Genomic DNA, 115,343 nt, shown 5'->3' with positions numbered 1-115,343 from the left:
AGAAAAAGCTAGAGATAAAGAAACTTGGAAAATAGATTGGACTCCAGACTTCATTTATCCAGGTATGAAAAAAGATTATAAAGTACGTATACAGACAGAGCAAGGAAAACGCGGTGAAATCTATGATAGAAATGGAAAAGAACTTGCAACGAATGGCAATGCAATGGAAGTTGGAATTATTCCAGAAAAATTAGGTGAGGCTGCAATGCAAAAGAAACAAACAGTAGCGCAATTACTGAATATGTCTGTAGACGAAGTTGAACAGAAGCTTGCAGCAAAATGGGTGAAACCAGATTCATTGGTGCCAATTGGTATTTTACCAGAAGGGACACTGCAAAATGATTATATTTCGTTGGAAGGTGTTTCGTCACGTCCGGTAAAAGTTCGTACGTATCCATTAGGAGAAGCGGCGGCACATTTAATAGGATATATAGGAAAAGTAAATGCTGAGGAATTAAAAACACTTAAGAAAAAAGGATATCAAGCAGATGATTTAGTAGGTAAGACAGGCTTAGAGAAAGTATTAGAAGATAAATTGCGTGGTGAAAAGGGTGTTCGCATATTTATGGAAGATGCGAACGGAAAAGTGATTGAATACTTAGCAAAAAAAGAACCGAAAAGTGGAGAAAATGTTACGTTAACAATTGATGCTTCAATTCAAGAAAAAATCTTTAATGAAATGAAAAATGAAGCTGGTGCTAGTGCGGCGGTTAATCCAAAAACGGGTGAAGCAATGGCGCTTGTCAGTAGTCCTGCTTATAATCCGAATATAGTAGTTAGAGGGGCATCAAAAGCCCAACGTGAAGCATGGAATAATGATTTGAAAAAGCCAATGATAAATCGTTTCACACAGGTATTTGTACCCGGTTCTGTATTTAAAACAATTACAGGTGCAATTGGTCTGGAAACGAAAGTTATAAATCCGAAGGAAGAATTTAAAATTGAAGGATTAAGGTGGACAAAAGATTCATCGTGGGGAAATTATTATGTAACACGAGTGAAAGATACTAGTCCAATTGATTTCGACAAGGCTATGAAGTACTCTGATAATATTTATTTTGCACAACAAGCTTTGAAAATTGGTAAAGATCAGTATTTAAATGAACTTAAGAAGTTCGGATTTCATGAAAAGTTACCAATCGAATACGAATTTCCTACTTCAATAATTGCAAAAGATGGAATAAAAAATGATATTCAATTGGCAGACACAGGATACGGACAAGGACAAGTATTAATGACGCCTCTTCATTTAGCACTGACTTATGCACCAATTGTCAATGAAGGTGCTATCCCATCACCTTACCTTATAAAAGAAAAGAAAGAAAAGAAAAATTGGAAAGAAAATGTGATTTCTAAAGAAAATCAAGAAATATTAAAAAATGCATTAATAAAGGTCATTAATGATTCTGATGGTGCGGGGAGAATTGCTAAAGTTGATGGTATGACCCTTGCTGGTAAAACGGGAACAGCAGAACTGAAAGAATCAAAAGATGCGGAAGGAAAAGAACTTGGGTGGTTTGCTGCATTCGATGCAAACTCACCGGATATGATTGTTGCAATGATGATTGAAGATGTAAAAGGAAGAGGAGGAAGCAACGTCCCAGGTGAAAAAATAAAACATGTTTTTCAAAAATAATACTTAGAGGAGCATCGCTATACTGCTATCGACTTAAGCATTTAGGTTCTATTTTTAAAGATAAAAGCACGTTACTATTCTCTTATACGAATGAGAATAGTAACGTGCTTTTTATGAATGGGCTACCGTCAGCAAATCGGTCCCCACGCTAAGAGCATGTCGAATCAAAAATACCTAGAATGGAAAGGAGCACTAAAATCCTCCATCTTTTTGCATGCTTATCATTTCCATTATATATGTCTGATTAGTATTTATATAGATAAGTTCATCCATATCTTTTATGTTCCATCTCTAAATTTTATTATACCTGTAGTAATCATGATACAACACTCCAATTCACTATGACCCGAAGTAACACGTATCTTTCCTGAATCCCGATACATGTTTACTCTTGACCTGAAATGCGTTTCATACATTATAACTAAGATGTTGCAGGTGAGAACGATATCATTTATCGCATATATAGAAACGAAAGTAGGAGACAGTAATGAAACTTATCGCAATTGATTTAGATGGAACGCTTCTTACATCAAAGAAAGTAATTAGTGAAGAAAATGTAGCAGTTATTAAGGAGTGTCAAGAAAAAGGACATGTTGTAGCTATTTGTACAGGGCGCTCTATGACAGATGTTCAAAAGCTTTTGCAAGAAACAAATTTACAATGTCCAATCATTGCAGAAAATGGTGCGATTTTGTATTTGGATAATGAAATGTTACAACGATATCCAATTGCAAATGGACATGCAGAAGAAATCGTTGATTATTTAGAAGAGAAAAGTATATTTTATCAATTGTATACAGATCAAGGTGTATATATACCAGAATACGGAGAAAAAAGCATTCAACTTGAGATGGATTTTATCATTAACTCCGATATGCATGCTGATGAAGAAGAACTGAAACAAATCGCAGCATTATATTTACAGCATACTGAAACGAAAACAATCGAAAGTTGCAAACAGCTATTTTCAGAGCCAATTCATATTCATAAAATTCTCCCATTCTCGTATCAAAGGGAAAAATTAAAGCTATTAAAGAAGCAATTCATAGATAACGAGCAGCTATCGATTACGGCATCATACTGGCACAATCTCGAAATAAATCATATTCATGCTCAAAAAGGGAACGGCTTATATACACTAGCAAATCATTTAGGGATATTAAAAGAACATACCGTTGCAATCGGTGATGGTTTAAATGATATGTCTATGATGGAAAAGGCAAATATATCAATTGCAATGGGGAATGCAGTGGAAGAAATTCAAGCACTTTGTCGTTACAAAACACTTTCAAATGATGATCACGGTGTTGCGCATGCACTTCGCCATTATGTTATTGGATAAACTTATTTTGCTATTTAGACCACGGCTGAAAAAGCAAAGAAGGTATGAGAAAAAATTATTTTTATAAGTTTAATTACTTTAAATATGCAAAAAAGAACAAATTATGTCGAAATTTGTTCTTTTTTGTGTATTTTTATCCACTTTTCTTCTCTATCGTATTGAAAAATAAAAAAATTCCTAGATAACACTATTTTTCTATGTACCTTGATGAATTTAATTCGTATAATGGAAAAGTTGAGTAAATTTACAAATTAAACACAATTGAAAAATCAATATATACATGTGAATTACAGATATAGGAGTTGGCGGATATGTATCGGCTTACAGAACTTATTGATATACAAGAAATACAAACAATGGCAGAACAATTTTATTTTTTAACACATATTTCACATCAGCTTCTTGATTGCGATCAAGAGATAATATTTCATTACGGCACACAATCCAATGATACACATTTACATACAAAAATTCATATCCCGATTATAATCAATGAATACGCGATTGGTGACTTTATCATTTTTTCTCCACAAGATCATATTGATTCTTGTACAATATATTTCAAATCTCTTGTAGCACTTATGACCAATATAGGAATGAATAAATTGCAACAACTTCAGGAGAAGCGATCAATACCTACCGAAAATTTATATACGATTTTACAAAACATGCCCGTGATGGTTGATGCATTTACTGAAGAAGGTACGTTTTCGATATGGAATCGGGAATGTGAACTCGTAACCGGGTATAGTGCAACTGAAATTATTAACAATCCTCACGCATTAGAACTGCTTTATCCTGATGAAGAATATCGAAATCAAGCACTAAATGAATTTTCCGTTCGTGGTAAAAACTTTCGTGATTGGGAAATGACGCTTACTTGTAAAAATGGTGATAAGAAAACGATTATGTGGTCAAACCTATCAGAAGAATTTCCTGTCCCTGGATATAGCCACTGGGCAATTGGCGTCGATATTACACATCGAAAAAAGATTGAAGAAGAGCTCATCCAAAAATCCTCAGAGTTAGAATTACTCTTTAAAGCACTTCCAGATTTATGCTTTTTAATAAATCTTGATGGAACGATTTTTGATTATAAGGCTGGGTGTTCAGAGAAATTTTATATGCCTGTTGAACAATTTATGGGCAAAAGGTTTCAAGATATCTTACCTTCCGATGTTGCCGAGCAGCTACATGAAGCAATTATAAAAGTACAAGAAAATAATTCTATAGAAATTGTAGACTACTCCTTACCGATGCATGATAGTATATATTATTTTGAAGCGCGATGTTTACCGCTTTTAACAGATAAAATTATGGTTATTGTTCGTGATATTACGGAACGAAAAAAGACAGCTGAACTATTGAATAAATCAGATACATTAGCCGCAGTTAGTCAACTTGCTGCAGGAGTTGCGCATGAAGTAAGAAATCCTTTAACTGTTATTAAAGGATTTATACAATTATTACAAATTCAAATGAATAATGATACAGAATATTTTCAGCTGATGCTTTCTGAAATTGAGCGTATTGAATCTATTATTCATGAGTTTTTATCGATTGCTAAACCTGAAATTATTTCTTTTGAAAACAAGAATCTTTGTTTTATATTAGAAAATGTTGTGTCATTAATTAACACAAAAGCAATTATGACAAATATTCATATCACATTCCAAACAGATCCTGATGTCTTGCATATTGATTGTTGTGAAAAACAGTTAAAGCAAGTATTTATTAACATTTTACAAAACTCTATTGAAGCCATGCCAAATGGAGGGGAAATCATAATTACCGCTAAGAAAGTAAACGACACTGAAGTGATGATTTGTATTTCAGATGAGGGGATAGGTATTCCGGAAGAAAGGATTATAAAACTCGGAGAACCTTTTTATAGCACGAAAGAAAAAGGAACAGGTATTGGTTTAATGATTAGCTATAAAATTATTGAACGTCATCAAGGAAGAATTCATATAACGAGTAAAATTGGAGTAGGGACTTCGGTGAAAATTTACTTACCAATTTCACAAATTTCTTAATTGAAAAACGAATAGAACCCTTTTTAGGTGAGAGAGAGGGTCTGGCCATGTATAGAAGCGGCCAGGCCCTTTTCCTGTTTTCATAAGTAATTCTGTATTTTCTCATCTAATTTTAATCTTTCTTTCATTGTCTTTTCCATTTTAATGGTTAGAATATAAACGAACAATTACTTTACATAATTACAGATAGAGGGAGAGGGATCAAAATGTCAAGAAGCCTATTAAATCAAATTTTTCATGTGTCTATAAAAATGATAGGAGCTTGTATTATTGCATTTAGTGTTACGATGTTAGTATTAGATTTTATGGTAGGAAATCAAATGACATTAAAAGGTCTGAATAAAAATCTTGGATCCCTTGCAGAATACGGGGCAATTGCGGCCGCTTCCTTATGGTTATTTCATAATATTTGGTTGTATTTGCATAAGAAGAAAGTAACGGTTGCCAAGTACACAAAAGAACTTTATATACCATTAAAGCAGTATCATACGTTTATCGGGTATGCAGTTTTTGCAGTCGCTATTAGTCATGGGATATATTTTTTAATAGTAGGTAGCCGTCATATGATTCGAATTTATAGTGGAATTTTCACTTTAATAGGATTAGTTCTTGTTGCTATAGCTGGTATACTATTACACAAACTAAATGATAAGAAAAAATATGTAACCTATCGTAAAGCTCATCAAATTGTGACTATTATATTTGGAATTGGATTACTCGTTCACCTTGTTGTATAGGAGTGATAATATTGCAACGTATTTTAATTATTGAAGATGAAGAAAGTTTAGCGGAATTTTTAGAGTTAGAACTAAAATATGAAGGATATGTAGTAGATGTTGTGTATGATGGGAGAAAAGGATTAGAAACAGCACTTGAGCATAATTATGACATCATTCTTCTTGATTTAATGCTTCCCGGTCTTAACGGAATTGAAGTATGTCGCCGATTACGTGTAACAAAAGAAACACCTATTATTATGTTAACAGCTCGTGATAGTATTATGGATCGTGTAACCGGATTAGATAGCGGTGCGGATGATTATTTACCAAAGCCTTTTGCCATTGAAGAACTATTAGCAAGAATGCGTGTGATTTTGAGACGAAATCAAAAAGAAGAGCATAAAAATAAACTTCTTTTAAGATTTAAAGATTTAGAACTTGATGTAGAGTCTCGAACTTTGCAAAAAACAGAAGAGATAATTGAATTAACAAATAAAGAATTCGAGTTGCTTATGATGTTTATGAAAAATATTAATCGTGTATTGACAAGAGACATGCTTTTAGAGCAAGTTTGGGGCTACAATGTAGTGGTAGAGACGAATATAGTAGACGTATATGTTCGTTATTTACGTAATAAATTGAATAGCCAAGACAAAGAAAATTATATACAAACTGTTAGAGGCGTAGGGTATGTGATGCGATGATGAAGCAAATAAAAAATCACATCCGTAACTTACCTATAAAGTGGAAATTAACACTATGGTCCAGCGCATTATTATTTGTCTTGTTTTTTTTATATAATATTTTACAATATATTATTATTGACCAATGGACACTTGATTATGAGAAAAAACAAATTAGCAGACAAGTAACGGAAATAGAAGCTTATTTTAATAATGAGAATACAAATTTTTCGGCAGATACGATTGAACACAGCAAGGATTTTCTTGCAACTATAAATGATAAACATCAAATGATTCGAATTTTGGATACAAAAGGAAAAGCGCTTGTTACGGTTTCACGTGACTTTAATTCAAACTTGGTTATGCCAAAGCATGTCAATCAATCTGAAACTTCTATGACAAGGCATTATGAAGATAGAATATTTGTGCAGCGCATGCCGATTACAACACGGACTTTTACTGGCACAATTGAAGTTGGGCAAAACTTTGAAGCTTTTGATCATTTAATGAAGCTTATTTTCCTCGTTATGATAGCTGCTGGTATCGGCGGATTACTACTTAGCTTTTTAGGCGGTACCATCCTTGCAAAGCAACTTCTATTAAGTGTGCAAGCTATTACAGATACGATGAACAAAATTAAGACAAATGGATTAAAAGAAAGAGTGCCAATTCACGAAAACAATGATGAATTTGCCAAACTCGGATTGCTTTTTAATGAGCTAATGGACAATTTAGAAACATCTTTTGTGCAACAAAAGCAATTCGTTGAAGATGCATCTCATGAATTACGCACACCACTTGCGATTATACAAGGACATCTTTCTATGTTAAATCGTTGGGGAAAAGATAACCCTGCTATCTTACAAAAGTCGCTAGATTCTAGCTTAAAAGAAGTAGGTCGCCTTAATAAACTTGTATCAGAGTTATTAGAATTATCCCGAGCAGAATCAGAACAAATGTATCCTATTGCAGCCGAGCCTGTATATGTAAATTTAGTAATAGAACAAGTTACACAAAACTTCGAATTGCTACATGCGGACTTTTACTTTGATAGACAGTTACATGCACATCACGCATGTATTTCTATTCCCGCTTCTTACCTTGAACAAATTTTAGTTATTATATTAGATAACGCGATTAAATATACAAAAGAACATGAAAAATACATTTGCTTGCAAAGCGATGTAGAAGAAGAAAAAATTAAGATTACCATTACAGATCACGGAATCGGAATACCAGAGTCTGATTTGCCATATGTACTAAATCGTTTTTACCGAGTCGATAAAGCAAGAAGCCGAAAACAAGGTGGAAACGGATTAGGACTTTCCATTGCAAAGCGCCTTGTAGAAAAATATAATGGACGTATTATGATAGATAGCAAAGAACAAGAGGGAACAACAGTTACCTTATTGTTTTATTGTGTAGAAAGCGAGAGGTAGAGTATATACCTCTCGCTTTTGTTTGTGGACTTAGCATGAAATTTTATCAATGCTAAAGAAAAATGAGAAAAAGATGAGAAAAATTTAAAGAACATTTCATATTGCTAGTGTATATTGATTAAATCAACGAAATACGTAATCACTAATGATTTATAATCGGTGATCACGTACTGAATGTAAACAAGGAGAGACTTATATGAATTACACAATATTCCACTGGATTAATAATTGGGCAGGATCCTCCGCTTTGTTAGATAAGGAGATGATATTTATTACAAACAGTGCCCCCTATGTTGCAATTATCTTGATGTTTTCTTTATGGTTTAGCAACGGTCAAAAAGAAACAGCTATTCGTAAGCAATATACAGTCTTGTACACAGCTCTTTCTGCTTCTGCAGCACTATTTTTAAATGTTTTGATTCATGCACTTTATTATCATCCACGCCCGTTTGTCACATATCATGTACACAAATTAGTACCACATGCTGCTGATTCTTCATTTGTAAGTGATCATGCTGTATTTGTATTTTCTATAGCATTTACAATGATTTTACGAGGAGAATCTTGGAGAAATATCGCGTTGCTTTGGGCTATACTTGTTGGTATTTCACGTATATATGTTGGAGTTCATTACCCAGCAGATATTATAGGCGGAGCTGTTTTATCTTTCGTAACAAGTGCTCTAGTCATCAAATATACAAATAAAATAGAACCTTTAGCACGTCTCATGTTTCAAATTTATGCTAAAATAACAAAACGAATTCCATTGCTGTCTAAGTCCAATCATACAGCTTAAATTGTCCACCGCCTATATCCTACTTTTAGGTTAGTACGTGAATAAATGGTCATAATAATATCATGCACATTAATTTAAAAGGATGATATGATGATTTATATTTATACTGATTATGGCGGGACACATACAACTTCACTAGCAGCAGCGTATCATTTAAAAAAACTACCAACCAATCGGAAACTCACGAAAGATGAGATATTAAATGTTGATTATTTTAATAAACTAAAAACTTCTGATATGGGAAAAATTATTTTTCACGGACGAGATGAAAATGGAGATTCTGTTTATACAGTCGGCCATGGTGCATCTAAAGTTGTAGTTCCAGCTTTAAAAAATTTAAGTGTACTGTTACAAGAGAAATATCAAAACCATGAAAAAATTGTGTTCTCTAATACATCACCAACTGTTCCGTTTGCTATGACAATTGGTGGTTTATTTTCGAGAAGATTAAAAATTGATTTTATTGGTGTACCGTTGTTAGTTTTCGGAGCAAAACAAGCTTGTGATAATATTATCAGGCTCGTAGAATATACAAAACAGGGCGGAAGGTTAACAAATGAAGATGTTGTAGTATTAGAAAATGAAAATTTTAAATAATAGTTATAATAAAAAGGATGGCTAATCATATATTAACCATCCTTTTTGTTATAATATCTCAACTTTTTTTCGAATGACAATCTTATCAATGTCTTCTTCTTCATCACCAATATATAAACCGCGTTCTCTTAAATACATCTCAAAATATAAATCAGCTTCAGCGCGTTCATCGTATGGCTTTACAGATAAAACAAATCCCAATTTATGTTGCGCTTCCAATTCAACAGTAGAAATATAAGCTGGAATTTTATTACGTAAAAATAACTCCTTAACTGGAATAATCATGTCTTTCATTAACTTTGATAAAAGGCTCATTTCAAATTCGAAATTAAAGCGATCAATGCTTGATAAATCTGCAAAAACAACACCAATGAAACCAGTATTAAAAATTTCTTGATAATTTTCTTCTTCTATATTTCCGTTGTAAAAATTCTTTTCAATTAAGTAATTTTTAAAATAAGCAACGCCTTCAGCTTCTTTGAAAGGTTTCGTAGAAAGAACAAAACCAATTTTCTGTTGTTTATGTAAATACGCACATGATAAGTAAGCAGTAACATCATGTTCAGCGAAAAGAGAACTTGTTGCTTGCGCAAGACCATCTAACACATGATGCACAATATGTAGTTGTTTACGAGAGAAGTAATATGATTTTTTTTCAAGTTCCAATGTATCGATAAACACAGAGCCAATAAAGCCTGTATTTGAAATGGTAGGAGTATGCTTTTTTCTTCCTCTGCGTTTATTTTGAGCCAATGAAATCCATCCTTCCTAGTACCTGTCCCATAGGGGAGAATATATAAACGAACGTTTGTTCTTATATTTATATTGTACTATGTATTAGTTGAAAAGTAAATGTTTTATTCGCAAAATAAACAAAAAGATGCCTTAAAAAGGCATCTTAATTAAGAATAGGGAAGAGTACTTACCCCGTAATATTATGTATATTTATATTAAGAAACAGATACAAATTCTTCTGCATCTTCAACATCTAAATGGCAATCCATTGTACGTACATCTTGATCTTCATGGCTTCCAAAATAAATAGTAATTTTCATATGTATCGCTCCTTTATTTTAGGAATACCTAAAATAATCATTTATTGTTTTCTATTATATACCACTTTACACATTCCTACAATCTTATCATTCGTTCAAAAAATGTTTCTTTAATATTAAGAAAATTGCTATAATAGTTTTATCTATATTGAAGGAGGAAATAACATGCAAAAAACATTAAAAATATTTTCAAATATGGGAAGAGGAGTGAATATTAACTAATGTAATATAGCACTCCTGCTTCCTAAAATCATTATGAAAAATGAATAACGGAAAGTAGGAGAATAATTGAAGAAACAAACAATCGCAACGCATAACATTTCGATTTTATTTTGGGTACAGTTTTTTGGAACGATTAGTTTTTTACAGCCGGTAATGACACTTTTTTATATGGAAAGAGGCTTAACAGCAGCAAATATATTTATTGTGATGATGTGTTGGAGCGGTGCAGTACTTGTTGGGGAAATTCCAGCAGGTGTTTTTGCTGATCGCTTCGGTGCAAAATTATCGTTTTTGACAGGATCTATCATAAAAACGTTTAGTATTTCTATCTTGCTATTTGCAGATAACCTATGGTTATTTTGTCTATACAGTTTATTGAACGGTTTGTCGGTTACATTTTTCTCTGGCGCAGACGAAGCGCTAATTTATGAGTCTTTAAAAGAAAACAATGAGCAACATGTAATGGATCAAGCAATGGGGAAAATCCAATCAGCGGGATTTATTTCTATGTTAATCGCCGTAATCTTCGGTTCGTATTTCGCTAAAGATCTACGAGAAGAACAATTTACACTATTAATTGTTCTCGGAATAATATTTCATTTGGTAGAACTTGCTTTACTATTTTTCATTAAAAGTCCAAAGAAACTATCATCTTATCGGGAAGAATCTTTTTCACAAGTAATCGAAGGGATAAAGGTTATTCGTAAAGCGCCACAATTACTCGTTATGTTTTTAAACGTTTCTCTTGTATTCATTCCTGCAAGTGCAGTATATGATACATTTAATCAACCATTATTTACAAGCGCAGGCCTTCCTGTATTTGCAATTGGTATTATGTACGCCTTAGCTGCCATTCTTGGATACTTTTCTTCGATATCAATTGGCTGGCTTACAAGCAGATTTCCACGTGCAATTTTAATGAATGTAACAGGTGGTTTAGCTGTTGGTGGTCTATTGTTATCAACATTTTTCGGAGATACATTGTGGGTTATATTAGGAGCGTTCTTTATGTTACGGTTCGTACGTGCCATTCGATATCCGATATATTCACAGCTTAGTAATGACATAATCCCGTCTCATGTACGTGCAACAACGATTTCGTTATTGTCTGTGCTAGATTCGATATTAGATCTTATTATTTTCGGAACACTATCATTCGTAGCCGTTAAATCATTACCATTTGTATTCGCCGGCTGTGCATGTATTGCATGTATCGGGACGTTTTTACCGATCCAAAAAAATGCTGTGGGCGTTACGGCGCAGCGTAGAATGAGTCGAAATATAAAATAAAATATTCCCCCAAAGTGTGCTATAAACTTTGGGGGACTTTATGTTTACAACATAAAAAATATCAGTAGGTAATTTAATAGTTTGAAATATATGGAGGTCAATCTAATGTTACATATAGAGAAAGCAAAACTTGATGATTTACAATGGATTAATTTTCAATACGAAAAGATTGATTTTATCTCATCTCATTTAGACAATGAAGAGATTGGAATTGCATATTTTAATGGTCAAAAAGCAGGCTTAGGAAGGTTAGTAAAAGTTGATGAAAACACCTTTGAAATGGGTGGGATATATACGTTAGAAGACTATAGAGGAAAGAAAATTGCTGATAGTATCGTTGCATTTCTTATTAAAGAAGCTCGGAAACTTCAAATTCAAAATGTATATTGCATTCCATTTGAACACTTAAAACCTTTTTATAGTAAACATGGATTTCAAGAAGTAGTAGATTTAGCTGCAGTTCCTAAACAGGTTATAGATAAATATAATTGGTGCTTAGAGCAATACGATATAAAAACATTGTTAATGAAATTATAAATTTGAAAACACACATAGCGTGTGTTTTTTCTTTTGTCAAAAAACGTTTAGGGAATAAAAAGCATGAAAATATGCATTGTTTTACAATTATTCACTCCTTCGTAATCTCCGCTAGTACTCCTGATAATTTATACTTCTTTCCCGGTGTTAATATATTTATATTTCTCATTTTATTTTTAGTAGATACTTTTAGGGGTTTTTATGTTTACAAACCTAGAACTATGATTACTTTACACGATCCAAAATTAGGCATTTGAACAAGTTACAATACCTAATTATAGGTCATACTTTGTTGAAGAGTGCATTCGAAAAAATCTATTGTCTTATCTATTGCAGGACGTATTTTCATTATGGCTTGCTAATTATATACATGGAGGTAATGAAATGAATAATTTTCAACAAGAACTTCAAACGTTAAATTTAAATGATTATAATGCTGGAAATGTTGTGTACTGGGATAGTCAAATTCCTTCTCCATACTACATTGATGACGACTATACTCGTCGTTGCGGAGGATTCGGTCGTTGTGGAGGATTTGGTCGTTGCGGAGGATTCCGTTGCTTTGGATGCTTTGGATGCCTTGGATGCGGCGGTTGTGGCGGTTGTGGTGGTTGTGGCGGTTGCGGAGGATTTGGCGGTTGTGCTGGATTCTGCGTGGACGGAGTATGCTTTATTTAACTCTTATTTTTTAATTGAAACTTTACTTAAAGAAAAGCGTTTCTACATGAATTTTATTGTAGAGACACTTTTCTTTAAGTATGATAAACCACTCTTCTTCTTTCCGTTTGACATAAGAAAAAATAGTATACATAAAATTGTTATGACGGAAGTTATCATGCTCATTCAAGAACAATGAACAGAGAAGGAGGAGTACAATGACAAAATTAAACGCTTCGACACGTTTGAAAATGAAAAGAGATACTTTTTTTCTCTCTGATCCAAAAGGGGAAGTGTATTTTAGAAATAATGCCAGTTCATTTCGAATGGAAGGAAAGTCTATCAATCAATGGATCGAAAAATTAATACCAATGTTTAACGGAGAACACACATTAGGAAATTTGACAGCTGGCTTACCTGAGCCATATCGAAAGCGAGTATTTGAAATAGCAGACATACTGTACCAAAATGAATTTGCAACAGACATAAGTCAAGGTTATCCACACCAATTGCCAGAAAATATTCTCAAAAAATACGCATCACAAATTGAATTTTTAGATAACTTTGGCGTGTCTGGGGCATACTGTTTTCAAACGTATCGTCAAATGAAAGTATTAGCTATCGGTTCTGGTTCTTTTTTTGTTTCCCTTATTTCCGCATTACTTGAATCAGGATTACCACAATTCCAGATGCTAATTACTGATTCCGTACAAACCAATAGAAGAAGATTAAAAGAATTAATAGCATATGCACAAAAAACAGATCCTGAAGTGGCGATTGAAGAAATTTTTTTACAAAAAGAAAAAAGAAATGGTTTGAAAGATGCGGTGCAGCCATTTCAGGCGATTTTGTATGTATCACAAGGAGAAGACATAGAGGAATTAAAAATTTTTCATGCTATTTGTAAAGAAGAAAAAAAGATTTTCATCCCTGCCATATTTAAGCAAGGAGTCGGATTAGCCGGGCCACTCGTACATCCGGAAAGTGATGCTTGCTGGGAATCAGCTTGGCGACGTATACACAAGTCTGCATTTTCTAAAACTTCAGGGGAACACGCTTTTTCTTCTACAACGGAAGCAATGTTAGCAAATGTAGTGGTATTTGAACTGTTCAAAAAGGTTACAGATGTAACGAAACCCACGCAAACGAACCAATTTTTTCTGTTAAATTCCGAAACGTTAGAAGGAAACTGGCATTCCTTTTTACCTCATCCTTTAGTAACTGAGAAAATGGAAATCGAATGGGTCCAAGATTTTAATACGAGAATCAAAGAGAGCTCAAATAAAAATGAATTGAATGAATCTACTCTGAACTTGAATTACCTTGTATCAAAAGAAGCAGGGATTTTTCACATTTGGGAAGCAGGTGACTTAAAACAGCTACCAGTGGCTCAATGTCGTATTCAAACAGTTGATCCACTGTCAGAAGGCCCTGCTGAATTATTACCAGATATGATTTGTACAGGTTTGACGCATATGGAAGCAAGGTACGAAGCTGGATTAGCCGGAGTTGAGACATATATATCGCGAATAGCTAGTTCAAAGTTTTCTGAACATGGGCAATTTATAGGAATTGGAGCCGGGGAAACGATTGCAGAATGTGTATCTAGAGGATTACAAAAATGTTTAGATGAAGAATTTCATAAGAGACAGATGAGTCAAAATATTGTTGTTTCTCGAGTAGAATTAGACGCAATAGAAGATGAGCGCTGCCGCTTTTATTTGCAAACACTTACTACTCTGCAAGGAGAACCTACAATTGCTTTTGGTGAAGCCATTTTCGATTTCCCTGTTATATGGATTGGCACGAATAATCGCTGGTACGGAAGTGTAGGGTTAAATAGAACAATCGCGTTACGTAAAGCATTACAACAGGCACTTACAGAAGCGCAAAATTGTGATGATTGCTACGCATCACAAGCGCTAGAGGCTTCATCAGTTTTATTACAAGATACAATGCCATTACACTCCGCTATTTTTCCTTGTGAAAACATGACGCAAGAAGAAATATTACAATCTGCTGAACAGACATTAACACAAAATGGAAAACGGCTCTGCGTATTTGAAATATCACTAGAAGCAATCTGGAAGGAGGAACTAGCAGGACTATTTGGAGTATTATTGGGAGAGGAGGAATCCCATTGAGCGCTTCGATTCTAATTATTGGAGAGGGGCTATTGGCAAATCGTGTATATGAAGAATTATCAGTCCAATATGAAATCACCAGGTACACGGATTTTAATCGAAAAATACCAGCAACAACCGATTTAGTTCTCGTATTACACGATACTTGGAATCCTTCATTTCATAAACAGGCAGAAAGTGTACTTCAATCAACGAATATTCCTTGGCTGCGAGCTTTCGTTTCATTTGGAGAAGGAATAATCGGTCCGCTAGTTCGCCCAGGCACACCAGGATGTTCAGAGTGTGCAGATATACGCCGTACTTTCGCAGGAAATGATTCTAAAGAGATGTGGGGGATAATGCAGATTCTAACAACAAATAAGGAAATACCTCGAGACATATGGGCATCAAGTAATGGATTATTACAGATGACACATCTTCTGCTAGAAGAAGTGCAGTGCATTTTACAAGGTGATCATGCACGATCAGAAGGACACATGTTTTTCGTTAATTTACAAACATTGAAAAGCTCATATCATTTTTTTCTACCTCATCCCTTATGCTCAAATTGTAGTCAATTGCCTAATGACTCATCACATTCAGCTAAGATTTCATTGCAATCAAGCCCGAAGATTAGCATAAATGATTATCGTTGTCGTTCCATCTCTGAACTGAGTAAAGTATTAGCCAAGGATTATCTAGATTATGAGACTGGGTTTTTAAATGATAAAATGTATAACCTTACACCTCCTTTTGCCGAGGTAAGTGTAAATCTTCCGTTGCTCTTTGGAAATGAAGGAACAGCTGGGCGTACCCATTCATATGCAACTAGCGAATTAACTGCTATTTTAGAAGGATTAGAACGATATTGCGGTCTAGAACCTCGGGGGAAACGTACAGTTATTCAGGACACATTCCGCAATTTAGCTCATCAAGCACTTAATCCCCTTGAAGTGGGTGTACATGCAACGGAACAATATATGCAACCTAATTTCCCGTTTAAACCGTTTCATCCAGATCGTCCAATGAACTGGGTATGGGGTTATTCACTTTTGCAAGAACGTCCAATTTTAGTTCCAGAACTACTTGCTTATTATAGTTTAGGCGGTAGAGATGGTTTTGTTTATGAGACTTCCAATGGTTGCGCATTGGGTGGCAGTTTAGAAGAAGCAATTTTTTATGGCATTTTAGAAGTGATTGAGCGCGATTCATTTTTGTTAACTTGGTATGCCGAGCTTCCTCTCCCGCGTCTTGATCTTTCTTCTGTCAATGATCAAGAGTTGCAGTTGATGGTAGAACGCGTGCGTACAGTAGGGGGATATGATATACATTTGTTTAACTCGACAATGGAGCACGGCATTCCAAGCGTCTGGGCACTAGCAAAAAACCGAAAGGAGAAAGGATTAAATATTATCTGTGCAGCTGGAGCTCATTTAGATCCGATACGAGGGGCGAAAAGTGCAATATATGAATTAGCTGGTATGATGTTAACGCTTGATAAGGAATTTGAGATGAATCGCAAGAAATATGTACAGATGTTCCATAATCCTTCCCTCGTGAAGCAAATGCCTGATCATCCTAAGGTATGCGGTTTGCCAGAAGCAGAAGAACGGTTTCAGTTTTTACTAGATAATAATCGCCCGTTACAAACGTTTACTGAGGCATTCAAACAGAAAACAAGACATGAGGATTTGACAGATGATTTAAGAGAAATACTTCAGGTGTTGCACCAGTTGAACCTCGATGTGATTGTGGTAGATCAGACGACACCAGAAATAATGCGAAATGGATTACATTGTGTGAAAGTACTCATTCCAGGAATGTTGCCAATGACATTTGGGCATCATCTTACGCGCTTAACAGGTCTAGAGAGAGTATTACGGGTGCCAATGGAACTTGGATATACGAAGAAACCGCTATCGTTTGAACAACTCAATCCACATCCGCATCCATTTGCGTAAGTGATGATTAGGAGGGGGAAGGATGGGTTTAGAGACATTTTTGAACAATTTACATTTTCATACTAACGAAGCAACCTCTTCGACTTGGGAGGTGGATTGGGAAGATGGACCACTTTCATATAAACTTTATCGGGACTTACCAGGAATTCCGTTATCTTCAGAAGTAACATTAACACTCGAGAACCTCGAAGTATCAACAGAACCTAATCTTCGCGAAATCGGTCATTTTCTCTGGTACGTATTTGGGATTACTCAATTCTGTCAGTCAACCTTACCGACACCAGAAATAAATTTTATGCAGTCGTATCGAAGATTTGTTCCCTCGGGCGGAGGCTTATATCCAAATGAATTGTATATATATTTAAAGATGGAAAATGTGCCTACTGGAATTTACCACTATGATGTAGCGCACCACCGCTTAGTGTTATTAAGGGAAGGGCATTTTGATTCATATGTAGCCCAGACTCTTGGAAATAGCTGTGACACATCGGCTTGTTTTGGTGTTATTTTTGTATCGACAATGTTTTGGAAAAACTTCTTTAAATATCATAACTTTTCTTATCGTCTGCAAGGACTAGATGCAGGCGTATTAATAGGACAATTGCTAGAAGTAGCAAAACGATTCCGCTATACATCAAGTGTGCATTTCCAATTTTTAGACCGTGCCATAAATCATTTACTCGGGTTATCCGAACAAGAGGAGAGTGTATATGCAGTTATCCCTCTATCAGCAAATTCTGTAACCCCGCAGTCTAATAATGAGAATGATGCTACGGATAAAGAAGTCTCTGCAACTCAATTATGCGAAGAATTACCAGTTATTCATCATAATCACTATGTCCGATCACGAAAGATTGCACAGTATCCGATGCTGATTCAAATGAATGAAGCATCTATGCTTGAATCTACACGATCGTTTCACAAAATCAAGAGTGAAACGAATAGAATGCGTGATGGTCAAGCGTTAGTTCTTCCTCGTATAAAGCGAATGTCGTACGACTTAACAGCCGCATGCCAAAATCGATTTTCACCGGAAATGGATTTTACTTTTAGGAAAATAAGTCAAGAACAATTGACTACGTTACTGCATGAGGCAACTGCTTCTTTCGCCTATCAAAACGATTTAGATACAAATCTTGAAGAACCTGCATCCCGCGTTTCCATATACGTATGTTTATTTGGCGTTGAAGGTATCCAAAACGGCGCTTATCATTATGACAATGATGCTCATGCATTACGACAAGTACATCTTGGAGATCATCGATTCTTACTGCAAAGCGGGATGACATTCCACAATGTGAATATCTTCCAAGTACCACTTTGTCTGCATGTAGTAGGGGATAAAAATCATCTTAAAAGAGAACTTGGATATAGGGGATATCGAATTCAACAGATGGAAGCAGGCATACTTGTACAGAAATTATTGTTAGCAGCTTCTGCTCTTGGGCTAGGAGGACACCCGCTTCTTGGGTTCGATGTCAACTTGTGTGATGAGCTTTACAGGTTGGATTCAGAAGAAAAAACGAGTCTTATCCAAATTCCAATTGGTTTCTATCGTCAACGTCCTTGGTTGAAAGGGAGTTTGCATAGTTAACAACCATGTAATTTATATGGAATATGAGGTAGCTTGGATTCAATTGAATTCAAGCTTTTTTAATGTAATCTGATTGAAAATGAGTTGTTGTCAAAAACTAAGACTAATTTCATTTACCGTATTTTTACATTTAATAATATTAATTCATGTCTCATGGTTCCAATAGAGTAAAAAGAACAATATAGGGCATGACTACATTTAAAAAGATGTGAAGGAGATAACCAAAATGAAAAAACAACCTAATGATAATAAAAAACCAAACATTAAAAAATTAAACACAGAAGAAAATGCTATTTATAGCGATCCAAAAGATGCGAGTAATATGCAACCAATACCACAACCAAAAGATTATGATGAAATAGAGTATTAATACAGTAGAAAAAGGAACAGAAACGCTATTATTTCTGTTCCTTTTTAAGTTACTGAGCAGCTAGTGATTATTCACTACATCCACTTTTTCGTGCTATTCCTTATTGGAAGGCGGAAAAGAAAGAAAGATTAATGAATCAATAAGTTCGACAGAAATGTTGAAATCATCATGAATGGTAATTTCTACACATGTAACTAATGGTAACGTAATAATAAGTACGTCACCATCAATGATAACTCCTGATGAACATGTATCGTAGTCACTTATAGACAGCTCTATGTTTATACCTGGAGAAATTAAAATTTCCAAACATATATTTATGCATTGTTCGAATACGTAAGCGATTGTAGACCTCTCCTTTCTACATATCCACAATTTATATGTAGATAGACGTTTAAATTCCATCTCTAAAAGTAGCTCTCATACCATACTATTTAAAAATTTAGCTTCTTGATTGGACAGGTTATCTATTTATAAAAAATAAATTTCTGTAGTAAAGGGTGGATCTGGAGAATTATATAAAAGCATTTTCTAGGGGCAATCGGGGACTACCACAATAATAAAATCGAGATTTCTATCCTTTTGTATCATTACTTTCATGAATATAAAAAGTCCGATATAACTTTAATGAAGTTACAATCGGACTTTTTATGTCAAAATTATCTTAATGTAATTGTTCATTAGCGAACGTTATTTAAAAATTTTCATACCTCATCCATCCACTTTCAGATCGTTCCGCTTTATATTTACCGTAAGACAGAAGCTTCATCGCTGAACGATTGGCCGCGTGAAAAACTAAGCTCAGCTTCCGTTCTTCGTCCATTTCACTCGGATAGGTCGTAGATTCATAAACATAATAAGCTGCCATAATACAGGGGACTACTTGTTCCGGTTCAAATTCATATGCAGTTGCATCATCGACAACGAAATCAATAAGACATCGGTTTTCATCTAACATTTCTTTTTGGAGTAACTTTTTTACCGGTTCCGGTACTAATTCTAATATTTTATTTCTCAGAACAGTCATTTTTTCGTTCTTTCAGCACGAAGAATTGCATCATTTGTTGGTGTGTTAGGTACAAAATTCCCATGACTATCAATGCTATGCGCTTCCTTATCATATTGTCCGTTAGCATTACGTTTCTTTATTGTGAACGGGTTTTGATTGTTTCCCATACTTGTCACCTCCAATAAATAGTATGTGCAAATCAGAAACTATTTTGTCTAAAAGGTGTTTTACAAAAAGTGGAATAGGAATAACGATTTACCCTGTATGAAATAGTTCCTTTCGTAAAAAATAGGTACAAACCTTAACAAAAGGAGGGGAAATTATGACGAACCGAAATGATAATCGAGAACGTAAAAACAAATATCCTAACAATCAAAAAAACGATACTGAATTCTCCAAAGATGTAAATATTAGAAGCGAAGTAACAAAAAAAGATTTAAAAAAATAATGTTTTGAACCATTAAATATTGAAAAAGCTTGGATTCAATCAAATCCAAGCTTTTTCAAATGATAGAAATCCAACCATATTTCTCATAAAAAAGGATGAATTTCACTTACCGTATTTTGGAAATAAAAATTAAAACAAACCATTAAATCATATTTAATGGTTTGTAAGCACTCCTAAGACACATGTATTAAAAAATTGTAGGATGGAACTATATTTCATAAAGAGTTTGTCAATCATTATTGAATATAAAAAAGAGGGGGCATTCACCATGAAACTAACACCAGAGCAGAGAATTCAATTACACGGATTTAATAATCTTACAAAATCATTAAGTTTTAATATGTATGATATTTGCTATACAAAAACAAGAGAAGAACGAGAAGCATACATAGAATACATAGATGAACAATATAATGCAGACAGATTAACAAAGATTTTAAAAAATGTATCTGATATTATAGGTGCACACGTATTAAATGTTGCGAAACAAGACTATGTTCCACAAGGAGCGAGCGTAACAATATTAGTTTCAGAAGGCCCGATTGTAGAAGTTCCAACTGAATCATTTAACGAATCACCCGGTCCTCTTCCTGGATCAGTCGTTATACAATTAGATAAGAGCCATATAACAGTTCATACGTATCCGGAATATCACCCAGATGAAGGAATCAGCACTTTTAGAGCAGACATCGATGTATCTACATGCGGCGAAATCTCGCCTCTTAAAGCACTAAATTATTTAATCCACTCATTTGATACGGATATTATGACCATTGATTACCGAGTTCGTGGCTTTACAAGAGATATAACAGGTAATAAATTATTTATTGACCACGAAATAAACTCCATCCAAAATTACATCCCAAAGAATGTAAAAAAAATGTATGACATGATTGATGTCAATGTATATCAAGAACATATTTTTCATACAAAATGCAAATTAAAAGAGTTTGACTTAAATAATTATTTGTTTGGATATACACAAGAAACATTGTCTGCAGACGAACAAGAAAAAATTACAAAGCAATTAAAATTGGAAATGGACGAAATATTTTATGGAAAGAATATGAATCGTGGTTCTATTGAAGAAGGTTCAAATGAATAATAAATACACAACATCAGTTGGAAATCGCAAGTACTAATGAGAATCTACTACTTACTAAAAACAGGGAGATAATTCCTGTTTTTTTATATGCTACATGTAAAGAAAGGTATTCTTCATTTTTTGTCGAAATTAAAATTTGTCATAGATCTGTTAAAGGAAGGTAAAAAATGAAAAAATACGAACAATTAATTTCATGGGTAGAAAACATAAAAGAACGAAACCACAGCTCTTCTGCTGCACTTTTTATTATGAAAGATAATGAAGTTGTATTGGAGCATTATAGTGGAACCCACTCTAATATAAAAAATAGTTCTCCTATTACTGCAACTTCACAGTTTAACGTTGCTTCTGCAAGAAAAAGTTATTTAGGACTTGCGATTGCCTACGCGCTTTATGAAGGAAAAATTAAGAGTTTAGACGATTATGCTGTGGATTACTTTGAAGAGTGTGACAAAACTTTACTTGGTAAGACAACCTTAAGGCACTTAGTCACTCATTCGCATGGTCTCCATATGAGTGACAGCGGGATTATGTACCGGGAATTTGAACCTGGGGAAGAATGGGCTTATAGAGGTATTAATGTTGAAATGATGACGCAGCTAATTTATAAGTTATATAATAAAAGCTTTCCGGAATTACTGAAAGAACGAGTCTTTATACCTGCAGGTTTTACGGAAACAGCTTGGCAAACAACAGATCATGAAGATTTAGTAAAAGTAGTCATAAATCCAAATGAAGAAGCTGTAAGTAAGATAGGAGTATCAGATGACGGGACAGAATCGAATCTTTTTGTCTCCGCTAAAGAGTTTGCATATTGGGGACACCTTCACTTAAATAAAGGGTATATGAATGGAAAACAAATTGTACCGGAAGAAGTTATTGAGATTGCAACACAAATTCATTCTCCTTATTATAAAAATACAAATTTACCACAAAACGGATTGTTTTGGTTTGTTCAGAATGCACCAGCACTGCAAAGTGAAATAGGAGAAAGAGTTCCAAAAGGATCTTATCAAATATTAGGTATAACAGGACCAACAATTTTAGTTATTCCTGAATATAATGTCGTTGTCGCAAAGATGTATAACAAAAGATATAACTATGGAGGAGACAATTATCTACAATATTTAAGAGAATTTAGCAATTTAGTGGCTGATATGTTTGCTTATTAAATCCTCTATTCATGCAAAGTAAAAGCATCTGAATTAGGGAATAATTACATTTTTAAAAAAGTGCATTCTTATAAATGGCAACAAATACATTGTTTGATATGGTATGTACATAAATCATTAGAAGATACATTATGTTAGCACAGCTTTACTGCAAAAATCGAATATATTTAATTAACAAAAAGACACTTCATTGGTAAGTGTCTTTTTGTTAATTAAAAACGATAAAGTCAAAGGTAGTACACCATATTCATTTTTATCTTCATATCCGTATCTCACGGAGCATTGTGGTTATAATAAACATCGTTAGACGATTATTGAAAAGAATTGCAATAAGAACAGAGAGGGAAGGATGGTATGAAACATTCATCTGTTAATCCATGGCTTGTTGTCCTTGGTACATCTGTCTCTTTATATGGCACGGGCAGTCTAATTATGTAGAACACAACATGTTCTACACTCGCTTGCTCCCTTTGTTTTAAACCTCGCATGTGGCAGAAAAAGTCTCTGACCGCTTCTATGCACGGCCAGATGCTCTCGTCCTCTCCTAAAAAAGGGGTTTTTATGTAATTTTTTAACTTGTACATATATATAGCTAGTGCAATTCTTATATATTTCTATAAAATTTATAAATAGAGGATGGCATATAAAGAGAAATATAAGGTAATATAAAAACTATGGCATAAAAACTTTAAGAGAGGAGAGAAAATATGATGATGGATCAACATGAGTTGAAACAAGAACTGCAACAAATCAAAAATAACAATTATGCCGTCCCAGAAGATGTGGACGCATATCCATATGCACAATGGATGCTGGATTATATCGGGTCACCCGATGCCGAGCTGCGTGATGAATTGATTTACAGTACGCTCGAACGATGGATTACAGGTGAAGTGTTTAGACAAAAAGAGTTACGCGGGCTACTGCTGCAGGCGCTTAGTCCTGATTATTTGTTTTATAAAATCGGCGAGAAGGGAACAGACTCTGTTTTTAAACGTGCTTTCTCAATTCTAATCCCACCGCTTATTTTATCTGTTCATGAAAAAGAACCGTTCTTATCTGAAGAACAGCTCTACAGCGTGGCAGAACAAGTTCTTGAATATGTGTATCTTGAGCAAGATGTAAGGGGCTATGTAGATGGAAAAGGATGGGCTCATTCTACTGCACATGCCGCAGATGCGCTAGATGCTTTAGCACGTACGATACGAAGTCGCGAATTTTCACATGCAATCCTTACTGCTGTTCGTCATAAAGTTCGTCTGCACGATTACCTATACATAAACTTTGAAGATGAGAGATTAGTGACGGCGGTAATCTCTTTATGGAACCAAAATATATTAGCCCAAGAAGAATGGAACAATTGGCTTTATAGCTTTACAATCATTGAAGAAGCTTCAGCTTCTCGAAATGATATTTTAATACAAAACATGAGAACCTTCTTAAGAAGCTTGTATTTCCGAGCTTTAGAACAAGAGGGAAACTCTGCGCTTACAATTGCTGCATTGGAGACTTTAAAAAATTTGCGTTAGTTTTAAAAGTCACTTTATTATTAAATTCATCATGTTATTTTTCACAAAATTAATAAACTCGAGGTAAAAGAAATGAAAAAAATTTCAGCATTCATGTGTGTTTCCCTACTCTTACTAGGAGCATGTGATAAAAAAGAAACTACTGAACCTAAGAAACAAACAGAAAAACAACAAGAATCCCGTACAGCGAAACAAACGGAAAAACAACAAGAGTCTCATGCATTGAAACAAAAAGATGTGTTTACAGCCACTCGAACAGCTTTAACAGCAAAAACAAAAATGAATATATTCTTACCAACAAAAATCCCTCTGTCTACTGAAAAAAAGGTTTTATCTGCATACACAGAGGGACAAGATAAAGGTTACACTGTTACATTTTTTGAAAGTAACAGTCCATTACCTGTTGATTCCTCTGCACTTTCGGATTCTAATCAAGCTAAGCAAATCGCAAAACTATTTGTCAAAAAGTATGAGACAAAAGAAGAAGCCGGTAAAAGTTTATGTTCAACATTTAAATTAAATCCTGATTACGAAAAAGATGTCCCGAGCAAGGATGATCCTAGTGCAATAGATTTAGGGAATGGAATTAAAGGTTTTACTGAGGGAGCAGCAGGAACAATGTATTTGAATTTTGTTAAGGATCATTGGGAAATTTTTGTAAAAAGTCCATCGACAAATAAAGATGACAATATATCTGTAGCAAAATCCATAGTGAACCAATTAGAGAAAGAGCCACTACCAACTCCAAACTCTTACGCAGTTATAGAAGTGGATAACAGACTGAAACAAAATCGTGTATATTGGCAAAATGGAGATACTTTATATGGGATAGAAACAAGTGGCTCTATCCAAGATGCATTAACTATTGCCGCTCACTTTGAGTCTACGTCTAAGTGATTAAAAAGAAATACAAATTGTTTATCAAAAAGAGTCTTAATCATTAAGACTCTTTTTTGAATGTTTAGCATAGCAGTGTAAACAAAATAATCTCCATGTTGGCTCAGTTCCAAATTTGAGTAAAAATGAACGTTTATGTTATATGTAGTATTTAAAAATAATAAATGCGCTAATTGGAAATAACATGCATATTATAACCGAAGATTGCCTAGACCGAACCCTATTTCATGGCTTTTTAAAGAAAAAAGATGTATATCGTATACACTATATGCAAAATCCCCTCTGTTTCAATATGTTTAGTGGTGATATAATGTAACAGGAACATAATGACGTTATATATAGAACTCATCAAAAAATAGAATAGATGACTAAAAAGTAGGGTATTTTAATTTAGGCTATATTTTGAGGAGGATTCTATGCAACAAAAGAAAAGTTTAAATCTTGTTCAAGCCTCTAGGGCCATTGTTCCTTTGCTAGTTTTAATGTTCCATATGAGCTTTGTAGCAGATGAACACTTTAATTATAACTTTTTAAATTTAACAAAATTAGAGCGTGTTGGAGGAGCAGACTATTTCTTTGTATTAACTGGGTTTATGATATTCTATGTATATTTTAAGGATATAGGAAATAAAGAAAAGTTTCGTCCGTTTCTGATTAAAAGATTTATCGGTATATATCCTTTTTATTGGATTGTTACTTTTATAGTTTGTGTTTTCTTCTTCTTTATTCCTATTGGTTACGGTTATTCACAAAGTATTAAAACTATTTTAGGATCGCTGTCTTTAGTTCCGTGGCAAGAAGAGCCCATTATTTATAGCGCTTGGTCTTTAAGATACAATATTTTATTCTATTTGATATTTTCTTGTCTTATTTTAAGTAAAGGAAAAATGTTCAAGTATTTAATTGGTTTATGGATCATGCTCATTTTATTTATTTATTGGAAGGATATAGAGGTAAGTAATTATTTAATAAGTTTTATGTTTGATAAAATAAATCTGAATTTTATTTTAGGTTGTTGCTGTGCATATATTTCTATGAACTTTCCAATTAAGCATGGGAAATTATTTGTTACATTGGGGATTTTAGGTTATATATTTACTTGGATAACTGTTTTATATGATCTAATGAAGTTAGATACAAACATAATGTATGCGATTTCTGCTATGTTTTTAATTTTAGGATTAGTGTCTTTTGATATGAATAAAAAAATTCGTATCCCCAAGATATTTAATTATCTAGGAAATGCTTCATTTTCTATTTACCTTACACATCCTCCATTCCTTGGATTAATAGCAATTATAATAAATAAGTCAGGTATCCATGATTTGATTGGAAATCTATTATCCACATTATTATGTATAGTGATTGCAATGGTAATGGGGTGTTTGGCTCATTCTTTCATCGAAAAACCGTTGTTAGTGAGAATGAAATCTGTTTTCTTGAAACCTATAAGGAAACAAACTAGCTTATCAACTCCAATTTAATATGATTGTTAAAAAATGAGTTATGATACAAATAGTACGTGGACTAGACATAGAAGTATAGATTCCTATCGAAATCCACTGCTATATAGTAAGACCAAAGAGTTACTTGACAGACTTTCTCCTTGTAAAGTCTGTCTTTTATTGTAGAATTCTTTTCTACATGCCATTAAATCATTACTCCGCGTTCCTTATATCAAATATGTAGTAAAAAACTGTAAATGGATAGCTAACATTTTATTAAATACAAACGACACTTCCGATAAATGTAAATTGAGAACTATAACATTACGTGATAACGCCAAACATACTAAACATTATTGGGGAAATCAAGATTTAGTGTTGAGTTTAAAATTATGTAAATAAAAATTTATCTTTTTAAGATTTTACGTGCAAAAAAGCATAAGATTGGAATGAATTTTATCACGTACCTGATGATGGAGGGGCATATGAAATGATAGAATATGTTATAGATACACTGATTTAGATGAGAGAATGGGGAGAGGGTTAGCGTGCAATTACAAGAACAGAATCGAATTAAGCTGAAGCAACAATTGGAGGATAATGGTTTTGAACATGCGATAAACTATTTGATGGAGACATCGCGGCAAGGGGTGCGTTGTGCAAAAGCAGGCGAGACAGATTACACAAAGCTGGGGCGTTCTCGTGTTGGAGGCGATCCAGATCTGCCTCCACAATTTGCATGGCCGCTTACAACAGATGGGACACCAATGACCTTCTTAGTTCAATTGAATATGTGTGATGTAGCGAAGCACGATGATAATGCATTATTACCAAAGACAGGGATGCTGTCTTTTTTCTCGGAATCGATGAGCCAGCTTACAATATTGAACATCGAGTTATATGGTTTGATGAAACAGAGGTACTATCAGCTGTCCGCCGTGAACCGCCAAGTGAGACTGCGTTAGAAGATACTTATGTTGGCTATGACCTGGAAGCGCGCTCATCACTAGAGCCTCCAAGCTACGCTTACATTGATAATGAGCAGATAGAGAGTAATAACGTCACCTTAGACGATTATGATGATTTACTTTATGAGATTCGAGACGTAGAAGATGACGATATTATTCAATTGTTTGGTTATCCGATAGGACAGCATGATGATTCGGAATACGAAGCAGCATTGATGTTGTTGACTGGTGAAGAATATGAATATAATGAGGATAAGGCATTGGAGAAGATCGCGGCACATTTCGGTGGTGATAAGACGAAGACGAAGGCGAAGCAGGAAGTCGCGGATATGCAGATGTTGTTGGAGCTGGAAACAGATGATGACGTTGGCTTCTGTTGGTGGGACGCAGGAGTACTACACTTCTTTATTCGTAAGGAAGATTTGGTTGCTGGACGATTTGACCGTACCTATTGTTCTCTTTATTCCAGTTAAATTAAGTAATAGGAATACTTATAACCTTCCTTTCTGAATATTGTAAGATATAACAAAAAAATAAAACATTAATATATGATATATGATGACATACCCCCGTCCTATTTTGGATGGGGGTAATTTTAAGAATGCCCTAGCAATATAGTCATTTTAATATTTTAATTTTCTTCAATAATCGCGCCCGTTAACGGAATAAAGAAAATGTTGAATATGTAAAATAACTTAATAATCTATCAAAAGAATTGATCTCGGCATATGGTTTTATTTCGGTATCATTCTTGATCATATAAGGATTGAACCATATGCCCTTTATATTTGCATTTTGACAACCACCAATATCCTTTTCTATGTCATCTCCAACGAATAATGCTGCTTCCGGTTGCACATTAAGCTTATTTAATGCTAATTCAAATATACGTTTGTCAGGTTTACTAAATCCCACTTCTTCAGAAATAATTATTATATCAAAACAACTATTTAAATTAGTGTTAATTATTTTAGCCTTTTGTCTCTGAGTTGAGCCATTTGTTATAATTGCAACTTTAACATGCATCTTTATAGTATTTATGATATTTATAGTATTTTGGTTTATAGAAAAACAATGAGGAAAATTATTATTCCAAAAATCTTGAATGTAATTGCGTGGCAATCTATATTTTGGTGGAAATTCATCAAAAAATGATTCCAAAACTTTTACTTTGTCACTGTGGCCATAGCTTCTTTTATCATATTCCTTGAATTTCTGCAACATTTCGTTTTTTACTGAATGTTGTTTAACATCCCCATAACACTTCTCTAAAATAATTGAAAACAATTTATCTACTGCCTTATCCCTATCAAGTAAGGTATCATCTAAATCAAATATCATTGCTTTATAACCCCTCAAACAACTTCACAGCCTTTCTCACATTATATAAATAATCCCTACCAGTTACGGAATGTACGTAAGGTGGTATTAGAAATCAAGCTACAAGGTGTCACACTGCGTCCCCCATGGTTATAAAAAAACCTGATTCTTCTGCTTGGCGTAGAAAAATCAGGGGTTTAACTTCCCAAAAACGTCTTAGTGTATAATCGCGGTTTGTCGGCAGTCTCCCTATATAACTTATCTACTTAATAGTCTAAATTCCCTATGACTACCCAAAACTCCTTCATTGGTGTATTTTTTATCTGGTTTATCCGATGGATGGGTGCAATGTAGTGAAGGCGAAGGGACTTGGGATGTCTCAGAAGTGATTGAGCACCTTATTGAGGGAGAGGAAAATAATTGGATCCCAAGGTTAGAATTTACTCTTCAAGAAGGTGAAAATAAATCTTTTCCTCTTTTTGATCGTTATTCCCACTTACATAATAGGTCTCAAGGATCTATTGAACAAAAATTGTGTCCTTACTCTAAAAAAAGGATGCTTTTTTTACATTTGAACAAAAAATCTTACAGGTGTATAAAAAATCGACACTTCAGATTAGCTTGTAATGAATTTTAACATTAATAATAATGCTGTTGGTATCAGAACATCCAAAACATCTTATAGAGCCTATATAAGCAGTCAAATGAAATCAATGCATTATGACCTAGTTTTACACGTATCAATTATTCTAATTGTTTTATTTTTCCTTATAAGACCCGACCTAAAAAAGAAAATCGTACGTTATTAGATATCTATTAAAATGTATTATTCTTCATTCCTACTTGTTTCATTGCTTCTACTGCTCTTACACTGTTTTTATTCTTGATATACGGATATAAATCTATTATCAATCTCAATTTTCTTTCGATCGAAATTCATCCCCTTAAAAAATTACTATTCTCCCATTTCTTCTAAAACGACGAGAGGATAGTGATTTTGAAACTTCTTCACCTGTTCAATTAAAATTCCCCGTTACTTATTACGGATTCATCGTGATTTCAATTGCTGAAGCTCTATCATTCCAATCCGCAACCATATTAGCAGTTTTACCATACCACTCATAATGTCTAAACATGACTCCTTGGCCATATCCCTGAGATGAGGTATGCTCCCACTTGCAAGAAATAATAATTTAAGACTCTTTTTTGAGCGTTTAGCATAGCAATATAAAATAAATAGTATCCATGGAGAAGATGAAACATTTTGAAATAAATGAGGGTGATGAATATGTTAGAAAATTTAATAACCGAAACACGCAATAAAAAAACAATGAATTTAGACGAAATGTCAACAATTGATCTTTTAACAATCATGAATGAAGAAGATGCAAAAGTCGCAGAAGCAGTGAAACAAGAGCTTCCGCAAATCGCCAAGGCCGTTGAAGCGATTGTTGCAACAAAAAGAAAAGGCGGCCGCTTAATATATATAGGAGCTGGAACTAGTGGACGTATTGGTTTGTTAGATGCGGTTGAATGTCCTCCAACATTTGGAACAGACTCAGAAGAAGTAATCGGGTTAATTGCTGGCGGTGAAAAAGCCTTCATTAAAGCAGTAGAAGGGGCAGAAGACAGTAAAGAATTAGGTATTCAAGACTTAAAAAATATTAATTTAACAAATAAAGATATTGTAGTAGGAATTGCAGCAAGCGGCCGAACTCCATACGTTATCGGAGGATTAGAATATGCAAATTCAATTGGTACACAAACAGTCGCAGTATGCTGTAACAAAGACTCAGCAGTAGGGAAAGTCGCAACCATTGCCATTGAAGTAGTAAACGGACCAGAAGTATTAACTGGTTCAACCCGCTTAAAAGCAGGTACATCACAAAAATTAATTTGCAATATGCTCTCAACAGCCTCTATGGTGGGAATCGGGAAAGTGTATGGGAATTTAATGGTTGATGTTCAACTAACAAATGAAAAGTTAGTAGAGCGTGCAAAGCGTATCGTGATGGAAGCAACATCTTGTGATTATGAAATAGCTGAAACCTACTTAGTAAAAGCAGATAATAAACCTAAAATCGCGATTGTAATGATTTTGACAGGACTTTCAAAAGAAGAAGCAATGAAGAAATTAGCAGAAACGCAAGGGTTTGTTAGACAAGCAGTAAAATAACCGAAAAGAGGGAGACATGATGAACAAATATCATAGCATGGCATCTCAAATTTTAGATGCGATTGGTGGTAGTGACAATGTTTCAGCATATACAAACTGTATGACACGTCTTCGCGTTACACCTGTAGATCGTAATTTAATTAATGAAGAAGTATTGAAAAAGATTGATGGAGTTCTTGGTATTGTTGATGATGAAACATACCAAATCATTCTTGGACCAGGTGTTGTAACGAAAGTAGCAGAACAGTTCGGTACTGCATTAGCAGAGAGAAAAGGTGGTTCTTCAAAAGTTTCTTCTGCAGAAAAACTACAAGCAAAAGGTGCAGAAATCAAGGCAGAATTAAAGAAAAAGAATCATACACCTTTTAAAAATTTTTCAAGAAAAATTGGAAGCGTTTTTATTCCTCTTATACCAGCATTCGTTGGAGCGGGGTTAATTGCAGGTATTGCTTCTATTCTATTAAATAATATTACTGCTGGAAATTTAGATAAAGAAACTTGGGGACAATACCTAACAGTTTTAAATGTGATTAAAAATGCATTATTTAGTTATTTAGTAATTTATGTTGGCATTAATACGGCAAAAGAATTCGATGCAACACCAGCACTTGGTGGGGTAATCGGTGGTATTACCCTTTTAACTGGTATGACGCCAGAAAATCCAATTCTTAATATCTTTACCAGTCAGCCGTTATCACCAGGACAAGGTGGAGTTATTGGTGTATTATTTGCTGTTTGGATCTTAGCATTTGTAGAAAAGAAATTACGTACAGTGATTCCCAATGCAATTGATATTATCGTGACACCTACAATCGCATTATTAATAGTAGGGCTTGTAACAATTTTCTTACTCATGCCATTAGCAGGTTTCGTTTCAGATAACTTAATTGGTGCTATTAATTGGGTATTATTACGCGGTGGTGCATTTGCTGGATTTGTACTTGGCGCAACATTCTTACCACTTGTTATGTTAGGATTACATCAAATATTAATACCAATCCATATTGAAATGATCAATACAACGAGTATGACACAATTACTTCCTATTCTTTCGATGGCAGGAGCTGGGCAAGTTGGAGCATCAATGGCATTATGGATCCGCTGTCGTAAAAATAAATCTTTAACAAATGTAATCAAAGGTGCACTCCCAGTAGGAATTCTTGGCATTGGAGAACCATTAATTTACGGTGTTACATTACCATTAGGTCACCCTTTTATCACCGCATGTATCGGTGGAGGTATTGGAGGAGCAGTCATCGGATTACTTGGTAACGTTGGTGCAATTGCTATCGGACCATCTGGTCTGGCATTAATTCCTTTAATTGCTGGTGGAGTATGGTGGAAATACGTCATTGGATTATTTGCAGGATACATCGGTGGGTTTATCGTAACCTATTTCTTTGGTGTACCAAAGGAAGCGATGATAGAACAAGAATAATACATCTTAAAAGTACGATTAGCTTTTTGGTCAATCATTGGGCTCTACTATCATTCATCTACAGAAAAAAACTGCCACTTATGAAATATACATGACCTAATACGTCCTGATATCTTATAATAATAGGAAGTTAATGTTAAAGGAGGAGAAACATGGGGGAACAAATATTGAAAATAAATAAAGTAGAGATTTGTGCAGAAAGTTTTGGAAATCCTAAGGACCCTGCTGTACTTTTAATCATGGGGGCTATGTCTTCATTAGATTGGTGGGATAAGGAATTCTGTCTCCGCCTTGCTGATCAAGGAAGATTTGTCATTCGATACGATCATCGTGATTTGGGACGATCGACTACTTATGAACCTGGTACTTCCAACTACACAATATTAGACATGGCTGCCGATGCAATTGGAGTCCTGGATGCTTATTCTATAAAGCAGGCTCATATCGTTGGAATGTCCTTAGGTGGCTTGATTGGCCAAATTCTTGCTCTGAGATATCCAAAGCGTATATCTACGCTTACTTTAATTGCATCAAGTGTGTTCGGGACTGAGATGGAAAAACTTCCTCCAATGGATCAGAACATACTAAATTACCATGCAAAGAGTACTTCCATAGACTGGTCAAATCAAGAGGCGGCTATTTCCTATATTGCGGGTTTATGGAAAACTTTAGCCGGTTCCAAACCTTATGAGAGGGAAAGAATATATAAATTGGCGAAAAGGGAGGTAACTCGTGCCAAACAGCTTCCAAGCAGATTTAATCATGCCATGCTGCAAGGCGGAGGTGATTATTATAATAGGATGAGAGAAATCAGCATACCAGCACTCATTATTCATGGAACAGAAGATCCAGCTCTTCCATACGAACATGGACTTGCTCTTGCGAAAGCCATTCCCCATACTGAATTAGTGACTCTTGATGGATCAGGGCATGAGATTCATAGTGAAGACTGGGAACAAATGATAGAATCAATTGTAAAATTTAGTTCCCAATAAAAAGAAGTAGTTGATCATTTTAATAAATATGAAAGGTATTAAAATTATGGAGAAAAACATTCTATCTGAGACAGTAAATGACATGATATTATCTGGTAAGAAAGTTGATACAATTAAAGATAAAGATGAAATAAAAAGAGTATTTGCCAATGAAGGAATACCTTTTTTTGATAAAGTAATTGATTTTCAAGTATCATTTGGTGGTATTTGGTATAAAATTGGTAAAAAATTTTATGAAGTTTTCCAAATGGATATGTTTTACTTCAATACATTTAAAGAAAAATATGAACTTAGATATTTTAGAAAAGAAAACGGAAAATACTTTTTTCAATGTATGGAATATCATTATGCAGGAGATTTTGGACCTTGTATTGATGAGGATGGGAAAATATATCATTTCTGCATGGGGAGTTTTTTCATTAGTGCTGACAATATAGAAGAATTTTTAGAAGATGAAGCAATTAAATATTATATGCTTAATAAGCATCCAAATTGGCTAACACGTGGCGCTGAAAAGAGTGAAATTGATGAGTTTAAAAAAACGAACGCTTTAAATAAAATTAAGAGAGAATCATTTTCAGATAAATACTTTGAGTGGTGGTGCAATACCGAAGAAACAATTTTTATAAGAATTGATTTAGTAAGTAAACATAACCGTGCAGAAGTATATTGTAAAGACCAAAAGGTATTAGAGCAATTGTATAAGTCGAACATGCCAGCAAGTTTGTTTCCCTCTTTATATTATAACTGAAAATAAATATTACTATTGAGCCAAAGTAGTTTGTGGTATTCATTATATAATTTAAATTACACTCCACAATCTTCATATTTGTAGCTAATTATCAACATTAGTTTAAAACAAAGCCATAAACGAAAACCTAAAAAGGCATCTGCTGATTCTCAGTAGATGCCTTTTTAGTATTGAGGTCTCGCCACATGTCCATCAAGCTAAGGTTAGATTTTCTATGAACTTCCGTTCTTGTTGTCTACATACTTGATATTTTGTTTATTTGTTTTTAAACATAGAAATCGCCTATCAAATATATAGATAGGCGATTCTTGTTTTTCTAAGAACAAGATTAAATAACTTTATTCTTTCTACACATTTACATCTAAATTCAGCACAAAGATTTATCCTCTAATCCCCAGCTAAACCAGCGTGCATGACCGTCTGTTTCTCCGATCGTTTCATTGTATTCTTTACCATTAATAAAATAATCAAGATGAAGATCTCTATCCCACATGTTATTGTAAAGATGGAAAACATCTCGCTTGGCACCAATTTCTTTAATCTGTTCTACTAGTTTATGCTTTATACCCTCTGGTATTTGATTTGCTACATGTGTATGGAAGACACAAATCACTGAATCCCCTGGAATTTGTTCTGCAATTTCAGAAAGAAGAGATACCCCGTCCCCTTCTATAAGTTTCACTGATTGTTCTTTTAAACAAGCTGCTGCATGATCGAACATTTCAAGCCTTTCTTTATGCTCTGGCCAAATGAGCGAGCGTAACCATAAATAATCTTCCTCATCATTCAAATCATTTATATGTAAATCCAATCCAATTCTTTCTGTGACAGGAGGGCTTTGTTGTAAAAGAAATGGTTGATTTTCACCTTTTATTTCAGATTTTAATTGGACATTAGAATTTATGTTACCATACACTTTCTCAGTTCCATACGAATAACAATATTGATCCCAAAATAATTGTAAACCAGCGCTTGTTCCGATTTCAATTAACGCTAAAGGTTTATTAACTTTATTAAACATATAGCAAAAACTCGGATATAAATACGTACATCTTCTTACTTCGTTTGTCTGTACTAACTTCGTTTTTAAAATAGCAATAATCTCTTCTCTATGAAGCTGGCAAAAGCCTTTAAAATGGTAAAAAGCCTGGTCTAATTTTTTTTCTGGAGTTGAAATGAGGCTATCGTAGTATTGTTTTAATACATGGCCGTTGCCTTTCAATAATAAATAGTGAACGGCACCAAGTAATAAATTTGGAGTTGGCTGACCAAGTTGTGCATGTGACGCTAATGCAAGGAGTTCCTCATCTTCTGCAATTCTTAATGATAAATGTTCATATAAATCGCTCGACCCTTTACATTCTTTTTCTGAAAAGTTTCTAAATAAGTTGGAGATTTGTTCTGGTGTAAGCATTTATAATCCTCCTAGGTAATAATATTAATATTCAGAATAATTTTAACATAAATCGATTTAAATATGGTATAAATATCCTTTTCGAGTCTATATCTAACTAAAAAAAGGCGATTCCTCATACTACAGGAATTCGCCTTTTTTAGTTAAATCTGCTTAGCGCACAAGATTTCCGAAATGTTGCTGGTACCCCTAATTGAGAATATGGGGGGGGATTTTACAAATAATAATGGCAAACCGTTTCTTATTACTTAAATATCTTTCGTAAAATTTTAATTTTGTCCCTATACGGTGGAAATACAAGCCCTAGGTCTATCCTTGAACTTTTCTTTAAAATGCTTTTATGATGTGTAAAAGCATCAAAGCTATGTTTCCCATGATAGGCACCGAATCCTGCACTTCCTACTCCGCCAAAAGGCAAGTGGAGATTAGCCATATGTGACATTGTATCATTGACGCATCCTCCTCCAAAAGAAACTCGTCCTAATACTTGTTTTTCGACGTTTTTATTTTCAGTAAATACATACAAAGCTAACGGTTTGGGATGGTTGTTAATCATATGAATGACCTCATCTAAATCGCTGTACTCCATAATTGGTAAAATTGGTCCGAAAATTTCTTCTTTCATAGCTGCATCATCCCACGATTTTGCTTCAAGAAGTGTTGGTTCAATATATAAATGACTTCTAGATGATTTTCCACCAAATATTATATGATTTTGGTCTTGTTCTAATATAGAAATAAGTCTATCAAATTGTCCCTCATTGACAATTCGACCATAATCATTGCTTTTTGATACATCTGATCCATAAAAGCTTGTGATGACTTCTTTCATTTTCGAAATCAATTGTACCTTAACAGATTTGTGAGCAATAACATAATCAGGTGCAATACAGGATTGCCCAGCATTTATAAATTTTCCCCAGACAATACGTTTGGCTGCTATATCGAGGTTAGCTGTTTCATCGACAATAGCTGGTCCTTTTCCACCAAGTTCTAATGTTACTGGTACAAGGTTTTTCGCCGCAGCTTCCATGACAATTTTTCCAACTTGAACGCTACCAGTAAAAAAGATATGGTCAAATGGTGCGTGAATCAATAAAGAAGTTGTTTCTTTGTCTCCTTCAATTACACGAATATATTGCTTATCAAACGTTTCACTTATTATTTTGTTAATTACAGCTGAAACATTTGGTGCATTTTCTGAAGGCTTGAGAACTACACAATTTCCTGCCGCAATCGCCCCGATAAGAGGTTCCATTATTGATTGGAATGGATAATTAAAAGGGCCAACAATTAGCACTGTACCATATGGCTCTTTTATTATGTAACTTTTGGAAGGAGCAAAATGAATAGGTGTTTTTACTTTTTGAGGTTTCATCCACTGTTTTAGGTATTTCATTATAAAGTTGATACTGTTAAAGGCGAAACCCACTTCTGCAGCATACGCTTCAAACTCGCTTTTATGTAAATCTTGATATAATGCGTTCAGCACTTGATTTTCATATTTTCGAATAGCATTTTTTAATTTTTCTAATTGTTCAAGGCGAAATTGTAGACTTCTTGTATGATCATGATGAAAAAATTGTTTATGATCTTGAATCAGTTGTTGCATATTATCAGCCATTAGGAAATCCCTCCAATAGAAAAAAATATTTATATACTATGTACATAAGCTACTGTTAAGCCAAGAGTGATTATCTTAGAAATGTTGAAGAATTTAAAACATAGGCTCCATTGTTCGAAGATGGTCTTCTTGCCCCTTGTAAAAAAGAGAAAACATTTTAAGTGTTTGTAAATGCTAAAAAACAAGGATACAAGGTTGATTGGTGTGAGCTTAGAGTCTATGATCTTCCAGAGCTATGTAATGTTATAGATAAAATAATTCACGATGGAGTAACATTCTACTTGCAAGATGGTTAATCCTTCTGATATCTGGATTATTTCAGTTCAAGATAAAAATGAAGAAGAGTGGTTAAAAATCATAGATAAAGATTCAGATTTTATCCATGAAGAAATTAGGATTTATCGGTGTCAATCATGTGAAAAGTAGGAAATTGAAAATAATTGCTGAAAAGAAGCGTTTACGACTACATGGAATATTCATGTTCTTCTGGAGTAATTCCCCTGATAAAATAAAGATAACAAAAATGTTAAAAAATATAGGGAGAATAATTAAATGAGCCAACTACGTTTTATAAAAGATTATAAAAATAATAAAGCCCTTAGAAAAAGTTATTGTGAACTTACTAATAATATATTCGGCATAAGCTTTGAGGAGTATTTGAAATTCAACACATTTTAACAAAAATTGCTGATCATTCTACGAAAAAAATAGTATTTCATTACACCCCAGACTATGAAAATATTCAAACAGAAAGTAATGTCTTTAATGGAAGTGAAGTATTATTTGTAAAATCCGCTAGTAATGAGGACTTTCCTTTACATATTAAGCATCCAATCATGTCCCAAGCATAGATTTGTAACTCTGTAATAACAAAAAAAGCCCAATTTCTTAATTTAATACTGAGAAAGCGGGCTTTTTAATATTGTAATTTCCCTAACGTTGTAAACCTGCATTTTCCTGACGCTCCCCCTATTAGTCTTACAAAACTGTAAGGTATCTGTCATCTTCTTCAATAGCATTTAAAAATATCCAGCTTATATACTAAAGATAAATTTAATCAAAAGAGGAGTGGGTGAATATGTATGAAGTGATTGAAGAAGTGGTAGCTGGCCTATGTGAATTCGTAGTTGAAGTTGCAGTTGACGCCGTAACTAGCATCTTTACAGATTGGAATACAGAAGAAAAAGAAAAAGAAATATTGTAAATTCAAATCATCCATTATATAAAAACAAACGGTGTAAAATTTAAACTAAGCCATATGGGGATTTTTAAAAATTTCTATGGACAAATAAAAATAATTCGTGCATAATCGAATTAATAATTAACCAATTGTTAATTATTAAGAGAAGAGAAATACGTAAAGAAAAATACTAACCGTTTAGGAGGGAGCTAAATGTCAAACCAAGAAGCTTTACAACAATATGATGTTAAAAAATATAAGACACCGGATGGCTATACATCAGATATTGCAGTATTTACTATTGTAACTGAGGAAAAAGAAGAACATAAGCCTCCTGTTATGGCTTTGAAATTAATGCTGATAAAACGGGCATTGACCAATTCAGAAGGAAAACCTAATATTGAAGCGGGGAAATGGGCGTTACCTGGCGGCTTTGTACAGGATGATGAAACGGCGTTTGAAGCAGCAAAGCGAGAGCTAGAAGAAGAAACAGGTGTAGAAGGTATACATATTAAACATTATGGCGTGTATGATAAACCTGGCCGTGATCCACGAGGTTGGATTATTTCTAATGCACATTATGCAATTGTACCAGAGTATTATTTAGAAAAACGTCAAGCTAATGATGATGCTGCAGAAGTTGCATTATTTTCAATTGAAGAAGTACTAAAATTAGACTTAGCTTTTGATCATAATCAGATCATAAGAGACGCAATTAAAGTTATTACAATGGATTTACTTCAAACAATTGTAGCAAAAAACTTCTTACCAAAGAGTTTCACATACTCTGAGCTACAAGCCGTATTGTTGACTGTTACTGAAGATCCAGCAATTAAGAGTGGGCAGGCATTTGCGAGAAAAATAAAAACTTTGCCGTTCATTCAAGAAATTACGGGCCAAACGACTCAGCGAACATCGAAAAAATCCGCACAATTATATCGTTTTATAGAGATGGATATAGTGCAACCAATATACACAGCTAGATACTAATTTTTTTAAAATTAATATTTAACAATTTGTTAATTGTTAAATATTATAGATGTATACATACAATATATTTTAAATAATTGGAGGGAATTATAATGAATAATACATATACAGACGATAGCCTAACACTACATACTGACCTTTATCAAATTAATATGGCGGAAACGTACTGGGAAGATAATATGCATAATCGTAAAGCAGTATTTGAAGTATTCTTTCGAAAACTTCCATTCGGAAACGGGTACGCTGTTTTCGCTGGTTTAGAAAGAATTATAAATTACTTAAAAAATTTCCGTTTTACTGAAAGTGATATTGCATATCTTCGCGATGAATTAGGGTATCAAGAAGATTTCTTGGAGTTTTTAAAAGGTATAAAGTTTACTGGAACTGTCCGTTCGATGAAAGAAGGTGAATTAGTCTTTGGGAATGAGCCGATGCTTCGAATTGAAGCACCTTTAGTAGAGGCTCAACTCATTGAAACAGCTATTCTAAACATTGTAAATTACCAAACATTAATTGCAACAAAAGCTTCGCGAATGAAACAAGTAGTAGGAGAACAAACTGCAATGGAATTTGGAACTCGTCGCTCTCACGAAATGGATGCAGCAATTTGGGGCACAAGGGCTGCATATATCGGAGGATTTGACGCTACATCTAATGTACGTGCCGGAAAACTGTTTGGCATTCCTGTAGTTGGTACACACGCACACGCAATGGTTCAAGCATATCGCGATGAATATACCGCTTTTCATAAATACGCTCGTAGACATAAGGATTGCGTATTTCTAGTAGATACTTACGATACATTAAAATCAGGGGTGCCTAATGCTATTAAAGTGGCCAAAGAACTTGGCGATCAAATTAATTTTAAGGGAATTCGACTAGATAGCGGAGATTTAGCTTACTTATCTAAAGAAGCGAGAAAAATGTTAGATGAAGCAGGTTTTACAGAAACAAAAATTATTGCATCCAATGATTTAGACGAAAAAACGATCACTCATTTAAAATCACAAGGAGCAAAAATTGATATTTGGGGAATTGGAACAAAATTAATTACAGCATTTGATTCTCCTGCTCTAGGAGCTGTTTATAAGCTTGTTTCCATCGAAGATATAAACGGTGAAATGGTAGATACAATTAAAATCAGCTCCAATCCAGAAAAAGTAACTACTCCAGGTCTTAAGAAAGTGTACCGTATTATTAATACGACAAACAAAAAATCAGAAGGAGATTATATCGCGTTAGAGACGGAAAATCCAGCTGAAGAAGATCGATTAAAAATGTTTCATCCAATGCATACTTTTATTAGTAAATTTGTAACGAACTTTGAGGCTAAAGAGCTGCATCACGATATTTTCATAGAAGGCGAGTGTGTATATCAATCTGCATCACTGCAAGAAATCCAGCAATTCACAAAAGACAACTTAGATTTACTTTGGGATGAATATAAACGCGGATTAAATCCAGAAGAATATCCTTTAGACCTTAGTCAAAAGTGTTGGGACAACAAAATGAAACATATTGAGGAAGTAAAACAAAAAGTTGCGGAGATGATTAAAAAATGAAAAAAAATGAAATCAAATCAACTAAAAGCATGGAGTACCTTCAAGAATTGAATCCAGAAAAAGATATTAGCGGACTATTAAAAAAAGGGCGACGAATTGGAATATATGGTTCATCATTTGACCCAATCACAAATGTTCATTTGTGGACTGCTTCAACTGTGGCACATCGTAAAAAGCTAGATTATATTATCTTTTTACCTTCTACAAACAAGCGTATTGATAAGAAAATACAAACGACAGGTGATCACCGCGCTAAGATGATTAGTTTAGCCATACAGGATAATCCCAAGTTCGTTCTGGACACCCATGAATTAAACGTATTACCAGGAAAACATTATACATACTATACAATGAAGCATTTTAGATCTATATTAAAAGAAGCAGAATTGTTCTTTATCATGGGTGCAGACCTTTTAGTAGATATCGCTGATGGAAAATGGAAGATGGCCGAAGAATTGATAAGTGAAAATAATTTCATCGTTATGGCTCGCAATGGTATCGATATGCTCCAAACGATTAGTCGATCCGCTCTCCTGCGCAATTATGATGATGGTAGATTTCAATTAATTGATAAAGGATTAGCTATGGAAATTAGTTCTACATATATACGCGAAGAATTTTCTAAAGGCGGCGAACCACGTTACCTTCTCCCGGATAGCTGCTACTATTACATCAAGGAAAAAGGTTTGTATCAATCATAAGGATTACATTGCATATAAAACTTTAAAAACTGAAAGGGAATGTTTTGAAATGACAACTTTACAACAAAAAATTATGTCGGATTTACATGTATCAGCAGTAATTGATCCTATTCAAGAAATTCGTAAAAGAGTAAATTTTTTAAAGGAGTACGCACTTAAAACAGGAGCAAAAGGCTTCGTTTTAGGAATTAGCGGTGGGCAAGATTCAACATTAGCTGGAAGACTTGCTCAACTAGCAGTAGAAGAACTGAGAGCCGAAGGACAAAATGTAAAATTCGTGGCCATTCGCCTACCTTACGGCGTTCAAAAAGATGAAGATGATGCACAAGCGGCATTACAATTTATTCGAGCAGACGAAGAATTTGTATTTGATATCAAAACGACAGTTGACGCTTTTGCAGAGCAATATAAAAAAGATGCAAAAGAGCAACTTACAGATTTCAATAAAGGAAATGTGAAAGCCAGGGTTCGAATGATTACGCAATATGCGGTAGGTGGACAAAATGGCCTTCTTGTAATCGGGACAGACCACGCAGCAGAAGCTGTAACAGGCTTCTTTACGAAATATGGCGATGGTGGTGCTGACATTCTTCCGTTATCTGGATTAACAAAAAGACAAGGAAGAGAACTATTGAAAGCTTTAGACGCTTCTGAAAGATTGTATTTAAAAGTTCCAACAGCTGATTTATTAGATAATAAACCACAACAAGCAGATGAAACCGAGCTAGGAATTTCTTATGAAGAGTTAGATGATTATTTAGAAGGTAAGAAAGTGTCAAAAGAAGTAGCAGAAGCAATCGAAAAACGATATTTAGCTACAGAACATAAAAGACAACTTCCTACAACTATGTTTGATGCTTGGTGGAAGTAATATACATCATATTCTCTAATTAGCGGTGACAGATTAGTTCAATAACAAATCAATTAAAGAATGCACATATAAGGCATGTCTTATATGTGCATTCTTTTTATTTTTTAAAGGTCTTTTCATTTTGTAACTTAAATCAAAACGTTTTACCATGTTCTCTTAGCACATCCTGAGGGTCATTTGATTGTTCCAGGAATGTTTTACCATGTTCCGCTTGTAATGTGTTTGAAGGAGTATACCCAATAATTCCTGTTAGTAGTAAAGTTAACCCAAATGTAATTCCAAAAAATTTAGCTAATTTTTTCATTATTTTAAAGCCTCCTTATCGTGTAGTTTTTGTTCTGCTTCGTGTGACTTATAAAAATATTGACTTGCTTTATCAGGTTGATTAGAAGCATAAAACTTTAGAGCCAATTGTTTAGAGTAGTCATGCACGAACCCTAATAAATCTTCTTGCTCAAAGTATTGAATTCCTTCTTTAATTATTGTTTCAAATGTATTAGTTGGTTCTTCTGTATTTAATGCGTGAAGGATGGAAAAGTGATGTTTATATTCAATTACTTGTAAACGGTTACAAATTTCCAATCCTTTTTCAATAAATTTATTTGTTTCTTCAGTGTGACCTAATTTAAAATGTTCTCTTGCTAATAGGAAGGTACATTTATAGTCAGTTTCAGGATCTTCAATGGAAGCAGATAAATTTCTAATAGCAGCTTCAGATAAGTTTTGCTCAGCATATAAGAAACCTAAATTATGTCTAATTTTTAGAGCAAGTAGTGTACTTTTCTTTTTATTAGCAATATCTAAAGCATTTATGAAATATTCTTCAGCTGATTCATATTGACCTAAAGAAGTACATGTAAGTCCTAAAATATTTGTACAACCAGCAATATTAACCTCATATCCTATTGAGTTTTCATAATAATTTTTAGCTTTTGTTGCATAATTAATAGCGACAAGTGGTTGACGAACTTGATAGTAGTATGCTGCAGCTTTGTAGTGAAATTCAGCTTTTTGAGCTTCGTCAGGTATAGTTTTTAATAACTCTTTAGCATTGCTAAAGTATTCGTTAGCTTCTTTAAATTTACCAATCTCAGTAGCATGTATTGCTTTAAAGAAATGATAGTAATATGTTAAAGAAGCATCGGTTGGTTTTTCGAAGCTATTAATTTTTTCTAACAAAGTATTTGATTCTTTATAATCATTTGTAAGTAATTTATATCTAAATTCTAGTAAAATGTAGTATAGTATAATGTTCTGATTTTCCTCAATCCTATCAATTTTCTTGTTTACATCATTTCTAATTTCAAGTGCAAGAACTGTATTTTGACTACGAATTGCATCGTACCAATTATTTAGTAAAGAAGTAATTTGTTCTAACGTAACTGTTGTAGTCTCCATGGCATAACCCCCCCTAATATATTTTTATATAATTGTATCAAATTTCACAATATTTAGGGATTAAGAAAAATATTTCTCAATAAAATACTATTGATTTAAAGAAAAGAGAAAATTTGTTATTTTTTCGTAAGAAGCATGTTGTGAACTTTAGATTGTTATTTCAATCTGATTGCCTTCTGGATCACTTACTACGCTTTCATAGTATCCATCACCAGTAAAGCGAGGTTCACTTAATATAGGATAGCCAGCTTTTCTTAATGTTTCCGTTAATCGATTAACGTTATCTTTGCTTCCGACAGAAAAAGCGAAATGAGCATATCCAGTAATTTCATTTTTAGGTTTATTCTTTACTCCTTTCTTTCGCATAATTTCTATACGTGCCCCTGTTTCAAATGTAATAAAATAAGATTCAAATTGTTTTGTTTCATTACGATATAAGTTATTAGCTTTACCTTTAAAATATTTGGTATAAAATGTGCGCATTACTTCTAAATCATTTACCCAAATAGCTATATGTTCAATTTTCATTATCTTCACCTTTCAATTCATAGTCTTATTTTGATTCTCTTATAAAAGAATGGAATATAAAATTCAATATCAATAAAGTGGCTGCTGGCTTTGTTGGGATTTCATAATAAGTTTATTTAATGTATTGTTCAGGATAGTTAAAGGCTATTATAAACTTGTTAAATATGAACATACAAAAAACTCTCTTTTGAGAAAAGAGAGTTTTTTGTATGTTCCAAATATAATTATATATATTTCAGAATAATAAGTCTATAATTTATTCTTTAGAATTTTATAATTAATCATACTAATTTGGGAGTGGTAGGGAGTTATGAGAACGTGGATTTGTAGAAAATGCAAAACATTGTGCACGCTTAAATGTTTATTAAACGGTACCAACTCTATATAAAGATCATTTTGTTGAGGAGAAAAATGTATTTACATAATCCGTTTTTTAATTGACAGAGCAGGGTAGTTTAAGACCAGTTATTGAAGAATGAACCATTGTTCTATTTATTCATATTTTTCGTATGATATTAATAAATAGAACAATTGGAGGAAGATAAATGAAAGCAATTGTGTATACAAAGTACGGTCCCCCTGACGTTCTTCAACTAAAAGAAATAGAAAAACCCGCTCCTAGGGGAAATGAAATACTAGTAAAAATAAAAACGACAACCGTAACAGCAGGGGATATTCGGTCACGGAGTTTTACAGTTCCTCTCTCTGTTTGGTTGCCTGCTCGAATAACACTTGGAATTAGACAACCTAAAAAATCTATACTGGGGATGGAATTAGCTGGTGAAGTGGAGTCAGTAGGGAAAGATGTCAAACGGTTTAAGGAAGGCGACCAGATCTTTGCAGCTACCCAAGCGAGTTTTGGTTCTTATGCTGAATATATTTGTCTACCTGAAGATGGACCAGTATCTATTAAACCCTCCAATATAACCTATGAGGAAGCTGCTGCCATTCCAATTGGAGCACGCACAGCTTTGTTTCATCTTAGAAAAGCTAACATTCAGAGTGGTCAAAAGGTCCTTGTCTATGGCGCTTCAGGGAGTGTAGGAACTTATGCAGTACAGATTTCCAAGTATTTCGGAGCAAAAGTTACAGGGGTATGCAGTTCCACGAATTTAGAATTGGTAAAATCTCTGGGAGCCGACAAGGTAATTGATTACACAGCAAAGGATTTTTCTCGTACAGACGAGACTTATGATATTATTTTTGAAGCAGTAAACAAGAGTTCATTTTCAGATTGTAACAAATTGCTAAAGAAGGACGGTACCTATATAAATGTTGTTGAACCGTTGCCAAGCGTTCGAATGCTATGGACTAAATTGACAAGCAGCAAGAAATTAATATTAAGTCAAAATTCACCTGAAACTTCCGAAGCATTAAATTTCCTTAAAGAACTTGTCGAGACGGGGAAGATAAAAGCAGTCATTGACAGGTACTATGCATTTGAAGAGATTGTGGAAGCTCATAAATATGTCGAAAAAGGACACAAGAAGGGAAATGTCGTCATAAATGTGGAACATAACAATAAGTCCTGATGAAGTATGAGATTTACACATGTAATTTAAACCTTTAATTCCATAAAAAACATTGATATAACAATAAAAAAGCAGAGCGAATTGCTCTTGCTTTTTTATCTACTTTTATATGTGTTTTTAGACCATCCAACAATTTAAAAAAATAAAATACATAAACAGATGTTTTTACTCTATTTTTATGTATTTTAAGTTTAATTTTTATTGTTTTATTTAAATTAAATGATTAGAAAAGGGAACTACTTTTTCTTTGTCGAAATTACACGTAAGTATATTAAGATGCCATGTATGCTAAGTAAAACTAAGTTAACGGATCTGGATTATATGAACATAAGAAGACTTTTCGTAAAAAGTTAAAGGGGAGGTGCGAAAATGGGTGATTTACAATATAAATCGGAATTTAAGGATTTGTGTCAAACATCTCAACTTGGTGAATTATTGAATGCCCCCGAATCCATTTCTGGTGGGCTTTTACATAGAATGTATGCTGTTGAAACCACGAAAGGAAAGTATGCCGTAAAACTTTTAAATCCTCAAATAATGCTTAGACCAACGGCAATGCGAAACTATATCAACTCAGAAAAAATAGCCAATTTCTTGTCTAATAACATTCCAACTCTTCCAGCAAAAAAACTTAATGGAGATGTTTTACAAAAAGTAGACAATCAGTTTTATCTTGTGTTTGATTGGATAGAAGGTGAAAGTCTGAAACCTTATGAAATCAATAATATTCATTGCGAAAAAATAGGTACAATTCTTGCAGCAATACATAAAGCTGATTTTTCGGAGTTAAGTATAACAAATGATGGATTTGATAACGGACAACCTACTAATTGGAATTATTATTTGCAAAAAGGTAAAGAAAATCGTTCAGAATGGGTTAAGTTACTCCTTGAAAATCTCGATAACCTTAGCAAATGGAATTTAAATGCAATTCGCGCATCTGAATCTCTTTCATCAAATATGGTTATTAGCCATAGGGATTTAGATTCTAAGAATGTTATGTGGAACCAATACAATCCCGTTCTTATTGATTGGGAATCAGCTGGTTATATAAATCCAATGCAAGACTTAATTGAAACAGCAATCTATTGGTCTAAAAATGAAAAAGGGGACATTGATAAACAAAGATTCTTCTCTTTTATAAGTGGATATAAAAAGAGATATGGTAAACTGCAAGCAGACTGGAGAGTAGTATTAGCAAATGGTTTTTCAGGAAAATTAGGGTGGCTTGAATACAATTTAAAACGTTCTTTATGGATTGAATGTACAGACGAAGAAGAACAGCAGATGGGAACTATCCAAGCGACAGAAACAATAAATGAGATTAGGCACTATGCAGATACAATTCTTAAATTATTGAATTGGTTAAATAATGAGTTGTAGACTAAGTTTATTCAACTAAAGGGGACTTATCTTTTTATGGAATTTTTTAAAAGAAGTGCTAAACGCTCAAAACTATAAACCTAAGTTTATTGATAAAGAAAAACAGTATCGTATATATGTAAGTAGTAAAAAAGACATTCATTTTATAGAAAACTCAAAGTATAAAAGTAGTATTTTTGGTCTTCTTACTACTATATTTATAGCTATGTATCTTAATACTTACCAAAAAGGAAAGGTAGGTCTTAATATGTACAAGTTGTATTGTAGATTATATCAAAACACGTTTAAGTTGGTTTCCTACTTTTTACCTTGGCGTGAACCTCAATTATTAACTGGAGAAAATAGCTTAAGTAAACTTCCAATTCACTTAAATAGTATCAATATTGATAGGGTGTTAATAGTGACAGACAAGGGTATTACGTCAATTGGATTATTAGATGAATTTCTTAAACAACTAAAAGAAGCAGGAGTAAAATATTTTATTTATGATAAAACCGTTCCAAACCCTACAATTTATAATATTGAAGACGCACTATCTCTTTACCACGTAAGTAAGTGTAAAGGTATCATTGCATTTGGCGGTGGATCACCGATTGATTGTGCAAAAGGGGTCGGGGCGCGTGTTGCTAGACCGAAAAAAAGTATTCCTGACATGAAAGGGGTTTTAAAGGTCAGAAAAAAGATTCCACCCTTATTCGTGATCCCTACAACATCAGGTACAGGAAGTGAGGCTACAGTTGCTGCTGTCGTATCTAATAGTGAGACACATGAAAAATATGCAATTAACGATCATGCACTCATCCCGCAGTTAGCCGTACTGGATCCGATGCTTACAGTTAAACTACCTCCCCATATAACATCAACGACTGGAATGGACGCTTTGACACATGCAGTTGAGGCATACATCGGAAAAAGTAATACAGAAGAAACAAAACAGAACAGTAGAGAGGCAGTTCAATTGATATTTAATAACCTTTATGAATCCTATATAAATGGTTCAAATATTCATGCACGCAAAAACATGCAGAAAGCATCATATTTAGCTGGTCTAGCGTTTACTCGTGCATATGTTGGAAATGTTCATGCTATTGCGCATACATTAGGAGGATTTTATTCCGCTCCTCATGGATTAGCTAATGCTATAATCTTGCCTTATGTTTTGGAGTATTATGGGAAATCAGTATATAAACCTTTAGCTGAACTGGCAGATTTAATTGGGATCAGTAACTCATCTGACACCGATGAGCAAAAATCAAAAAAGTTTATAGAAGCAATAAAAAAACTCAATGAAGACATGAGTATACCTAAAAAGGTCAGCTGCATTCTTGATAAAGATATTCCTGCTATGGTAAATCAGGCTTTAAAAGAGGCGAATCCGCTCTATCCCGTTCCCCAAATTTTTTCAAAAGAAGACATGGTTTGGCTTTACCAAATGATAAAAGAATAAGAAAGTTGCTCTTAAACTATTTTTATTTCAATGCAACAATTGTAGTATTTGTGAAAGTATACGGTTATTAAGAACAAGGTGGAAATTAATAAATTTTATACAAAAAACGTCATTTTAATCGTAAAAATGACGTTTTTTAATCTTCTTATCACTTTTTCATTTCAATCTCAATTCTCTTTGCTAAGTCAGATGATACTTTTCAGATATAACTTTCAAATCACTAGCTAAATTTTCGACAAGATGTTCTTTTTCTATTTGAGTTAACCTCGTATAGAATTCACCAGCCTGCCCAAGATCGTTTTGCCTTGTTATAGAAGTTCTTTCTAGTTTGCCTTCAACATATCTTCCATCACCACTTGTAATTTGATTAGCTGGTATCCAATTTTGCTGTTGGTTGACCGGTAATTTACGAAATTCAGCTCCAATTCTTCTTCTTTGAGAATCACTATAAATATTCGTACGGCCTTGCAGTATTTTATCATCAGATAATTCTGCGCCGTCTAATAAATTAGAAGGGGAGAAGGAGACTTTTTCTACTTGTTCCATATAATTATCAGGATTTTTATTTAAGACCATTTTGCCTACTGGTATTAGAGGATAATCTTTTTCATCCCATATTTTTGTGTCGTCTAAAGGATCATAAGAAAGATTTGCTTCATCCTTTGGGTCCATGAGCTGGACATATAAGCCATATTCCACCAGTTTATCACCCGAAATCGCATCGTATAAATCTTTACCAGCGTAATTTACCATGCTTTTTGAATAAATCTTTCTAGAACATCCACTAAAAAATTCATTATTAACTATAGAATATCTTTTTTAATTGATAATTCGCTGCTAGATTTCCCTTTGGACTGAGAAGTATCTTTCGCACGAACATAACCCGTAGTTGCTTCGTCAGTAGTAGGTCCAGCTGTGTTGAATCTCTCATCTCCAGTGCGATGAGAGTCGTTCGATTGATTTTTCATGGAGCACCTCCTAGTTAGAATAAGTGTAGTATGCCCATGTTAGAGGCGTTATTATATTTAATTTTTCATTTATTTTACCATTCTCTTATTTTATTGATTCTTTGCTAAGTACATAAAGAACAACAATTTTGAAATACCTCTAAACTTAATGGTAGAGCACCGGCATGAAATTCAAAAAGAAATCCAATTCTTTATTCCTAATAAACAGAAAATAGCATATCTGAACTGGGCTGATATTGAAAGAGGAAGTAGCGATGCTCTCTTTTTTATTTTATTTTTCGACATAATATGATAAAGGTAAACCAATTAATTTGTTACGATAGTATAATAATCTTACATTTCATAAAAACAACAAAGGGGTATATAAAATGAAAGTAAAGAAATTAGTAGCACTTGCATTACCAATCGCATTACTAAGTGGGGTAGTTGGTTGTTCGGACAACAAGACAACAGATAAGAAAGTTGAGTCGAAAGTAGAAACAAAATCAGACAAGAAAGAAGTAACAGAACTCTCCGCTGAAGAGTACAAGCAAGAATTAGCTTTAGGTATGAAAGACATTTCTGAACGGTCACTTAAGTTAAATAGTATTATAAATGACCGGAGCAAACCGATAAGTGAAGTAGCAAAAGAGTATAGGAAAGAAGCAGAAATGTTTATCGTGACAGCAAACAAGGTAGCTGAGTTAAGACCACCAAGTAAGTTTAAAGAGTCGCATAAGGTAATGATGGAAGCAATGGATTTAGCAAGACAAGGTACGAATAAGTGCCAAGGAACTTTGGATAATGCAGACCCAAGTTTACCTAGTGTAGACAAAGGTATGTTTAAGACCGCTAATAATATGCTTTCACAGGCTTCCAGTAAGATAAACGAAGCGCACGAGATGATGAAAAAGGTAGACAGTAGTATACAATAAGGGATAGTACTAAATTCACATACAAACATTATAATTGGGGGAAATTAGCGATGAGAGCAAAGAAACTAGTATTGATTATTTGAAGCTTCCTTTTTAACAACTGTTTCTGTACTATTGGACTCAGTATCAGTAGTTAAATAATCCAAATTTTTGAAAAGAATATGATAATCTTTTGAAGCCTTACCGTTTTCTATTAAAGTGATAAAAGAACCTATGGCTTTTACTATATTTTCATCTTTACCATTCTGAATAAACCATGTATTTAATTTGTTAATTACTTTTTTTCTGTAATCATTACTATGTAAGCTAATTTGTTGTTTTTGTTCAGCTGTTAAAGGAGCATTGACTAGAAAGTATTATTTTGATGTTAATTTAAAAGGAGTTAAAGATATATATTTCTTCAGAGAATTCCCTTTCTATAATGATAAAGAGCAAGTTTCATCTTTAGGTAAGGCAGTCCTATCTGTATTACAAGATGATATATGGGCATGGGTTAGGGAGCCAAGAATTTATGTTAAAGAAAACATCGCTTATATACACGCAGTCAAGTTAGATGGATTAAACTTGTTATATACGCTAAAAAAGAAGATAATGTCTGGAAAGTCATTAAAACTGAGAAAAAGAAACTTCCTACGGTCGGAAAGTAACACCGCATGCATTCCGCTATTCTATAGCAACGTTATTGGATGAGCGAGGTGTTTCACGTGATAGTCACGTAAATAAAAATCAACAACCAGTTTCAAAAGTTCACGAAAATAAGGATGCTCAGATACAATTTTCATTATTAGAAAGGCAAAACAATATACAATCAAATCCACCATTTTCCGAAGAATTCTTGCTGGAACTATCAAAAACAAATCCGCAGCTATTAGAAAAAATCATGTTGCACTATATGTCTAAATAAAAACATGATAAAGAAAAGGCATACAAGCTAATATATTACATGATTAACCTGTATGCCTTTTTTAATTTGTTAAAAATGAATTAATTGCTTTTTTCTTTTGTTCGAAATCGACATGAGTGTACATAGATGCCGTAGCTAAACTTTCATGACCGAGCATTTCTTGCAATGTCCTCAAGTCAACTTGATCTTTATTTTCTTGCAGCATTAAGGTAGCAAATGTATGGCGTAAATGGTGTAAAGAAAAACGGTTTGCTGACAAGCCAGACTTACCGACAAATTCTTGTCTCAGCATTCCCGAAGTTGCCAAGAGTTTAAATAACAAATGATTACGATAGGAGAGAGGACGATTATCATTTTCCAAAAAAGTAAATAATTTTTTCAATTCTTGCAAAGTCATATACACAGGCAGCTTATTTTCAGTCTTAGGTGCTAGAATGCCACCCATAAAATCAATACTAATATAATTTTCTTTTAAACAATACTGACTAAATGATTTTAAACAAGAAATTCTACGATGTAATGCACGTGGTTTAACTTTATAATTAATCACTTGATCTTGAATAAAACGACGACTAGTTGAAGTTGTGAGGTCTGTCAATTCTAATGATCTGTTATAAGAAACTAAAAATTTTTGATAACAGCCCAAATTATACGCATAACCACGAATAATTTATGGGTCGAACCTAATTATTAACAGACAAGTCCAGAAACTTATTAAGTCGATGCTCCAGATTATCGTCAAGTTCAAATAGGGGACTTCCTGATATTGAATATTACAAGAAGGTGGAAGATTAACTTATTGGTATGTTAATTCTTTTTTCTAGTTTACATAATATAAATTATAGGTAGTTGTGAAAAGAAAGGAGTTTTATATCTCTAAAAACAAGTAAACTATACATTTTGAGATGAAACGGAAATTTTTGAAACAATCCATAGCATATTTACATACCGGTTTAAAACTTCATAAATTTAAATACACGCTAAAATTTCATACACAAAATTCATTACATACCGCCGTAAAAAATTTTATGCTGAATCCTCACACATAATTTATATTGAATTTCACTGGACATTGTATTTGTGAACTTCTCTTTCTTTTATATCCATTTATATCTTAGTTTCTAAATATTCACAGAAGCTTGCTGTATATAAAAATTTCGCATAATTCTGTCTAACCTATCTTTCTTTTATTCAATTCATAATTCTTAGTTAACATAATGTTTTTATGAAATAAAAAAATTCTCCCTTATTATTTTGGGGAGAATTTTAATAATAGTAATGGTTTACTTGCTAAGAGTTTGATCCATATACCCGCTGTCCATAATTAATGATATTTCTCTGTAATTTTTATGATGTCACATTATGAATATTCTCTTCTATAAAGAACTGTATCAAATTTAGATAACCATGCTAAAATATTAACTTGGTATATTTATCTTCATTTTTTGCGCTGACGGCGGACAAGTTAAATTGTACTCATGAATTTTTTTATTAATTATTTCAACCATTGCAGCAGTTTCTTCCTTTTCGGTGCATGTATGCAACTTCTCCTTTAACATATCGATCTCTTTCGAAAGCTCAATCCACCTCGGTAATATATGATTATCTTTCATCGTTTTATATAGTTGTTTTTCTGGATTATAAGAGAGACTTTTATCAATTTGTAGTGGTTTCCCTTTTCCTACTAAATCATCAAATACTCCTTCTTTTTGCGATCGTTTAATAATCGAACTAATATGATCTTCATATGTATATGACCATACTTTTTCATCTTTCACTAAAATTTCTTGTTTCTTTAATGCTTTATCTAAATCTTTTTCTCTATCTTTCATATGTTTTCTCCTCCCTTTTTATTATTTCATAGGTATTTTAATTGTTGTAAGGACACTAATCCCTGAGCAAACTGTTTGTGCCACCACAATACATCGTGACCACCAGGGAATTCAACATAGGTGCTTTGATATTCTTTTTCTTTAAGTACTTGTGACAAGCTCCTATTTGCTTCTAACAATGGTTTATTTTCTAACTCCCCAGCACTCATATAAATATGTAATGGTATTGTGCTGCTTCTTTTAAATTGATTTTCAATCCAAGGATGTGATCCTTCGTCATTTTCTTTTTTCCAATGTACAGAACCAGACAATGATAAAACATTTCCAAAGATATCTGGATATTGCAACGCTGCATAAAAAGCTGCTAAACCACCAAGACTGAATCCACCAATTGTTGTATGATATGGATCTGCATGAACGTGATATCTTTTTTGAATCCAAGGAAGTAGTTCTTTTGTTACAAACATATTCATTTCCTCGTAAAATGTGAGTTCTGTAAATCGATCTACATGATCAATACCAATTAAAATACACGGTGGAATTTCTTTTGTATGTATAAGATGATCTAGTGTTGCAGCTGCTGATAACGTCTGCAGCATAGATCTGCCATCAAACATGATAAGAAGGTCATAAGAAGATTGTTCAGGTGAGTAATTATGTGGAGTATATATCCAAAGTTGTCGTTTATTCTTCAATATAGGACTATGAAACTGATGCGTTTCTATTTTTCCTTTTGGAATGTGAGTTTGCTGCTTTGTTTTGTTAATCTGCGACGATAGGCCTAGCTCTAAAAAAGACATTGGTTCTGCTTCATGCCCAAACATTTTAGAATTCAATGGATCACGCTTATAATTTTCGCTTCGTTTTACCCAATTTTGTTCAAAGTCATCATTAATTGAAAAGTAATACGTCGAAGCAAACTTTTCTTTTGTTCGAAACGTTTTAAACCATATGTTTGTATGTGAGAGCTTATCCAGTTCATTCTCTTCTATATCCCAACCAGGAAAACTTCCAAATACATATGCATTTTTAGTTTGTTCATCACCTAACCAGATATATGTAACAAGATCGTACTCATCATCAATTGGACAAGTCTCTACAATAGGTGTTTCTTGATTCTTTATGCTCTCTAAAAACAATGTAACAGCAGAAGGATTTCCCTGATTTAACTGCTTTGCCAAATCATGCATAATTGGACTCATTAGTTTCTTCATTTTTGCCTCCTCTTCTCTTTCCAATTCAATAATTATTTCAGTAATAAATTGCTCGTTTCCTTGTTATTTACTGTGGGTATAGTGTCTATTTTGTGAACGAAATTTATATTTAGGACGATTATATAGAATAAAGTATGTTATTGGTAGTTCTTCTCGAAATTATTTTATTTTCTCAAATACATGAAAGTAATAATCATAGTGGTTCTTTTCATCTTTAATTCCTTTTTCGACTGATAATTCTTTCCACAAGGAATAATCAATCGTTGGGAAGAAACGATCTCCATCAAAAGGAGCGTGAATCTTAGTTATGTACAACTTTTGAGTGTAAGGAAGAAACTGCCGATAGATTTCTTCTCCCCCAAGAATAAATACTTCTTCTCCTTCACATTTAGAAAGGGCGTCTTCGATCGAATAAGCTATATGACAACCTTCAGCCTTATAGTCTTTATTTGTTGTTAGGACGATGTTTTTACGACCATCTAGAGGTTTTCCTATTGATTCATAATTCTTTCTTCCTAAAATGATAGAATGGCCCATAGTAACTCGTCTCAAGTATGCCCAGTCTTTCGGAAGTCTCCAGGGAAGATCGTTGTCTTTGCCAATTTCATTATTTTCTCCTACAGCAACCATTGCAGATATTATCATGTTCTCATCCCCTTTACTCCATCTTATCAAAAGTTAAAGCGTACTAACCCAACACGTTTCTATATCATGTTCTTGAATTTTTTTCATCAACTTTTGTATGGCACTATCCGGCATCACGTTATGCCTTTTCAAATTTTCTTCAGTAGGTTCAATCCAATAAAAATCCAAATGAGATTCTCTAGATTTTGGAGGTGTTTTCGTGTTTAATTTATCACTGTTAACTTGAAAGACATGATTAATTTCATAGTGCATTGTATCTCCATCTCTCCACTGATTTTCAATTACGCCAAGAAATTTTTCGATTGAACAATCAGCACCTATTTCTTCTTCCCATTCTCGTTTAAGTGCATTTTCAACTGACTCACCTAATTCAATATGTCCTCCTGGTAAAAAAGAATGATGCCCTTTAAAGTGTGCTACTAAAAGCTTTCCATCTTTTATAAGTATTCCCCTTACAATGTGGTGAAATTGAGTTCTCATAGCGTTGTCCTCCTTATGTACACATCAGATACTAAATTCTAATGTGAGAGGTCAAATTCTTTTTCTAATTGAATATAGATGTAGATCTTGAGAACAATTTATTTTTATTGAATTGTAAAAATACGGTAAATGAAATTAACTTGATTCATATGCTGTTACCTCTTCCCTTTTTCAATGTAATAGCCTAATCTTGACAATCATTTTTAATCGCTATTTCTGCTGCTTGTTAAAAGCCAATGACCACTCTTTTAACTGCTCAAATTGATTCTTCGCATCGTTATAACCAAGTTCATATAAATGAACCAATCTTTCTTGATTACGTTCCAATCCACTTACAGGTAATTGCACACTCGGTTGAATTACAAAGAAATTCTCTTTTTGTTCTTCTGAGTAGAGATACGATACAGTATTGTTGTAGATTTCAGAATGCTGAGCAAGGCGATCTGCCACATTCGGATACTGTCTATATAACCATTTTGCAATGGAAGTAAGCTTACTAGGCTGCTTTTTATATCCCGCTGGCTTTGTCATAATCACAACATTTTTTTGATATCCATCACCCTGCGCTTTCTGAATCGGAATTGGATCAGTAATCCCTCCATCAAGTAGCCTTTTATCATCGTATTCAACTACCGGCGCAATAAATGGTACAGAGCTTGATGCACGAATAATTTTTAAAATATCATCTCCATGTTCATGCTTATTGTAATACACAATTTCTCCTGTTTCACAATCAGTTGTTCCAATAACAAACTGTTCTGCTCCGTCATGGAATGTTTGAAAATCGAACGGTACAATTTTATTAGGTACTTCATCAAATAAAAAATCCATGCCAAATAATTCGCGTTTTCGTAAAAAATTTCGAAAAGAAATGTAGCGCGAATCGCTTACAAGTTCTGTGTTTACTTTCTTGTTTCTTCCTTTTTGACGAGACAAATACGTAGCAGCCATACACGCTCCTGCTGAAACACCTATTACATAGGGAAAATACAAATTCTGTTCCATAAAATATTCTAATACGCCCGCTGTATATAGACCCTTCATTCCTCCGCCTTCTAAAACTAATCCGATATTATTCATCTATTGTCCCTCTATCATAAGTTCATTGTGTATAAAAAGTTCTTACACAAATATATTAGCATAAGATATTATGATGAAGTATTAAAACATTTCATTGCAATTACAATTTAATTCTTATACCTAAAAGTAAGAATCTGCTTTTCATTACATGCTACAATAAAAGAGATTCATTCTATACATAAAGGAGGAATTCATAATGGGTTTATTTAATGGTTTTTTAGGAAATGCATCTGATGCAGATATAAGTGAAGTAAAACGTGATTTACAAGAAATTATGCTCGATGACGAACAAGTAGAACACGCTTATAAGTTAATTCGTGATTTAATCGTATTTACAAATCGCCGTATGATTTTAGTAGATAAACAAGGTATGACCGGTAAAAAGACGGAATATCATTCTATTCCATATAAAAATATTACACAATTTAGCATCGAAACAGCTGGACATTTCGATTTAGATGCTGAATTAAAAATTTGGGTATCAAGCATGCATAATCCAATTACGAAAGAATTTAGAAAAGATGATAGTATTTATAGCATTCAAAAAGCGCTTGTAGCATATACAACAAAATAATAATTATGTATTTTTATACTAAATAAAAAGTATTAACCCCGTATTTTTTGGAACAACATACAATGATATTGATTAAAAATACAAAAACAGACTTTTCTATGATAGTCTGTTTTTGTGTTCCATTATCTTTATTTATCCCCTATAGCATATTGCTGTGAAATGAAAAATTCGTTTAAACTTCAATAATTATAGGAAGAATCATTGGTTTTCTTTTTGTATGTTCGTATAAAAATTGTCCAATGGTTTCTCTTATATGCTTTTTTAGAACATTCCAATTGTTAACGTCCTTCTTTTGTAAATTTTGAATGGTTGTTGTAGCTAATTGATTAATTTCCTTCAAAAAGTCTTCCGAATCACGCACATATACAAATCCGCGTGAAATGATATCTGGGCCAGAAATAATTTTCCCCTCTGTTTTACTAAGAGTTATGACGATAACAAGCATACCATCCTCAGAAAGCTGTTTGCGGTCACGTAAAATAATATTTCCAACATCTCCAATACCTAATCCATCGACATATACATTTCCTGCAGGTATTCGTCTAGATTGATCAGCCACTTGATTTCTTATATTAACAACGTCCCCGTTATTAATAACATAGATATTATCTTTCTTAACACCAACAGATTCTGCTAAAAGGCGATGATGATGCAACATTCTAAATTCACCATGAATCGGAATGAAATATTTCGGCTTCATTAAAGTAAGCATTAATTTTAATTCTTCTTGATAAGCATGTCCTGAAACGTGCATTCCTGTTGAACTCCCTGATCCATAAATCACATTAGCCCCTAATAAAAATAAATTGTCTACAATTCGTGAAACATTTCGTTCATTTCCTGGTATAGGAGTAGCAGCGATAATAACGGTATCTTCAGGAAGAATATCTACCTGCCTATAGCTTCCGCTAGCTAAACGAGCTAAAGCAGCCAACGGTTCACCTTGACTACCCGTACAAAGAATGGCTACTTTTTCTGGATCCATTTGATTGATTTCATGCGCCTCAATTAACATTCCCTCTGGAATATTCAAATATCCCTTCTCTAATGCAACGGTTACTACGTTTACCATACTCCTTCCGAGTAAAGCGAGTTTTCGATTTGTTTTAATCGCAGCATCCACCACTTGCTGTACTCGATTAACATTAGAAGCAAAGGTCGAAATAATTACTTTTCTATGAGCTTTGAAAAATGCCTCTTCAATATGGTCACCGACTAATCGTTCTGATGGTGTAAAGCCAGATCGCTCTGCATTTGTACTTTCAGAGAGTAAAGCTAAGACACCCTCTTCTCCAATTTTCGCCATTTTATGAATATCAGGATATTGATTATTGATTGGAGTTAGATCAAACTTGAAATCCCCAGTATGCACCACTGTACCTTCTGGCGTATGAAAGGCAATCCCAAGACAATCTGGAATGCTATGATTCGTTTTGAAAAAAGTAAGACTTATTTGTCCGAGTTCAACTAGCGATTCAGAGTCAATAACAAATAAATCAGTTACATTTCCCAGTCTATGTTCTTTTAATTTAATTTCAATTAAGCCTAGCGTTAAGCGTGTTGCATAAATTGGCACATTCAATTGTTTTAATAAATATGGAATACCGCCAATATGATCTTCATGTCCATGCGTTACTACTAAAGCTCGAATCTTATCTTTATTTTCCTGCAAATATGTAATATCAGGGATAATCAAATCAATTCCCAATAAGCTTTCATCAGGGAATTTCGAACCGCAATCAATTATCACGATATCGTCCGCATATTGTATCACATACATATTTTTCCCTATTTCATTTACACCACCTAAGGCAAAGATAGATAGTGTATTTTCTGCCTTGTCCAAAATCAAAATCCTCCTTTTAAATAGTTAAGTGTATATAAAAAATACGGAGTTCCTTTTTATGATTAACCTATCTAAGTAAATGTTATTCTAATTTATAGTGAATCAAACATTGATTTTCCTTTTATTAATTAATCAGATGAACAATTTGCATACAGATTTAATAAAAGGTAAATAATTTTAATTAAATTGAATACTTCATTTTTGCAGCATATGGGTAGATTTTTAAATGTTAGAAGCTAATATCATATACATTTGATTAAGGAGTGAGTACTTATAAACATAGACAGAAAAGACAGATGGAGTTTATGGGCTCTTTCATCTGTACCCTTAGTTATGACACTCGGAAATTCCATGTTAATTCCAGTCCTTCCATTAATCGAAAAAAAATTGAACATTACTGACCTCCAAGTTTCTCTTATTATTACCATTTATTCTATCGTCGCTATTATTTTGATTCCTGTAGCTGGATATTTATCTGATAAATGGGGAAGAAAAAAAGTGATTATTCCTAGCCTATTTATAGCAGCTATTGGGGGAGCAGTTACTGGTTGGGTCTCATGGAAACTAGACAATCCTTATACATGGATTTTAATTGGAAGAATCATTCAAGGGATTGGCTCGGCCGGGGCAATGCCTGTTGTTATTCCTTGTGTAGGTGATATGTTTCAAGATGAAGAACAAGTTAGTTCTGGTCTAGGACTAGTAGAAACATCAAATACATTAGGGAAAGTTTTAAGTCCGATTTTAGGCTCCTTATTAGCTTCATTTATCTGGTTTCTTCCTTTTTGGTTTATCCCTATTTTGTGTATAGTCTCAATTATATTAATTATGTTTCTTGTTAAACCACCGAATTCAACTAAGGAAGCGCCTCCATTAAAAGTCTTCCTGCAAAATGTAAAAGATATCTTAATGGAAAAAGGGCGTTGGCTTCTCCCTATTTTTTTGCTAGGTGGAATCATTATGTTTATTTTATTTGGTATTCTTTTTTATTTATCCTCGATTTTAGAAAAACGTTATCACTTAGAAGGGGTTTGGAAAGGTCTTGTACTAGCAATTCCCCTAGCTTCTCTCTCCCTTACTTCTTATATAACCGGAAAGAAGATTGGAGATAAAAAAAGTGTTATGAAATGGTGTATATGTGCTGGGTTTCTCATATTAGGAATAACATTAACAATCCCGATATTCTTTAAAAATATTTATATTATTATCATTAGTCTTGTGATAAGTGGAATTGGAATCGGAGTGGCTCTTCCAAGCTTAGATGCTTTAGTAACGGAAGGGGTACAAAAAGAACAAAGGGGATCTATCACATCTCTTTATAGCTCTATGCGTTTTGTTGGTGTAGCAGCTGGTCCGCCTTTATTTGCTTTATTAATGAAGGGACCGGATAATTATATCTTTTACCTTTCCATTTCTCTTGCTCTTTTGGGAGCTATATTGGCTCTTAAATTTATTAGACCCAAAGATAATTAAATCAACAAGGCTCTATTTTATAGCAGAGTCTTGTTGATTTCTTTTATGTTGTTTAATTCATTTTCGTTTCCAAAGCAGACCAATGTGCCGGGCGAGAGAGCGAGTGAGGTAATTTTGTACGCGCATCGCCCTTCGCTGAGTTAATCTGAACTTGAGTAAGAAAAATACTCTCTGTGAGATCTGCTCCTCTAAGATCAGCATCTCGTAAATCAGCACCGATCAGGTCTGCCGCTCGCATATCTGCATCGCGAAGGTTAGCAGCAATCAGGTATGCTCCCCTTAAGTTAGCTCCTCTAAGATCTGCTCCTTTAAGATTGGCCCCCATAAGATTAGCACTTCGATGGTTGATTCTCTTGCTTTTTTGAGAACCCTTACGCTGACGATTTGATTCTATCCACACGAGTTCACTTGTCTTTAAAAGTAAATCATTTATATACGCTCGGTGTGATGGAACATCTAGTTCTATGAGTAAATCAGGACTAAGTTGCGAAAGTCGTTCCATTTCATCAAGTGCGCGCCTCAGTTCTCTGTGAATCGGACGAGTCGCTTTCAACGTCAAGGCTTCCGTCAAATATGAGAGCATTTCATGAAGTTGCTGCATAATTGGAAACACATCGAACATTTTCTTTGCCGTTTCTGGGCTTTCTTTCCAATCGACTCCTTCAAAAGTGACTTGCGAAACCTTTTGCCCTGCACCGAAGCATTCAAAAACAGTACACCCTTTAAACCCCTGTTGTCTAAGATTCTTATGAATGCCGCACCGAAAGTCCGATTGGAGATTTTTACATGGTGTTCCACCGTCTTTATCAATTGCAAAATCTGCTGAAGCTGCAAAAGGTAGTGCAACGCAACATAAGCCGAAGCAGTTCTCGCAGTCAGCACGCAAACTATTAAAACTAGTATCGCGCTTTATATTTGGATCATTATGTTTCTCAAACAATATGTGCATCTCCTTTGTTTCCGTATTCCTTACATGAATGAATATATAATTTGTTGCTTCATTTATTAGAAAAAACGGTTATGCTATAAAAATCAAAATCTATTCTTTATTAAATAAAAGATTTCAACTGCCTAATTTATAATCTCTAAACTTATTACCACCCTAATCGATTACGAAGAGAAGTAATGTGGGCAGTATGATGGCGACCGTGCCATGCATAAAGCCCAATCGTTACACCTAATTTATTAGATCCTGATTCAGGATGATGGAACGTCTTTTCAAAATCACTAGGTTTCATCGATCTCAGCAAAGTAACCCATCTCCTATGTAATGACTCTAAAATTGTTAAAGATACATCTACCGGAAGCTCAGAATCAGGAAGATCTGCCCATTTCTCTTCCATATACGGTTTAATCGTAGGATTGTTTTCTGTCAGTGCTAATTTAAAACGAATATAACTATTCATATGACTGTCTGCAATATGATGAACAACTTGGCGTACTGTCCATCCTTCAGGACGATATGGCATATCTAGCTGATTTTTATCTAATTCTTTTATTGCTTGCGTTAATTCAGTAGGAAGGTTTTCAATTTGTTTTATCCAATTTTCTATTGTATCTTGCGTAATACTTTCTTCATAAGTGAAATGACCAATCGGATAACGTAAGTCCATAATTGTATTGTTCTCCTTTTTTGTTTTAGTTAGTATGTCTCCAAACATAATGGATAAAATCAGTTTGAGCTACGTTTTCATCAATTGAGCTACGTGAAAAATTGCTCTTCTCTAATACTTTTTGAGAAGCAATATTATCAGGTGTTGTTTTTGCATGAATTTCAGTAACGTGATAGTTTGCAGCTTCAGTTAAAAGGAGTTTTACACCTTTAGTGGCAATACCTCTTCCGGCATATGTTTCTCCTATTCTATATCCAAGATACCCCAATTCTTTATCTTTCTCAATGTCTACTAAATTCATTCGTCCAACAATTGTTCCTTCATGATTTTTTATGAGATGAAAATATGAAATACATTCAAATTGCTCTTGTAATAATTCATAAAATATCTTTTGAAACGTTTCAAATGTATAGTAATCCTCACCGCGGCTTGGTACCGTCTTTTCGAAGAACGCCCTGTTACTACATTCAAAAACAAACAATTCCTCTACATCTTCTGCCCTTAATTTTTCTAAATAGAGTTCCATACGCTAACCATTCCTTTTGAAAAATTTATCAACTATATACATTTTGCTATTTTGTCATAAAATCCTGCTGGGGAACGACTATTTTCTTCGGCTCGTAAATACAGCAAACAATACTTTTGGATGAAAAAGGTGTAATGGGCTACGTATGAGATTCATAACTCGTACTAATCGAATATAAATTTCTGAATTGCTTGCGGAAAGTTGATATATTTTTTTCGTATACCACTGTTGAAATGGCTGCATAAAAGGTTTAGCCCCTCTAATCTTAGGATGACGAAGTGATTCTGTAGTCGTCATTTCCCACGGCGTTGCAATAATCTTGGCTATTCGCTTATAAAATTTTCTAGTGAATCCTTTTTCTAGCGGACTGCCTTTCTGCAGGCATCGCTGCAATTCTTCTGCTTCCATCGCCGCGACAGAAATTCCTTGTCCAAACACAGGGTCAAAACGGCAATGAGCATCTCCAATTACTAAGAAACCTTCTGGTATATTTCTCGTTAAATCAAAACGCCGCCGCACTTGGTAAGGAATCTTATGTATTTTTATATCTGTAATCGTTTCTGTTTTTGTAAGAAAACCAAGTACATCTGGAATAGGTAACTTATGAGCAAAGACAAGAAATTCTTTGTCAGTTTGTGGTGCACGCTCATCGGCATAACCACTAAACGTTATAAAATAACGATTGTCTTCAATGGTTTGAATAAATGCACCATAAGGGTTTTCAGGGAAACTAGGGGAAACAAGTAAATTACACCAGTCAAGACGTTCTTTTTGTTTTAAACAAACTAATTTAGTTGCATAAAACAACTGGATTCTTACTTTTTCTTCTGTCACCTTTATACCATGTATTTGTAACCAATCTATATTTTTAGAACCAAATCCGCTTGCATCAACGACTACATCTGCATGAACTTCCTCTTCTTTTCCTGTTTTCAAACATTGTATTTTTACTCCGACAATTTTGTTTTGCTGCTGATCTATTAGCAACTGCTTCACTTTTGTTTCATATTTCGTGCTAATATTAGAAACTTGATTGATCCGCTTTTGCAAATGCCACTCGAGCATAGGACGACTCTGTTGGACCATTTTCAATTCTCCAACAAAAGGTTGCTTCCATAAACCAAAATGATGCCACCTTAAATCTCCTGTAAAGTTATTTACAATACCTCCATCTTCAATTAATTGCTGCGTAATGCCAGGAAATAATCTTTCAATTGCTTCTTCTCCACCTTTTAACAACACATGAGGATGATAACTTTGCGGAATCTTCTTTCTAGGTGCCTTTTCTGTCCATTCTTCTCCCATTTCTAAAACGATGACTTGCTGAAAAGAATGAGATAAAGCCTTTGCAGCAAGTTTTCCAGCAATGCTTCCTCCAATTACAATTGCAATCTCCAATACATTACCCCCCCCCTGAATTCTCTACCTATTTTACTATTCATGCAACATCTCTTGAACAATACAACTTATGACAAACTAAAAAAATCCTGTATTATAACTCTAATACAAGATTTTGATTTTCAGCGATGATTTCATTCGTTTTTATCTTTCATAACAAGAACTGCATGTGTAAATAATCCACAAGCAATCCCGACAAAAATCCCAATGTTAGGCTTTTCTAATAAAGCTCCTCCAGCTAGCCCCAACATAAAAAATCCTCCATAAAATAATCCTACTGCTTGCTCGTATTTTTTCATGGTCTTCCTCCTTAAAATACACCAGTAAATTGTAAAGTAAGAATTAAAATGCCAAGAGCCCATACATAATACGCAAACGTTTTGAGAGAATGATGTTTTAAATATTGAATCATCCAGGATACTGCAACATATCCAAAGAACGCTGCAGATAGCGTACCAACGATAAGTGAAGTATTAGAAATTGCTTCTGCTTTCCCTTGAAAAACATCAAATGACTGTAAAATGATTGCTCCAACAATTGCAGGTGTCGATAATAAAAATGAAAAATAAGCTGCTGTTTCACGGTCTAGCTTTCTCCATAACGCAGCAACAATCGTCATCCCTGACCTTGAAATTGCTGGGAAAATCGCAACTGCTTGGAAAGAACCGATAATCAATGCGTCCTTATATGTAATTTCGTCCATCTTTTTCCGACCGCTTTTTTGTTTCTCTGCCATATATAAAAACAAACCTGTCACCAAGAATTCCCATCCAATTGTAATACCTGTTTTTGAAATCTCTTCAAAGAAATCTTTAAACAATAAACCGATTACCACTGCAGGGATTGTTCCGATAATTAATAAATATGTTAATTTTGAGAACGGATTTTTCATTAAATAAAGAAATTCTTTTTTATAATAAATAAAAACTGCTACTAACGTCCCTATATGAAGCATCGTATCTAAAAAAAGACCTGCCTCATCTAAACCAAAAAGGTGTCTCCCTAAATACAAATGACCAGTACTGCTAATTGGCAAAAATTCGGTTAATCCTTGGATAATTCCTAAAATAAAGGCTTCTAACCAATTCATGATTGTCTCCTTTCAAGTTTGCTTGTACCAGTATATGTTTGTATTTTTTTAGTTATGTGAAGTTATTCATTTTTAATAGATTCTCATATTGAATGACAATAATGTACTAACAATTGAAACTGAAGAATCCTTAAAAATAATATAAATGCATACACAAGAAATTCCCCATGGAGTGCAAAATTCAGTTGGGTTCAAGATAAGTATGGCGTTTCTTGGCAGCTAAATCTTACGAAAAACTAACTTTGTGAATAGACGCCAAATAAAATGACCTCAGCATAATGCTGAGGTCATTTTATTTCAGAATTTTTTATTTGAAAAATACTTTGTCTACATTATATTTCGCTTGCAAATCATTAATAATATATGTTTCGTAAATTTCTCGTTCCATCGGATCTTCTACGATACATGCATCAATTCGATATACTTCATCTCTGTATGCTTTCACTGGTGAAACATTATCTTCAAAATGCTTTTTAATTCTTTGACGTAATTTACGTGCTTTTCCAACAAACAGAAGCTCATCATTATTATTATAAAACATAAAAATGCCGCCTTTATCTCTTGGAATCAGGTGAAAATCAATAAATCCATTAATAGGAGTAATTATCGGTTCATCACCTTTAATTACTTGTTTGCGCTGTGTAATCGTAACGTCTGGTGTTGGCATCTCAATTTTGATCACTATATGTCACGTCCTTTTTTTGTTGTAAAGGAAAATAGTATCACAATTATGTAAAAAAAACCATTATAATGTTATCCCATGTATATATAATATATGTGAGTTTTCATTGAAAAGAGCTCTCTCTTTCCAATGAAAACTCACGAATTATTTGATGAATAGAATCTCCGGTCTCAGAAACATTCATTTTAGTATCTCTTAAAAACAACAGGTTAATTTTGAGGGACAGATTTACTGCCCCGTATTGTTTACTTATTTTGATTTTTTTTGAGCTCTTAATGCTATTTTTTCAAGTCCATTTTCTCCTGCGAATTCTACATCTGCTTTTGGTAGAGCATTTTTATTATTCTTAAATTGATTATTCTTATTTTTAACCATTTTTTCACCACCCTTGTAGTTTGATTTAATTATTCCTTCAAGGATGCCAACCATAATAAATACGCTATATAAAGATCGCGGAGTAATATTTTTTCATTATCGGCACCCACGATTTTAGTTTGCTTTCTTTTTTATAGGCTATGCGATTTGATTTTCTTCTTTAACTAAACTCATCCATTCGCTCAATAAGAAATTGAATACAAAGCGACTGTAACCAAATTCTCACCAGATGCCGCAGGTCCCATCTCATAAAATAAAAGGGGCTTTGCATCTGTCCTTCTACTTCTTATCCCCGAATCTGTCCATTCCCACGAATCACATATTTTGTGGAAGTCAAGGCAGATAGCCCCATCGGTCCCCGCGCGTGCAGCTTTTGCGTGCTGATGCCGATTTCTGCACCGAAGCCAAATTCAAAACCGTCAGTAAAGCGGGTCGAAGCATTATGATAGAGCGCCGCGGCATCGACGGACGTGAAAAACTTGCTGACATTTTCCTCGTTCTCTGTAATGATCGCTTCGGAATGCATGGAGCCATAAGCATTGATGTGGCGAATCGCTTCTTCAACAGAGGAAACGATTCTGACTGCCAGCGTAAGAGACAAAAACTCTGTTTCCCAGTCTTCTTCTGAAGCGCGTACAAGAGAAGAATCAATTGCCAATGCTTTCTTATCTCCGCGCAGCTCCACTCCTCTTTCCTTCAAGAAAGAAAACAGCTCGGTACCGAATCGCTGCGCCCAATTCTCATGAAGTATAATTGTTTCAATAGCATTGCATACAGACGGACGCTGTGTTTTAGCGTTTACGATAATATCGAATGCCATCTGTTTATCCGCTGTTTCATCAATGAAAATGTGACAATTTCCCGCACCTGTTTCCAATACAGGAACAGACGCTTCTCTCACTACAGTATCTATCAACTGCTTGCCACCTCTTGGAATAAGAACATCCAAGTACTCGTTCAATGTGAACAGCTGCTTTGCGTTGTCTCGTGAATTGTCTTCAATGAGCTGTACGCTTTCTGAAGGCAAGCTCGTTTGTTTGAGCGCACGATGAATGACAGCGACGATGGCTTTGTTGGAATAAGCGGCGGAAGAACTACCACGCAAGATCACTGCGTTTCCTGTTTTCAAGCAAATTGTGGCCGCATCCACCGTCACGTTCGGCCGCGCCTCGTAAATCATCCCGACAACACCGAGCGGCACGCGCATCTCCCGAATAGACAATCCATTCGGCCGTTCCCATGCAGCTACACATTCTCCGACAGGGTCGTGCAAATCAATCAGCTGCCGGATACCCTCTGTCATATCAATAATACGCTGTTCATTCAGCATGAGGCGGTCGAGGAGAGAGGCAGACATTCCTTTCACTTTACCTTGTTCGATATCCCGTTTGTTCTCCTCCAAAATATAAGGTGTTTCTACTATCAATTGCTCAGCGACAGCCGCCAGTGCCTTATTTTTTTCATTAGTCGATTTGGCCACAAGCTCTCCCGCAATCTTCTTCGCTATTTGTCCCTTTGCCAACACTTCATTCATTTTCGTTTCCTCCTTTTAAAAATTAAAAAGTATAAAATTTGAGACGTGGCCAACTAGGCACTACCATCCAAGACTCTCCTGCATAGATATTAGTTGAATCAATCTGACGCTTAGAACGAGAAAAGAAAAACAGCATCTTCTAGGACGGAGGAGCCTGTGTTCTTCACTTGAACGAGCCATTTCTCTATTTTTAAAATGAAACCCAATTATCCCTATGAATGACCTCATAGCTATGCCTTTCTCCTCGCACTTGAATGTCGTGGCTCTGCATACCTTTTAGCTCCTGCAATTCCTCTGCACTATATCTGCACTGTCCTTTCCCTATCACCCGTCCTTGCTCTGTGATAACCTCCACGACTTCGCCGGCTTGAAAGATCCCAAACACACCGGTAACACCGGCAGGCAGAAGACTTTTTCCACGCTGAATGATGGCAGCGGCTGCTCCAGCATCCACTTCGATTTGTCCGCTGACAAGCGAATGCAGCGCGATCCATTGCTTGTTCATCTTGATCACTTTTTGAGGCGCATTGCCGATATACGTTCCATCACCTTTACCCTTCAAAACATCTAAAAACTTTTCCTGTCCACGTCCTGTTCCGATGAATACACTCACACCGAGAGATAGTGCCGTCTTTGCCGCATCGATTTTCGATTTCATGCCGCCTGTACCAAGTTTTGAGCCAGCATCTCCAGCAAGAGAGGCGACTTCTTCCGTAACGGCAGGAAGAAAGTAATACTTTTTCGCGTCCGGATTTTTCTGGGGATTCCGGTCATACAAACCGTTCACATCCGTAAAAATCATGAGCATATCCGCCGAAACAAGCCCGCTTACTAAAGCTGACAGCATATCATTATCACCAAACGTCAGCTCCTCCAAAGAAATAGTATCATTTTCATTGATTATAGGAAGAGCAGAGCGGTTTAGTAGCTCCGATAAAGTGGCGTAGGCATTGCTGTATTGTTCTTTTCTAGAAAAATCGCTTCTTGTCAGCAGAAGCTGCGCAGTAACAATCCCATATTTGCGGAATTCTTCCGTATACGCCTGCATCAACAGACTTTGCCCGACAGCCGCGGCAGCCTGCTTCCCTTTAATTGTCACAGGCCGGCCGGGATACCCGAGAGCGGAAAAACCTGCGGCGACGGCCCCAGATGTAATCAGCACGATTTCATGCCCTTCCTGCTTCAGTCGCGCCAAGGCGGCGACGTGATCTGAAAGCTGTTCGCCAGAGATGCCGCCATGATTTGCTGCCAAGGAACTGCTTCCGATTTTTACGACAATTCGTTGTTTTTTCACTTTTGTACCTCCTAGTCTAAAATAAAAGTTTTTTGTAAATTGTGTTGCTTCTTTTTTCAAATGGAACAAACTATTCTTCTACCACGTGCAATTTGCAGCAAAGACCCCCCTCACTAACTCGCAATAAGGAGCCAAATAAAAAAGACCGCTCCGCCCTTAAAAAAAGGACGAAACGGTCATTGTTCCGCGGTACCACCTTCATTGATATAAATCTATATCCGCTTGTCGCCTGTAACGCAGGCATACGCCTAAACTTTCGTTTAAGACTCAGGGATAGGTTCGATAATTTCTATACGAGGAATCTTTCAGCCTGTGGATTCCACTCTCTTGCGCAAGAAGACATATGTACTAGTTCCCTTCAACGATGTTCACTTTAATTTTTATATAGTATGCAATATAACGCATTTTTATGTCAAGAGATATTTTAGAAAATAAGGAGGATGACAAGTTTAATTCTTGTTAATAAGTGATTTCTATATATTTTTTGTATTGCAAAAAGTAATGTACTCTTTTAAAATGTTTTTTTATACAAATCTCGATATAGTTTATAATGTTTATTTCTTCTGTACGGTATATCATTATTTTTTCAGAATAATAATTTCAAACCAATAAAATGTATAATAAAAGGAGCAAGAGCGAGTTATTATGAACAAACAAATAGGATTCATCGGATGCGGAAACATGGGTATCGCTATGATAGGTGGAATGATTAACAAAAATATAGTTTCTTCAGATAAAATAATTTGTTCAGATATAAGTGTCATGAATTTAAAAAATGTTAGTGAAAAATATGACATAACTACAACTACTGACAACAATGAAGTAGCTAACAATGCTGATATTTTAATTTTATCAATCAAACCAGACCTATACTCATCAGTAATTAACCAAATAAAAGAGCAGATAAAAAACGATGTAATAGTCGTGACTATTGCTGCTGGAAAAAGTATTAAGAGTACTGAGAATGCTTTCGGCAGAAAGTTAAAAGTAGTTAGAGTAATGCCTAATACACCTGCTCTTGTTGGAGAAGGAATGTCTGCGTTATGTGCTAATGAAATGGTTACAGAAAAAGATCTAGAAGACATACTAAATATATTTAATAGTTTTGGCCAAACAGAGATAGTAAATGAAAAATTAATGGATGTTGTAACATCTGTAAGTGGTTCTTCTCCAGCATATGTATATATGTTTATAGAAGCTATGGCAGATGCTGCTGTACTAGATGGTATGCCAAGAACTCAAGCATATAAATTCGCAGCTCAAGCTGTATTAGGTTCTGCAAAAATGGTACTTGAAACAGGAATACATCCAGGCACACTTAAAGATATGGTTTGTTCTCCAGGTGGAACGACAATAGAAGCTGTAGCAACATTAGAGGAAAAAGGTTTAAGAACAGCTGTCATTTCAGCTATGAAACGTTGTACGCAAAAATCTGTTGAAATATCCAGTTTAACTGATAAGTAAGAAACTACGTTTAGAGGTAAAATAACATCGCTATCAAGCTCAGAAATACAAATACCTCCAAAACGAGAAAATTGACATCTTCATGTGAAAATGTACAATTTTTTTGTTTTGGGGTGTTATAAAATTCTTAAGTTGATGGGCATGTGGCGGGACCCCATATAGTACAAATTGACACTGTATCTAAACTGATCGTTTTTGTTACTGTAAAATCATTGGTTTTTCCTAAGAATTAAGTCGGGCTAACCACTAAAACACTGTGTTCTCAATAGATACTTTGCCCCTGGTTACAGGAACGCTGGAACTAGGCCTAATTCAACGATGAGGGCGTTTCTAATTTTCAAATATACAACGTAACAAAAATGAACGTTTAAAAATGAGAAGTAAACAAAAAAAGACCAATGCACCCATTGGTCTTCCCTTACTTCCCTATTCACAAACAAGAATTTGCCGAGAAAAGTTTCCTTTTCTTGTTACGCAGCGGTCTATAATTTCAAATCCAATTTCTTCGATCATGTGATCCATTGTTTCGCTTGTTACAACTACTACTTTTTTTGCAATACGGCGCGCATGTTTTAAAATCGAGAATTGATCTTCTGGTGTTGCGCACGTAAATAGATTGTACGGCATATCGATAATTGCTACATCGTAGTTTGTCTGAATGTCTTCGATAGGTCCTACCGTCACGTCTCCTTCAAAACCAAAATGCGCGATGTTTTCTCTTGATCCGATTACGACAAGCGGGTTAATATCACGGCCAACGATGTCAATGCCCATAGAGAGTGCTTCTACCACTACCGTTCCAATACCACAGCATGGATCGATCGCTTTGACTCCATCAGGATTTGGCACAGCGATATTCGCAACAGCTCTCGCTACACGTGTGCTTAGTGACGTAGAATAGCTGCGTGGTTTTTTCACGTGATGGAACCAAACAGCCTCGCTTTCCATATATGTTCCGAAGTACCAACGTCCGCCAATGATTACAATGCCAAATACACGCTCTGGATGATGCACATCGGCTTCACCTTCAATATGCATGCCGATATCTCGCTCAATAAGGCGGCGTTCTCCGTATTCTATTTTTTTCGATTTATCAAGATCATTAATTTTAACGAAGATGACTTTGAACGTGGATCCAGACAAATCAATCTGTTCGACCTGCTTCAAAATATCTGGCAGTTCATCTCCTTCATACATTACGTCAATCCGTTCTTTAATAAACGGGCTTCGGCTCGGATCAATTTTGATTGTGCTTTTCAATATATTAGAGTGCGATTCCGTTCCAAAAAGTGAGCGCATCTCCATATAACATAAAGAACGTTCCTCTTCGCGAAATGCATACGTATATATATACGCCGGTGTTTGGCTATGATTATCCAATCTATTCCCATCCTTTATCGTATCAAATTGTTCTTTCTCTCAAATGATATCCGTATCATTGTGCAACGTAACGTTGCAAGCGGTAAAAAAGGACTAATAAGCCGAGGCAAAGTTGTCTCATTTTATTAGTCCTTTTTATGAGCTTTTACTTATTTAAAGAACACTTTGTCTACATTATATTTCGACTTTTGTTTATTAGCGATATATGTTTCATAAATTTCTCTTTCCATCGCGTTTTCTACAAGACAAACATCAATTTTGATTACTTCATCTCTATGGTCTTTGATTACTGATACAGTATCTTCAAAATGTTTTTTTATTCTTGGTCTTAACTTTCTTGCCTTACCAACAAACATTAGTTCATTCTTGTTGTTATAAAACATAAAGATTCCACCTTTATCTCTAGGAATTAGGTAAAAATCAGTAAACTGTAGCTTTGCAATAAAGTTTGATTAAAAAATGTGTTTTAATCCTTATTTAAAAGCAAATATAAAAACTTCATTTTGAAAAAAGATTGATCAAAATGGAGTTTCTCTTTTTAACTAAGTATGAAATTTTTATAAAAAAGTTTGATTATTTTAATCCTCCTTATTCCACTAACGCACCTGTTTACGGAAATGGAATATTTTGTTTTAAATTATCGAACTTTATTTTAAAACCACATTTAGGGCTATCCAATTTTAGTTAGAGTATAGCTTTAATAGTTCTTGTATTGGTAAACTATTTGTATTGTTCATCCCAACAAAATATTCTAATTGCCATTTCTGTATTTCGATAGCTTGTTTGCTAGTGGGATTTTCCCAGCTAGGGTAAACTCTAATTGCCATTTTTCCTTTTGTAGTGGCTGTTTTAAGGATATTTTGTTTTACAAGTACTTCTTTTGGAAAAACGAATTGTCCAAAATTATTATTTCTAGTAAAAGTATTGATAACCAATAAATCAGTAGCTTTTTCATATGAAAAGGCTTGGTTTTTATTATCCCCATCTTTTTCCCAAAAAGCAACAAACTGTCCTATCTTGGTAGGTGTTATTTTTGCGACTCTAAATCTAATCGATTTTGAATTTAGCTGAAATATACCAGCCCCATAATCTGAATTTTGAGCTTCTTCTCGGACAGCTTTTATGGTTAAGTGACTGGGTTCATAAAACATTTTATTTATATATGTTAACGCATTATAAAATTCATTCATTGCTTTGCATCCCCTATTTTTTATACTACTAATTCCAACGCCTTTCAAATCAATATTATCTTAATTTGAACGCAATGCCCAAATAAAGCTATTGAACTAACCGTTTGTGGAAGAAGGAAAACTGAAATAATAACATTTCGGTTCGACTTTTTTATAAACGGTATAACTTTTTTCAAAACATGGAAATCTTTCTTTAAAATTGACAAGTGCAAAGAAATCAAGAAAGAACGTTTAGAATGCCATTTATATGGGCAATTCATTAGTATTTTACTCTGTTCATCGACGATGTTCAAAATGCGTCAGTTACTATTGGATAAGAAAAAGAAAGAGCTAAGTGAATACAAATCCATCTATATGATAAAGAATTATTATCTATTGTTTTATGAAGGATTACAGAAGGGCATCCATAAATTATTAAAAGTTTTACTGCGCTTATATTATTTTTTAGAGAAAATCTCACCGGTACGAAAAAAAAACCGTCTTTGATATCTTAGGTGTTGTGTATGATTATACGTTGTCACAAAGTATCAAAGTTGCATAATATTTTTTAAAACACCTATGTATTAGGTTTATTTGTTATGCTCATCTTTAGTACAATCGTAGAAGTTTTAAAAAAATAACTCTCACATATACCTTTTTAGCACCCTTAACTTGATAGCAATGTGGTCCTACCCCCATGGCCATCAAGCTAAGAAATCCTTTTCTCTTCACAACAAAAAAAATCTTAATTCATATAAATAGTTGTAGGAAAGGAAATTTTTTTGTTATGAATTATTTTATTTTTTAGGCTGATGGGCATGTAGTGCTATCCCTATATGTAATACATACTATTTCTCTAATTCTTTGGCTGTTCAATTGCCCCTGCTACATCATAATAACTAAGATCCAGTTCTGTCTGTTCACCAAGAGCAAGTTTCGCAAGCTCAGAACCTAAATAAGGTCCTGCAGTTAACCCAGAAGCTCCAAGTCCATTAGCAACTAGTATGCCTTCATAGTTAGGTAATGCGCCAATTACCGGAAGGAATCCTGGTGTAAACGGCCTATATCCAACTCTCGTTTCCATCATCGTACTATTCGATAAACCTGGAGCAACTGATAGTGCTTTATCAAATACTTCATGTAATCCACCGGCTGTTACTCTGTAATCAAACCCAGTATCATTTTCATGTGTTGCGCCTACTACTACACGGCCATCTTCAAAAGCAAGAATATATTGATCATTTGGCGGCATAACAACTGGCCAATTGTTTGTATCCACGTCCTGTACATGAAGATGAACAATTTGCGCTTTTTGGAATGTAACTAAGAAATTGACACCAAGTGGTTGCAATAATTCATTTGCCCATGCACCCGCAGTTACAATCACCTGATCAGCTGTTAAAGTTTCACCATCTACTTCAACACCAATAACACGATTGTCTTCATGTACTAATGATGCATTTCCATTCCTATATACAGCACCATGTTTCTTTGCAGCGTTCACAAGAGCCTGACGAAGTGCTCTACCGTTCACACGCGCAGCACCGCTAATATGTACAGCACTATACTCTTCTGATAATGGTGGAAAAAGCTTTTTCGTTTCAGCTGGCGATAAACGTGTAATTTCACCAATTTCCGGAGCATCCTCGCGTCGTTTATACGCTCGCTCCTCCATCTGATCTAATTTTTTCTCTTCTGTATGGAGACTAATCGCACCTACACGTTTATAACCAGTATCTATTTCGCCATCTGCTTCTAATTGTTCAATTAAAGAAGCATAGTAACGAGCTCCGCCTTTCGCCATTTGATACCAAGCTTGGTTCCGGCGCTGTGACAGCCAAGGACAGACAATCCCAGCTGCTGCATCCGTCGCCTGCCCTAAATCTTGACGATCTACCAATGTAACACGAACTCCTGCTTTTGCAAGATGATAAGCAGTAGATGCTCCGAGAATCCCAGCTCCAACTACAATATACGTTTTCATTTCTAACACCTTTCCCTTTTTAAATCTTTATTCTAGAAATTTGATCTATAAATGATTAAACACATCTCTTTACCTTTAAGGTGAATTTCTTTATTCAGTATACTGGAAGGAGAGTTTTTTTCAACTATAACGCCGCTTAACAAATTAAGTACTTATATTTTTGGAAGTCAATTCAAAGTTCAACTTATTTGACGAACCAATATTAAATAGAAAAAATAATATTCCTCCTGCAACAGGCATGACATAAGAAGGAAGGATATTTAATAGAGATCCTGATGATATCATCGCCATAGGAAGCATTATTTTTGCGATAGTAATGCCAATGCTTAGTACCCTACCTCTATATTCATCTGGAATCTCTTTTTGCATAAAATAAGACAGAGGGATGTCAATTAGCGCTATGACTACTCCAAACAAGAACATGACAGCAATGAAATAACAGGTGTAAACGATGGAGTTCAATTGTAAACTTTTCAACAAAACTGGAACTCCTAATAAAATCATAAAAATCGATAAAGCAAAACTTAAATATTTTACAAGAATAGAATATGAAATTCTTTCTGTGATTTTCTTTACCAATAAAGCCCCTAAAATCATCCCCACTGGAAAGGCCCCTTGGATCATACCAAACTCTTTTGAACCTAGCTTTAAAACTGTATTGATCATATATGGTAATGGAACAGTCACAGCAAAACCGAGAAAGAAATTAATTAATATTAAGATCATAAACATGCTCTTAATACTCTTTCTTTCGAATAAATAGTTAAATCCCTCTTTCATATCTCTAATTAAATGAATTTTTTCATCTGAATGCTCATCATTTGATTGATGATTGAAAAGCTTGAAATGAATAAACATCATTGATAATCCGGAAAGGATAAAAGAAATTCCATTTATAATAATAAAAGTTTTCATATCAAAGATTGCAAAAACAATCCCGCCTAACATAGGTCCCATAATTGAAGAGATTGAGTCGATTATTTTACTAATAGAATTAATATTCATCAACATCTTTTCAGATACAATGTTTGGCTTCGCAGCTTCTAAACCTATTCCAAAGAAAGTAGTAAACACCGTTAAAAGGAAGGTAGTGGCATAAATGATGAGTAAATTCAATTCATATTTCATACAAAATATATAAACAGAAACTAACAAAATTCCGCTCAGAAGATCCATAAATACAACTAACTTCTTTTTATTGACTTTATCTACAATCACCCCAGCAAACGGATTGATGATAATCATTGGAATAAATCCTAATATAAGAGTAATTGCAAAGCTTAACGCTGAACCCGTCTGCTTTAAAACGTATAATCCTAACGCAAAATTATAAATAGCTGTACCAAATATTGACACAGTCTTTCCTGTAGAATAGAGGACTAGGTTTTTTATTTCTTTTTTGCTCTTTTCGTTACTTATATTCATTTGTAATGCTTCCATAAATACTCCACCTCGCTTAACTTTTTATACAATAAAGTTTAAGCTGCCGGGTGAACCCGATATCAATACGTGAAATCCACAAATTTTCAGGGGGAAATGAAAAAAAGATAGGGTTAACCCTATCTTTTGCCAAAAAATGAATATGAATAAATTTCTTCACCTTGCACAAAGAAATTTTCGTACTTTCCACCTCTATCAATATATTCGGAAGCCCTTTCTTCAATAGAAATATAATTTAAAGTGTTGATGTTTTCCTTAATCCTTTTAGCTATAAAGTTATCTCTGAATCTAGCTTCAATTTTGCTATTGGCGCTAAAGTTTTTAAAAGCAATAAACGATCCCAATAAGTAACAATCAGGCTTAAAAAGAGAATCCACTTCACGAAGCAAAAACGCCTCATGTTCAAAGCTATAATTACTAGTACCCGAATGATCCATCACGATATCGACAGAGTATTCCTGTATAGGTATATCTAAAAAGTCAGCGCAAATAAAGAGAATGTTTCTTTTGACACCAGATCTCTCTAATACCCCTTTTAAAAACCGATGCCTCTCTAAGTTGCGATCAACAGCAATATACAAGCAATTTTCCGGTAATTCCCGAAAAATATTTCGCAGAAAAAAGCCAACTCCGGATCCTAGCTCAAGTACTACTTTATCGTTTAAGTTTAATTGACCAAGTTTCCTCCTTAACCATTCTCCAACTTTACGGATATTTTCCAAATAAGTTGGATCAGTTACATGAATATATTCAAGAATAAATTCTTCATGATGGGGCCCCGAAGCCGCTTGAAATGAATTACCAACCTTTAAAATACCTGATTCAACAAGGTATTCTTCTCCACAATTGCAAGTTAATTTTCCCTCCATAATTTGATTGCGATTAATGATCCCATCTTGAAGAATAAGCTTTGCACTACATTTTAAACATTTCAGCATATCGAGTACTTTTAAATCAATCCCAATCCTCCAGCTTGAACCTTTCGATTTTGCTGATAACGCATCTAATTTCGTCTTTAGCTTTTCCTTTATTTCTACTAAATTATTTATTTCCTGCCCAACCTGCTCATATTTATCCATAAATAAAGATTGATAGGACGTATCATGTTCATAATCCGTTAATTCACCAAAATTTTTATACAGAAAAATTTTTTTAATCTCGTTTAAACTAAAGCCCATCTCCTTAAATTCTAAAATAAGCTCTAAAACGTTTTGACAGCGCTCATCAAAAAAATAATGCCCTCCCTTCTTTTCAGGCACAATCAACTCTAGATCCATATAATGTCTTATTGTATCGATACTCAGTTTATTTACTTCTCCAAATTTACCAATCTTCACTATATCACTACCCGTACATATTTTTTATTCATGAGTCCTTCTTTTCTTACGTCAAAAACAACTATACTTTCTATAGTGAACTAGGAGGTTTCCGAAATTTTGTCACTTGCTCAAAAGCGTAACCAATCTTAATTAAAGTTCCCTCACTAAATGCAGGTCCCGCAAAAGTAATGCCAAATGGACGCCCGTTTTCCATATATCCTGCTGGTAAAGCAATTGATGGATAACCTGCTTTTGCAGAAAGAGTAGACCCTACATAGGCCGGGAATAAAATGGCATCCAGGTTATATGTTTGAAGCGCAAAATCTATTCCTTCATTTTGTGAATAATAAAGATCTTCTAATTTCGCCATTATGTACTCCGAATTACTTAATGTATTTGGTAGAGACTCTCTATATTCAAGCATATTTTGTCCGTACTTTAATGCTTTATCACTAAGTTTATTATTAAATTCTATTAATTCGTGATCATTATGAACAGGAACATGTGATGGTAGTTGATATAGATAATTTCCTAAACTATGTTTTATCTCATAAGTTGGCACTTCATAACTCCATTTCCTATTGAAAGAAGGGATTTCAATATTCTCTATGACTTCTGCCCCAGCTCCTTTCAAAATGTGAATCACTTTAGAGAATAAATGTTCATCGAACTCACCTGGTAGAAAATTTTCTTCAGCAACCTGCTGAAACACACCAATGCGCGCTCCCTTTAATCCACTCTTATCTAAATATGCCGTATAATCTTGTACAACATTTTCTTCACAACGATAAGTCGCTGGGTCTAGTTCATCTTTGCCACTCAGTACACTTAATAAAAGCGCAGCATCTTCTACAGTTCGAGCAATGGGCCCTGCAGTATCTTGTGAATACGTAAACGGAATGATGCCCGATCTACTAATCAGTCCAACAGTCGGTTTGATGCCAACTACAGAGTTTTGTATTGCTGGACTTAAGATAGAGGCATCTGTCTCTGTACCAACTGATAATACTGTAAAGTTTGCAGTAACTGCAGCAGCGGAACCAGAACTGGACCCACCTACAAAAAATTCTTCAGGACCATAAGGATTCAAAGTTTGCCCTCCTCTTGCACTATATCCAGCCCACATTTTTAACGACATGCCATTTGCTAATTCTGTCATATTCGTTTTCCCTAAAATAATAGCTCCTGCGTCTCGAAGCTTTTTCACTAGAAACGCATCTTTTTGACTCACATGGTTTTCTAAAGCAAGCATACCAGCACTTGTATGCATTTTATCTCCTGTTTCTATATTATCTTTCAATAAAATTGGAATCCCATGAAGAGGCCCTCGTTTTCCTTTTTTCTTTCGCTCATAATCCAATGATTCAGCAAGAAAAATAGCATCCGGATTCATTTCAAGTATAGCGTTTATATTAGGACCGGCTTTATCATACTTTGCGATTCGATACAAATAATACATAACAAGGTCTTTTGCTGTTAACTTACCCGTTTCCATCGCTTCTTGAATCATTGTAATTGTTAATTCTTCTCCGTCTATGTTAGGTAATTGAAATTCCATATCGTGAACCCCTTTGTTTTTTTGAGAATATTATAACAATTCGAATTACCTATAATCTAGCAAAATTCCCTTGTATGTACTTATTCTTTTTATTCTTACCTCTGTACAAATATTTATTTTATAGTTATATTATGGTTATTGAGTTGTTACGAAAACATAAACATCGCTCTATTTTATATCCGTAAACTGTTTGAAAATCCATTTGTCATAATGAATTTTATTCGGAAGGAGGTTTGCAGTTTATACGTGAGGATATAAAAACTAGTTTTACTTTACATAATTAGTAAACATATAGGAGGCGACATGATGTTTCGTACAATTTCAAACTTTATGAGAGTAGCTGAGATCAGAAGCAAAATCCTTTTTACTTTAGCGATGTTAATCGTTTTTCGGATTGGCACATTCATTCCAGTTCCTCATACTAATGCTGAGGTATTAAAACTACAAGATCAAACAAATATTTTAGGAATGCTTAATGTATTTGGCGGAGGTGCCTTACAAAACTTTTCAATTTTTGCAGTAGGCATCACACCGTATATTACAGCTTCCATCATCGTGCAGTTATTACAGATGGATGTCGTTCCTAAATTTGCAGAGTGGGCAAAGCAAGGTGAAATGGGCCGTAAAAAATCCGCTCAATTTACCCGCTACTTTACAATTGTTCTTGCATTCATTCAGTCGATAGGAATGTCTATTGGCTTTAACAATATGGCAGGTGGACAATTAATAACTGATCCAGGCCTAAAAACCTACTTATTAATTGCTACCGTATTAACTGCTGGTACTGCGTTTTTAATGTGGTTAGGTGAACAAATCACTGCAAATGGAGTAGGCAACGGAATTTCAATTATTATTTTTGCAGGACTTGTGGCAGGAATTCCAAGTATTATGAATCAAATATACTTACAACAAATTCATAATGCTGGAGATCAACTCTTTATGCATATTATAAAAATCGCATTAATTATTTTGGTTATTTTAGCAATCATCGTTGGTGTTATTTATATTCAACAAGCAAATCGGAAAATTCCTATTCAATATGCAAAAGCTTCTACTGGGAACAATCCGTATCAAGGAGCAAAAAATACACACTTACCTCTTAAGGTAAATAGTGCAGGTGTCATTCCTGTTATCTTTGCTTCCGCATTTTTAATGACGCCGCGAACAATCGCGCAGCTGTTTCCAAGCTCTGCGGTGTCCAAATGGATCAATACAAATTTGGATTATTCACACCCAGTTGGAATGTGTTTATACCTTGGACTCATTATTGCATTTACATACTTTTATGCCTTCGTTCAAGTAAACCCTGAACAAATGGCTGAAAACTTGAAGAAACAAAACGGGTATGTTCCAGGTATTCGACCAGGGATAATGACAGAGAAATACGTAACAAAAATCTTATATCGTTTAACTTTTATCGGAGCAATCTTTTTAGGGGCAATCTCTATTTTACCGATTATATTCACAAAAATTTCTGATTTACCAGCTTCCGCTCAAATTGGCGGGACAAGCTTACTCATTATTGTCGGTGTCGCGTTAGAAACGATGAAAACGTTAGAAAGCCAGCTTGTGAAACGTCACTATAAAGGATTTATTAAGAAAGTGAATTAACATTTTATTTTATACAAACCCCTCTTATATATCGTAAAAACATCGATATATAAGAGGGGTTTTTCGTATAATAACTCTTGCATTTTTTCACAAAGTTCCATATCTAAAAAAGTTTTTAATGGCATCAAGACGTATTTTATGATTACAATCTTCACAACAAAATACACTATTCTTATTTTCCTTAAACTGTTTATACTGCCTAGCTCTTCATAAATTCGATATTTTTTCTAAAACTATAGCAAATTACCTCATATGATTCATTACTCTTGCAAATTGTACCGAAAATTCACGAAAAACCCCTTCTTTCATACCCAAACATAGAATATTTTCATTCAGTCGGAAAATCCTTTCATCATGACCAGCTGCAAATACATGTTTTTAGTTTTATTTTAGATTTAATGCAAGATTTTCCTTTTTTAATTGAATATTAACGGGACAGGGTATGCAAAAGGAATAATGATTATAGAAGTTGAATTTCTAACTGTATAATTAATTTATTTTCCTAAATTATAGCCTACAAATTGAATAACTTAATGTAAATATATGAAATGGGGTAGATTCATGTATTCTATTTTCAAAGATACTGTTGCTGATATGACATGGCTAGAAATTGAAGAGGCATTACAAAAGGGTGCAGTGGTGCTGTCACCGACTGGTGTGATTGAGCAACAAGGCCCCCACTTACCTACAGGGGTTGATATTTACGAGAGCCATTATATTTGTCGTTGTATAAAAAAACGGTTAGAAAAAGAGAACATTCCAACTATAATAGCACCTCCTTATTACTTTGGTGTAAATCATATTACGGGCGCATTTCCCGGTTCTTTTACATCAAGAAAGGAAACCGTACATGCAGTCTTATTCGATATGTGGGAATCCCTATTCAGATGGGGAGCAAAGCATATATTTGTTATTGATATTCACGGGGATCAACAACATGGTGATGCGCTAATAGGAGCAATTAGAAAGACAAGGCAAACACTAAATATTGATGTTCGTTCAGTTATTGCTAATTTGTTAGCGGACCAGTTAGGAATCACGAAAGATCGAGAAGAATTCTTGATTTTTGATATCGATTTTTCCTTTGGTTCGTTCGAGCCCCCTCCTCGCTATCCAGATTTTCACGCAGGAGCGCAGGGGACAGCACGATTTGTAAAATATTTCCCCGATTTGGTAAGGCAAGAAAAAATCGAAGAACTAGCCCCTAGGCTATTAAGCAAGGAAGATTTGGAAGAGTGGCAAAAAGGAGGCGAAAGAACTAAATCGATTGCTCCCAAAGGCTATGTTGGAAATCCTCAAGGTTATACTCCCTTTTTAGCAGAGGATAAGTTAGATTTTATCAGTGGCTTTATTGAGTTTGCATCAAGGGAGATACTTCATTATCTAAGAACACAATCAAAAAAAGAAAATTAAATTTTTTTATCATTGGAATGTAATTTCACCAAAAAAGAACAAAGAAAATAATCGAACTTTTTTATAAAACTTAAATATAATTTAAACAATAAGAACCCATTTTAATTTTTGTTCAAAATGGGTTCTTATTGTTTGTTTCCAAATACAATTTCAATTCATATTTTGGGTCAAGCTTTATTTCAAATCAGCAAATATGTTAATTTATCTTTATTGTTCCTTCTTTACTTAAAACTTCCAATTTATTTGCTGCATCACCAATGATTCCTTCTTTCGATTGTTCAGTATCCTTTTTTTTCTTAAAGCTATTTAATTTAACTGTTATATCAGATGAATGACTATTAGCAGTGAGCATTAATGAAGTCGGAGCTTCTTGATAAGATACAGCGATATCTCCTGATTTTGTTTCTACAAACAATGACTCTCCTTCTTTTGAATTTTTAATTGTTACTTCACCCTCTGTTGAAGTAACTTTCATTTTAGGACTAGTCACACTTGTAATATAATTATCACCAGTAGTGGAAGCTACAGTTAATGCCTTTAACGAGCTATCTTTCAAGCTGAATTCCCCATCTTTTGATGTAAACTTCCCCTTATCCGCTGACAGTCCTTCAATTTTTTCAGCACCAGAGTCGTTTGAAATTACAATATTTTTAGTCGCTACATCTTTCATTTTTATATCACCGAAACTATTATTCAATGTAATCGTATCTATTTCATTCTTTGGGATAGAAATATAGATTGTACCTTTCTTCCCGAAACTGAATCCTTCAAGTATTCCCTTTTGGTCTTTTTGATTCATTTCTATTTTCTTCCCATCATTTTTAATTGTTACGGGATCTTTTTTCTTGTCCTTTTGTTTTCCTTCAACTTCGATTGTTATTTTTTTTGATTTCGTATTTTTGAACTCTATATCCCAAGATTCATTGTTTATCTCCACTTCTTCAATACTATCTGCTTCAAAGGAAGTTTCTTTTTCAAAACTCTTTCCTCCTACTTCTTTGAAGCTAAAAACGAATCCACCAGTTACAATTAATGCAGTAGAAGCTAGTATCATTTTTTTCAATTTTTATTCCCCATCCCTTGTTGAATTTGAATATTACTCCATCCTCGCTTTGTTTAAGCAACATCAATTTTGTCAATTTTATAATAAGAAAGATATCCAATGATTAGACCAAGTAGACAGAATGCAATTGGTACCCCAATGAATTCGAATAAACTAGTCGAACTACCGCCATTAGAAATAGTTGAGTTAATCAAAAAACCTATTAATACAGCTGAGGTAATTGTTGTAGCGGTTGATTTTTTTCTCATACCAAAATATAAAGGAATCAGGCTTACTCCAGCCATCATAAATGCATGAATAAAAGTAGTTGGAACTGTAGCAATTATTTCATTTATACTAACAGGTGTTTCAAAGAACCCTATAATTGGGTTTAAGAAGAAAGTTAACATACTGATAATAAAAGTAGTGAAAATTATGCTGAAAAAACAAAATCCAAAAACAATTGATAACTTAGCTTGAAGTAATTTTTTCCGTTGTAATGGATAGGTAAACACTACTTGAATCGTTTTGCTCTTGTATTCATCAATAACTAAACGCGATAAAATTACGCTTGAAAAAATTATAAATGTTATTCTAATAAGAATATTTGTTAAAGACATGAATGCCATATAATCTGGAAACATTTGCTCACTCTCACCTTTAGAACCTATTGCCATAAGACCAGCAGCAGCGAAAATTCCAACAATACAAATTGCTAGTCCTTTAAAATAACTAGATAAGAAATGTTTTTCCCATTCTAGTTTCATAAGTTTAAACATGTTGACCGCCTCCATTAATAAGGTTTAAAAAGTACTCTTCTAAATTGTGTTGTTTTCTTTCAATTCTCTTTACTATGACGTCATTCAATATCAATTCTTTATTGATTTGATATTGAGAAATGGCTTGTTCAAAAATCCGAATCGTATTCTGGTCTACTATTTCATATTTTTTAATTCCTAATGTATCTTCCAGTACCTGTGTCGTTTTTTTCAAATTGTCTACTTCGATTTCAAGATATTCGATATTTTCTTTTCTGATTTCTTCCATTTTTACTTCTTTTAATAATTTCCCCTGATTAATAATGCCTATCGTATCTGCTATAGATTCTATTTCGGATACAATATGGCTTGAAATTAAAATGGTAATTCCATATTCCTCTTTTAAAAGTAATAAAAGCTCCCGAATGTCTTTAATTCCGATTGGATCAAGTCCATTGATAGGTTCATCAAGAATTAAAATTTCCGGTTTCGTAACAATCGCCCGCGCAATCCCTAATCGTTGCTTCATCCCTAAAGAAAATTCATGAATTTTCTTATTTGCCACCTCTTTAAGTCCTACAATTTCTAAAGCTTCACCCACCGCTCTTTTATCATGATAGCCAATGTATTCACAATGAAAGTCTAAATTTTCCTTTGCTGTTAACCGGTCATAAAACACTGGGTATTCAATGATGCTGCCTATTTTCTCTAAATATTGATAAGATGTTGGTAAAACAGGCTGATTTAATACAATAATCTCACCAGAAGATGGCTTTACTAAATTTAAGATCATCTTCATAATAGTTGTTTTTCCAGCGCCATTCGGTCCTAAAAACCCGTAAATCTCTCCTCTATTAATTTTCATATTGACATTAGAAACCGTTTCAGTTCCCTTAAACATCTTGCTTAATTTGTTAATTTTGATAACATATTCCACTCGCAGTCCCTCCTGCTTTATATTGATATGTTACAATAAGCTTAACGAATGAAAGTAAAATCAAAGTAAACTCTATGGAAAATGCTTGTAATATTTTTATTAGGATAAACATCTACTGAAAATAAATTGGTATGATGAGGGTGAAATGAGGGATAATCGAAATGGAATCTGCAAAAATATTAGTAATAGATGACGAAGTTGGTATATTGAAATTATTAGAAATAATACTAAGGAAAGAGAATTTCATTCATATAGAAACTGTCTCAACAGGAAAAGATGCGCTGCGGCGTATCAAAGAAAAAGTATATGATATTATTTTGCTCGATATCATGCTTCCAGATATAAGTGGGTTTGAACTATGTACAGAAATCCGAAAAAATACAAATACACCTATCATTTTTATTAGCGCACGCTCAACAGACTTCGATAAATTGACAGGTTTAGGAATAGGCGGAGATGATTATATTACAAAACCTTTTAATCCTTTAGAAGTAATAGCTCGAATAAAAGTCATCCTTCGTCGTCAAAAAATGTATGAGAGTTCACAACAACAAAGTACTTTATACAATTATGACTACTTCACTTTTAACCCTGAATCTGCAACATTAACAGTTAAAAATCATCTAGTAGAATGCACAGCAAAAGAGCTGGAGTTACTACATTTCTTTTGCAAAAATCCGAATCGTATTTTCACAACTGCACAGCTCTACGAATTCGTGTGGGGAAATGATGTTTTTGGAGAAGAAAAAACCGTCACGATCCATATATCCAAACTGCGGAAAAAACTTGGTGATGATACACGCAAACCAAAAATCATTGTAAATTTACGAGGAATTGGCTATAAATTCATCCCTCCAAATGAGGCGTTTATATGCGAATAAAAACTCGCTTTACATTCCATTTAGCATTAGGACTTATTCTTTGGATGCTTGTAACTGGTTTTTGCATTGTCATTATTGTTGAAGGTATTTTTCCGCTGTTCGGTATCATTGTTAATGAAAACACTGAAGGTTTGCTTGTGGCTGGGACTTTTGTTATTAGCACAATTCTTTGCATTGGCTTGTTTGGATGGTATTTTGGTGGTCCGATTGGATTCATAATGACTTGGATCCATCAACTCTCACAAGAAAACTACAAGCAACCTAAAGGTTTGCAAAAGATTTATACCAAAAAGGGAAAACTTCGTATGCGTTATCTTCTGTATCAGGAGGTACTTCAACAGCTTCAAATATTAGCTGTAAAATTACAAGCTGCTGAAATAGAAAGAGAAAAAATAGAGCACGCCAAACAAGAATGGATTGCTGGTATTTCGCATGATTTAAAAACACCACTAACATATATCAAGGGATATTCAGCGCTTTTATTAAATGATCAGTATGAGTGGTCAAAAGATGAGGTTCAATCTTTTATCCAAGAAATTGATGATAAAGGAAAACATATGGAAGAATTAATTCAAGATTTAAGCCTCGTCTTACAACTAAATAGCACGGAAGGCACATTACCTTTACATAAAACGAATCAAGATTTAGTCGAATTTGCAAAAAGAGTTGTTGCCGACATTAGTCATGATCCGCAAGCAAGTAACTATAAACTTCACTTTAAAGCGGATACGCCTGTAATTAATGTTGAATTCGATCATAAATTTATGCAACGTATCTTACAAAACATTCTCATGAATTCGATTTTACACAACCCTGAACATACCGATATATATACAACACTTTCTGATAATGATAAACATGTAGTTATCCATATTATGGACAACGGTGTTGGCATGTCCCCTCATATGATAGAAAATCTTTTTCAACAATATTACCGAGGAACAACAACTGATTCCTCTTCCGAAGGGACTGGCCTTGGAATGGCAATTGTCTATAAACTTGTACATGCTCATAATGGTACAATTTCTGCCAAAAGCGAGCCTTCGAAAGGAACATCATTCAATATCATCTTGCCGAAAAAAGGACGTCCATAAGACAACAAGTCTTAAGACGTCCTTTCACTTTTAAAAATCATGAATGAAATAAAAAACCTTACATCTCTTTTTTCAACAGTTTCCCTTGCCTCCAATACACCTCAAGTGTGGATCGATTCGCCATAAAAACACCGATTAATATGAAGAAAGCTCCAATTCCCATCACTGGTTTGATTGGTTCACCTAAAAACATATATCCTGTTATAACAGCAATTAATGGCGAAACATAAAGCCAAGTAGATGGAAATACAGGATTGGTTTTGGATAATAGCCAATAGTATAAGCCATGCCCACCTATTGAACCTATAAATATTAAATACAGAATCGGCCATTGAACGTTCCATGTAGTTAAGGCAGATAGATTCGGATGTTCTAATAAAAGAGAACAAACTATTAGTAATAGACCTCCATATAACATTTGAATACCATTAATCAAAAATGGTGAGACATCTAGTAAATCTGATAAAATTCCCTTTGAATGAATAGCGCCCATTCCGTAGAAGAATTCTCCTACTAATATAACAAGGCAAGCAATGCTCCAAGTATAAGAGAATTGCTGTTGTAACCCTGGTAAAGAAATGCATACAACTCCTATAAGAGCAAGTACAAGGGCAAAAAGTTGTTCCCTTCTCAATTTCATTTTCGTTCGTTTCGTTTGAAGCAATAAAATCATCATTGGACCTGTAGCGGAAAGAACGGCTGCTAATCCCGATGAGATATATTGCTCTGCCCAATATAAAGTTGCGAAGGTCATAAATGTAAGACAAAAACCAGCGAACATAATCCTTCTTATGAAAAGGTATGGTAGAACTTGTTTCCGTTTCATGATAAAAAACATAATCACAACTATACCTGCCAAAAAGAAACGAATCCCCGCTGAAAAAATCGGCGGAGCCCCTGCTGCAATTCCTATTTTAATCGTTAAAAATGTCGTCCCAAAAATGACACAAATAAGAAGATAATTGAAAATAATCATACTGCTTCCCCCTTTTCATTCTTGAAATGAGTATAGAGAAAACAGTGTATAACAGTACATCAAGCTATATAACAGTTGTATATATTTTATGTTGATTATAAAGTTTTTTTCAGTTTAAATGAAAATAAAAAGAAGATTAGGTGAGAGTAATGAAGATTATAATCCGAAAAGAATCTAATTTACCGTTTTATCAGCAAATCTACGAGCAAATCGTTCAGCGTATTCAAGGCGGCATATTAGTAGATGGAGATGTTCTTCCTTCTTTACGCACTATGGCAGACGATTTAAAAATAAGTGTATTGACGGTTCGAAAAGCATATAAATTGCTTGAGACAAAAGGCTATGTATATATACAGCCTGGAAAAGGGGTTTACATAAGAGGAAAAAACTCTCCTTCTCTACATACAAATGCTCCATATCACTGGCAACATATGAAAGCTGTTAATGTAATAAGATCTCAATATATTATCAATCGCCACAAAAAGTATTATGATTTTTCTCAGGCCATTCTCTATCCACGCCTTTTACCTAATCCGTTTCTATCAAGTGAAATGCAAAAAATATTAGACAAAGACAAAATGATTTTAGCCACATACGGATCTGTACAAGGTGATGAAGAGCTTCGCATGGAAGTTTGCAAATATTTAAAAGACTATCAAGGATTGAACGCTGATCCTGCTCATTTATTAATTACAAGTGGTGCCCAGCAAGGAATTGATTTAATCGCTCAAACATTATTAAAACCAGGAGACACGGTAATAGTAGAAAGTCCGTGCTATGGTGCTGCCATTGATGTGTTTGTTAACAAAGGAATCAACGTTATTTCCATTGTGCTTGATGAACAAGGCATCCGTTCTGATTTATTAGATGAGGTGTGTCAAAAGAATAATCCAGTTTTGTTATACGTGAATCCTGCCTTTCATAACCCTACTGGGATATTAATGAGTGAACAAAGACGAAAAGAACTTATAGAATTAGCAGAACTTTATCACTTTTTTATTATAGAAGATGACTCTTTTGGTGAGATTTATTTTGATGATGTTACACTTCCGGCTCCCCTTAAATATTTCGATACAAATGGTCATGTGATTTATTTAAAAGGATTTAGCAAAACGTTAGCACCTGGGATTCGTATTGCAGCAATTCTAGCCGAAGGACCTGTATTTGATTGGTTATATGCCGCAAAAGCATTAATGGATATAGGAAGTCCGCAGTTAACGCAAAAAGCTATTTTACCTTTTTTACGGACAGAAAGAATGAAGAATCATTTAGAAAAACTACGAACTGCCTTACAAATGCGTCGTGATACTACAATAGAAATACTTGCTTCCTTAACGGATACAATTCACTTTCAAGTACCAAAAGGCGGCTTTAATTTATGGGTTTCCCTTCCGAATTCAATGAATTCATTTACATTACTAAAAAAAGCAAATGAAGCTAACATTTCTTTTTTACCCGGAACAGCTTGCTTTGTTCATGAACCGAAACACGAGTATATGCGTATCAGTTACTCCATGCTAAGTGATCAAGATTTAAATGTTGGGCTACAAAAGCTACGTGAAATAATTTTAGATTTTCAAAAATAGACACATGAATATTCCTTATTCTTTAGAAATATATTGCCGCAGTACTTTTTCTAACACTTCGCGAGTAACCGGCTGTGCTTGAGCTGTTAATTGATAGCCAATACGGCCGTTTGGTTCTGCAGTTGCTTGCTGTAATGTTTGAATGTCATGAATTCCCTGTTCTCTTAAATGCATAAATAATTGCTGTTCTGTCATTTTGGCACGATTTAAGTTATCCTTTAAAATTTTTCCATCTTTAATAATAACGATCGTGTTACCATCTAGGAATCGTTCCACCTTTCGTGATTTCACTTCCAAATAATGAATGATCAGTAAAACAATAGAAAATGTACACGCGGTTAATATTGTTGTTCCTAACTTCTTACTTAAAACCGGCTCTACTATAATGCGTCCAATAGATACAATGACAATAATTTCAGCTCTTGTCATTTGACTAAGAGACTTACTTCCCGCAAATTTTAAAACGATAATACCTGTAGCGATTAGTATCATGCTTTCAAGAACAATATGCATATAGTCCATTCCTTTTACAGCTATTTATACACAGTATTACCATCTTCAAATTAATCTTAATCCTGTTTATCAAATATAAAAGAGTATGTTTAAACATACTCTTTTTCATATAGAAGAAAGTGATCTTATTCCTCTTGTTTATCTAATTTTGTCTCAACAATTTTTAATCCATGATTCTCTCCATTTTCAACCACATGTTTCAAAATGGATAATTTATTATTCCAAAATTGTTCGTAAAACGAAAGCCACTGCTTTAATTCTTGTAAAGGTTCTGGCTGCAGCTGATAAATTTTTTCTCTTCCTACCTTCTTTCCACTGACTAACTTTGCCTCTGAAAGAATGTGAAGATGTTTTGTGACAGCTGTACGACTAATCGGAAAATGAGATGTTATTTCTGAAATAGGTAATTCTTTTTCTGCCAGTAATCGAAGTACCTCTCTACGAGTTGGATCAGCAATCGCTTGGAATACATCGTAATTTTCTGCTGATGGAGACACTTAGCCTTCAATAACCTTTTTAAGTTTTTCGTTCACAATGGCCATCCAACCAAATGCCATTTTCTCACGAATAACAGAACTTTTCTCATTCGGCTTTGGAAGAATAAAGTCAGGCTCTTTCCAACCACCATGAATGAGTGTAAATTCAGTTTTATCGCCTAAATCTTTTAAAAGAAAAGAAACAATCCAGCCATCTGTATCCCAAGCAAAAGAAAGATGATGAGGAGCATCAATTTCTAATACTTTACATGGAGATGGTCCAAAAGGAGATTGAATATGAAATTCATGTCCTACTTCCGCTTGAAAATCATTTGGCATAAACCATAATGCAATGCCTTCTGCAGTTGATACTGTATCCCATACTTTTTGAATAGGTGCTTCTAGCACGATTGTTTGCTTAATATCTTGTAATGTGTTCATATTACTTTTCCTTCTTTCCTAATTTTAAAATGCAACCCTTTGGTTTCACTTCGATATAATATAACACCTTTTGGTTACATGTCAATATTCATTAACCCTTTTGTAATCCTGTAAATATCAAAAAAAGATCCTAATAACTAAAAAAACAATATGGTTACAAGTGTTTAGTTATTCTTTCCTAAATCCATTACAATTCTTTATAAAGTATGTTTTACATGTTCGTCAAAATATTTTCCCCAATCAGGCTGTCTTCCATCTATATCTTTGAATTTATATTCTCTTGCTAACTCCCACGAACTAAGTGCTTTTCCCGTTTTCTTATGAACATTCGGATCGCTCGCTAAAGCAGCAATTGCTCTTCCGATAAAAAATGGTGTTTCTGATGCGATAAAATGTGGATCTTTTTTTGCTCCTTCTTGCCAATTATTTTCTGTCACACCGAATATATCTAACATCGCTTCAGAACGTAAAAAGCCCGGACTGACTGCAACAGATGTTATATTGTAGGGAGCTAAGTCTCTTGCCATTGCCTGGGCTAAATGAATTGTGGAAATTTTAGCGAGGCTATAAAACAGATTCCCCCGATATTCGTAATCAACACCATCTGTAATCTCAACAACAAGTCCTTTCTTCTTCTTCACCATAAGCGGGACACCGTAATGACTTGTTATCATATGAGAATGTACAGCGTTTTTTTGCATTTGAATTCCATTATCTAAGTTATGTTCCCAAAATGGTACATTCCACTCTGCCAGTGGATCGCCTCCCCATACATCATTCACTAAAATATCTAACTGCCCATTCTGCTCTTGTGCAATTTTTACGAATAAAGCTTCGACATCTTCTTTCACAGTATGATCAACGCGAACCGCAATTCCTTTTCCGCCTTGTTTCGTTACAAGTTCAGCCGTTTCTTCAATCGTCTCTGTTCTTCCCATTGATGATAAGTTTCCTTTTGTACTTCTTCCTGTCACATATACAGTAGCACCTGCTTCACCAAGCATCATTGCAATGCCTCTTCCAGCACCGCGTGTCCCACCAGCTACTACTGCAACTTTCCCTTGTAATGGTTTCATATATTTCTCCTTTACATATGATTTGGTTACACTTCATTTTTAAAAAAAATGAATCTCTTTATTCTGCTAGCCTAATTTAACATAAACTACCTCATTATTTTCAATATTTATCTCTGAACATAACATATGCTTAATTATACACATCAAAAGTAGTATTTGTATGGAGGATAAACAGTGACTGTGAGAAGAAAGTATATCATACAAGTTACTCTTACACAGTCCACTATTAATCAATTCATAACTATGTTAGGAACAATCTATTATGCTTCTCACCCTAAAATAGATGAGATAAAGTATAATAGTGATATGAAAATGTATGAATTAACATGTGAAAATTATAATGACGTGCTTACTAAAGTGATCTATGAATTACGAAAAAAAGTATTTTCCAGTTTAAAGGAGCGCTTAAAATCAAAATCGATATATACATCCATTTTGATTTTTCAACCTATAAGTCAATATTATGCAGAACAAAAATGACTTTCGCTCGCTTTTTTCCCTTTATTTTAAAACCTTGCATGTGGTAGGAAAAGACCCTGACCGCTTCTATGCATGGCCAGATTCTCTCGCCCATCTAAAAAACAAAAAAGTTTTTTATTTCGTTTTTTCAATTTGTATTTATAAATATTTCCTTCTTGACTTATCATATAAATCGTGATTATAATAACTCATGTTAATTTCATAGCATTCGGATGAACCATACAGGAGAAGATCTTTTGATCTACCGATGGGGCAAAAAGCTGGTCGGACAGCTTTGAAACTCTCAGGTCTTGTGTTCAAGTAGAACTGTATGGGGACGAATCTCTGGAGAGACTCCCTCCTGTTGCACAGCAACATGGAGGAAACAGGGCACCGAAGGAGCAAATCCGCCATTACAGCGGATAATCTCTCAGGTAAAAGGACAGAGACAAGCGACAGAAAATACCGATTCCCGAATCGGTTTATTTTTCTATTCCTTGTATCTCCAGAGACCATTTCGTTTACATGAAATGGTTTTTTATTTTTTCTAAAGGAGAGTAAAGATGGAAACAGTGAATCAAGTATTAGAAGTAATCAATCATTACGTATGGGGGCTGCCGACACTCGTACTGCTTGTTGGAACAGGAATCCTCCTTACAGTACGTTTGCGAGGCCTACAATTTATCAAACTATTATACGCACATAAGCTAGCATTTGGAAAATCGGAAGACAACTCTTCTAAAGGTGACATTAGTCACTTCCAAGCGTTAATGACCGCCATGTCAGCTACTATCGGGATGGGAAATATAGCTGGCGTTGCAACCGCAGTATCTATCGGAGGACCCGGTGCAGTGTTTTGGATGTGGATTACTGCCTTGTTTGGAATGGCAACAAAATATTCAGAAGCGATTCTTGCAGTAAAATATCGCATGCATGGTGCTAACGGAGAATACTCGGGTGGTCCAATGTATTATTTAGAACATGGGTTAGGAAAGAAATGGCTCGCTATATTATTTGCTATTTTCGGAACAACAGCTTCATTTGGAATTGGAAATATGGTGCAGTCTAATTCAGTTGCTGAGGCTATGAAAATTAATTTTTCCGTATCCCCTGTCGCAACTGGAATCGTAATGGCTCTTTTCATCGCAATTGTCATTTTAGGCGGCGTAAAAAAAATAGGAAAAGTGACCGGTTTTTTTGTTCCAATTAAAGCTTTCTTTTATATCATTGCTGGACTTATTATTATTTTTTATCATATAGATCAAATTCCAACGGCATTCCAGCTCATTTTCTCAGGTGCTTTTCATGGAACTGCAGCTGCTGGGGGCTTTGCCGGAGCAACTGTTGCTTCAGCTATTCAAATCGGAATGGCGCGAGGTGTGTTTGCAAACGAAGCCGGACTTGGCAGTGCGCCAATTGCTGCCGCTGCTGCGAAGACTGACTCCCCCGCTAAACAAGCACTCGTATCTATGACGGGAACGTTCCTTGATACATTTGTTGTATGTACAATCACTGGTTTAGTACTTATCACAACAGGTGCTTGGAATTCCGGTAAAACGGGCGTTGAAGCAACGACATTTGCATTTCAAACTGTATTTGGAAGCGCCGGAAGTATGATCCTTGGCATCGCAATTATTTTATTTGCGTATTCCACAATGTTAGGCTGGTCATATTATGGAGAGAAATGTGTTGAATATTTATTTGGCTATCATGCAGTTCGATACTACCGTCTCATTTTTGTTGGTATAATCATGTTTGGGGCAAATTTAAAACTTGGACTTGTTTGGACGTTCTCTGATATTGCAAATGGACTAATGGCAATCCCAAATTTAATTGGTTTGATTGGATTAAGCGGGATTGTTGTTACAGAAACACAACGGTTTTTGCAGGCGGAAAAATCTAACAATTCTAACAATCGGATTGCAAGTTAAATTAACTCTTGTTTTTAAATAAAGTTTGATTAAAAAACCATTAATTTATGATAAATAAAAAGAATCCATTTTGAAAAAGTTCGAGCAAAATGGATTCTTCAACTATAAATCATGATACGATTTTTATAAAAAATTTTGTAATTAATTATTATATTATTTCTCCATTACCTTTAATTTCGTCTCTACCCTAACAAACATAATAATTATTAATAGTATCATAAGAGCTATGAGTGCAATTATTGTTTGTGGATACCTGAATGTTAGGCTAATTATACTTCCTATAAGAATCATTAAAAAACCATTTTTCCTCATAATTTCAGCACTATATTTATTCCCCGCCTGCCATAACTCTATATTCTTCATAGATCGACGCGTTCGATAGCCAAATGCTGCATTAATATCTGTAGTTGGATATTTTTTTAATAGTAGTGCGGATAATATGAATATGATACCAATCAATAGACTAATTCCTATATTTACAAGCATATATACCATTAAAATCCCCCCTCTTTATCTATTTTTCAAAAACTAATTATTACCTTTATAAACTAATTATACCATATTGTTACAATTGAACTTTAATTTGTTAATTAATGTGAATATATAGTGTAACAACTATATGGCATTATTCATGGAAACCCACAATAATCAAATAGGCCACAGGTATGACACTCTCAAGCTTTCCTAAGGTCTTGCGTAAAAGGTACTAAGAGAAATCAGTAACACTGATATTAGGTAGAACTAAAAATAATAATCTGAATATTTACGAAATTAAGGATAGGATTTCCTTTGGATATATCGAAATTATAAAGTATGTCATTATGTTTTTTATATTTAAACTTTTTCTATACATGATTAAAGGCTTCCCAGCTAAAATATAGGTTTCAATTTTTAACTTATATAATACAAATGCTAATTATTTCTTAGATTACTATTCTACTGCAATAAACCGAAGAAAACTCATTTCTTTAACTTAATTTCTATTTCACAGTAAATGAACTAGAAAACGATTATAAAATTTAGGAGGATTACAATGACCCAGCTTGATACATTACATCCAATTGTAGAAAAAATAATTGACAATATTGAAAAATTGATGGTAGGAAAACGAAAAGAAACGATCCTAACTTTGACAGCTCTCTTAGCTGAAGGGCATGTTTTATTAGAAGATGTTCCGGGTGTCGGAAAAACAATGTTAGTCCGCGCCCTTTCTAAATCCATTGATGCCGATTACAAGCGAATTCAATTCACACCTGATTTACTGCCGTCAGATGTAACAGGTGTTTCTATTTATAATCCAAAAGAATTACAATTTGAGTTTAAGCCTGGGCCAATTATGGGGAACTTTGTGCTTGCTGATGAAATTAATCGTACATCACCGAAGACACAATCGGCCTTACTTGAAAGTATGGAGGAAGGTAGTATCACAATAGATGGCATCACAAGACTGTTACCAAAACCGTTCTTTGTAATGGCGACGCAAAATCCGGTTGAGTATGAAGGAACATATCCTTTGCCAGAAGCTCAGCTCGATCGTTTCTTATTGAAGCTAAAAATGGGTTATCCTACTCCAGAAGAAGAATTTGAAATTTTAAATCGTATGGAAAAAACAAATCCTCTCTCCCGTTTACAGGCTATTATTACAATAGAGGAATTATTGAAATTACAACTATGCACACGGGAAGTATGTATAGACAAAGAAATCAAACATTACATTGTAAAACTTGTCACTCAAACCCGGTCTTATAATTCCATACAGCTAGGTGCAAGTCCACGTGGGTCTATTGCTTTAATGAAGGCTTCACAGGCTTTTGCATTCATCCATGGCAGAAATTATGTTATTCCAGACGACGTTAAATTTTTAGCGCCCTACGTTTTAGCTCACAGACTTATTCTAAAAATGGAAGCGAAATTTGAAGGTATAACGGGAGAAAAAGTTATCGCAAAAATCGTTGCCCGTACTTCCGTACCGACTCAAAGGACGATGAACCTTTGATGAAACGACTACTACGAGCAATTTATCATGTTGCCAAGTTGTTGTTGATCCCTCTATTCCTTGTCTTAACATTTGTATATGCTATGCTGCAAGGAGGGTTTGTAAGTTGGTTTTTGTTTTACAGTACGATTCCTTTCAGCCTTTACGCATTACTACTTCCCTTCTACGCCTTACGGGACGCTGAAGTGAGACGAATAACGAATCAAAAAGAATATTTGGCGGGAGAACAATTTTTAAGCACTATTACAATAAAAAGAAAATTGCCTTTCCCCTTACTTTATTTAGTTGTAGAAGATGAACTGCCTCCACAATTTACAAATTATAAACAAACAAGGGCGAATAAAGTAATACTATTTCCAGGGTTAAAACAAAGTATTTCGTTTCAATATGTCATCGATACAATCCCTAGAGGAGAGCACACTTTTTCGAGCATACGTGTAAAAACTGGCGATCTATTCGGTATTATGGAAAAAGAGACATTTTTTTCAGTCCCTGATACATTTTTAGTCTATCCCAAGTATGTAGATATAACTTATCGACAATTAGAAAATCATTTTGAACAAGGAGCACTTTCAGCAAATATAAATTTAACAAAAGACTCTACAGTCTCTGTCGGTGTCAGAGAATATAAACCTGGTGATCGTTTTTCATGGATTGATTGGAAGGCAACTGCTCGAACAAACAATATTATGACGAAAGAGTTTGAGCAACAGCGCAGCCATAATATCATGATATTCATGGACAGAACCCCATCTTCCCTATTCGAATCAGTTGTTACGTTTACTGCCTCTATTGTAAAGGCTGTCTTGAAGCAAAATTCACCAGCGTCATTCGTGTCTGTCGGAAAAGAACGAACTGTATTCCCTTTAGATAATGGAGATACTCAGTTGCAACAAATCTTTTGTCATTTAGCGAAAGTACAAGCAGACAGTATATTCCCGCTCTCTCAAAGTGTAGAAATGGAATTAAGAAAAATGTATCAGCCAATCACTACTATACTTGTCACAAGCGATCTTTCTCTCGATATTCAAAAAGCAGCTGATTGCGCAGCGATAAAAAATAGAAAATTAATAGTGTTCGTCGTGAAAGAAAAAGCAAACCAACTCTCACATCGAGAACTAAGTATACTAGAAACTCTACAAAAACGAAAAATAATGGTAAAAGTGGTTTATGAAAACCGTTATACGAACGTGTTTTTTGAGGTGAGCAAATGAAAACATTACAAGTGAAAAATCAATGGGATATGAGTAGATTCTTTATACATATATGCGGATTTCTTCTTTTACTAGAGTGGGTAAGGCCGCTTATAGGTATTACAAATGTAGGTAGACTAGATATTTTTGTAATATTTATAGGAATTTGCTTCACTCTCTCTTTTTTTCAAACGAAGTGGCAAATTCCAATTAAGGTTGTAACAATTTTATTCATTATTCATTCCTTATATTATAAAAATGCCTTTATAAATCCATCTTGGCTCACAACATTCTTTTCTGATATTTCTCAAAACGCCTCCCTGTTTTTTCAGGGAAATTTGCTAGATATTTCTCCAGTTTTTCCGACATTCTTATTTTTTCTATCATTCTGGTTTTTGAGTTCTTTCATCTCTTTTTGGATGATTCATAAAAAACGCGGATTGTTATTTCTTATTTTGACTATCATTTATATCTCGACTTTTCATAACTTACATTTATACAATTCAAATTATGCGATTATTCGTACCGTTGTCATCGGCTTTTTTATGCTTAGTCTTCTTCAAATCGAACGGATAAAAGCGAGTGAACAATTACAAAATTATGCTAGACATCTTACAAAATTACTTAGACCTCTTGCGATATTTATTGTATTGTCCACAACCATTGCATACTTTGCTCCAAAATTCGGCCCTCAATGGACCAATCCGATGAATTTTTTAAAATTCAAAACATCTGAAGCAAATGAGAAACCAAAAGTTTCTAAAATCGGGTACGGTTTAGATGACTCGCAATTAGGCGGTCCTTTTGAGGCAGATCATACAATTGTTTTTACAGCGCAAACGCAAAACAAACAATATTGGAGAGTAGAAACAAAAGACTTTTATACGGGAAAAGGCTGGGAAGTTTCTGAAAAGCCAAAAAAAATTTCTTTTAAAAATAAAAATGACGTCATGAGCTGGTACGAACAAAACATAAAAATGGAGACAACCGCAGCAACGATTACTATGCAAAAAAGTTATCCTCACCTTATTTATCCAGCAGGATTAGTATCAGTTGAGGCTACTTCTGACATATCATACAGCGTTGATCCATTTTCAGAAAAAATTTATACAATGAACGGAGACTCTTCTACTACTTTAAATTCGTATAAAGTAACATATGAGACCCCGCAGTTTTCCATAGAAAATTTGAAAGCTGTAAAACCAAATGAAGGTCATGAAACAAGTTCTTATTTCAGAACTAAGTATACACAGCTTCCCGAATCATTACCACAGCGAGTAAAAGACTTAGCTGTCAATCTTACAAATGATAAAGACAACCGCTATGATAAAGTATTAGCTATTGAAAATTACTTAACAGACAATTCTTTTGTATACGAAACAATCAATGTCATGGTGCCTGCCAAAAACCAAGATTATGTAGATCAATTCCTTTTCGATACAAAAAGAGGATACTGTAATAATTTTTCGACGTCTATGATTGTATTACTACGTTCCGCCTCGATTCCAGCTCGCTGGGTAAAAGGCTATACAGAAGGAACTCTTGACAATACATTAGGTGATAACGTTTATAAAATCGCAAACAATAACGCACACTCTTGGGTCGAAGTATACTTTCCAGGATACGGATGGATTCCGTTCGAACCAACAAAAGGATTTACCAATCCATATTATTTTATAAATAACGCTCCAGCTTCTACTTCGCAAAATAGCGAAGTAATCAACTCTAACAACGAACAAATGCAGCAGCGGAACAATGAAGCAAAACTCAAAAGTTTAATAGAAAATACAGAAGAAGTTTCTACCAAAAAGATTACAAATTCTAAAAAAGAATTTTCTTGGTGGTATGTATTCCTCTCTACTATACCAATAAGTATCATAGGGTACATTCTCTTTACCACTAGAATGAAATGGCTTACATTTTTTGTGATTCTTTTCTATAAATACCGAAAAGGTGATGCCGTTTATCCAAAAGCCTACGATGCACTTTTAAAACAATTTGCGAGAATCGGTATACCCCGAAATGAAAGTCAAACATTACGAGAGTACGCACTCCGTATCGACACGCTTTACAGTTCGACTGATATGCAGCAACTTACTCTCAGTTATGAGAATGCTATGTATCAAAAGGAACAGGGCGCAGCCGAGTGGAACAAATCCGTACAATTATGGGAAGTGCTTATGAAAAAAGCAGCCTCTATGCCTAAATCAATTGACTTTGATGCAGTAATTTAATTTTTTAATAAAGTGGTTTTTAAATCATTATGAATACAGTTTAAGAAAGTTATACCGTTTGTAAAAAAGTTGTATCGTTTTACCCCTTTGGATATGGTTATCTAAAGGGGTGTTTTTATAGTAAAAAAGAAAAGAGCATCCGAATTAAAAGATCGGTTAAGGAACTGTTGAGTGACAATAAGTTGTTCCGTTAAAGGGCCATATTCTTAAATGAATTGTGGGAATAATGGAAATTTGAGATGATTGTTATTAAGTTAAAGAGCAGGTTAGTTTAATAACATCAGCAACTTTATTCAGAACTCACAAAAACTTGACAGGAGAAACAATATCTAAATGATTAAAGGGAGGAAGAATTATGTCCAATAACGTAAGACCAAGAAGAATAATTTTAGATTTAGCAGTTACTTTAGATGGTTTTATTGAAGGAGAAAATGGGGAAGTTGATTGGTGCATCATGGACTCTGAGATGGGGTTTATTAATTTCTTAAATCAAATTGATACTATTTTATATGGAAGAAAAAGCTTCGATTTATGGGGACAATTTACTCCAGGAATTGAAGATACTGATACTGAAAAAGAAATTTGGGAATTAGTTCATAGTAAAGAAAAATATGTGTTTTCCAAAACGCAAAAAGGAACTGATAGTAAAGCAATATTCATAAACGATAATATTTTTGAAGAAGTAAATAAATTAAAGAATAAGCCTGGTAAAGACATCTGGCTTTATGGCGGAGCAAGTCTTATTACAACTTTTATCAATTTAGGGCTTGTTGATGAATTTAGATTATCTGTTCACCCTGTTATTTTAGGAGAAGGAAAACCGTTGTTTATTGATATAAAACAGAGGATGAATTTAAAAATGATTAATACAAGAACGTTCTCCTCTGGCGTTGTGCAACTAATCTATCATTTGAATGGAAATTAATAATATTGCGCATTCCAAAGATAAAATACAATAAAGTGAAACTTCCGTCAGTGGAGGTTTTCTTCATCCCCCACTGACGGAAAGCCCTCACCAATCGGGCTTTTACGGGCAGTTATCCCGCCTATATGTAATTCATTTAAAGGATATAAAGAATAAAAAGGCTCTAATATTGAATAAGAATATAAAGGGCGGAACTTATTTAAAGATTTTTGAAACTTTTTACTTTTAGGTAATTATTATTTGTATGGTACTATCATCTCTCTTTGGGTAATGCGCCGCCTTCATCCTAGCTGGATCTTGATGGCCGTTGCGCTCATTGTGACCATCTTGGGACTAACGCTAGGTTAGCCTCTAGTCCTCCCCTTATTCGATATGCAACTGATGACAATCAAGAAATACATGAAGCATTTTCTAAATCGTTAAACCAAAGTGCGTTTTGGCCTGAAGGAGATAAATTTTTAATGGATTATTGTGATGATTATATTGATAGAGCTCATCAATATTTTTGTCAAAAGAGGAGGAGTTAAAATGAAGAGAGATGATAACAAGATTGGTCACTTTACATCTAAAGAAGGGAAGGAAGACTTTCAAATTGCTTACGATGAATCAATGGCACTTCTTCCAAAGCCTAACGAGACGAAAGATATAAAAACGAAATATGGCACAGTTCGTGCTTATTACTTTACTAAAGAGGAAAACAAACATAAAGATCCAATACTCTTACTCCCTGGCCGTGGTGCATCTACTCCAATGTGGGTACCGAATTTAGAAGGGCTAAGAGAGGAAAGACCAGTTTACACGATAGATTTACTCGGTGAACCTGGTATGAGTGTGCAAATGAAGGTGATTGAAAGCCAAAAGCAACAAGCAGAATGGTTAAATGAAGCGATTGAAGGATTAGGTTTAGAAAAAGTGCATATCGTGGGTGTCTCAGTTGGTGGTTGGACAACAATGAATTTGGCCAGATATAATCCAGAGCATATTGCTTCGGCTAGTTTATTGGACCCAGTCTTTGTATTTGCACAAATGCCCATAAAGATGATTCTTGCATCTATTCCAGCTTCCGTACCTGTTGTACCTAAGTTTATAAGAGAAAAGATGTTAAGCTATGTTTCTGGAGGAGCAAAAGCAAATGACGATGAGCCTATTGCTAAATTAATTGAGTCGGGTATGCGTAATTATAAACTTGAAACCCCAGCGCCTGATCTATTTACTAAAGAGAATTTAAAGAATATCAATGTTCCAGTTCTTGCATTAATGGCTGAAAAAAGTACAATGCACGATTCAGCAAAAGCAGTTGAAACTGGGAAAAAATATGTTAAAGATATCGATATCGTTAACTGGAAAAATGCATCTCACGCAATCAATGGTGAGTTCTCTAACGAAGTTAATGCTAAAATCCTTGATTTTGTAGAACAACATTCTAATGACAACTAAGTTGAAAGTGGCAATATGTTGTAATAACAGCTTGCATTATCACTTCTTTTTAATAATCGGAGTAAAAAATATACAGATATCCACTGTACGATTAGATTCTTTATTCAACAAACGGGCGCTTTAATGGAATAAGGATTACAGAAATAATCAAACTTCTTTATAAAACCAAAACTTAAATCAGCTGGATATGAAACCATTTTGATCAAAAAGTCTTTTCAAAATGGTTTCTTCTTATTTACCGCAAAATATAGATTTGTGAGGTATTTTTGATCAAACTTTATTTAAAAGCAATAATTGGCAGTTTTGTTTTTCTTGTTAGCGTAAAATAAATTGTATTCCTGTCTAAAACGCAGTCGAGTTCAAGAACTTTTCGAAATAATTAACTAAGCTCAATCCCGGTTAGAAGAAGATAGCCAATTTCTAATCTCCTCCTCCGCCATCTCCCCCACCATCTCCTGAACTGCCACATCCACTATCACTGCTACTATCACATCCATTATCACTATCCCAATATCCCCATGATGAACCTGAAGAGCCATTTCTCGATTTTTTTCCTTTATTTATATTGTTATTAGTCTTATTGTCTTCCTCGAACAGTACAAACAATGCAAGATATAGAAAAAGTAATGCCATCATTACCAGAAAAATTATCATCGAATCCAAAAAACGAGTTGGTTTAACAAATAAAAATAAACTTCCACATATACATGCTGCTGTTATTCCATATATTATTTTAGCTATCAATCTTTTAGACGAATTGATTTCCGGGGCTATTTTTTGCATTTTAATAGCCTGCTGCCTTTGATTATATTTTCTCTGTTTTCTTTTTCTTTTTTTACTCATATTTTCCCTCATGTTTCTTTTTTTAGCCTTATTAATATTTATAACTAACTTAATTGTCTCTAAAGTTTAAAAATCCTTTAATTTGCTTTATATGATAGATGTCATGTTCCACCATTCCTCTGAAATATTTATCCACTGTCATTTCATTTGACTCTATATGGAAAATCCCCTCTAAATCGCTATCGGCTAACGAATCTAATAATCTTTGTCTTGTTTCACAGACCTCTTGAATTAATTGTACCTTACTAATTCCTGAATGTGCATATCCCTTGGCCAGCCTATTCATGTCTTCTACATTCACTTTAGATTTTGGAAGTATCTCTCCGTTCACCATACCTTCAAGACGTTCTTCTAAAATATATCGATCCCAATACATGAAATGAGAGATAATTGCAGCCGTTGACCATTTCCCTTCACAAATAGGACTAAAAAATATCGTTTCATTTACTGCCTCTAAAGAAGTGAGGAAAGGGATTAACTGATTTAATTCTTTTCTAACGCAATGAGTTGACTTTTTCAAAGTTTTCCTCTCCTTTTGTAAAATTACAATAAATGTATTACATTCTAATGTCTGAAACACATATAACCCCGTTCTAATTTTAAGACGGGGTTATACGTGTTTCATTTTGGTAAAAAATACTTCACCACATTTTAAAATATAACAATAACGCCGTTTATATATAAGTTGGGATCTTCCATAATTTTTTCGCGCTTTTCAAATGAAGTGGACAAATGGCGATTTACCGGTAATTGTCATGGATTGGTTGAAACAGATCTTCTTGGGTAGTCCGAACAACAGAAAAATTGTCAACATTATAATGACCATGAAGTATTTCATTATGATGACTTATGATATTTTCAGCAGATAGAATTGAAGAATCTGTTGTCGAATGACCATCCCCAACTAAAGTAACATCAAAATGATTCACCGTTGCGGTTCTAACCGCCGTGTCAATACAGTGTTCTGTTTTACATCCCATAATAACAAGATGCTCAATCTCGTTTTCCTTTAAAAAATCCATTAATGGTGTACCATAAAACGCATTTGTAGCTGCTTTATCAAATATTTTTGCAGTGACTGGCACTTTTACTTTCGGGTGTATTTGAAACCCTGGACCTTTTCCTTCAGCAACATCTTTATCCCTTATAAAGACGATTAAAGCCTGTGATTCTATTGCCTTATTAATAACTAAGTTAATGTGATCTAATAATACTTCTTTATTAAACACACTTTTCGTTTCATTATTACCATCAACTAATTCTTGCTGGACATCAATAATAAGCAAAGCTTGGTTCAATAGAAAAACTCCTTTTCCTTATAATTTTTACACGTGTTCTCCATGCCTTTCTTCATTTTCATATCCATAATATCGCCTCCCTTATCTTTTAATTTATTTCGTTATATAAATATAAAATCCTCTTTTTAAACCGGATATCATTTGAAAAATTTTTCCTTTTGTTATTCAACTATATGGTCCTTTAATCAAATAATGTTTGATCATCTCTCAAAAATAATTTCTTCAATCCCCTTCATTACTTCAAAGGCTCCTGAACTTTTGTTTGAAGATACTACTATCTTGATTCCTGACTTAGGATAAAAAGCTGAATGGAAACTCACGCCAGGGTCATATCCCATTACATGATATTTAATTATAGATTCTTCACTTTTAGTGATCCAAAGTCCATACCCATAATCTACCCCATCTTTAACATAGGTTTGTGAATTCAAAAGTATTTCTGTACATTCTTTACTCAAAAGCTGATGATTAAACAATGTTTCCCAAAATTTGATCATATCTGATGATGTGATAAAAGCCCCCCCATCAGCTCCACCTTTTATCGGAATAGAGTAGATATTCGTTCTCCATGTTCCATCTTTATTATCTATGTACCCATAGGCAGTGTTTTTAGGGAGTTGATCTAAAGAAAAATATCCTGAATCATTCATTCCACATCGTTGGAAGAGATTTGATTCAATATAGTTGGTAAAAGAAAGTCCTGATTGTTGTTCTACGATTAAACCTAAAACAATGAATCCAGCATTATTGTAGTGGAATTTCTCTCCAGGTTGAAACATCATGTTCCCCTTTTGAAATAAAGGAAGAAAATCTTTTACGTCATTTAAAAGATACATAGGTGTTTGTTTCCAAAGATCCTCAAAGTTATCCATTACTTGTTCATCAAAATAGTCTGGTATTCCAGAAGTGTGAGTCAAAAGGTGATGAATTGTTATGTCTTTGTTAAAATTCGGGAATTTTATATTTAAACAATCTTCAAGACGAGTTTCAAATGATAGTAAACCTTTTTCAACAAGTTGGCAAATAGCAACAGCTGTAAACAACTTACAGCCAGATGCAATTCCAAAGCGTGTATGAACAGTATTCAATTTTTTATCAGCCCTATTCGCATAACCAAATGCCGATTCAAATAAGACTTCATTGTTATCCTTGATGTAAATAGCTCCAGAAAATTGTTCATCTATTATGTTATGAATTGCTTTAGTAAGTTTTAAAGTTCGATTGCTCAAAATAATCCCCCTCATTCTATTAAATGAATGTTATTCGTTTTGTCTTTTCTCCCTCATTAATAGGTAGTAATGTATTATTCCCCATTTCAATACGAATTTCCTTTTACTCATTAATATTATGAAGAGAGATTCGTTCGTTTATTATAGAGACGAATATCCTCTCTTTTTATACATACTAAAATATAAACAAAATATTTGAATGTTTAAACAATCCAAGCAGGCCAACTGAAAACTAAAGATTGTTTTTTATGGTAATATAAGGATTGAAGACAACCTATTTTAGTTTAAAGGAGACGTTTAAATGTCAGCAATAAGGATTGAGAAAGCATCTATTATAGACGCTGAAACATTAACAGAGATTTCAAAAAAGACCTTTAATGAAGAAGCAAAAAAATGGTTCCCAAATCAAGAGAATATAATTGACTATAACATTCAGCCACCAGGGTATGCTTCAATTGAAATGACCAAGTATATGATCAAGGAGTTAAATTGCTTCAAAATTCTATACAACGAAATGATTGTGGGTGGAATTATTGTCACGATTTCAGGTCAGTCTTTTGGGAGAATAGACCGTATTTTTGTAGACCCTAACTCTCAGGGGAAAGGCATAGGGTCAAAAGTCATAACTTTGATAGAACAAGAGTTTTTAAATGTGAGGACTTGGGATCTTGAAACATCTAGTAGACAAATCAACAACCACTTCTTTTATGAAAAAATGGGATATAAAACAACCTTTAAAACAGAAGATGATTATTGTTACATAAAGAGAATAGAAACTTCATCTAGAATAGAAAACTTAGTTGAAAATGAGGATATTTCAGATACCCAGTATGAAAGCTGCAATATGGCTAAGACGGAGTGCTATCAGGTAACTTTAAAAGACAGTTCTTTTAGCAACAGTAACATGATGAGCAGCCATATTAACAACTGTAATCTTAGTCATTCAAAGTTCCATAATATAAATTTTAGAAACACATTGTTTGCTGATTTAAATTTTTCTAACAGTGAAATGGCCTTAGTGACTTTAGATGGGGTTCGTTTCGTTGATACAAATCTTGGAGAAGAAGATAATCCAATTACGTTTAAAAGATGTAATCTTAAAGGTAGTAAAATAACTCATAGTAACCTTAGGGATGTGGAAATACAGCAAAGTGATATAACCGGTATGAAGATAAACAACATCCCTGTTGTGGATCTTCATACCGGTTATATTATCAAGTAAATAAAAAGTAATCCATTATGAAGAGCATGTTTTGAAAAAAGATTGATCAAAACATGCTCTAATTGGTTTGAATCCAAATTGCGGAAACGTCATACTCTTGTAGTCTTTATACTTTTTCTGTTTTGGATACTTTGCATCTTTACGAAAGAAATGATTAAACGCTTTTTTCAGACGTGCAAACACTTCTTGCAAAGGCTGAGAAGGCATTTCTTTTAGAAAAGGATACGCATTCTTGTCCAATGTAAGTTGTCTTTGCATATCATAACGATCGTAATTTTCTTTGTTTTTCTTATATTTCCGTTCTTTGTCTAGCAAGGCTGAATTGTAGGTTTGACGACAATATTGTAGCCAACGGTCTAACACTTCTTTTTGCGCTTCTGTTGGAAAGATTTCATATTTTTGATTCAACAACATTGTCATCACCTCCCATTCGTTTTGTCCTTGTGTTTCGTGTTTCGATGTATTGGTTTAGAACTTTTAATAGTGTGCCGCCTACAGTCAGCAAACAATAGCTTTGAGACCAAAAGCATTCTTTACATACATTCTGTCTGATTTGAGGAAATTCCTTTTTCATTCCTTTGGCTTTCGCCAACCAAAATTTGTCCCCTTCCTACTCATTGGGCTTCACCCTTCTCATTCCTTGAGGAAGAGGGTACTGGCATCATAGATTATTTCAATCATTTAATCGCCCCTTTATCAGAAGGTAAATCTCTAACATGTTTAAGGTATTTAGTCATATTTCTATCATCCTCAATTGGGTATGTGAAATTAAAGTGTTCAGCGACATCTTTGGATAAGATTCTAAATAATTCACAAGTAACAAATATTGATTCCCATATATTTTTATAATCAGAATTAGAATAGGTTTCTTTGTACATTTTCCAATATGATTCTGGAAGATATTCCTTAAAATATTTCCCTAACTTTCCTGGTGAAACTTGAAAATCTTCTTGTATTCCAATCCACCAAGTAACCATTTTATCCAAAGAATCTCTCGTCGTATATTCAAACATTAGTTTTGCATATGGGAGTTCATCACGCCAAATTCCTTTTGCAACATTTTGTAAACACCACCAGAAATTGTTTGTATAGCTATCGTATTCACTTTTGGACGGCTTTTTGACATGGTAATCTATATCGGTAGGATAAGGGATTGCTGGCAAAAGATTATCTTTGTCCATTAAGGGAAGAGTGAGCTTATCTTTTTCATACTCTTCAAACATAACTTCTTTTGTTTGGATACGAAGGTCTATGCGATTTCCATCTGTAAAGAGCATTAAAAAACCATAAGACCTAGCAAAATCAAAATCAATTCCCCTGCCAAAATCACTTTTGTCAGGTTCTTGCATCATTATTAAATCTCCAAAAGCATGAATCCATGTCTTATCTTTTATAAAAGGTGCTGTTTCTGTCACAACATAAACAACATCATAATCCTGAAACATATCTTTTGGTACATTTGGGTTTGTTCGTGAACCATTCATATAGACTGCCCGAATACGTTCATCTTCCTTGGCCATGTTTATTATAAGGTCCATCATTTCTTGTTCATTTCTCATCTAATTCCCCTCCGAATATATAGTTAGTTTTACATAAAAATTCAAAATGGAGGGGCTCGTGGATGGTATAAACCTAATCTAATAATTATAATTTATAACTTATTTAAGATTTTTTTCATCTAACCTTCCTTCCCTATTTAGAGCTAGCTTTTTTATAAGTTATTTCAACATTTTTTCCTAGATTCCTTTTTAACATTTTTAACCAAGAAGTCTACATCTTCTAAATATTAGGTCTTGATAACATATGTCAAACAAGATTCCTAAAGGGGTACCGTCAGGAAATTGCAATTTTACAACGCTAAGGAGGTTTCAACCCATTAAAAAAAATCGATCTCTTAACCAAAAAATCGACTTTTTTATTTGTTCTTATTCAACTAAAGCCCCCGTTAGCTATGTTGATTCAGGTCTTCTTCTAAAATTTCAAATTTATTATGTCTATTTTTTTGAAATTACAGTAAACATCCCCGTCATGTTGGGTGAGTAATCTTTAAAATCATATTTTTCATAGAATGATTTTTTACCTTGTGATGCAAACAAACCAATAAACGCTTTATCTGGGGCATTCCGATTTAAGTATTCAACCAAAATATTCATTATTTCCTTTCCAATACCATTCTTTTGATAATCTGGATGAACCACTATATCTTGAATATAGAAATAGATAGCCCCATCACCAACAATTCTCCCCATACCCACAATTTGATCATTATCATTGACTGTGATGCAGTGAATAGAATTTTGAAGTGATGTTTCCACCACTTCAAAATTCATATAATTAGTCCATCCCACAGAATCACACAAATATTTGTATTCTTCCAATGTTGGAATGTTATTTTTAATCTCATATTTCTTCAAAATGTATCCTCCAAGACTTTAATTTCACCCAATAAAGTATATTCGACACAGTTTTATCTAATCCTCTTACTAACTTAACCTGCACCCGTTAGTTTTTCCGCTTAACGTTGTAAATCCGCATAAACCTGACGCTATTCCCTAAGGAATCGACATTTTTATGTTCTTTCTACACTAAAGCGCTTGTTAGTTCGTAATTCGTTTCTAAATTCACATAGAAAACGTTCTACACCTGGATACTTTTCACCAAGACTTGTTATCTCAAAACCGTATTTCCGATAAAATTCCACTGCATCATTATCCGTCTCAGCATAAATCAATGGATATTTATTAGAGATATAATTAATCATATTGCTACCAATACCTTTATCCCGTTGAACTGAAGATACTGCAATATGTTTAATTTCACATTCTTTTACACTAATAATTTCAATGCCTATACAACCAACAATTTCTCTCTCAAGCTCCAAACTATATAATTTTCGATTTAATAATTTTGAATATTCTCCATATTCTTGCTCCACTTTAAAATCTGATGTAGCGAAGGATAAAAGTTTCCTTATAGATGGATGAATCGTTTTCGAATTAACTTCTTTCATAAACATCACCTTTTCTAAAGCACTCGTTAAGTTTAAGTACATTTCTTCATAATCTTTTTTCTATCTTAACATAAATATCCATTTCGAAAAAATATAATAATTCCGCCTTTAATTTATATACGTTTCAATTCATCGATAATCTTATATACCCCCTCTTCAATCCTTTCTGTTTTTACATTCGACACATTCAATTTTAATATTTTTTCTTTTGGAAACGAAGATAAATAATTTTTCTCAATCGAATCTAGTAATATTTTGTTTTGTAGTAACTTTCGAATAAGCGGTTGCACGATAACCTTCTTATTTAGAATGATATGTGTATGCACACACGGCAAATTTGTATCGTGATATTGAAATAACTGTTTGTTCATACTACTCCATTCTTTCAAAGAAGCCACTAATCTCTTGGATCTTTCGTAATAGGAATCACGAATTTTTTGTTTATGCCGATCAAACATACCGCTCTTTATGTAAACTTCTAGAGCTGCTTGTGAAATCATCGAGCTATCGATATCTAGTAATTTTTTATAAGTAAAGAAATTTTCAGCTAAACAATCAGGTATCACTGCAACACCAACTCGGAGTCCTGGAAAAATAATTTTAGAGTAACTTTTCAAATAAATAACATGGGAGGAATCATCATAACTATACATTGGATCTGCTTTAGCATCTCTTTCTAAATCCGCTAAATAATCATCTTCCACAATAAACACATCATACTTCTTCGCTAAACGGACAATAGCTTCCTTTTCTTTCTTAGAATACGATGTTCCTAATGGATTATGAAATCTCGGCATTGTATAAAAAAATTTAATATCTTCTGTTCGAAATATATGTTCTAATTCGTTTAAGTCGATCCCTTCGGCTGTTCGTTCTATGCCACTCACAGGGATGCCATGCGTTTCTAAATATTCGATAAACAAATGATAACTCGGCTGTTCAATTAGAATTGTTTTCTTTTTATTTGGAAACGGAATAGAAGTTAACAAAGATAATGCCTGCTGAACACCTGATGTAATAAAAATATTTTCTTCATTGGTAAATACTTGATAGTTTGTTAATTGCCTTTGAACAACTCGAATTAACGAAGGCAATCCCTTCGGAGTTCCGTATATAAATAAATCATTTTTATATGTATCAATTGCTTTATTCATGCAATGCTGAAAATCTAAATATGGAAAAACATCCGGATCAGGTGCAGATGTTGCAAAATCTATGACACTACTATACCTAACATGATTTTCGTTTGTTTTTTTCACAACATAGTATCCGCTTTTCGAAACGGAGTATATCATATGTCTTTTTTCTAACTCTTGAAGCGCACGAATAATGGTACTTTTCGTGCATTGATAACGCGCACTTAAAAATCGAATAGAAGGTAATTTATCTCCTTCTTTTAATTCACCAGTTTGAATTAACTTTTCTAAATCATTAAAAACAATTAAATATTTATACACGCTTAAACCTCTATATATTTTTGTACCGGTACAGATTGTATTTATTTGTATTGTAGCACCCACAAGAAAACATTACCATTTACATATACTGGCCAGTAAGAAAATTGATGATACGAGGTGTGATTATGACACAAATAAAAAAAGCATACGCCGCAGCCATTCTTTATACATTCATTATTGGTTTTTCATTTATGTTTGTAAAACTAACCTTTACAATCACGGGACCACTGGATACATTAGCTCATCGATTTACCGTTTCTTTTCTAACCGCATCTATTCCAGTAATATTCGGTTTGATCAAATTAAATATTACATTTAAAAATATGCTTTCTATTTTACCTGTAGCCATTCTATATCCGGCTTTATTCTTTACTTTTCAAGCATTTGGATTAGTGTATACATCTTCTTCTGAAGCAGGAATTATTCAGGCTACCATTCCTATCTTCACAATGGTATGCGCCTCTTACTTTTTAAAAGAACGAACAACAATTTGGCAAAAATTATCCCTTCTTTTATCTGTATCTGGTGTGATTTTCATTTTTGCTATGAAAGGATTAGGCTCTCATGCTACCAGTTTTACGGGTGTTATACTTATTCTTTTATCAGCATTATCATCAGCTGGTTATAACGTTCTAGCACGAAAGATGACAAAACAATTTCGATTAATCGATGTAACGTATATGATGACTGTAATTGGGTTTGTTTGCTTTAATACGTTGTCTATTGGAAATCATATTGCAGCTGGAACGATGCATCTCTATTTTCAGCCCTTTACAAGCTCGTTATTTCTAGTTTCCATCTTATATTTAGGAATCCTTTCTTCACTGTTAACAGCATTCCTATCAAATTACGCTTTATCCATTGTAGAAGCATCAAAAATGAGTGTATTTAGCAATGTATCCACTTTAATTACGATGTTCGCTGGTGTAATTTTCTTACAAGAAGAGCTCACGTATTACCATATCATCGGAGCAGTCATGATTATTCTCGGGGTAATAGGTACGAACTTTTTAGATGAAAAATTTGTGTCAGTGAAGAAGAAAAACGTTAGTGTGTAAAAGAAAAGCATGTTTTGAATCTATTCAAAACATGCTTTCAATAATGTTACTAATATTTTTTAAAAAGGATACTCCATTACATATTTTATAATTACTCTAATGCTTCTAATTTCAGCATCGCACCAAAATATTGCGAAGCAGTGGTAAAAGCAATACATGCACACAGCTCACTTATTTCTTTTTCACTAAAACATTCCCTCAAAATGTCAAAAGTTGAATTTGATATTTCTCCCTTTTGCTTTAAAAACACTTCCGCAAATCCTACTGCAGTAGATATTTTTTCATTAAACTTATCAAACTCAGGTTTTCCTTTCGCTTTACAGTACTCACAGCCATTACTTTGTGCTAACGTTCTTCTTACTTGTTCCTTTAACTCAGCAGAGAGCAGTCCCTCTTTTTCTAAAACATCTCCCAAATGAGACCACCCTTTCATCACTTCTATGTTATGCCCTAAAAGTCTTTGAAATGGTGATTCCCCCAAATTTGATTCAATAATTCTTGCCATTTAAAGCACCTCCTTGTTATATTAATTATAAAAAATAATATTATTAAATCACATTAAATTAGAAACGAATTATCTAAAAACACTTTAAATAATCAACAAAAGAAAGGATATTTATTTAAATATGAAAATAGATAATATTGATAAAAAAATAATAGATGAATTACATAATAATAGTCGTTTATCAATGAGTGAAATTGGAAGAAGAGTTAATTTATCTTCGCCATCCGTAACAGAACGCGTAAGACAAATGGAGTCATTTGGAATAATTAAAAGATATACTTTAGAAATTGATTACGAGAAATTAGGTTTACCTATTCAATGTATAATTGAAGCAACAGTTAAAAACGGAGACTATAAATCGTTTAAAAATTATATAGAGAAACTTCCTAACGTAGAATTTTGTTACCGTATAGCAGGAAATACTTGTTATATGCTAAAGATGCAATTTGAAAATTTCGCCAAAGCGGAGGAATTCATCGAAGATGTAAATCCATTTGCACATACTGTTACACATTTTATTTTTTCACCAGTTCAAACAAATTTACGAATGAATACGGACTAAACATTCACCTAAAAATTACTTACGCTTATTAAACTATCCTGAATCTTTAGTGAAAGAACCCAAAAAGATTTAGTTAATACGATTAGGGCTTGCCTAGTTATATACACATTTTCCCATTCTGCATATAGTAAGAATATACTCATATGTTTGTATAAAAGGTGGTTATTATTTTGAGATTTTCTTCTAAAAAAAAGGGGTCACCTTGTTATTTTCCATGCGCTCTTCCTCTTCCTCAACCAGGACCAGTAGGCCCTCAAGGCCCTCAGGGTCCCCAAGGCCCCCCTTTTAAAGGTCTGGTTTCTGTTAAAAATCTAATGTTTTTTACAGTCTCTGATGGTACAAAACTTGTATATAAAAATGTTGATGGTTTACCTCAACTTGGAGTTACAGAAATTTTAGCACCAAAACAAGTGTCATATATGAATTTGTTTATAAACGGCATTTTACAATCAACGAATTCTTATGACGTACAATCAGGTACATTGACACTACTTACCGATGAAGTTCCACCAGCTGGGACTCCTATCACACTTCAATTTATTTTAATCAATCAGTAAAAAGCGGATTCTTTTAAAAGAATCCGCTTTTTTATTGCAAAGTATTAGTTTACAACAAACTCAATCGTAACTGGAACACCAGGATCTAAAGCATCTGCATTAGGAATTGTAATAGCTGCTGTAGTTACACTGGAATCACTTGCAGCTTGTAATTGTCCGTTCAAATACAAATTATAATATGCAAATGACGAAGGAAATGCCGTAGCTGCAGCACCAGCATCATTAGTACAAGCAGTTGCTAATATATTGAAAGTTGCACCTGTTCCTGTTCCAACGCTAATTGTTGAGTTAAACCGTCTATTAGCCATAAATGGTTTAATAATAGCCAATTGACTTCACTCCTTTCATTTTTCAATAGAGTAGGGTTTGTCCTACGCTACATACTATTCAAATCTTTTATTTTGAAAACGGCATATTACTTAATTCTCTTGTTTTTGGGTGTGAGTGCGATGGCTGGGGTGAAGTGAGGAGCTAGCCCCTTCTAGTGTCATGATCACTCATTTCTTGTTTCTTTTTAAGTTAGAAGTAATCTCGCATTTGAAACATAGTAGAAGAACAAAGAAGGATGCTAATTAAATGAAGTTATAGAATGCTCTTGCTTCCCGTACCATTCAAAAGCAAGTAAACCCATAGTTTCCCACAATTCCTTTTCTCATGAGTATATTTAAGTTGTTTTAAGAGTAGATGTATTTAGGACAAATCCCCAAATTATACGCTTAAACTCGTCTTTGTTTTCTAAATAAGGATGATGTTTATCTTCTAATATAGTAACAGACATGTTAGGGAACGTAAACTACCCACCACTTAACGACCTTACGGTCTGTTTGAAGTAGGGGCTTCAAAAGTCAAAAGACTTTCTCTTTTATTGCTAATTCATCCACAAGCCTAGCGGCTCATGTCCAAAGCCTTGAATTCGCGGCGTCCCTA

General features: G+C 34.1%; 111 protein-coding genes, 5 pseudogenes, 1 riboswitch and 1 other annotated feature (1 of these 118 running past the window's edge). Of the genes and pseudogenes, 59 read left to right on the top strand and 57 right to left on the bottom strand.

Annotated elements, in window-relative coordinates; translation table 11 throughout:
- From ACIGHG_RS18985 to ACIGHG_RS18950, 8 genes are all read left to right on the top strand, one after another.
- Positions 1–1,636: the 3' portion of a penicillin-binding transpeptidase domain-containing protein gene (locus ACIGHG_RS18985; protein WP_396549924.1), read on the top strand. The gene continues 350 nt to the left of window position 1, outside the view; 1,636 of the gene's 1,986 nt are visible here — the last part of the coding sequence; the start codon falls outside the window, past its left edge; the stop codon is at positions 1,634–1,636.
- 487 nt (positions 1,637–2,123) lie between these two features.
- Complete coding sequence (locus tag ACIGHG_RS18980) at positions 2,124–2,978, top strand: Cof-type HAD-IIB family hydrolase (RefSeq protein ID WP_396549922.1); 855 nt, start codon at positions 2,124–2,126, stop codon at positions 2,976–2,978.
- Between the two features lie 311 nt (positions 2,979–3,289).
- Positions 3,290–5,014: an ATP-binding protein gene (locus tag ACIGHG_RS18975; RefSeq protein WP_336473427.1), complete on the top strand. Its 1,725-nt coding sequence runs from the start codon at positions 3,290–3,292 to the stop codon at positions 5,012–5,014.
- Positions 5,015–5,220: 206 nt separating this feature from the next.
- Positions 5,221–5,751: a hypothetical protein gene (locus ACIGHG_RS18970; protein ID WP_396549920.1), complete on the top strand. Its 531-nt coding sequence runs from the start codon at positions 5,221–5,223 to the stop codon at positions 5,749–5,751.
- Between the two features lie 11 nt (positions 5,752–5,762).
- The gene (locus tag ACIGHG_RS18965) at positions 5,763–6,437 is read left to right on the top strand and encodes a response regulator transcription factor (protein WP_336473425.1); all 675 of its coding nucleotides are present in this window, start codon (positions 5,763–5,765) and stop codon (positions 6,435–6,437) included.
- A complete protein-coding gene (locus tag ACIGHG_RS18960; RefSeq protein WP_396549918.1) occupies positions 6,434–7,855 on the top strand; it encodes a sensor histidine kinase in 1,422 nt (473 codons plus the stop codon). The genes ACIGHG_RS18965 and ACIGHG_RS18960 overlap by 4 nt, the downstream gene beginning before the upstream one ends.
- Positions 7,856–8,051: 196 nt before the next feature.
- Positions 8,052–8,651: an undecaprenyl-diphosphatase gene (locus ACIGHG_RS18955; protein WP_336473423.1), complete on the top strand. Its 600-nt coding sequence runs from the start codon at positions 8,052–8,054 to the stop codon at positions 8,649–8,651.
- A gap of 90 nt (positions 8,652–8,741) precedes the next feature.
- Positions 8,742–9,248, top strand: coding sequence for a DUF3189 family protein (locus ACIGHG_RS18950; RefSeq protein ID WP_090914680.1), 507 nt, complete (start codon positions 8,742–8,744; stop codon positions 9,246–9,248).
- 48 nt (positions 9,249–9,296) lie between these two features.
- Here the strand turns inward: ACIGHG_RS18950 and ACIGHG_RS18945 are convergent, their stop codons facing one another.
- On the bottom strand, positions 9,297–10,001 hold the full coding sequence (locus ACIGHG_RS18945; RefSeq protein ID WP_396549917.1) for a hypothetical protein: 705 nt from the start codon (positions 9,999–10,001) through the stop codon (positions 9,297–9,299).
- Between the two features lie 590 nt (positions 10,002–10,591).
- On the opposite strand from ACIGHG_RS18945, the gene ACIGHG_RS18940 reads away from it, so the two are divergent.
- The 7 genes from ACIGHG_RS18940 to ACIGHG_RS18910 all read left to right on the top strand — a co-directional run bounded on the left by ACIGHG_RS18940 (position 10,592) and on the right by ACIGHG_RS18910 (position 19,057).
- Positions 10,592–11,815, top strand: a complete 1,224-nt coding sequence (locus ACIGHG_RS18940) for an MFS transporter (RefSeq protein WP_336473421.1) — start codon at positions 10,592–10,594, stop codon at positions 11,813–11,815.
- Positions 11,816–11,920: 105 nt separating this feature from the next.
- A complete protein-coding gene (locus ACIGHG_RS18935) occupies positions 11,921–12,352 on the top strand; it encodes a GNAT family N-acetyltransferase (protein WP_336473420.1) in 432 nt (143 codons plus the stop codon).
- Between the two features lie 384 nt (positions 12,353–12,736).
- The gene (locus ACIGHG_RS18930; protein ID WP_396549915.1) at positions 12,737–13,030 is read left to right on the top strand and encodes a heterocycloanthracin/sonorensin family bacteriocin; all 294 of its coding nucleotides are present in this window, start codon (positions 12,737–12,739) and stop codon (positions 13,028–13,030) included.
- A gap of 197 nt (positions 13,031–13,227) precedes the next feature.
- Positions 13,228–15,153 carry a putative thiazole-containing bacteriocin maturation protein gene (locus ACIGHG_RS18925; RefSeq protein WP_396549913.1) on the top strand — a complete coding sequence of 642 codons (1,926 nt, stop codon included), beginning with the start codon at positions 13,228–13,230 and terminating at the stop codon, positions 15,151–15,153.
- Positions 15,150–17,093 carry a TOMM precursor leader peptide-binding protein gene (locus ACIGHG_RS18920; protein ID WP_336473417.1) on the top strand — a complete coding sequence of 648 codons (1,944 nt, stop codon included), beginning with the start codon at positions 15,150–15,152 and terminating at the stop codon, positions 17,091–17,093. The genes ACIGHG_RS18925 and ACIGHG_RS18920 overlap by 4 nt, the downstream gene beginning before the upstream one ends.
- A 22-nt stretch (positions 17,094–17,115) precedes the next feature.
- Complete coding sequence (locus ACIGHG_RS18915) at positions 17,116–18,687, top strand: SagB family peptide dehydrogenase (protein ID WP_396549910.1); 1,572 nt, start codon at positions 17,116–17,118, stop codon at positions 18,685–18,687.
- 226 nt (positions 18,688–18,913) lie between these two features.
- Positions 18,914–19,057 carry a hypothetical protein gene (locus ACIGHG_RS18910; protein WP_090914670.1) on the top strand — a complete coding sequence of 48 codons (144 nt, stop codon included), beginning with the start codon at positions 18,914–18,916 and terminating at the stop codon, positions 19,055–19,057.
- 93 nt (positions 19,058–19,150) lie between these two features.
- Here ACIGHG_RS18910 and ACIGHG_RS18905 read toward each other — a convergent pair whose 3' ends face one another.
- The 3 genes from ACIGHG_RS18905 to ACIGHG_RS18895 form a co-directional block, all read right to left on the bottom strand.
- Positions 19,151–19,366 (bottom strand): hypothetical protein, encoded by a 216-nt coding sequence (locus tag ACIGHG_RS18905; protein ID WP_139207632.1) that lies wholly within the window; start codon positions 19,364–19,366, stop codon positions 19,151–19,153.
- 385 nt (positions 19,367–19,751) lie between these two features.
- Complete coding sequence (locus ACIGHG_RS18900; RefSeq protein WP_090915015.1) at positions 19,752–20,075, bottom strand: hypothetical protein; 324 nt, start codon at positions 20,073–20,075, stop codon at positions 19,752–19,754.
- Between the two features lie 5 nt (positions 20,076–20,080).
- Positions 20,081–20,233 carry a hypothetical protein gene (locus tag ACIGHG_RS18895; RefSeq protein ID WP_336473414.1) on the bottom strand — a complete coding sequence of 51 codons (153 nt, stop codon included), beginning with the start codon at positions 20,231–20,233 and terminating at the stop codon, positions 20,081–20,083.
- A 155-nt stretch (positions 20,234–20,388) separates the two neighbouring features.
- Here ACIGHG_RS18895 and ACIGHG_RS18890 point away from each other — a divergent pair, with 155 nt between their 5' ends.
- The 7 genes and pseudogenes from ACIGHG_RS18890 (at position 20,389) to ACIGHG_RS18860 (ending at position 28,103) form a co-directional block, all read left to right on the top strand.
- Complete coding sequence (locus ACIGHG_RS18890; RefSeq protein WP_280141377.1) at positions 20,389–20,514, top strand: hypothetical protein; 126 nt, start codon at positions 20,389–20,391, stop codon at positions 20,512–20,514.
- Positions 20,515–20,782: 268 nt separating this feature from the next.
- Positions 20,783–21,619, top strand: coding sequence for an adenosylmethionine decarboxylase (speD, locus tag ACIGHG_RS18885; protein ID WP_336473413.1), 837 nt, complete (start codon positions 20,783–20,785; stop codon positions 21,617–21,619).
- Between the two features lie 167 nt (positions 21,620–21,786).
- A complete protein-coding gene (locus ACIGHG_RS18880) occupies positions 21,787–22,791 on the top strand; it encodes a serine hydrolase domain-containing protein (RefSeq protein ID WP_396549907.1) in 1,005 nt (334 codons plus the stop codon).
- Positions 22,792–23,501: 710 nt separating this feature from the next.
- Positions 23,502–24,320, top strand: coding sequence for a DUF2785 domain-containing protein (locus tag ACIGHG_RS18875; protein ID WP_396549949.1), 819 nt, complete (start codon positions 23,502–23,504; stop codon positions 24,318–24,320).
- 72 nt (positions 24,321–24,392) lie between these two features.
- The gene (locus ACIGHG_RS18870) at positions 24,393–25,217 is read left to right on the top strand and encodes a hypothetical protein (RefSeq protein WP_396549905.1); all 825 of its coding nucleotides are present in this window, start codon (positions 24,393–24,395) and stop codon (positions 25,215–25,217) included.
- A 416-nt stretch (positions 25,218–25,633) separates the two neighbouring features.
- The gene (locus ACIGHG_RS18865; RefSeq protein ID WP_396549903.1) at positions 25,634–26,701 is read left to right on the top strand and encodes an acyltransferase family protein; all 1,068 of its coding nucleotides are present in this window, start codon (positions 25,634–25,636) and stop codon (positions 26,699–26,701) included.
- A 590-nt stretch (positions 26,702–27,291) separates the two neighbouring features.
- A pseudogene (locus ACIGHG_RS18860) lies at positions 27,292–28,103 on the top strand (YwqG family protein).
- Between the two features lie 184 nt (positions 28,104–28,287).
- Here ACIGHG_RS18860 and ACIGHG_RS18855 read toward each other — a convergent pair.
- Entirely contained in the window at positions 28,288–28,971 is a 684-nt protein-coding gene (locus ACIGHG_RS18855; RefSeq protein WP_336473408.1) for an HAD family hydrolase, read from the bottom strand.
- A gap of 286 nt (positions 28,972–29,257) precedes the next feature.
- On the opposite strand from ACIGHG_RS18855, the pseudogene ACIGHG_RS18850 reads away from it, so the two are divergent.
- From ACIGHG_RS18850 to ACIGHG_RS18830, 5 genes and pseudogenes are all read left to right on the top strand, one after another.
- Positions 29,258–29,509, top strand: a pseudogene (locus ACIGHG_RS18850) (DinB family protein); the annotation flags it as partial.
- A 729-nt stretch (positions 29,510–30,238) separates the two neighbouring features.
- Entirely contained in the window at positions 30,239–31,126 is an 888-nt protein-coding gene (murQ, locus tag ACIGHG_RS18845; protein ID WP_396549947.1) for an N-acetylmuramic acid 6-phosphate etherase, read from the top strand.
- Positions 31,127–31,145: 19 nt separating this feature from the next.
- Entirely contained in the window at positions 31,146–32,564 is a 1,419-nt protein-coding gene (locus tag ACIGHG_RS18840) for a PTS transporter subunit EIIC (protein ID WP_396549945.1), read from the top strand.
- Between the two features lie 152 nt (positions 32,565–32,716).
- On the top strand, positions 32,717–33,559 hold the full coding sequence (mleCBF, locus tag ACIGHG_RS18835; RefSeq protein ID WP_396549901.1) for a CBF family alpha/beta fold macrolide esterase: 843 nt from the start codon (positions 32,717–32,719) through the stop codon (positions 33,557–33,559).
- Positions 33,560–33,587: 28 nt separating this feature from the next.
- The gene (locus tag ACIGHG_RS18830; protein ID WP_396549899.1) at positions 33,588–34,310 is read left to right on the top strand and encodes a hypothetical protein; all 723 of its coding nucleotides are present in this window, start codon (positions 33,588–33,590) and stop codon (positions 34,308–34,310) included.
- 367 nt (positions 34,311–34,677) lie between these two features.
- On the opposite strand, the gene ACIGHG_RS18825 is transcribed toward ACIGHG_RS18830, so the two are convergent.
- Together ACIGHG_RS18825 and ACIGHG_RS18820 are read right to left on the bottom strand one after the other, a co-directional pair.
- Complete coding sequence (locus ACIGHG_RS18825) at positions 34,678–35,724, bottom strand: DUF2332 domain-containing protein (RefSeq protein WP_336473404.1); 1,047 nt, start codon at positions 35,722–35,724, stop codon at positions 34,678–34,680.
- Positions 35,725–35,968: 244 nt separating this feature from the next.
- Positions 35,969–37,348, bottom strand: a complete 1,380-nt coding sequence (locus ACIGHG_RS18820) for an aldehyde dehydrogenase (protein WP_396549897.1) — start codon at positions 37,346–37,348, stop codon at positions 35,969–35,971.
- Positions 37,349–38,426: 1,078 nt separating this feature from the next.
- Here ACIGHG_RS18820 and ACIGHG_RS18815 point away from each other — a divergent pair.
- The 5 genes from ACIGHG_RS18815 (at position 38,427) to nadE (ending at position 42,652) form a co-directional block, all read left to right on the top strand.
- On the top strand, positions 38,427–38,552 hold the full coding sequence (locus ACIGHG_RS18815; protein WP_336473401.1) for a hypothetical protein: 126 nt from the start codon (positions 38,427–38,429) through the stop codon (positions 38,550–38,552).
- Positions 38,553–38,741: 189 nt separating this feature from the next.
- Complete coding sequence (locus tag ACIGHG_RS18810; protein WP_336473400.1) at positions 38,742–39,518, top strand: NUDIX domain-containing protein; 777 nt, start codon at positions 38,742–38,744, stop codon at positions 39,516–39,518.
- A 92-nt stretch (positions 39,519–39,610) separates the two neighbouring features.
- A complete protein-coding gene (locus ACIGHG_RS18805) occupies positions 39,611–41,080 on the top strand; it encodes a nicotinate phosphoribosyltransferase (protein ID WP_396549895.1) in 1,470 nt (489 codons plus the stop codon).
- 29 nt (positions 41,081–41,109) lie between these two features.
- A complete protein-coding gene (gene nadD, locus ACIGHG_RS18800; protein WP_396549893.1) occupies positions 41,110–41,781 on the top strand; it encodes a nicotinate-nucleotide adenylyltransferase in 672 nt (223 codons plus the stop codon).
- A 49-nt stretch (positions 41,782–41,830) separates the two neighbouring features.
- Positions 41,831–42,652, top strand: coding sequence for an ammonia-dependent NAD(+) synthetase (gene nadE, locus ACIGHG_RS18795; protein WP_396549891.1), 822 nt, complete (start codon positions 41,831–41,833; stop codon positions 42,650–42,652).
- Between the two features lie 133 nt (positions 42,653–42,785).
- Here the strand turns inward: nadE and ACIGHG_RS18790 are convergent, their stop codons facing one another.
- From ACIGHG_RS18790 to ACIGHG_RS18780, 3 genes are all read right to left on the bottom strand, one after another.
- The gene (locus tag ACIGHG_RS18790) at positions 42,786–42,956 is read right to left on the bottom strand and encodes a hypothetical protein (RefSeq protein ID WP_336473396.1); all 171 of its coding nucleotides are present in this window, start codon (positions 42,954–42,956) and stop codon (positions 42,786–42,788) included.
- Entirely contained in the window at positions 42,956–44,050 is a 1,095-nt protein-coding gene (locus ACIGHG_RS18785) for a response regulator aspartate phosphatase (protein ID WP_396549889.1), read from the bottom strand. Before ACIGHG_RS18785 ends, ACIGHG_RS18790 begins: the two co-directional genes overlap by 1 nt.
- A gap of 147 nt (positions 44,051–44,197) precedes the next feature.
- Positions 44,198–44,578 (bottom strand): VOC family protein, encoded by a 381-nt coding sequence (locus tag ACIGHG_RS18780; protein WP_336473394.1) that lies wholly within the window; start codon positions 44,576–44,578, stop codon positions 44,198–44,200.
- A 545-nt stretch (positions 44,579–45,123) separates the two neighbouring features.
- Here ACIGHG_RS18780 and ACIGHG_RS18775 point away from each other — a divergent pair.
- The 3 genes from ACIGHG_RS18775 (at position 45,124) to ACIGHG_RS18765 (ending at position 48,940) form a co-directional block, all read left to right on the top strand.
- Complete coding sequence (locus ACIGHG_RS18775; protein WP_396549887.1) at positions 45,124–46,110, top strand: NAD(P)-dependent alcohol dehydrogenase; 987 nt, start codon at positions 45,124–45,126, stop codon at positions 46,108–46,110.
- A 369-nt stretch (positions 46,111–46,479) separates the two neighbouring features.
- Positions 46,480–47,493 carry a phosphotransferase gene (locus tag ACIGHG_RS18770; protein ID WP_396549885.1) on the top strand — a complete coding sequence of 338 codons (1,014 nt, stop codon included), beginning with the start codon at positions 46,480–46,482 and terminating at the stop codon, positions 47,491–47,493.
- Positions 47,494–47,740: 247 nt separating this feature from the next.
- Complete coding sequence (locus ACIGHG_RS18765; protein WP_336473446.1) at positions 47,741–48,940, top strand: iron-containing alcohol dehydrogenase; 1,200 nt, start codon at positions 47,741–47,743, stop codon at positions 48,938–48,940.
- Positions 48,941–49,088: 148 nt separating this feature from the next.
- On the opposite strand, the pseudogene ACIGHG_RS18760 reads toward ACIGHG_RS18765, so the two are convergent.
- Both ACIGHG_RS18760 and ACIGHG_RS18755 read right to left on the bottom strand, forming a co-directional pair.
- Positions 49,089–49,687 (bottom strand): annotated as a pseudogene (locus ACIGHG_RS18760) (catalase); the annotation flags it as partial.
- Between the two features lie 56 nt (positions 49,688–49,743).
- Entirely contained in the window at positions 49,744–49,908 is a 165-nt protein-coding gene (locus tag ACIGHG_RS18755; protein ID WP_336473391.1) for a hypothetical protein, read from the bottom strand.
- Positions 49,909–50,276: 368 nt separating this feature from the next.
- On the opposite strand from ACIGHG_RS18755, the gene ACIGHG_RS18750 reads away from it, so the two are divergent.
- From ACIGHG_RS18750 to ACIGHG_RS18740, 3 genes are all read left to right on the top strand, one after another.
- Positions 50,277–50,822: a hypothetical protein gene (locus ACIGHG_RS18750; RefSeq protein WP_396549883.1), complete on the top strand. Its 546-nt coding sequence runs from the start codon at positions 50,277–50,279 to the stop codon at positions 50,820–50,822.
- Between the two features lie 342 nt (positions 50,823–51,164).
- A complete protein-coding gene (locus ACIGHG_RS18745; RefSeq protein WP_396549881.1) occupies positions 51,165–51,512 on the top strand; it encodes a hypothetical protein in 348 nt (115 codons plus the stop codon).
- Positions 51,505–51,726 (top strand): hypothetical protein, encoded by a 222-nt coding sequence (locus tag ACIGHG_RS18740; RefSeq protein WP_396549879.1) that lies wholly within the window; start codon positions 51,505–51,507, stop codon positions 51,724–51,726. Before ACIGHG_RS18745 ends, ACIGHG_RS18740 begins: the two co-directional genes overlap by 8 nt.
- A gap of 61 nt (positions 51,727–51,787) precedes the next feature.
- Here ACIGHG_RS18740 and ACIGHG_RS18735 read toward each other — a convergent pair whose 3' ends face one another.
- The 6 genes from ACIGHG_RS18735 to ACIGHG_RS18710 form a co-directional block, all read right to left on the bottom strand.
- Complete coding sequence (locus ACIGHG_RS18735; RefSeq protein ID WP_396549878.1) at positions 51,788–52,324, bottom strand: tyrosine-type recombinase/integrase; 537 nt, start codon at positions 52,322–52,324, stop codon at positions 51,788–51,790.
- A gap of 820 nt (positions 52,325–53,144) precedes the next feature.
- Complete coding sequence (locus ACIGHG_RS18730) at positions 53,145–53,558, bottom strand: DnaJ family domain-containing protein (RefSeq protein WP_396549876.1); 414 nt, start codon at positions 53,556–53,558, stop codon at positions 53,145–53,147.
- Between the two features lie 26 nt (positions 53,559–53,584).
- Positions 53,585–54,772 carry an alpha/beta hydrolase gene (locus tag ACIGHG_RS18725; protein ID WP_396549874.1) on the bottom strand — a complete coding sequence of 396 codons (1,188 nt, stop codon included), beginning with the start codon at positions 54,770–54,772 and terminating at the stop codon, positions 53,585–53,587.
- Positions 54,773–54,931: 159 nt separating this feature from the next.
- A complete protein-coding gene (locus ACIGHG_RS18720; protein ID WP_396549872.1) occupies positions 54,932–55,417 on the bottom strand; it encodes a dihydrofolate reductase in 486 nt (161 codons plus the stop codon).
- Positions 55,418–55,450: 33 nt separating this feature from the next.
- A complete protein-coding gene (locus ACIGHG_RS18715) occupies positions 55,451–55,897 on the bottom strand; it encodes an NUDIX domain-containing protein (protein ID WP_396549870.1) in 447 nt (148 codons plus the stop codon).
- 210 nt (positions 55,898–56,107) lie between these two features.
- Positions 56,108–56,977 (bottom strand): patatin-like phospholipase family protein, encoded by an 870-nt coding sequence (locus ACIGHG_RS18710; RefSeq protein WP_396549869.1) that lies wholly within the window; start codon positions 56,975–56,977, stop codon positions 56,108–56,110.
- Between the two features lie 196 nt (positions 56,978–57,173).
- Here ACIGHG_RS18710 and ACIGHG_RS18705 point away from each other — a divergent pair, with 196 nt between their 5' ends.
- A complete protein-coding gene (locus ACIGHG_RS18705) occupies positions 57,174–57,551 on the top strand; it encodes a PH domain-containing protein (RefSeq protein WP_396549867.1) in 378 nt (125 codons plus the stop codon).
- Between the two features lie 172 nt (positions 57,552–57,723).
- Here ACIGHG_RS18705 and ACIGHG_RS18700 read toward each other — a convergent pair whose 3' ends face one another.
- A complete protein-coding gene (locus ACIGHG_RS18700; RefSeq protein WP_336473372.1) occupies positions 57,724–59,397 on the bottom strand; it encodes a ribonuclease J in 1,674 nt (557 codons plus the stop codon).
- A gap of 279 nt (positions 59,398–59,676) precedes the next feature.
- Between ACIGHG_RS18700 and bcbE the strand changes: the two genes are divergently transcribed.
- A complete protein-coding gene (gene bcbE / locus ACIGHG_RS18695; RefSeq protein ID WP_396549942.1) occupies positions 59,677–60,870 on the top strand; it encodes a bacillibactin exporter BcbE in 1,194 nt (397 codons plus the stop codon).
- A 52-nt stretch (positions 60,871–60,922) separates the two neighbouring features.
- Here bcbE and ACIGHG_RS18690 read toward each other — a convergent pair whose 3' ends face one another.
- The 6 genes from ACIGHG_RS18690 to ACIGHG_RS18665 form a co-directional block, all read right to left on the bottom strand.
- Positions 60,923–61,810: a pentapeptide repeat-containing protein gene (locus ACIGHG_RS18690; RefSeq protein ID WP_396549865.1), complete on the bottom strand. Its 888-nt coding sequence runs from the start codon at positions 61,808–61,810 to the stop codon at positions 60,923–60,925.
- Between the two features lie 154 nt (positions 61,811–61,964).
- Positions 61,965–62,486 (bottom strand): YfiT family bacillithiol transferase, encoded by a 522-nt coding sequence (locus tag ACIGHG_RS18685; RefSeq protein ID WP_336473443.1) that lies wholly within the window; start codon positions 62,484–62,486, stop codon positions 61,965–61,967.
- A gap of 22 nt (positions 62,487–62,508) precedes the next feature.
- Positions 62,509–63,009: a GNAT family N-acetyltransferase gene (locus ACIGHG_RS18680; protein WP_336473370.1), complete on the bottom strand. Its 501-nt coding sequence runs from the start codon at positions 63,007–63,009 to the stop codon at positions 62,509–62,511.
- A gap of 78 nt (positions 63,010–63,087) precedes the next feature.
- Positions 63,088–64,407 (bottom strand): NAD(P)/FAD-dependent oxidoreductase, encoded by a 1,320-nt coding sequence (locus ACIGHG_RS18675; protein WP_396549863.1) that lies wholly within the window; start codon positions 64,405–64,407, stop codon positions 63,088–63,090.
- Between the two features lie 134 nt (positions 64,408–64,541).
- Positions 64,542–64,706: a hypothetical protein gene (locus tag ACIGHG_RS18670; RefSeq protein ID WP_170857705.1), complete on the bottom strand. Its 165-nt coding sequence runs from the start codon at positions 64,704–64,706 to the stop codon at positions 64,542–64,544.
- 11 nt (positions 64,707–64,717) lie between these two features.
- On the bottom strand, positions 64,718–65,497 hold the full coding sequence (locus ACIGHG_RS18665) for an undecaprenyl-diphosphate phosphatase (protein ID WP_336473369.1): 780 nt from the start codon (positions 65,495–65,497) through the stop codon (positions 64,718–64,720).
- A 126-nt stretch (positions 65,498–65,623) separates the two neighbouring features.
- On the opposite strand from ACIGHG_RS18665, the gene ACIGHG_RS18660 reads away from it, so the two are divergent.
- Positions 65,624–65,737, top strand: coding sequence for a VOC family protein (locus ACIGHG_RS18660; protein ID WP_396549940.1), 114 nt, complete (start codon positions 65,624–65,626; stop codon positions 65,735–65,737).
- A gap of 67 nt (positions 65,738–65,804) precedes the next feature.
- Here ACIGHG_RS18660 and ACIGHG_RS18655 read toward each other — a convergent pair whose 3' ends face one another.
- The 4 genes from ACIGHG_RS18655 to proB form a co-directional block, all read right to left on the bottom strand.
- Positions 65,805–66,179 carry a nucleotide excision repair endonuclease gene (locus tag ACIGHG_RS18655; protein ID WP_139207629.1) on the bottom strand — a complete coding sequence of 125 codons (375 nt, stop codon included), beginning with the start codon at positions 66,177–66,179 and terminating at the stop codon, positions 65,805–65,807.
- A gap of 249 nt (positions 66,180–66,428) precedes the next feature.
- On the bottom strand, positions 66,429–66,608 hold the full coding sequence (locus ACIGHG_RS18645; protein ID WP_396549952.1) for a hypothetical protein: 180 nt from the start codon (positions 66,606–66,608) through the stop codon (positions 66,429–66,431).
- 232 nt (positions 66,609–66,840) lie between these two features.
- Positions 66,841–68,088, bottom strand: a complete 1,248-nt coding sequence (locus tag ACIGHG_RS18640) for a glutamate-5-semialdehyde dehydrogenase (protein ID WP_396549861.1) — start codon at positions 68,086–68,088, stop codon at positions 66,841–66,843.
- Between the two features lie 190 nt (positions 68,089–68,278).
- Positions 68,279–69,382 carry a glutamate 5-kinase gene (gene proB / locus ACIGHG_RS18635; RefSeq protein ID WP_336473366.1) on the bottom strand — a complete coding sequence of 368 codons (1,104 nt, stop codon included), beginning with the start codon at positions 69,380–69,382 and terminating at the stop codon, positions 68,279–68,281.
- Between the two features lie 160 nt (positions 69,383–69,542).
- Positions 69,543–69,753: a binding site (T-box leader), on the bottom strand.
- Positions 69,754–70,027: 274 nt separating this feature from the next.
- On the opposite strand from proB, the gene proC reads away from it, so the two are divergent.
- Positions 70,028–70,846: a pyrroline-5-carboxylate reductase gene (proC, locus tag ACIGHG_RS18630; RefSeq protein WP_396549859.1), complete on the top strand. Its 819-nt coding sequence runs from the start codon at positions 70,028–70,030 to the stop codon at positions 70,844–70,846.
- Between the two features lie 426 nt (positions 70,847–71,272).
- Here proC and ACIGHG_RS18625 read toward each other — a convergent pair whose 3' ends face one another.
- The 3 genes and pseudogenes from ACIGHG_RS18625 to ACIGHG_RS18615 all read right to left on the bottom strand — a co-directional run bounded on the left by ACIGHG_RS18625 (position 71,273) and on the right by ACIGHG_RS18615 (position 73,416).
- Positions 71,273–72,226, bottom strand: coding sequence for a TRM11 family SAM-dependent methyltransferase (locus ACIGHG_RS18625; RefSeq protein ID WP_336473364.1), 954 nt, complete (start codon positions 72,224–72,226; stop codon positions 71,273–71,275).
- A gap of 149 nt (positions 72,227–72,375) precedes the next feature.
- A pseudogene (locus tag ACIGHG_RS18620) lies at positions 72,376–72,654 on the bottom strand (nucleotide excision repair endonuclease); the annotation flags it as partial.
- A 252-nt stretch (positions 72,655–72,906) separates the two neighbouring features.
- Positions 72,907–73,416 (bottom strand): MepB family protein, encoded by a 510-nt coding sequence (locus ACIGHG_RS18615; protein ID WP_336473363.1) that lies wholly within the window; start codon positions 73,414–73,416, stop codon positions 72,907–72,909.
- 171 nt (positions 73,417–73,587) lie between these two features.
- Between ACIGHG_RS18615 and ACIGHG_RS18610 the strand changes: the two are divergent.
- A pseudogene (locus ACIGHG_RS18610) lies at positions 73,588–73,957 on the top strand (IS4 family transposase); the annotation flags it as partial.
- A 294-nt stretch (positions 73,958–74,251) separates the two neighbouring features.
- Here ACIGHG_RS18610 and ACIGHG_RS18605 read toward each other — a convergent pair.
- The 4 genes from ACIGHG_RS18605 to ACIGHG_RS18590 form a co-directional block, all read right to left on the bottom strand.
- Positions 74,252–75,379, bottom strand: coding sequence for an NAD(P)/FAD-dependent oxidoreductase (locus tag ACIGHG_RS18605; RefSeq protein WP_336473362.1), 1,128 nt, complete (start codon positions 75,377–75,379; stop codon positions 74,252–74,254).
- Between the two features lie 144 nt (positions 75,380–75,523).
- The gene (locus ACIGHG_RS18600) at positions 75,524–76,819 is read right to left on the bottom strand and encodes an MFS transporter (protein WP_336473361.1); all 1,296 of its coding nucleotides are present in this window, start codon (positions 76,817–76,819) and stop codon (positions 75,524–75,526) included.
- Between the two features lie 119 nt (positions 76,820–76,938).
- Positions 76,939–78,156, bottom strand: a complete 1,218-nt coding sequence (locus tag ACIGHG_RS18595) for a MerR family transcriptional regulator (protein ID WP_396549856.1) — start codon at positions 78,154–78,156, stop codon at positions 76,939–76,941.
- A gap of 70 nt (positions 78,157–78,226) precedes the next feature.
- Positions 78,227–79,696: an amidase family protein gene (locus ACIGHG_RS18590; RefSeq protein ID WP_336473359.1), complete on the bottom strand. Its 1,470-nt coding sequence runs from the start codon at positions 79,694–79,696 to the stop codon at positions 78,227–78,229.
- A gap of 306 nt (positions 79,697–80,002) precedes the next feature.
- Between ACIGHG_RS18590 and secY the strand changes: the two genes are divergently transcribed.
- Positions 80,003–81,307 carry a preprotein translocase subunit SecY gene (secY, locus tag ACIGHG_RS18585; RefSeq protein WP_336473441.1) on the top strand — a complete coding sequence of 435 codons (1,305 nt, stop codon included), beginning with the start codon at positions 80,003–80,005 and terminating at the stop codon, positions 81,305–81,307.
- 561 nt (positions 81,308–81,868) lie between these two features.
- Positions 81,869–82,720, top strand: a complete 852-nt coding sequence (locus ACIGHG_RS18580; RefSeq protein WP_336473358.1) for a creatininase family protein — start codon at positions 81,869–81,871, stop codon at positions 82,718–82,720.
- A gap of 196 nt (positions 82,721–82,916) precedes the next feature.
- Here ACIGHG_RS18580 and ACIGHG_RS18575 read toward each other — a convergent pair whose 3' ends face one another.
- The 3 genes from ACIGHG_RS18575 to ACIGHG_RS18565 are packed head-to-tail and all read right to left on the bottom strand — an operon-like array spanning position 82,917 to position 85,457.
- Complete coding sequence (locus ACIGHG_RS18575; protein ID WP_396549854.1) at positions 82,917–83,783, bottom strand: DUF4097 family beta strand repeat-containing protein; 867 nt, start codon at positions 83,781–83,783, stop codon at positions 82,917–82,919.
- Between the two features lie 53 nt (positions 83,784–83,836).
- Positions 83,837–84,541 (bottom strand): ABC transporter permease, encoded by a 705-nt coding sequence (locus ACIGHG_RS18570; RefSeq protein WP_336473356.1) that lies wholly within the window; start codon positions 84,539–84,541, stop codon positions 83,837–83,839.
- Complete coding sequence (locus ACIGHG_RS18565) at positions 84,534–85,457, bottom strand: ABC transporter ATP-binding protein (protein WP_396549852.1); 924 nt, start codon at positions 85,455–85,457, stop codon at positions 84,534–84,536. Before ACIGHG_RS18565 ends, ACIGHG_RS18570 begins: the two co-directional genes overlap by 8 nt.
- 161 nt (positions 85,458–85,618) lie before the next feature.
- On the opposite strand from ACIGHG_RS18565, the gene ACIGHG_RS18560 reads away from it, so the two are divergent.
- Together ACIGHG_RS18560 and ACIGHG_RS18555 are read left to right on the top strand one after the other, a co-directional pair.
- Positions 85,619–86,338 (top strand): response regulator transcription factor, encoded by a 720-nt coding sequence (locus ACIGHG_RS18560; protein WP_396549850.1) that lies wholly within the window; start codon positions 85,619–85,621, stop codon positions 86,336–86,338.
- Entirely contained in the window at positions 86,329–87,432 is a 1,104-nt protein-coding gene (locus ACIGHG_RS18555; RefSeq protein WP_396549848.1) for a sensor histidine kinase, read from the top strand. The genes ACIGHG_RS18560 and ACIGHG_RS18555 overlap by 10 nt, the downstream gene beginning before the upstream one ends.
- A gap of 58 nt (positions 87,433–87,490) precedes the next feature.
- Here ACIGHG_RS18555 and ACIGHG_RS18550 read toward each other — a convergent pair whose 3' ends face one another.
- Entirely contained in the window at positions 87,491–88,408 is a 918-nt protein-coding gene (locus ACIGHG_RS18550; RefSeq protein ID WP_396549846.1) for a DMT family transporter, read from the bottom strand.
- A 149-nt stretch (positions 88,409–88,557) separates the two neighbouring features.
- Here ACIGHG_RS18550 and pdxR point away from each other — a divergent pair, with 149 nt between their 5' ends.
- A complete protein-coding gene (pdxR, locus tag ACIGHG_RS18545; protein WP_396549844.1) occupies positions 88,558–89,994 on the top strand; it encodes a MocR-like pyridoxine biosynthesis transcription factor PdxR in 1,437 nt (478 codons plus the stop codon).
- Positions 89,995–90,009: 15 nt separating this feature from the next.
- On the opposite strand, the gene ACIGHG_RS18540 is transcribed toward pdxR, so the two are convergent.
- From ACIGHG_RS18540 to ACIGHG_RS18525, 4 genes are all read right to left on the bottom strand, one after another.
- Complete coding sequence (locus tag ACIGHG_RS18540; RefSeq protein ID WP_396549842.1) at positions 90,010–90,507, bottom strand: DUF421 domain-containing protein; 498 nt, start codon at positions 90,505–90,507, stop codon at positions 90,010–90,012.
- A gap of 125 nt (positions 90,508–90,632) precedes the next feature.
- Positions 90,633–91,004: an ArsR/SmtB family transcription factor gene (locus ACIGHG_RS18535; RefSeq protein ID WP_090914610.1), complete on the bottom strand. Its 372-nt coding sequence runs from the start codon at positions 91,002–91,004 to the stop codon at positions 90,633–90,635.
- On the bottom strand, positions 91,005–91,424 hold the full coding sequence (locus ACIGHG_RS18530) for an SRPBCC family protein (RefSeq protein ID WP_090914608.1): 420 nt from the start codon (positions 91,422–91,424) through the stop codon (positions 91,005–91,007). It lies immediately after the preceding gene.
- A 197-nt stretch (positions 91,425–91,621) separates the two neighbouring features.
- On the bottom strand, positions 91,622–92,500 hold the full coding sequence (locus tag ACIGHG_RS18525; RefSeq protein ID WP_396549840.1) for an SDR family oxidoreductase: 879 nt from the start codon (positions 92,498–92,500) through the stop codon (positions 91,622–91,624).
- A 174-nt stretch (positions 92,501–92,674) separates the two neighbouring features.
- On the opposite strand from ACIGHG_RS18525, the gene ACIGHG_RS18520 reads away from it, so the two are divergent.
- Together ACIGHG_RS18520 and ACIGHG_RS18515 are read left to right on the top strand one after the other, a co-directional pair.
- Complete coding sequence (locus ACIGHG_RS18520) at positions 92,675–92,980, top strand: hypothetical protein (RefSeq protein ID WP_396549838.1); 306 nt, start codon at positions 92,675–92,677, stop codon at positions 92,978–92,980.
- 314 nt (positions 92,981–93,294) lie between these two features.
- A riboswitch (glycine riboswitch) is annotated at positions 93,295–93,415 on the top strand.
- A 107-nt stretch (positions 93,416–93,522) separates the two neighbouring features.
- A complete protein-coding gene (locus ACIGHG_RS18515; protein ID WP_396549836.1) occupies positions 93,523–94,890 on the top strand; it encodes an alanine/glycine:cation symporter family protein in 1,368 nt (455 codons plus the stop codon).
- Positions 94,891–95,043: 153 nt separating this feature from the next.
- Here ACIGHG_RS18515 and ACIGHG_RS18510 read toward each other — a convergent pair whose 3' ends face one another.
- Positions 95,044–95,385, bottom strand: coding sequence for an SdpI family protein (locus tag ACIGHG_RS18510; RefSeq protein WP_336473345.1), 342 nt, complete (start codon positions 95,383–95,385; stop codon positions 95,044–95,046).
- A 538-nt stretch (positions 95,386–95,923) separates the two neighbouring features.
- Here ACIGHG_RS18510 and ACIGHG_RS18505 point away from each other — a divergent pair.
- From ACIGHG_RS18505 to ACIGHG_RS18485, 5 genes are all read left to right on the top strand, one after another.
- Positions 95,924–96,886, top strand: coding sequence for an AAA family ATPase (locus ACIGHG_RS18505; RefSeq protein ID WP_336473344.1), 963 nt, complete (start codon positions 95,924–95,926; stop codon positions 96,884–96,886).
- The gene (locus ACIGHG_RS18500; protein WP_396549938.1) at positions 96,886–98,100 is read left to right on the top strand and encodes a DUF58 domain-containing protein; all 1,215 of its coding nucleotides are present in this window, start codon (positions 96,886–96,888) and stop codon (positions 98,098–98,100) included. Before ACIGHG_RS18505 ends, ACIGHG_RS18500 begins: the two co-directional genes overlap by 1 nt.
- Positions 98,097–100,313, top strand: a complete 2,217-nt coding sequence (locus tag ACIGHG_RS18495; RefSeq protein WP_396549834.1) for a transglutaminase TgpA family protein — start codon at positions 98,097–98,099, stop codon at positions 100,311–100,313. The genes ACIGHG_RS18500 and ACIGHG_RS18495 overlap by 4 nt, the downstream gene beginning before the upstream one ends.
- A gap of 355 nt (positions 100,314–100,668) precedes the next feature.
- Positions 100,669–101,238, top strand: a complete 570-nt coding sequence (locus ACIGHG_RS18490) for a dihydrofolate reductase family protein (protein ID WP_396549832.1) — start codon at positions 100,669–100,671, stop codon at positions 101,236–101,238.
- Positions 101,239–101,766: 528 nt separating this feature from the next.
- On the top strand, positions 101,767–102,675 hold the full coding sequence (locus ACIGHG_RS18485; RefSeq protein ID WP_396549831.1) for an alpha/beta fold hydrolase: 909 nt from the start codon (positions 101,767–101,769) through the stop codon (positions 102,673–102,675).
- Positions 102,676–103,095: 420 nt separating this feature from the next.
- On the opposite strand, the gene ACIGHG_RS18480 is transcribed toward ACIGHG_RS18485, so the two are convergent.
- The 4 genes from ACIGHG_RS18480 to ACIGHG_RS18465 all read right to left on the bottom strand — a co-directional run bounded on the left by ACIGHG_RS18480 (position 103,096) and on the right by ACIGHG_RS18465 (position 106,060).
- Positions 103,096–103,518 carry a hypothetical protein gene (locus ACIGHG_RS18480; RefSeq protein WP_336473340.1) on the bottom strand — a complete coding sequence of 141 codons (423 nt, stop codon included), beginning with the start codon at positions 103,516–103,518 and terminating at the stop codon, positions 103,096–103,098.
- 49 nt (positions 103,519–103,567) lie between these two features.
- Complete coding sequence (locus ACIGHG_RS18475) at positions 103,568–104,038, bottom strand: DinB family protein (RefSeq protein WP_396549829.1); 471 nt, start codon at positions 104,036–104,038, stop codon at positions 103,568–103,570.
- A gap of 220 nt (positions 104,039–104,258) precedes the next feature.
- Positions 104,259–104,816, bottom strand: coding sequence for an isochorismatase family protein (locus tag ACIGHG_RS18470; protein ID WP_336473338.1), 558 nt, complete (start codon positions 104,814–104,816; stop codon positions 104,259–104,261).
- A 200-nt stretch (positions 104,817–105,016) separates the two neighbouring features.
- Complete coding sequence (locus ACIGHG_RS18465) at positions 105,017–106,060, bottom strand: serine hydrolase domain-containing protein (RefSeq protein ID WP_336473337.1); 1,044 nt, start codon at positions 106,058–106,060, stop codon at positions 105,017–105,019.
- 286 nt (positions 106,061–106,346) lie between these two features.
- Here ACIGHG_RS18465 and ACIGHG_RS18460 point away from each other — a divergent pair, with 286 nt between their 5' ends.
- Positions 106,347–107,267 carry a GNAT family N-acetyltransferase gene (locus ACIGHG_RS18460; protein ID WP_336473336.1) on the top strand — a complete coding sequence of 307 codons (921 nt, stop codon included), beginning with the start codon at positions 106,347–106,349 and terminating at the stop codon, positions 107,265–107,267.
- Between the two features lie 15 nt (positions 107,268–107,282).
- On the opposite strand, the gene ACIGHG_RS18455 is transcribed toward ACIGHG_RS18460, so the two are convergent.
- The 6 genes from ACIGHG_RS18455 to ACIGHG_RS18430 form a co-directional block, all read right to left on the bottom strand.
- The gene (locus ACIGHG_RS18455) at positions 107,283–107,681 is read right to left on the bottom strand and encodes a helix-turn-helix domain-containing protein (protein WP_336473335.1); all 399 of its coding nucleotides are present in this window, start codon (positions 107,679–107,681) and stop codon (positions 107,283–107,285) included.
- Positions 107,659–107,841 (bottom strand): transposase, encoded by a 183-nt coding sequence (locus ACIGHG_RS18450; protein WP_396549936.1) that lies wholly within the window; start codon positions 107,839–107,841, stop codon positions 107,659–107,661. Before ACIGHG_RS18450 ends, ACIGHG_RS18455 begins: the two co-directional genes overlap by 23 nt.
- A gap of 103 nt (positions 107,842–107,944) precedes the next feature.
- Entirely contained in the window at positions 107,945–108,826 is an 882-nt protein-coding gene (locus tag ACIGHG_RS18445) for an aminoglycoside 6-adenylyltransferase (RefSeq protein WP_396549826.1), read from the bottom strand.
- Positions 108,827–109,261: 435 nt separating this feature from the next.
- Positions 109,262–109,681, bottom strand: a complete 420-nt coding sequence (locus ACIGHG_RS18440; protein WP_003210015.1) for a GNAT family N-acetyltransferase — start codon at positions 109,679–109,681, stop codon at positions 109,262–109,264.
- 155 nt (positions 109,682–109,836) lie between these two features.
- A complete protein-coding gene (locus tag ACIGHG_RS18435) occupies positions 109,837–110,277 on the bottom strand; it encodes a GNAT family N-acetyltransferase (protein WP_396549934.1) in 441 nt (146 codons plus the stop codon).
- 113 nt (positions 110,278–110,390) lie between these two features.
- Positions 110,391–111,734: an aminotransferase-like domain-containing protein gene (locus ACIGHG_RS18430; RefSeq protein ID WP_396549824.1), complete on the bottom strand. Its 1,344-nt coding sequence runs from the start codon at positions 111,732–111,734 to the stop codon at positions 110,391–110,393.
- Positions 111,735–111,859: 125 nt separating this feature from the next.
- On the opposite strand from ACIGHG_RS18430, the gene ACIGHG_RS18425 reads away from it, so the two are divergent.
- A complete protein-coding gene (locus ACIGHG_RS18425) occupies positions 111,860–112,792 on the top strand; it encodes a DMT family transporter (protein ID WP_396549822.1) in 933 nt (310 codons plus the stop codon).
- A 91-nt stretch (positions 112,793–112,883) separates the two neighbouring features.
- Here the strand turns inward: ACIGHG_RS18425 and ACIGHG_RS18420 are convergent, their stop codons facing one another.
- Entirely contained in the window at positions 112,884–113,297 is a 414-nt protein-coding gene (locus tag ACIGHG_RS18420) for a carboxymuconolactone decarboxylase family protein (protein WP_396549820.1), read from the bottom strand.
- 121 nt (positions 113,298–113,418) lie between these two features.
- On the opposite strand from ACIGHG_RS18420, the gene ACIGHG_RS18415 reads away from it, so the two are divergent.
- Both ACIGHG_RS18415 and ACIGHG_RS18410 read left to right on the top strand, forming a co-directional pair.
- Complete coding sequence (locus tag ACIGHG_RS18415) at positions 113,419–113,859, top strand: Lrp/AsnC family transcriptional regulator (protein WP_396549818.1); 441 nt, start codon at positions 113,419–113,421, stop codon at positions 113,857–113,859.
- 314 nt (positions 113,860–114,173) lie between these two features.
- Positions 114,174–114,416: a DUF4183 domain-containing protein gene (locus ACIGHG_RS18410; protein ID WP_396549816.1), complete on the top strand. Its 243-nt coding sequence runs from the start codon at positions 114,174–114,176 to the stop codon at positions 114,414–114,416.
- A 44-nt stretch (positions 114,417–114,460) separates the two neighbouring features.
- Here ACIGHG_RS18410 and ACIGHG_RS18405 read toward each other — a convergent pair whose 3' ends face one another.
- Positions 114,461–114,745: a DUF4183 domain-containing protein gene (locus ACIGHG_RS18405; protein ID WP_336473326.1), complete on the bottom strand. Its 285-nt coding sequence runs from the start codon at positions 114,743–114,745 to the stop codon at positions 114,461–114,463.
- Between the last annotated feature and the right edge of the window lie 598 nt (positions 114,746–115,343).

Origin of the sequence: Bacillus sp. NPDC077411, from assembly GCF_044543425.1 — a bacterium.
Taxonomy (GTDB): Bacteria; Bacillota; Bacilli; order Bacillales; family Bacillaceae_G; genus Bacillus_A; species Bacillus_A bruguierae.
The sequence above is the reverse complement of the archived record's forward strand: the minus strand, read 5'-3'. Positions and strand labels throughout refer to the sequence as shown.

Coding starts and splice junctions, on each gene's coding strand:
- ACIGHG_RS18980 (WP_396549922.1), top strand. CDS start 2,124: ATGAAACTTATCGCAATTGATTTAGATGGAACGCTTCTTACATCAAAG.
- ACIGHG_RS18975 (WP_336473427.1), top strand. CDS start 3,290: ATGTATCGGCTTACAGAACTTATTGATATACAAGAAATACAAACAATG.
- ACIGHG_RS18970 (WP_396549920.1), top strand. CDS start 5,221: ATGTCAAGAAGCCTATTAAATCAAATTTTTCATGTGTCTATAAAAATG.
- ACIGHG_RS18960 (WP_396549918.1), top strand. CDS start 6,434: ATGATGAAGCAAATAAAAAATCACATCCGTAACTTACCTATAAAGTGG.
- ACIGHG_RS18955 (WP_336473423.1), top strand. CDS start 8,052: ATGAATTACACAATATTCCACTGGATTAATAATTGGGCAGGATCCTCC.
- ACIGHG_RS18950 (WP_090914680.1), top strand. CDS start 8,742: ATGATTTATATTTATACTGATTATGGCGGGACACATACAACTTCACTA.
- ACIGHG_RS18935 (WP_336473420.1), top strand. CDS start 11,921: ATGTTACATATAGAGAAAGCAAAACTTGATGATTTACAATGGATTAAT.
- ACIGHG_RS18930 (WP_396549915.1), top strand. CDS start 12,737: ATGAATAATTTTCAACAAGAACTTCAAACGTTAAATTTAAATGATTAT.
- ACIGHG_RS18925 (WP_396549913.1), top strand. CDS start 13,228: ATGACAAAATTAAACGCTTCGACACGTTTGAAAATGAAAAGAGATACT.
- ACIGHG_RS18915 (WP_396549910.1), top strand. CDS start 17,116: ATGGGTTTAGAGACATTTTTGAACAATTTACATTTTCATACTAACGAA.
- ACIGHG_RS18910 (WP_090914670.1), top strand. CDS start 18,914: ATGAAAAAACAACCTAATGATAATAAAAAACCAAACATTAAAAAATTA.
- ACIGHG_RS18895 (WP_336473414.1), bottom strand. CDS start 20,233: ATGGGAAACAATCAAAACCCGTTCACAATAAAGAAACGTAATGCTAAC.
- ACIGHG_RS18890 (WP_280141377.1), top strand. CDS start 20,389: ATGACGAACCGAAATGATAATCGAGAACGTAAAAACAAATATCCTAAC.
- speD (WP_336473413.1), top strand. CDS start 20,783: ATGAAACTAACACCAGAGCAGAGAATTCAATTACACGGATTTAATAAT.
- ACIGHG_RS18880 (WP_396549907.1), top strand. CDS start 21,787: ATGAAAAAATACGAACAATTAATTTCATGGGTAGAAAACATAAAAGAA.
- ACIGHG_RS18875 (WP_396549949.1), top strand. CDS start 23,502: ATGATGGATCAACATGAGTTGAAACAAGAACTGCAACAAATCAAAAAT.
- ACIGHG_RS18870 (WP_396549905.1), top strand. CDS start 24,393: ATGAAAAAAATTTCAGCATTCATGTGTGTTTCCCTACTCTTACTAGGA.
- ACIGHG_RS18865 (WP_396549903.1), top strand. CDS start 25,634: ATGCAACAAAAGAAAAGTTTAAATCTTGTTCAAGCCTCTAGGGCCATT.
- ACIGHG_RS18855 (WP_336473408.1), bottom strand. CDS start 28,971: ATGATATTTGATTTAGATGATACCTTACTTGATAGGGATAAGGCAGTA.
- murQ (WP_396549947.1), top strand. CDS start 30,239: ATGTTAGAAAATTTAATAACCGAAACACGCAATAAAAAAACAATGAAT.
- ACIGHG_RS18840 (WP_396549945.1), top strand. CDS start 31,146: ATGAACAAATATCATAGCATGGCATCTCAAATTTTAGATGCGATTGGT.
- mleCBF (WP_396549901.1), top strand. CDS start 32,717: ATGGGGGAACAAATATTGAAAATAAATAAAGTAGAGATTTGTGCAGAA.
- ACIGHG_RS18830 (WP_396549899.1), top strand. CDS start 33,588: ATGAAAGGTATTAAAATTATGGAGAAAAACATTCTATCTGAGACAGTA.
- ACIGHG_RS18825 (WP_336473404.1), bottom strand. CDS start 35,724: ATGCTTACACCAGAACAAATCTCCAACTTATTTAGAAACTTTTCAGAA.
- ACIGHG_RS18820 (WP_396549897.1), bottom strand. CDS start 37,348: ATGGCTGATAATATGCAACAACTGATTCAAGATCATAAACAATTTTTT.
- ACIGHG_RS18815 (WP_336473401.1), top strand. CDS start 38,427: ATGTATGAAGTGATTGAAGAAGTGGTAGCTGGCCTATGTGAATTCGTA.
- ACIGHG_RS18810 (WP_336473400.1), top strand. CDS start 38,742: ATGTCAAACCAAGAAGCTTTACAACAATATGATGTTAAAAAATATAAG.
- ACIGHG_RS18805 (WP_396549895.1), top strand. CDS start 39,611: ATGAATAATACATATACAGACGATAGCCTAACACTACATACTGACCTT.
- nadD (WP_396549893.1), top strand. CDS start 41,110: ATGGAGTACCTTCAAGAATTGAATCCAGAAAAAGATATTAGCGGACTA.
- nadE (WP_396549891.1), top strand. CDS start 41,831: ATGACAACTTTACAACAAAAAATTATGTCGGATTTACATGTATCAGCA.
- ACIGHG_RS18790 (WP_336473396.1), bottom strand. CDS start 42,956: ATGAAAAAATTAGCTAAATTTTTTGGAATTACATTTGGGTTAACTTTA.
- ACIGHG_RS18785 (WP_396549889.1), bottom strand. CDS start 44,050: ATGGAGACTACAACAGTTACGTTAGAACAAATTACTTCTTTACTAAAT.
- ACIGHG_RS18780 (WP_336473394.1), bottom strand. CDS start 44,578: ATGAAAATTGAACATATAGCTATTTGGGTAAATGATTTAGAAGTAATG.
- ACIGHG_RS18775 (WP_396549887.1), top strand. CDS start 45,124: ATGAAAGCAATTGTGTATACAAAGTACGGTCCCCCTGACGTTCTTCAA.
- ACIGHG_RS18770 (WP_396549885.1), top strand. CDS start 46,480: ATGGGTGATTTACAATATAAATCGGAATTTAAGGATTTGTGTCAAACA.
- ACIGHG_RS18765 (WP_336473446.1), top strand. CDS start 47,741: ATGTACAAGTTGTATTGTAGATTATATCAAAACACGTTTAAGTTGGTT.
- ACIGHG_RS18755 (WP_336473391.1), bottom strand. CDS start 49,908: ATGAAAAATCAATCGAACGACTCTCATCGCACTGGAGATGAGAGATTC.
- ACIGHG_RS18750 (WP_396549883.1), top strand. CDS start 50,277: ATGAAAGTAAAGAAATTAGTAGCACTTGCATTACCAATCGCATTACTA.
- ACIGHG_RS18730 (WP_396549876.1), bottom strand. CDS start 53,558: ATGAAAGATAGAGAAAAAGATTTAGATAAAGCATTAAAGAAACAAGAA.
- ACIGHG_RS18725 (WP_396549874.1), bottom strand. CDS start 54,772: ATGAAGAAACTAATGAGTCCAATTATGCATGATTTGGCAAAGCAGTTA.
- ACIGHG_RS18720 (WP_396549872.1), bottom strand. CDS start 55,417: ATGATAATATCTGCAATGGTTGCTGTAGGAGAAAATAATGAAATTGGC.
- ACIGHG_RS18715 (WP_396549870.1), bottom strand. CDS start 55,897: ATGAGAACTCAATTTCACCACATTGTAAGGGGAATACTTATAAAAGAT.
- ACIGHG_RS18710 (WP_396549869.1), bottom strand. CDS start 56,977: ATGAATAATATCGGATTAGTTTTAGAAGGCGGAGGAATGAAGGGTCTA.
- ACIGHG_RS18705 (WP_396549867.1), top strand. CDS start 57,174: ATGGGTTTATTTAATGGTTTTTTAGGAAATGCATCTGATGCAGATATA.
- ACIGHG_RS18680 (WP_336473370.1), bottom strand. CDS start 63,009: ATGGAACTCTATTTAGAAAAATTAAGGGCAGAAGATGTAGAGGAATTG.
- ACIGHG_RS18670 (WP_170857705.1), bottom strand. CDS start 64,706: ATGAAAAAATACGAGCAAGCAGTAGGATTATTTTATGGAGGATTTTTT.
- ACIGHG_RS18665 (WP_336473369.1), bottom strand. CDS start 65,497: ATGAATTGGTTAGAAGCCTTTATTTTAGGAATTATCCAAGGATTAACC.
- ACIGHG_RS18645 (WP_396549952.1), bottom strand. CDS start 66,608: ATGGTTGGCATCCTTGAAGGAATAATTAAATCAAACTACAAGGGTGGT.
- ACIGHG_RS18640 (WP_396549861.1), bottom strand. CDS start 68,088: ATGAATGAAGTGTTGGCAAAGGGACAAATAGCGAAGAAGATTGCGGGA.
- proC (WP_396549859.1), top strand. CDS start 70,028: ATGAACAAACAAATAGGATTCATCGGATGCGGAAACATGGGTATCGCT.
- ACIGHG_RS18615 (WP_336473363.1), bottom strand. CDS start 73,416: ATGAATGAATTTTATAATGCGTTAACATATATAAATAAAATGTTTTAT.
- ACIGHG_RS18605 (WP_336473362.1), bottom strand. CDS start 75,379: ATGAAAACGTATATTGTAGTTGGAGCTGGGATTCTCGGAGCATCTACT.
- ACIGHG_RS18600 (WP_336473361.1), bottom strand. CDS start 76,819: ATGGAAGCATTACAAATGAATATAAGTAACGAAAAGAGCAAAAAAGAA.
- ACIGHG_RS18590 (WP_336473359.1), bottom strand. CDS start 79,696: ATGGAATTTCAATTACCTAACATAGACGGAGAAGAATTAACAATTACA.
- secY (WP_336473441.1), top strand. CDS start 80,003: ATGTTTCGTACAATTTCAAACTTTATGAGAGTAGCTGAGATCAGAAGC.
- ACIGHG_RS18580 (WP_336473358.1), top strand. CDS start 81,869: ATGTATTCTATTTTCAAAGATACTGTTGCTGATATGACATGGCTAGAA.
- ACIGHG_RS18570 (WP_336473356.1), bottom strand. CDS start 84,541: ATGTTTAAACTTATGAAACTAGAATGGGAAAAACATTTCTTATCTAGT.
- ACIGHG_RS18560 (WP_396549850.1), top strand. CDS start 85,619: ATGGAATCTGCAAAAATATTAGTAATAGATGACGAAGTTGGTATATTG.
- ACIGHG_RS18555 (WP_396549848.1), top strand. CDS start 86,329: ATGCGAATAAAAACTCGCTTTACATTCCATTTAGCATTAGGACTTATT.
- ACIGHG_RS18550 (WP_396549846.1), bottom strand. CDS start 88,408: ATGATTATTTTCAATTATCTTCTTATTTGTGTCATTTTTGGGACGACA.
- pdxR (WP_396549844.1), top strand. CDS start 88,558: ATGAAGATTATAATCCGAAAAGAATCTAATTTACCGTTTTATCAGCAA.
- ACIGHG_RS18540 (WP_396549842.1), bottom strand. CDS start 90,507: ATGCATATTGTTCTTGAAAGCATGATACTAATCGCTACAGGTATTATC.
- ACIGHG_RS18530 (WP_090914608.1), bottom strand. CDS start 91,424: ATGAACACATTACAAGATATTAAGCAAACAATCGTGCTAGAAGCACCT.
- ACIGHG_RS18525 (WP_396549840.1), bottom strand. CDS start 92,500: ATGAAACCATTACAAGGGAAAGTTGCAGTAGTAGCTGGTGGGACACGC.
- ACIGHG_RS18515 (WP_396549836.1), top strand. CDS start 93,523: ATGGAAACAGTGAATCAAGTATTAGAAGTAATCAATCATTACGTATGG.
- ACIGHG_RS18510 (WP_336473345.1), bottom strand. CDS start 95,385: ATGGTATATATGCTTGTAAATATAGGAATTAGTCTATTGATTGGTATC.
- ACIGHG_RS18505 (WP_336473344.1), top strand. CDS start 95,924: ATGACCCAGCTTGATACATTACATCCAATTGTAGAAAAAATAATTGAC.
- ACIGHG_RS18500 (WP_396549938.1), top strand. CDS start 96,886: ATGAAACGACTACTACGAGCAATTTATCATGTTGCCAAGTTGTTGTTG.
- ACIGHG_RS18495 (WP_396549834.1), top strand. CDS start 98,097: ATGAAAACATTACAAGTGAAAAATCAATGGGATATGAGTAGATTCTTT.
- ACIGHG_RS18490 (WP_396549832.1), top strand. CDS start 100,669: ATGTCCAATAACGTAAGACCAAGAAGAATAATTTTAGATTTAGCAGTT.
- ACIGHG_RS18485 (WP_396549831.1), top strand. CDS start 101,767: ATGAAGAGAGATGATAACAAGATTGGTCACTTTACATCTAAAGAAGGG.
- ACIGHG_RS18480 (WP_336473340.1), bottom strand. CDS start 103,518: ATGAGTAAAAAAAGAAAAAGAAAACAGAGAAAATATAATCAAAGGCAG.
- ACIGHG_RS18465 (WP_336473337.1), bottom strand. CDS start 106,060: ATGAGGGGGATTATTTTGAGCAATCGAACTTTAAAACTTACTAAAGCA.
- ACIGHG_RS18460 (WP_336473336.1), top strand. CDS start 106,347: ATGTCAGCAATAAGGATTGAGAAAGCATCTATTATAGACGCTGAAACA.
- ACIGHG_RS18455 (WP_336473335.1), bottom strand. CDS start 107,681: ATGTTGTTGAATCAAAAATATGAAATCTTTCCAACAGAAGCGCAAAAA.
- ACIGHG_RS18450 (WP_396549936.1), bottom strand. CDS start 107,841: ATGAAAAAGGAATTTCCTCAAATCAGACAGAATGTATGTAAAGAATGC.
- ACIGHG_RS18445 (WP_396549826.1), bottom strand. CDS start 108,826: ATGAGAAATGAACAAGAAATGATGGACCTTATAATAAACATGGCCAAG.
- ACIGHG_RS18435 (WP_396549934.1), bottom strand. CDS start 110,277: ATGAAAGAAGTTAATTCGAAAACGATTCATCCATCTATAAGGAAACTT.
- ACIGHG_RS18425 (WP_396549822.1), top strand. CDS start 111,860: ATGACACAAATAAAAAAAGCATACGCCGCAGCCATTCTTTATACATTC.
- ACIGHG_RS18420 (WP_396549820.1), bottom strand. CDS start 113,297: ATGGCAAGAATTATTGAATCAAATTTGGGGGAATCACCATTTCAAAGA.
- ACIGHG_RS18415 (WP_396549818.1), top strand. CDS start 113,419: ATGAAAATAGATAATATTGATAAAAAAATAATAGATGAATTACATAAT.
- ACIGHG_RS18410 (WP_396549816.1), top strand. CDS start 114,174: ATGTTTTTTACAGTCTCTGATGGTACAAAACTTGTATATAAAAATGTT.